Here is a 102,179-nt window from a genome sequence, read left to right as displayed (position 1 = left end):
GCGGGCCCCCCCCCCCCTCGGGGCGGGGGGGGGGGCGCCCCCCCCCCCCCCCCCCACGGCCGCCGTGCGTCCGGGCGGGACGAGCGGGCCTGACGGGACGGGCGGAACGGCCGGGAGGGGCACCGCCTCAGATCTTGCCGATCCCCAGGGTGTTCTCCGCCGGCAGCAGCCCGGAGCCGATGGCGGCGAGCCAGGGTTCGCCGAGGAGTTCGACGAGGCGGGCCGTGGACTGCGGACCGAGGACCACCCAGGGGGCAGCGGCCAGTTCGTCCGTACGGAGTTCCACCTCCGCGCGCAGGGCGCGGCCGGCGTCGGTGACCGTGACCGGGCCCGCACCGCCCTCCTCGGCGGCGAGCAGGCCGCGGGCGGTCAGGCGGGCGCGGGCGGCGGACCAGTCGGACCCGCTCCAGCCACGGCTGGCGAAGGTCGCTTCGGAGGCCGCCCCGACGGCCGCGAAGGAGACCAGGGACTCGACCGGGTCGAGCCCGGCGGCGAGCAGCGCGGCCACGTGGCCGTCGCCGCGGTGCTCGCGCAGGATCGTCGCGGCCTGCCAGAGGACCAGGTGCGGGGCGTCGGGCCAGGGCAGCTCGGCGTTGGCGGCGGCGAGCGGGCGCCCGGCCGTCACCGCGGCCTCGGCCGCGCGTCGCGCGAGCATGGCCGCCTCGGCGATCGCGGGGCCCTCGACGGCCTCCTCGCCGAACACGGAACGGTAGGTCCGGTCGACCGCGCGGAGACGGCCGTCGAGGGCTGCGGCCGGGGCGGCCGTCCGCCAGACCCCGGGCACGTACCGGGCCACCATCTCCGGGCTGAAGCTGTAGAAGGCCGAGCCGACCCGCCCGGACCCGACCGGACCGAGGGGCGCGGCGCGCCAGGCGAAGTACGCGGGCCAGCGCTCCGAGACGTCGTGGCCGAGGGCGCGGGCCTCGTCGAAGGCCTCGGGGGCGTAGTAGAGAAGCGCGTGCAGGGGTTCGATCAGGTGCCACATCTGCCGTACGCGACCGGGTTCCACGGCACCCAAGGTGTTCACGCTCATGTCGGACTCCTCCGCCTGCGTCGCCTCATCTTGACATTGACTAGATTGCCAGGGACCAGAATGCGCGCGCCGACGCGAACTTGTCAATGCCTAGATGCGGCGTAGGGTGCTGTCCATGACCAGTCGGCGCACCTATCACCACGGCGACCTGCGGCAGGCGGTGCTCACCGCCGCCCTGGACGTCATCGCCACCGAGGGCCCGTCCGCGCTGAGCCTGCGCGACCTCGCGCGCCGGGCGGGCGTCTCCCACGCCGCCCCGGCCCACCACTTCAAGGACCGCGCGGGGCTGCTCACGGCCGTGGCGGCCGAGGGCTTCGAGCTGCTCGCCGAGGCGCTCGGCGAGGCGAAGGACCTGAAGGACGCGGGGGTGCGGTACGTGCGGTTTGCCACCGAGCACCCGGCGCACTTCCAGGTGATGTTCCAGCCGGACCTGCACAGGCCCGACGACCCTGAGCTGCTGGCCGCCAAGGAACGGGCGGGGGACCGGCTCCGCGCGGGCGTCGAGGGCGTCACGAGCGCCGCGGGCAGCACGGGAGACAGCCGTCTCGCGGGGGTCGCGGCCTGGTCGCTCGCCCACGGTTTCGCGACCCTGCTGCTCAGCCACAACCTGACGGGCCCGATCGGCGACCGGGACCCCGAGGAGGTCTTCCGCACGCTCGCCGGACTGCTCTTCACGACCGGCACCTCGCCGTCACCGTCACCGCCCGGGGAATATGCGGAGCCCGACTCCGATTGGTCAGATGCATGACGACGATCACGCCTTCCACAACGTCCGTACGCCGCACCGCCGTTGCCGCGTTCACCGCCGCCGCCCTGACCGCCCTTCCCTTCGTCGGCACCGCCGAGGCGACAGCCCGCCACGACGGCGCGGCCCGCCACGCCCCTAGCCAGTGGCGCGGCGCCTGGGCCGCGTCCCCGCAGTCCGCGACCGCGCCCTTCGGCTCCAACTGGTCCCAGCAGGGCTTCTCGAACCACACCGTCCGCCAGGTCGTCCGGGTGACCACCGGCGGCACCAAGGCCCGGATCGAACTGTCCAACCGGTACGGCACCACCCCGCTGCGGATCACCGGCGCGACCGTCGCCCGCACGGACAAGGGGGCTTCCGTGCAGGCCGGTTCGGTCCGGCAGCTGACCTTCGGCAAGAGCGGCTCGGTGACGATCCCGGCCGGCGGAGCGGCGTACAGCGACGGCGTGCCGTTCACCGTGAAGGCGCTGGAGTCGGTGACCGTCACCCTCTACCTGGCCGCTCCCACCGGCCCGGCCACCTTCCACCACTTCGCCGCCGCCACCAGCTACCGCGCGGACGGCGACCACCGCTCGGACCGGGACGGTACGGCCTTCAAGGAGACCAGCGCGTCCTGGTACTACCTCTCCGGCGTCGAGGTGACCGGCGGGAAGGCCCCGCGCCGGGACGGCATCGTGACGTTCGGCGACTCGATCACCGACGGCGTCGGCTCCGGCCCCGACGCGAACAACCGCTACCCCGACGAGCTGGCCGAGCGCTTCGCCGCCGCCGGGAAGCCGCGCTCCGTCCTCAACCACGGCATCGGCGGCAACCAGGTCACCAACGACACGACCTGGGCCGGCGAGAAGGGCATCGAGCGGTTCAAGAAGGACGTCCTGACCGAGCCGAACGTCCGCACGGTCGTCCTCCTCGAGGGCATCAACGACTTCGGCGGCAGCGGCCCGTCCTTCCCCGGCGGCCCGACCCCCGAGGTCTCCGTCGACCGGCTCATCGAGGGCCACCTCGCCCTCGTCCGCCAGGCCCACGCCCACGGCATCAAGGTGGTCGGCTCGACCCTCACCCCGGTCGGCGGCTCCAACTACGGCACCGCGGCGGTCGAGGCCAAGCGGGAGGCGTTCAATCACTGGGTCCGCACGTCGGGCGCGTACGACGCCGTGGTCGACTTCGACCGCGCCGTCGCCGACCCGTCCACCGCGTCGACCGACCCGGCCGTGATCGACCGCCTCCTGCCCGCGTACGACTCGAAGGACCACCTGCACCCGAGCGACGCGGGCTACCGGGCGATGGCCGAGGCCCTCGACCTCGACCAGCTGTGACCCCGGCCTGACCCGGCTCCGGCCCCTGCCTCCACCGGCAGGGGCCGAGGCCGGTCAGGACCCCAGGATCGTCGTCAGGAACTCGCCCGTCCACGCCAGCAGTTCGCGGCCCACGACCGGCTTCCCGCCGATCTTCCCGCTCGTCGGACGGGGCACCAGGATCTGGTGGACGGCCGGCTTGACGACCGTACGCGGGTAGAGGCGCTTCAGCCGCAGCTCCTGCGACTCCCGCAACTCCACCGGCGCGAAGCGGATGTTCGGGCCCTGGAGGACGATCTCGCCGACGCCGCACGCACGGGCCAGCATCCGCAGGCCGGCGACCAGGAGCAGGTTCTCCACCGGCTCCGGCAGCTTGCCGTAGCGGTCGGTGAGCTCCTCCCGTACCGCCTTGATGTCCTCCTCCGTGTTGGCGGAGGCGATCGCCCGGTACGCCTGGAGGCGCAGCCGCTCGCCCGGCGCGTAGTCGTGCGGGACGTGCGCGTCGACCGGCAGCTCGATCTTGACCTCCAGCGGCGGCTCCTCCTCGACCCCGCCCTCCAGGGAGGCGCGGTAGTCGGCGACCGCCTCGCCCACCATCCGTACGTACAGGTCGAAGCCGACGCCCGCGATGTGACCGGACTGCTCGCCGCCGAGCAGGTTGCCCGCGCCGCGGATCTCCAGGTCCTTCATGGCCACGTACATGCCCGCGCCCATCTCGGTGTGCTGGGCGATCGTCGCGAGCCGCTCGTGCGCGGTCTCCGTCAGCGGCTTCTCCGGCGGGTAGAGGAAGTACGCGTAACCACGCTCGCGGCCACGGCCGACACGACCGCGCAGCTGGTGCAGCTGCGACAGGCCGAAGTTGTCGCCGCGCTCGACGATCAGGGTGTTGGCGTTGGAGATGTCGATGCCGGACTCGACGATCGTCGTGGAGACGAGGACGTCGAACTTCTTCTCCCAGAAGTCCACCACGACCTGCTCCAGGGCCGATTCCGACATCTGGCCGTGCGCGGTCGCGATCCGCGCCTCCGGGACGATCTCCCGCAGCCGCGCCGCCGCCCGGTCGATCGACTCGACCCGGTTGTGGATGTAGAAGACCTGACCCTCGCGCAGCAGTTCACGGCGGATGGCCGCGCCGATCTGCTTCTCCTCGTACGGTCCGACGAAGGTGAGGACCGGGTGCCGCTCCTCCGGCGGGGTGGTGATCGTCGACATCTCGCGGATGCCGGTCACGGCCATCTCGAGCGTACGGGGGATGGGGGTGGCGGACATGGTCAGCACGTCGACGTTGGCGCGGAGCTTCTTCAGCTGCTCCTTGTGCTCGACGCCGAAGCGCTGCTCCTCGTCGACGATGACCAGGCCGAGGTCCTTGAACTTGGTCTCGGAGGAGAAGAGACGGTGCGTGCCGATGACGATGTCGACCGAGCCGTCGCGCAGCCCCTCCATCGTCGCCTTCGACTCGGTCTCCGTCTGGAAGCGGGAGAGCGCGCGGGTGACGACGGGGAACTGCGAGTACCGCTCCGAGAACGTGCCGAAGTGCTGCTGGACGAGGAGCGTGGTGGGGACCAGGACCGCGACCTGCTTGCCGTCCTGGACGGCCTTGAAGGCGGCGCGGACCGCGATCTCCGTCTTGCCGTAGCCGACGTCGCCGCAGATCAGGCGGTCCATCGGGACCGTCTTCTCCATGTCCTCCTTCACCTCGGCGATGGTGGACAGCTGGTCGGGCGTCTCCGCGTACGGGAAGGCGTCCTCCAGCTCCCGCTGCCAGGGGGTGTCGGGGCCGAAGGCGTGGCCGGGCGCCGCCATCCGCGCCGAGTACAGCTTGATCAGGTCGGCGGCGATCTCCTTGACGGCCTTCTTCGCACGCGCCTTGGTCTTCGTCCAGTCCGCGCCGCCGAGCCGGTGCAGGGTCGGCGCCTCGCCGCCGACGTACTTCGTCACCTGCTCCAGCTGGTCGGTGGGGATGTAGAGGCGGTCGCCGGGCTGGCCGCGCTTGGCGGGGGCGTACTCGACGAGGAGGTACTCGCGGGTGGCGCCCTGGACGGTCCGCTGGACCATCTCGACGTACCGGCCGACGCCGTGCTGCTCGTGCACGATGTAGTCGCCGACCTCCAGGGTCAGCGGGTCGATGGTCTTGCGGCGCTTGGCCGGCATCCGCTGGCCGTCCTTGCCGGCCGCCTTCTGGCCGGAGAGGTCGGTCTCGGTGAGGACGGCGAGCTTGAGCGCCGGGTCCACGAAGCCGTAGTCGATGGAGCCGGTCGCCACGTGCACGACGGACGGGGAGATCTCGGCGAGGTCCGCGTCGAGCCGGGCGGCGATGCCCTCGCCGCCGAGGACCTCGACCGTGCGGGTCGCCGGGCCGTGGGCCTCGGTGACGTAGACCGTGCGCCAGCCGTCGGCCAACCAGCCCTTGGTGTCGGCGAGGGCGCGTGCGGTGTCGCCGCGGTACGACTCCGGGGCGTGCATGCCGAGCTTGACGGTGTCCTCGTCGTGGTCCTCGTCGGAGGCGGCGAACGGGGAGACCGACCACCACATCATGTCGAGCTCGCGGGCCCGGTCCCGTACGTCCGCGATCCCCCACAGGGAGGCCGCGCCCACGTCGATGGGGGCCTCCCCGCCGCCCGCCGTGGCCGCCCAGGAGGCCTGGAGGAACTCCTGGCTCGTGGCGACGAGGTCGGCGGCCCGCGTGCGGACCCGCTCGGGGTCGCAGACCACGGCCATGGAGCCCTTGGGCAGGACGTCGAGCAGCAGCTCCATGTCGTCGACGAGGACGGGCGCGAGGGACTCCATGCCCTCGACGGCGATCCCCTCGGCGATCTTGCCGAGCAGCTCGCCCAGCTCGGGGTGCTGCTCGGCGAGGGCGGCGGCGCGGCGCTTCACCTCGTCGGTGAGGAGCAGCTCGCGGCAGGGCGGGGCCCACAGACCGTGCTCGGCGACCTCCAGGGAGCGCTGGTCGGCGACCTTGAAGTACCGGATCTCCTCGACGTCGTCGCCCCAGAACTCGATCCGGAGCGGGTGCTCCTCGGTCGGCGGGAAGACGTCCAGGATGCCGCCGCGTACGGCGAACTCGCCGCGCTTCTCGACCAGCTCGACGCGGGAGTACGCGGCGGCCGCGAGGCCCTCCACGATCGCGTTCAGGTCGGCGCTCTGGCCGGTGCGAAGGGACACGGGCTCCAGGTCACCGAGGCCCTTGACCTGCGGCTGGAGCACGGAGCGTACGGGGGCGACGACGACGGAGACGGGCCCGGTGGCCGGGTCGTCGGGAGACGGGTGGGCGAGGCGGCGCAGCACGGCGAGGCGGCGGCCGACGGTGTCGGAGCGGGGCGAGAGCCGCTCGTGCGGGAGCGTCTCCCAGGAGGGGTAGTCGACGACCGTGTCGGGGTCGAGGAGGCTGCGCAGCGCGGCGGCCAGGTCCTCGGCCTCCCGCCCGGTCGCGGTGACGGCCAGCACGGTCCGCCCGGCGTCCCGCGCGAGCGCGGCCACCGCGAAGGGCCGCGCGGCGGGCGGTCCGACCAGGTCCACATGCATGCGGTTGCCGTCGGACGCGGCCTTGACCGCTTCGGCGAGGGCGCCGTCCTTGACGACGACATCGAGCAGACCGTGCAGGCTCATGGAGCTTCCATCCCGGTGGGTAACGGCAGCGGGCAACGCGAACAGCCCGACACGTCGCACGGGCCGGGTGGTCCCGGCGCCGTGACGGGGCCGGGTGCTCCCCCAGCCTACGACGTGGGCGGCGCACCGGCGCGGGGGATCGACTTCACCTGGCCGGGTGAAAAGGGGCAGATCGGGTGGCGCCCGTCCGGCGCCGCCCAGTAGAGTTAGTCCGAACCTAGTCCACTCCCGCCCGAGAGGCAGTCATGGACGCAGCAGCACGGCAGTACAACGTGCACGAGGCGAAGACCCACTTCTCCAAGATCCTTGAGGCGGTCGCCTCCGGCGAAGAAGTCATCATCAGCAAGTACGGGGAGCCGATGGCGAAGGTGGTCCCGCTCGAAGGCAGGGTCCGCCGGACCGACTACGGCTCCCTCAAGGGCCGGATCACGCTCGCCGACGATTTCGACGAACTTCCCGAGGGCTTCGCCGAGGCGTTCGGAGCCGACGAGTGAAGCTCCTGCTCGACACGCACGTCGTCCTGTGGTGGCTGCAGGGCGAGCTCTCCGACGAGATCCGGGATCTGCTCGCCCGGGAACGCCGGGTGCACGTCAGCGCGGTGACCCCGTGGGAGCTCTCGGTCAAGCAGGCGACCGGCAAGCTCGACGCCCCTATGGACGTCGCGGAACGGGCTCGGGACTCACAGTTCCTGCCGCTGCCGATCACCGCGGACCACGGCATCCGCGCCGGCCAGCTCCCGCCCCACCACCGGGACCCCTTCGACCGGATACTGGTCGCCCAGGCGCAGACCGAGGGGCTGACCCTCGTCACCCGGGACAAGCACATCCCGCTCTACGACGTACCCGTACTGACCGTGTGACCGGCTGACCGATTGACCGGCTGACCGGCTGACCGGCCGAGAACAGCCGTACGGCCCCGGTGGACCTGGTCCGGTCCACCGGGGCCGTCTGCACAGGGCCCGTCCTACTCCGTCGCGATCGCGTTCAGGACGTTCATCCGGCCCGCGCGGAACGCCGGGACCAGGGCCGCGAAGAGGCCCACGAAGGCCGAGGCGACGAAGACCGTCAGGATCGTCGGCCAGGGGATCTCCAGGACCCCCAGGCCCTCCAGGGCCAGGAGCTGCTGGGCCGACGTGCCCCAGCCCAGGCCCAGGACCAGGCCGAGGAGGGCACCGAAGAGGGCGATGACCACCGACTCCAGACGGATCATGCGGCGCAGCTGGCGGCGCGAGAGGCCGATCGCCCGCATCAGGCCGATCTCCCGGGTCCGCTCGACCACCGACAGCGCGAGCGTGTTCACCACGCCCAGCACGGCGACGATGATCGCCAGCGCCAGCAGCCCGTACACGATGTTCAGGAGCTGGCCGACCTGGTCCTTCAGGTCCTGCTTGTAGTCGGCCTGGTTCTGCACCTTGTACTGCGGGTACGCGGCGAGCGAGTCCTTCAGCGCCGCGTACGCCTCGGTCTCCTTGCCGTCCTGCGCCGTCGCGAACATGATCACGCTCTGGGGCATCTTCTCGGCCGGGAGGTACCGCGCCGCCGTGGTGACGTTGGTGTACATCACGCCCTTGTCGACGTTGTTCTCGTCCGACGTGATCGCCGCGACGCGCAGCTTCGCGCGCTCGCCGCCCTTGAAGTCGACAGTCAGCTCGTCGCCGACCTTCACATCGTGCTCGTCGGCGTAGTCGCTGCCCACCGACATCGCGTTCGCGCCGTAGGCGGCGGCCAGCTCACCGGCCGTCGTGTCGCGCCGCAGGTCCTTCGCGTACGACGGCTCGGCGGCGACCAGGCCCTCCTTCACCGCCTTGCCCGCCGGGTCGGTGATCGTCGCCTCGACCCACGTGTACTCCGTCACGTGGTCCAGGCCCGGCGTCTTCTCCAGGGCCGCCTGGGCCTGCGGCACGATCGGCTGCCCGTTGGTGGACTGCACGATGAAGTCCGCGCCGACCGAACGGTCCAGCTCCTCCGTCGCCGACGCGACCATCGACGAGCCGACCACCGACAGGCAGGCCACCAGCGCGAGCCCGATCATCAGGGCGGCGCCGGTCGCTCCCGTACGGCGCGGGTTGCGCAGCGCGTTCCGCTCGGCCATCCGGCCCACCGGGCCGAAGACCCGCAGGACTACGGCGCCGAGGACCCGCACGACCCCGCCCGCGAGCAGCGGGCCGACGACGATGAAGCCGACGAGGCTCAGGACGACACCGAGGCCGAGCCAGAGGGAGCCGGGACCGGCCTCCGCCGCCCGCGTCGACGTCCACAGCGCGGCCGCGCCGCCCAGCGTCAGCAGCAGGCCGAGCCCGCCCCGTACCCGGCCGGCCTTGGCGTCGGCCGGGGTACCGGCGTCACGCAGGGCGGCCATCGGGGAGACCTTGCCGGCCCGGCGGGCCGGGATGTACGCGGCGAGAACGGTGACGACGATGCCGAGGACGAGGCCCACGGCCGGCGTCGTCCACTTCACCGTCAGGTCGCCGGTCGACAGCTCCATGCCCACGGCGGACATCAGCTTCATCAGACCCACCGCCACCCCGACACCGGCGGCGACACCCGTGATCGAGCCGACGACGCCGAGGAGCACCGCCTCGACGAGGACGGAACGGTTCACCTGACGGCGGCTCGAACCGATCGCCCGCAGCAGACCGATCTCGCGGGTGCGCTGAGCGACCAGCATGGAGAAGGTGTTGACGATGAGGAAGATGCCGACGAGGAGAGCGATCCCGGCGAAGCCGAGCATCGCGTACTTCATCGGGGTGAGGAAGCCCTCGACGTCCTTGCGGCCCTCGTCGGCGGACTCCGCCTGGGTCAGCAGCTTGTACTCGCCGCCCACGGCGGCGGAGACGTTCTTCTTCACCTGCTCGTGGCTGAAGCCGGGCGCGGCCGTCACCTCGATGCTGGTGAACTCGCCCGCCTTGCCCAGAAGTTGGCGCTGGGCGGTCGCGGTGTCGAAGTAGACGACCGTGGCGCCCGGGTTGGTGACCTTGAAGTCGACGATGCCGGAGATGCGGGTGGTGAAGTCACCGGTCACGGCGATCGTGCGCAGCTCGTCGCCGATCTTCAGCTTGTGCTTCTCGGCCGTGCCGGCGTCCAGGAGCGCCTCGGTGGGCCCGCGCGGGGCGTGACCGGAGGTGATCTCCATGGAACGGAGTTCCCCAGGACCCCAGTTGACCGCGATCGTCGGGGCGCCGCCCTCGGAGCCGAGGTTCTTGTCGTGCGCGTCGGCGACGGTCACGCTGAGCGAGATGACCTTGCCCTCGGCGGACTTGACGCCCTCGGCCCCGGCGACCCGCTCGACGGCGGACGCCGGCATTGTCTCGGGGCGCCCGGACCGCGGGGTCTCGTCGTCGGTCGCCGCGCCCTTCGGGCTGACGGTGACATCGGCGGCGGTCGCCGAGAAGAGCTTGTCGAACGTGGTGTTCATGGTGTCGGTGAAGACGAGTGTGCCGCTCACGAACGCCACCGAGAGCAGGACGGCGACGGCGGAGAGCGCCATGCGGCCCTTGTGCGCGAAGAAGTTGCGCAGAGAGGTCTTCAGGACGGTCATGACGTACGCCCCCGGGCGTCGAAGTCCTTCATCCGGTCGAGGACGGCGTCGGCGGTGGGCCGGTACATCTCGTCCACGATCCTGCCGTCCGCGAGGTAGAGGACGCGGTCGGCGTACGAGGCGGCGACGGGGTCGTGGGTGACCATCACGATGGTCTGGCCCAGCTCGTCCACCGACTGCCGCAGGAAGCCCAGGACTTCGGCCCCCGCGCGGGAGTCGAGGTTACCGGTCGGCTCGTCACCGAAGATGATCTCGGGCCGGGCGGCGAGGGCACGTGCCACGGCGACGCGCTGCTGCTGACCGCCGGAGAGCTGCGTGGGCCGGTGCCGCAGCCGGTCGGCGAGACCGACGGTGGTCACGACGCGGTCGAGCCACTGCTGATCGGCCTTCCGGCCGGCGATGTCCATCGGCAGCGTGATGTTCTCGAGCGCGTTGAGGGTCGGCAGCAGGTTGAACGCCTGGAAGATGAAGCCGATCCGGTCACGGCGCAGTTGGGTGAGCCGCTTGTCCTTCAGCCCGGTGATCTCGGTCTCGTCCAGGAAGATCTGGCCGCTGGTGACGGTGTCGAGCCCGGCGAGACAGTGCATCAGGGTCGACTTGCCGGAGCCCGAGGGGCCCATGATCGCGGTGAACTGGCCACGGGCGATGTCCACGTCGACGTGGTCGAGGGCGACGACCCGCGTCTCACCGGCACCGTACGCCTTGACGACCTGCCGAGCCCGCGCGGCGACGGCCGTACGCCCTCCGGTCTCCCCGTGCTGGGGGATGGTCACAGCCGAAGTCACGGTATGTCTCCTATGTCTAGGCAGGTTGGTCCGGGGCGGAAACGTCTGGGTGGATCTGTGTCTGCTGGATCTGTCCGGGCGGAAATCCCTGGGCGGATCCGACCCGTGTCCGAGTCTGCGAGAAGCGGGACAGGGGATCACTGGTGCTGGTCGCACTCTTCGCCCTGGGGTTTTCCGTAAGACCACGGTAAAGACGGGCGCGCCCCTTCTCCTCCTCCGCCGGGACGAACGACCCCTGCCCTCTAGGGGGGAGAGACCCCTAGGGGTTCTCCCCCCGAGGTTCGAGTGGGAGGCTGAGGCGACGGATTTAGATGTACGACCCATCAGACGGAGGGCACCGGGGTGTCACGGACGACCAGGCCGCAGACCGCAGAGCCGACGACGGCCCCACGCGGGCGCGGACCCGTCGTCGCGGCGCTGATGCTGGGGATGGCCCTCGCGGCGCTCGACGGCACGGTCGTCGCGACCGCCGTACCCCAGATCGTCGGCGACCTCGGCGGCCTGTCGGTCTTCTCCTGGCTCTTCTCCGGCTACCTGCTCGCCGTCACCGTCACCCTGCCCGTGTACGGGAAGCTCTGCGACACCTTCGGCCGCAAGCCGGTCCTGATCGCCGGAACGATTCTCTTCCTCATCGGCTCCCTGCTGTGCGCCGCGGCCTGGAACATGGGCTCGCTGATCGCCTTCCGCGTCGTCCAGGGCCTCGGCGGCGGCGCGCTCCAGGGCACGATCCAGACGATCGCGGCGGACCTGTACCCGCTGAAGGAGCGCCCGAAGATCCAGGCGAAGCTCTCCTCGGTCTGGGCGACGGCCTCGGTGGCGGGCCCGGCGGCGGGCGGCCTCCTCGCGGGGTACGCGGACTGGCGCTGGATCTTCCTGATCAACCTGCCGGTGGGCCTGCTCGCCCTGTGGCTGATCGCCCGGTACCTGGTGGAACCGGAGGGACGGACGGGCGGGGCGGACCGGACGGGCCTGGGAAGCCGCGCGGGCCGGGCAGACCGGACGGGCCAGGGAAGCCGGACGAGCGGGGCGGACCGGACGGGCCAGGGAGGCCGGGCAAGGCGGAAGGTGTCGGTCGACTGGGCGGGCGCGGTCGCCATCTTCGCGACCGGAACCCTCCTGCTCACCGCCCTCGTCCAGGGCGGCATCGCCTGGCCCTGGCTCTCCGCGCCCTCCCTGGGCCTGTTCGCCGGCGCGTTCGCCCTCGCCGGAGTGACCGTCCTCGTCGAGCGCCGCGCCACCGAACCGATCATCCCCGGCTGGATCTGGCGCCGCCGCACGATCTCGGCGGTCAACCTGGCCCTCGGCGCACTCGGCCTCCTGATGGTCGCCCCGACCGTCTTCCTGCCCACCTACGCCCAGGCCGTCCTCGGCCTCGGCCCGATAGCCGCCGGCTTCGTCCTCTCCGCGATGACCCTCAGCTGGCCCATCACGGCGGCCTTCTCCAACCGGGTCTACAACCGCGTCGGCTTCCGCCTCACCGCCGTCATCGGCATCACCGTCGCCCTGCTCGTCCTGCTCGCCTTCCCGTTCCTGCCCTTCCCCGGGGAACCCTGGCAACCGGCCCTGCTGATGCTCCTGCTCGGCGGCGCGCTCGGCCTCTTCCAACTCCCGCTGATCGTCGGGGTCCAGTCGACCGTCCCGTACGAGGAGCGCGGCACGACGACCGCGTCCGTCCTCTTCTGCCGCCAGGTCGGCCAGAGCGTGGGCGCCGCCCTCTTCGGGGCGATCGCCAACGGCGTCCTCGCCTCCCGACTCGGCGCCGGCACCGACCTGGACAGCCTCGCCCAGACACTGGACCACGCCGACGACGGCCTCCGCCGCGCGGTCGATGCGGCCGTCGACCACGTCTACCTGGGCGCGGCTGCCGCCGCGGCCCTCGCCCTCCTGGTCCTGCTGACCCTGGCCCCCCGCCGCTTCCCCGTCCTGAAGGAACACGTCCCGGTCCCGGAGGACGAGGAGGAGCGGGAACGGGAGCAGCGGGACGGGATCCGGCCGGTCTGACGCCCGGCGCCTACGACTCGGGATCCGCCTCCGGCTCGGCGCCGGGGTCCGGGGTGTCCGAGGTCTCCGCGTCGTCCGTGGGGGCGAGGCCGCGGCCTGTCAGGGTGGCCAGGGAGGCGCGGATGTGTTCCATCTGGGCGTGGATCTCCTCCCGGGCCTCCTCGTGTTCCCGCAGCACGCGCTCCGTCGCCCGTTCGACGCGCTCCCGCTGCGCCCGCGCCTCGGAGAGGAACTCCGCCGCTCGGGCATCCGCGTCCTCCTGGTCGTGGCGAGCACGTTCCCGCGTCCTCGCGAGGGCGCGTTCCGCCTCCGCCAGGTGGACGTGCGCCTCGGCGACGAGCTCCTCGTACCGGGCGTCCAGTTCGGCCACCCGGGACGCCGCCGCGCGCTCGGCCTTCTCCCGTACGACCACCTGCTCCGCGCGCTGCGCCCCCCGCAGCGCCGACGCCCTGCGGACCGTGTCCTCGAACGCCTCCCGTGACGCGGCCCGGATCGCCCCCGCCTCCTGGCGGGCCGCCGCGCGCAGCGCCCTGGACTCCGTGTCCGCCGCCTCCAGGGTGACGCCGGCCGCGTCCTCCGCCTCCGCCCGTACGGCGTCCGCGTACGCGCGGGCCGCCTCCGTCACCAGGCGCGCCTCCCCCTCCGCGACCTCCGCGAGGGACTTCGCCTCCGCCTCCGCGGCCCGTACCAGACGCTCGTCCTCCGCCTCCGCGAGCGCCAGTATCTTCCGCGCCCCCTCGCTCAGCGACTCGTACCGCTGCGGCGCCAGCGCCTCGACCTCCGCCCGCAGCCGTACGGCCTCCGCCTCCCGCTCCTTCACGAGCGCCGTCAGCCCGGCCGCCCGCTCCCACGCCGCGTCGCGTTCCCCCAAGAGCGCGGCGAGGTGACGGTCGACCTGCTCGGGGCTGTAACCGCGCCCGCGTCCGACGGCGAAATCCATCCCTGACGCCCCTTCCGTAACGGTCGTACTGGCTCAAATGCCAAGGATGCGTCATCAGACACGACAAAGGCGCCCGACGTGTCCTCCACGTCGGGCGCCTTCGTCACATATGGCCTGCATATGGCATGCATTTGGCCTAGAGCGGGGCTACAGCAGTCCGTCCCACATCTGCTCCAGGAGCACCGACCACCAGGTCTCCGGCGACGCCAGCGCCGCCGGGTCCAGCATCGCCAACTGCGCCTGGAAGTCGACCGTCCAGCGGCCCGCCTGCTCCGGGTTGAGCCCGAACCGCAGCCGCCACATCCGCCCGAGGAGCGCCATGGACCGGGCGAACTCCGGCAGCCCGCTGTTCACGAACTGCGGCGGCACCGGCGCACCCCCCGGGCCGGCCTCGACCGGTACGGCGACGATGTGCGCGGTCCCGTACTGGACGCAGAGCGCCCGCCCGAAGTCCGAACCGATCACCAGGTACGAGCCCGCGTCCGACGCCGGCTGGACCTGCCGCTGCGCCGCGAGCTCCGCGAGCGTCGGCACCACCGGCTGGGCCGGCTGCGCCCAGAAGAACGGCCCGAAGTCGGCCGGCAGCCCCGCCCACACGAGCGTCAGCGCGACGATCTCCGGCACACCCTGCCGGGACACCGCCCGCTGGTCGAACCGGCAGATACCGGGCCCGAAGGCACCCGCCATCTCCTGCGCGATGCCCTCCGGCGGGATCGGCGGCGCCGGCTGCACCGGCGGCAGCGGAGCCCGTACCGGCGCGGGCCGAGCCGGGCCGTCCGCGACCTGGTGCAACTCACCCTGATGAGTGAGGAGTTGCCGCATGCCCTGCTGGCGGCCCGCGTGATCCCTGCCGTACGGCGCGATGTTGGTGATCCGCGCCTGCGGCCAGGTCTCCCGGATCATCCGGGCGCAGTAACCACCCGGCAGCTCACAGGACTCCAACTCCGTGTGCAGCTCCAGCACTTGCTGCGGCGGTACGTTCATGGCGCGCAGCTCGTGCAGGATCTGCCACTCGGGGTGCGGAGTGCCGGGAGCGGACCGCCGGATGATCTGGGCCTCGGAACCGTCGGGCGCGCGGTAGCGTAGCACGGCCTGATAGCCGGGGCCGACGGTCGGCTGACCGGTCGGCTGCTGCGGGTAGCCGTACGCGGGCGGCGCGGGCGGCGCGCCCTGCATGGACGGCGGCGGCCCCGGCGGAGCCGGCGGCCCACCCGGGCCCGGCTGCGCCAGCATCGTGGCCGCGTGATGCACCCCACCGGGCGGGGTGCCGGGCGCACCGGGCGCGCCAGGAGCTCCGGGGGCACCAGGAGCCCCGGGGGGTCCGGGCGGGGGGATCGCTCCGGGACCGGGCTGCGCGAGCATCGTCGCCGCGTGCGCGACACCGGCACCGGCACCGTCGGACCCACCGGGCACGCCAGGCGCACCGGGCATGCCCGGCGGCGCGGGCGGAGGCGGCGGAGTGCCGGGCCCACCCTGACTCGGGTGCGCGAGCATCGTCGCGGCCTGGTGCACGGGCTGCGCGGGCGGCGGCGTCGGCGGACCGGGAGGCCCGGGCGGCTGGGGGCCGTCGGGGCCGAGCTGGGAGACCAACTGCGTCGGGATGTAGCCCCCCGCGGGCGCCCCGGCGCCGGGGGCCCCCGGCGCCTGCGGCGGCGGAGGAGGATTCCCTCCAGCCCCACGCGCCCCACGCGGGGGCAGCGCGGCCTTGCTGGTGGCGGCGTCCGCGATGTCCCCGGCCCCGGGCGCCCCGGGCGCGGGCGGCGGCGTGGGCGTACCAGGAGCGGGCGTACCCCCAGGCGCACCAGGCGGAACGGGTGCGCCGGGTGCGCCGGATCCGAGCGACGCGCCCGGACCACCGGACGACGCCGGCCCGGCCCCCGGAGCCGCCGGCGCAGCCGGAACCCCCGGCGCTCCCGGCGTCCCGGGTGCTCCCGGCACTCCCTGCGCGGCCGGTGCTCCCGGTGCTCCCGGTGCTCCCGGTGCTCCCGGTGCTCCCGGTGCTCCCGGCGGGAACGAGGCCTCGGCGCCGGACGGCGGCGGGGCGTGCGGGTCGAGAGCCTGGGCGATCGCCGTCGGCGGCAGCGCGCTGCCGCCCGCCATCAGGGCCGTCGGGGCGTCCGCGCCCACGACCGGCAGCGACGAGTCGTCGTCGTCCGCCCCCGAGAGCGGCGGCGCGAACACCGTCGCGGGCAGCGGTACGGAGCCGTCCGCACCGCCCGAACTCGCGTTGGCGTCCGCCCACGGGCTGCTCACCGCAGGCCTCGCGGGAGCGTCGACCGACGCCCCGGACGGAGTCCCCGCCGGCGTCGAGGCCGAAGCGCCGGACGGCGTCCTTGCCGGCACCCCGTCGGCAGCCGTCGGCTCGTGGTCGACCGACCGCCCCTCCGACGCGCCCGCACCCGCATCCGCGTCCGCGGTCACGGGCTCCGACTCCGGCGTCGACGAACTCCCGCCCGCCTGGGACGCGTTCGGGCCCTTCGGCGGCAGACCCAGCTTGTCCGCCGCGTCCTGCAGCCACTCCGGCGGGCTCAGCAGGAACGACGTCGCGTTCAGGTCGACCCGCTCCGGCGGCGCGGCCGGCGCACCCGCGCCCGCCTCGTCCTCGACCGCGCCGTACTCCTCCTCGTACCGCCGGATCACCTCACCCACCGGCAGCCCCGGCCACAGCGTCGCCTCACCGCTGTCCCGGGCGATGACCAGCCGCTGCCGGCCGCCGTCCGAGATCGGACCGCCCTCGCGGTCCTCCGCCCAGACGACGAAACCGAGCCCGAACTCCCGCACCCGCACCTCCCGGTGCTGGTACGCCGGCACGTCACCGTTGATCCATTCCTCGGCGCGCTCCTGCGCCTGCGCGAACGTCACCACAGCCACTTCACTCCCCTACCGGGACCACGGGCACGGCGCGCGCGAAGCCGCCGTCCACCATCAGGTTCGCCACCGTCTCCAGCTCCGGCGGATTGCCCGCCAGCCGCTGCAGGAACGCGTCGAAGTCCTCGCCGCACGGCAGCAGCAACCGCTCCACGCGCTCGCCCACGCTCCACGCGGCGGCCGCCTCACCGGCGTCCCGCGCGTCGTCGTACGCGCAGAACCACACCGTCCCGACCCGGTCGCCCTTCACCTTCACCGCCAGGATCCCGCCCTGGACGAACCCGACGCCCAGATAGTCCTTGGTCAGGTGGTCGCGCAGACACTTGTTGACGTAGACGAGGTCATTGACGCCCGCCTCCTCGCGCACCGTGAAGAACGGCTGGTCGACCAGCAGACCCAGCTCCGCGTCCAGCGCGGCGCCCACCGGCGCGCAACCGCCCGCGGCCTTCAGGAAGGAGCGGTACGCGCCCGGCAGGCGGTACCCCAAGTCCTCCTCGACTCCGAGCAGTTGCTGCTCGGACACCGACACCAGGCCCTTCGGCACGCCGACGTGCGCCGGCCGCGTCTCCTGCAGCGGGCGCGTACCGCGCTTGTCGTGGTCCACGACGGCCGTCGCGACCCCGCCGTGGTGCCGCAGCAGCGCCTTCACCTCGACCGGAACCAGCTCCATCCGCCGGCTGCCCGCCACGTGGTGCCACGTCCAGCCGTGCGGGGTCGCCACCGACGGAATCGTGTCCCACAGCTCGTGGCCGGTCGCGGCGAGCGCCGCGTTCGCCGACACGTAGTCCGTCAGCCGCAACTCGTCGACGCCGAAGCCCTCGGGCGGATCGGCGATCTCCGCCGCCGCCCGGGCGTACGGCGAAAAGTCCGGATAGCCGTGTTCGTCCACCCGCACCCCTCGGGGATGCCGGGAGGCGCGGACCGGGTCCGGGAAGTGCACGACCTGCCCGGCGTAAGCCGCGTTCGGTGGCGCGGCGTGATGCCCGAGCCGACCTGTCGTCATGGCGGTTGCCCCCTGCGCTGGCTGCTGGCTGATTCCGCACAGCCTATGCGCTGCCACAAGCCCGCCACCCGGCCCGATCCCCCGACGACCACAGCCCGTGACCAACTGTCACGAGCGGATGACACACCGGCGATAGTTACGACACACCGAGGCCCCGTTCGAGTACCCCGCTTCCACATGAGGCGTCCCATTTGGCACTCTGTTCCAGCAACTCGGGGGATTGCAGGAGGGGAAGAAACGCACCATGTACGCAGCACCGACGCCCACGCAGGGTGACCCACGCCTCAACTGGAGCAGCACCGAGCCCACCCGCGCCCCGTTACTGCGCTTCCGCCGCGACGGCATCCTCCCCACCGTCGGCGCCGCGCTCTCGGTACGCGGCGAGACCCTCACGTGCACCGCCGGCCGCGGCGACCAGCCGCCCGCCCTGCACCCGCTCGTCCAGGACTTCCTGGACACCCTGACCAGCGGGCAGCGCGAACGCTTCACCGGACGCTGCCCCGAGGCCATCCTGCTCTCCCGCCACCTGACCGCCACGGAGACGGGCCGCTCCAAGCGCGCCCAACGCAAACCCCTCACCCACAGCGAGGCGCGCCGCTCGCTCAAACAGGCCAAACTCACCGCGCGCCGCATCCGCGAGGCCGGCGACCCGCTGCACGGCAGCTACGCCGCCCCCTGTCGCTCCTGTACGGCGATGCTCGCGCACTTCGGTGTACGCACCGTCGACCCCACCTCGACTGTCGAGAACGGCTGACCGCACCTCCATGCCCGACCACCTGAGCACCACCCGCTTCCCGGTCAACGTCGACGCCGCCCTCCGCGAGGCGGGCTGGCAGCCCGGCCGCTGGGACATCAAACTCGCCGAACAATGGGCCGACACCCTGCGGGCACACGTCTCGCCGGGCGGCCACCGGCACAGCGTCTTCCCTGCGGCGGTCGAGGCGTGGGCGGAGTTCGGCGGCCTCCGCGTCACCGCCCCGGGCACGGGCCGCCAGATCGCCCCGGCCACCCTCCACTTCGACCCCCTGGCCGGCCTCCACCTGTCCCGGACCCTGTCGGACCTCGGCCGGGCCCTCGACACGGAGATCTCCCCCCTGGGCGAGGAGGGCGAGCACCAGGCGGTCCTCGCGATCGACGCGGAGGGCCGGGTCTACAGCCTGGACCACACCGGCGACTGGTTCCTGGGCCGGGACATCGACGCGGCGCTGTCGACGCTGATCACGGGGACGCGACCGACGAGGCTGGTGACGGGCTAAGCGGTACGGAATCGGATCCAAGATCCACGATCCAAGATCCACGACATCGGATCCAATACCCAATATCCGACATCCAACGTCGAGGATCCCGCAAGGACCGGATCTACGCCGCCCGCTCCCCCACCGGCAACACCGCCGACACCCGGAACCCGCCCCCGTCCGTCGGCCCCGACACGAACACCCCACCCAGCCGCGTCACGCGCTCCCGCATGCCGACCAGACCGTTCCCCCCGCTCGGCAGATGGGCGTCGGCGGCCTCCGCGTCCGACGGGCCGTTCTCCACCTGCATCGCGACCTCCGCCCCACGATGCGCGAGCCGGACCACGACCTTCGCGCCCGCCGCATGCTTGTGCACATTGGTCAGCGCCTCCTGGACCACGCGGTACGCCGTCCGCTCGACCTCCGCCGCGTACACCCGCGCCTCACCCATCACCGTCAGCTCCACGACCACCCCCGCCTGCCGCGACTGCTCGACCAACGCCTCCAGCGCGTCCAGACACGGCCCGTCCTCCGACGCCGCCTCGGCAGCAGCCGCAGCCGCCCGCCCGACGGCAGCCAACGGAACGGCCGCACCAGGGGACCCCGTGGATCCCGACGGACCCCCAGCCGGCACCGCCGTGCCCGCCCCCTCCCGCAGCACCCCCAACATCTCCCGCAACTCCGTCAGCGCCTGCCGCCCCATGTCACCGACCAGCGCCGCGTTCTTCACCGCCTTCTGCGGATCCTTCAACGCCACCGCCTGCAACGCCGCCGCATGCACCACCATCAACGACACCCGGTGCGCGACCACGTCATGCATCTCCCGCGCGATCCGCGTCCGCTCCTCCTGCCGCGCCCACTGCGCCCCCTGCTCCGCCCGGTCGGCGAGCAACGACAACTCCTGCTCCAGGCTGTCCGCGCGCTCCCGCAGACTCTCCATGAGCCGGCGCCGTGCCCCTATGTACAGGCCGAAGAGCACCGGGGGCGCGTTGAGCCCCAAGGTGAGGAAGACCGCGACGACCGGGATGTACCAGCCACTGGGATCGAAGTCCGGCTGCCCGGCATCGGCCTGCGCGACGTCCTGCCGCACCCGCACCACCGTCACCAGGAAGACGGCGACCGTCGACATTCCGGCGAGCGCGGCCGTGATCCGGCGGGGCACCTCGGAAGCGGCGAGCGTGTACAGCCCGACGATCCCCATCAGATAGCCCATCTCGGCGGGCGTGACCGCGATCGAGACCAGGACGACGACCATCGGCCACCGGCGCCGCAGGAGCAGCACGGACCCGACGACCAGCCCGAACAGCACCCCCACGGGCACCGGCAGCCCCGCCTCGTCGGCGAAGCCGACTCCCTGGATCCCGCACTCCAGCGACGACACGGCCGCCAGGCCGATGTCGAGCACCGCACTACGCCGTCTCCCCCACCACCACCGGCCGCTGGGCGTCATGCCCGTCGCGTCCTGGTGTGCCCCCGTTGTGGTCATGCCCTCCAGCCTACGGGCGGGGGCCAGTCATTTTCCGGCGACTACGGGAGGAGGAAGCGCCGCCGTCAACCGCGTACACACACCAGTCCCTCGAACTACTGAATCGCCCAGGCATTCGACCCGGACGTCCGCATTCCGGACGATGGTGTTCGTATGACCCCTGAAACGAGTCGCTACGCCGACTTCGAAAGCCTCCGCGAGCAGGCCGTCGCGTTACGCCGCGAGGGCCTCAGCCGGCGCGAGATCCGCGACCGCCTCGGCATCCACAACAACGACATCCTCAACCGCCTCGTGGAAGGCGAGCCGCCCCCGGAGTGGACGAAACGCCCACGCGCGAAGGACGACCTCCGCGACCGGGCGCGCGAGCTGCGCGCCCAAGGCATGACCTACGACCAGATCCAGGTCGAACTGGGCTGCTCGAAGAGCTCGATCTCCCTCTGGGTCCGCGACCTTCCGAAGCCGGAGCCCCGCCACACCCCAGAGGAACAGCGTGCGCTCATGAACGAGGGGCTCAAGAGGCTCAGGATCGCGCAGGACGAGGAGCGGGCAGCCGTCAAGCAGGCTGCTCACGTCGAGATCGGCGACCTGTCGGATCGCGAGCTTTTCCTGATCGGAGTCGGGCTCTACTGGGCGGAAGGGCAGAAGAGCAAGTCGTACGCACGCCGAGAGCGGGTGATCTTCGTCAACAGCGACCCCGACATGATCCTCTTGTTCCGTGCCTGGCTCAGACTGCTCGGCGTCGACGGGAAGCGTGTCGGGTACAGGGTGATGATCCACGAGACTGCCGATGTAGTCGGGGCGGAGCAGTACTGGGCCGGACTCCTCGGCATCGGGGCGGCAGAACTCCGCCGGACCACCCTGAAGAAACACAACCCCAAGACCGTCCGGAAGAACGTGGGGGAGGACTATCGAGGCTGCCTGGTCATCGACGTCGCGGGGAGTGCCGAGCTGTATTGCCGCATCGACGGTTGGTGGTCTGGGATCAATGCCGCGGCGGGGCGTGTCTCCGGTATGGTCTGACGCACCGGTCCCCCGTGGTGTAACCCGGCAGCACACCAAGTTTTGGTCTTGGCAGGTCAAGGTTCGAATCCTTGCGGGGGAGCACCCAGTGCGCAGGTCCGTGGTGCGGGTCCTGACCTCACGGTCAGGACCCGCACTCATGTCCGCCCCAAAACCCCCCGGTATCCTGCGGGTGTCCACCACCCGAAGCCGAAGGGCATTCCCGTGAGCGCCAACCGCCCGGCCGCCGTCGTCGTCCTCGCAGCGGGTGAGGGCACCCGCATGAAGTCGAAGACCCCCAAGGTCCTGCACGAAATCGCCGGACGTTCCCTCGTCGGGCACGTCGTGTCCGCCGCGCGGGAGCTGGAGCCCGAGCACCTCGTCGTGGTCGTCGGGCACGCGCGTGAGCAGGTCACCGCGCATCTCGACGCGCACTACGCCGGCACCCGCACCGCCGTCCAGTACGAGCAGAACGGCACCGGTCACGCCGTCCGCATGGGGCTCGAAGAGCTGGGCCAGGCGCCCGACGGGACCGTCGTCGTGGTCTGCGGTGACACGCCGCTGCTCTCCGGGGAGACCCTGAAGGCCCTCGCCGGCACCCACGCCGCCGACGGCAACGCCGTCACCGTGCTGACCGCCGAGGTGCCGGACTCGACCGGCTACGGGCGCATCGTCCGGGACGCCTCCGGCGCCGTGACGGCGATCGTGGAGCACAAGGACGCCTCCGACGAGCAGCGCGCGATCATGGAGATCAACTCCGGGGTGTTCGCGTTCGACGGGCGGCTGCTCGCGGACGCGCTCGGCAAGGTCCGGACGGACAACAGCCAGGGCGAGGAGTACCTCACCGATGTGCTGTCGATCCTCCGTGAGGCCGGTCACCGGGTCGGTGCGTCCGTCGCCGGCGACCACCGCGAGATCCTGGGGATCAACAACCGCGTGCAGCTCGCCGAGGCGCGTGCGCTGCTCAACCAGCGGCTGCTGGAGCGGGCGATGACCGCCGGTGTGACCGTGGTCGACCCGGCCTCCGTCTTCGTCGACGTGACGGTGACGTTCGAGCGCGATGCCGTCATCCACCCGGGGACGCAGCTGCTCGGCGCGACGCACATCGGCGAGGATGCCGAGGTCGGTCCGAACACGCGTCTGAAGGACACGCAGGTCGGCAAGGGCGCCCGGGTGGACAACACGGTGGCGGACTCCGCGGTGATCGGCGAGAGCGCCTCCGTGGGGCCGTTCGCGTATCTGCGGCCGGGGACGAACCTGGGGCTGAAGGCCAAGGCGGGTACGTACGTGGAGATGAAGAACGCGACGATCGGTGAGGGGACGAAGGTTCCGCACCTCTCCTATGTGGGCGACGCGACGATCGGCGAGTACACGAACATCGGCGCGGCGAGCGTCTTCGTGAACTACGACGGTGAGGCGAAGCACCACACGACGATCGGGTCCCACTGCCGGACCGGGTCGGACAACATGTTTGTGGCACCCATCACGATCGGGGACGGTGCGTACACCGCTGCCGGGTCCGTGATCACCAAGGACGTACCCGCCGGTTCGCTCGCTGTCGCCCGTGGCCAGCAGCGGAATATCGAGGGTTGGGTGGCTCGGAAGCGTCCGGGGAGCGCTGCCGCGCAGGCCGCTCAGGCCGCTGTGGAGGGGCCTGTCGGCGAAAGCTGACCGGAAACAGGTGCGTCGAACTCGGCGTACCGTGATACGTGCACACAAATTCGGCTGGCTCGCACACGCGCACGGGAGCGCGGGATTCGCGGCCAGGGAACACGTCTGAGGAGACAGTGCTGTGACCGGGATCAAGACGACCGGCGAGAAGAAGCTGATGCTCTTCTCCGGCCGCGCCCACCCCGAGCTGGCCGAGGAGGTCGCGCACCAGCTGGGTGTCGGCCTCGTGCCGACGAAGGCTTTCGACTTCGCGAACGGTGAGATCTACGTCCGTTTCCAGGAGTCGGCTCGTGGCGCGGACTGCTTCCTGATCCAGAGCCACACGGCTCCGATCAACAAGTGGATCATGGAGCAGCTGATCATGATCGATGCTCTGAAGCGGGCTTCCGCTCGGAGCATCACCGTGATCATCCCGTCGTACGGCTATGCCCGTCAGGACAAGAAGCACCGTGGCCGTGAGCCGATCTCGGCCCGTCTGGTGGCCGATCTGCTGAAGACCTCGGGTGCGGACCGGATCCTCACGGTCGACCTGCACACGGACCAGATCCAGGGCTTCTTCGACGGCCCGGTGGACCACCTGTCGGCGCTGCCGGTCCTGGCGGACTACGTGGGCAGCAAGGTGGACCGTTCGAAGCTGACGATCGTCTCTCCGGACGCCGGTCGTGTGCGGGTGGCGGACCGTTGGTGCGACCGGCTTGACGCGCCGCTGGCGATCGTGCACAAGCGTCGTGACAAGGACGTCGCCAACCAGGTGACGGTGCACGAGGTCGTCGGTGACGTCCGTGGCCGTGTCTGTGTCCTGGTGGACGACATGGTGGACACGGGTGGCACGATCTGCGCCGCCGCCGACGCGCTCTTCGCGCACGGCGCGGAGGACGTCATCGTGACGGCCACGCACGGCATCCTCTCGGGGCCGGCCGCGGACCGTCTGAAGAACTCGAAGGTGAGCGAGTTCGTGTTCACGGACACGCTGCCGGTGCCGGGTTCCCTGGAGCTCGACAAGATCACGGTGCTGTCGATCGCGCCGACGATCGCGCGTGCGGTGCGTGAGGTGTTCGAGGACGGTTCGGTGACGAGCCTGTTCGAGGAGCACTGACCTCTCCGAGGATCCGTGCAGTTTCCGAGTGAGGCCCGCTTCCCCTCCGGGAGGCGGGCCTTTCTCATGCCCTCGGCCCCGGCCCTGGAGTGATCCAGTTGGGTGGTGGGGCCGGCGGCCGGTAGACTGCCGTAGTTGCTCGGCGAGGGAGGCTGTACCCAGGCGGTACGGCGGTCCGTTATCGACGCGCTCTTCGTAGCAGGCCATCGCCAGTCGTGGCCGGGTGACAGTCACATTCGTCACCATTTACGAGGAGTGCACATGTCCGAGGTGAAGCTCGCCACCGAGACCCGTACCGAGTTCGGCAAGGGTGCGGCGCGTCGCATCCGCCGCGAGAACAAGGTTCCCGGCGTTCTCTACGGTCACGGCACCGACCCGGTCCACGTCACGCTGCCGGGCCACGAGCTGCTGCTCGCGCTGCGTACCCCGAACGTCCTGCTGTCCCTCGAGATCGACGGCAAGAACGAGCTGGCGATCCCGAAGGCCGTGCAGCGTGACCCGCTGAAGGGCTTCCTGGAGCACGTCGACCTGCTGCTCGTGAAGCGCGGCGAGAAGGTCACCGTCGAGGTCGTCATCGAGACCGAGGGTGAGCTGGCGCCGGGCACCTTCCTGGTGGAGCACGTGCTGAACACGCTCTCCGTCGAGGCCGAGGCCACCCACATCCCCGAGTCCGTCACGGTCTCCATCGAGGGCCTGGAGGCCGGTGCCTCCATCCTCGCCAAGGACATCGCGCTGCCGAAGGGCACCTCCCTGGTGACCGACGCCGACGCCGTCGCCATCCAGATCCTGGCCGCGCAGGCCGAGGAGCCGGCCGCCGAGGCCGAGGGTGAGGCCGCCGAGGCCGAGGGCGCCGAGGCCTGAGCCGTAGGCTCTGCTTGACGCGACGGGGTGACGGGCCGTTCGGGCCCGTCACCCCGTTTCTTCTGTACGCATACGTGTCCGCACACGAGGAGACCAGACGCAGATGACGGACGACGCGAACGCCCCCTGGCTGATCGTCGGCCTCGGCAACCCGGGGCCGGAGTACGCGGCCAACCGCCACAACGTGGGTTTCATGGTGGTGGACCTGCTCGCCGACCGTATCGGCGGGAAGTTCAAGCGGGCGCAGAAGGCGCAGGCGCAGGTCGTGGAGGGGCGGATGGGTCCGCCGGGGCCGGCGAACCGTCGGGTGATCCTGGCGAAGCCGATGTCGTACATGAATCTCTCGGGTGGTCCGGTGACGGCGCTGCGGGACTTCTACAAGGTGCCGACGGCGCATGTCGTGGCGGTCCATGACGAGCTGGACATCGACTACGGGGTGCTGCGTCTGAAGCTCGGCGGGGGCGACAACGGCCACAACGGTCTGAAGTCGATGACGAAGGCGATGGGCGCGGAGTACCACCGGGTGCGGTTCGGCATCGGGCGTCCGCCGGGCCGGATGCAGGTCGCGGACTTCGTTCTGAAGGATTTCTCCTCGGCGGAGCGCAAGGAGCTCGACTACTTCGTGGACCGGGCGGCGGACTCCGTGGAGTGCCTGGTGGCGGAGGGTCTGGAGCGCGCGCAGTCGGCGTACAACTCCTGACGGTCCGGCCGTCGCGGTACGACTGTACGATCGCGGGTCATGACGCACGCCCGTAACGCCGCCATGGCCCTGATAGCCCTGCTGCTCCTCGTCGCGGGAGCCTGGTCGTCGTGGGGCACGGCGCAGCACGTACTGCTTCCGAAGGGCCGTGAGCACGGCACGTTGACGGTGACCGGCTGCAACGACGAGACGTGCAGCGGCCGTTATGTGCCGTCCGGTCCGCCCTCGCCGCACTCCACCCTGACGATCGACCGCTCGGTGGCGGCGGCCAAGGGGCAGACGCTGCCGGTGGTGGTGAAGCCGGGTACGAGCGTGGCGGTGCGCACGGGGTGGGGCGGCGGTCTGCACGCCTGGCTCCCGCTGGGCGGTGCGCTGTTGCTGGCGGCGCCGCTGGTCGGGGGCGGCTTGCGGCTGACGCGGACGGCGTGGTCGATGGCAGGCGTGGGGGCCGTGTTGCTGGTCGGGACGTTCTTCGCGCTCTGATTGTTATGAGAATCGGGTTAAGCGTGACTTAAGGATGCGGCTAGGCTTCGGCCGCCGCCCCCCACGGCTTCCCTCATCCCAGATGGACGACTGCACATGCGACGATCCCTCATTCCCGCCGGCGCGCTGATCGCGGCCGTGGCGGGCTCCCTCGTGCTGGCTCCGGCGGCCTCCGCCGCGGGCGGCGACACGACCCATCCCACCCTCCGTCAGGAGCTTCCCCGTACCGCGATGGACGAGGGCGCTCCGCAGAAGGGCTTCGGCAACTGCGCGGACATCCCCGCCACGATGGACGGCTGGCACTTCGTCCTGCCGGGCAATGACGGTCACTGGGCGAAGCTCACGGTGACCTTCGAGCCGGGCGGCACGCAGACCATCACGACCTTCGGCCCGCCCACCGACAAGCACGCCTACGTGGCGTCGGAGCCGGGTGCGAAGCTCGTCAAGGTCGAGGCCGAGATCACGGGCAGCGTGCCGAAGAACAAGTTCAACCTCTCGCACACCTGCCCGGCCTCGAAGACGCCGACGCCGAGCCAGTCGACCGGCACCCCGTCGGTGACGCCGAGCACGAGCACCTCGACGTCCACGAGCCCGAGCACGTCGGCGTCCCCGAGCGCCTCGGCGTCCACGAGCACGCCGGGCACGACGCCGTCCGCCACGGACTCCGCCTCCGCCGGCGCGACGCCGTCCGCGTCCGCAAGTGGCGGCAGCTCCGAGGGTGACCTCGCCGAGACGGGCTCCTCCGCGCCGGTGGGCCTCATCGCCGCGGGGGCCCTCGCCCTCGCGGGTGCCGGTTCCGTCCTGGTGCTGCGTCGCCGCAAGGCCCAGCAGCACTGACACCCGTAGCGACGACGGTGCCCCCGTCGGAATCCATGGATTCCGACGGGGGCACCGTCGCGTAGGGAGCCGGCGTCAGCCGGTGTTGCGCAGGCCCGCCGCCACGCCGTTCACCGTGAGCAGCAGGGCCCTGGCGAGCAGCGGGTCGGGGTCCTCGCCGCGCTCGACGGCGGCCCGCTGGCGGGCGAGCAGGGCGACCTGGAGGTAGGAGATCGGGTCCAGGTAGGCGTCGCGGATGGCGAAGGTCTGCTGGAGCACCGGGTTGGAGTCGAGGAGCTTCTCGCCGCCGGTCACCTTGAGGACCTCGGAGACGGTGAGGGCGTGCTCCTCCTCGATGGTGGCGAAGACGTGCTTGAGCTCGTCGGGCACCAGGGTGTCGACGTAGTGGCGGGCGATCCGCAGGTCCGTCTTGGCCAGCGTCATCTCGACGTTGGAGAGGAAGTTGCGGAAGAAGTGCCAGCGCTCGTACATCTCGCCGAGGACCGCTTCGAGGCCGGCCTCCCGCAGCGCCTTGAGGCCGGAGCCGACGCCGAACCAGCCGGGGACGATCTGGCGGGACTGGGTCCAGCCGAACACCCACGGGATGGCACGGAGTCCGTCGAGGGAGACGCCGGAGCCCGGGCGGCGAGAGGGCCGCGAGCCCAGGTGCAGGTCGGCGAGCTGGTCGACGGGGGTGGAGGCGAGGAAGTACGCCGGGAGGCCGGGGTCCTCGACGAGCTTGCGGTACGCAGTGTGGGCGGCCTCCGAGACGGTGTCCATGGCCGCGTCCCAGCGGGCGAGGGACTCGTCGGACTGGCGCGGCGCGGTGTGCAGGGCGGAGGCCTGCAGGGTGGCGGCGACGGTCAGTTCGAGGTTCTCCCGGGCCAGGGACGGGATGAGGTACTTGTCGGAGATGACCTCGCCCTGCTCGGTCACCTTGATCTCGCCCTCCAGGGTGCCCCAGGGCTGGGCGAGGATCGCGTCGTGCGAGGGGCCGCCGCCGCGGCCGACGGTGCCGCCGCGGCCGTGGAAGAGCCGCAGGCGTACGCCGTAGCGGTGCGCCACGTCGCGCAGGCGGCGCTGGGCGCGGTGGATCTCCCACTGGCTGGTGGTGATGCCGCCGAACTTGGAGGAGTCGGAGTAGCCGAGCATGACCTCCTGGACGTCGCCGCGGAGCGAGACGAGACGGCGGTAGGAGGGGTCGGCCAGCATGTCGTTGAGGATGACGTCGGCGGCCTTGAGCTCGTCGGTGGTCTCCAGGAGCGGCACGATGCCGATCTTGGCCCAGCCGGCGTGCAGGTCGAGGAGGCCGGCCTCGCGGGCGAGGACGGTGGCGGCGAAGACGTCGTCGGCGCCCTGGCACATCGAGATGATGTACGACTCGATGACCTCGGGGCCGAAGCGCTCGAAGGCCTCCTTGACGGTGCCGAACACGCCGAGGGTCTTCTGCCCGGCGGCGTCGAGCGGCGCGGGCGTGGGGCCGAGGGGGCGGCGGGACCGCAGCTCCTTGGCGAGGAGCTTCTGCCGGTAGTCGCGGGGCATGTCCGCGTACCGCCAGGACTCCTCGCCGAGCCGGTCGAAGAGCTGGCCGAGGGCGTGGTGGTGGGCGTCGGCGTGCTCGCGGACGTCCATGGTGGCGAGCTGGAGGCCGAACGCGGACAGGGTGCGGATGGTGCGGTCCATCCGGCCGTCGGCGAAGAGGCCGCCGCGGTGCTCCCGCAGCGAGGTCTGGATCAGCGCGAGGTCGTGGACGAGGTCGGAGGTGCCGAGGTAGTCGCGGCCCTCCTGGTGCGGGGTGCCCTTGGCGAGGCGCTCGCGGGTGTTGACGAGCTTCTGCCGGATGCAGGTGGCCTTGAGGCGGTACGGCTCCTCGGCGTTGAGGCGCTTGTAGCGGGGGCTGATCTCCGGCAGGCTCTCCAGGTCGCGCTGGAGGGAGGTGAGGAGTTCCTCGGTGGCTCCGGCGTAGCGGATGGAGTTGGAGAGGAAGCCGCGCAGCTCGTCGATGAGGTCGAGGGCGTCGGTGATGCCGTGCTCGTGCTGGAGGATCAGCACGTCCCAGGTGACCTGGGGGGTGACGTTCGGGTTGCCGTCGCGGTCGCCGCCGATCCAGGTGCCGAAGGTCAGCGGGCGGGTGCCGGCGGGCAGCTCGATGCCGACGCGCTCCAGCTCGGCGGCGAGGTCCTCCAGGACGTCGCCGACGGCGCCGGCGTGCAGCTCGTCGAGGTAGTAGATGGCGTTGCGGGCCTCGTCGGCGGGCTCGGGGCGGACGACCCGGAGCTCGTCGGTCTGCCAGATGAGGTCGATGTTCTCGGCGAGCCGCAGGTCGTGGCGGCGCCGGTCGGCCTCGATGACCGGGGTCTCCAGGAGGGCGGCGATCCGGCGGAGCTTGTTGAGGACCGAGCGGCGGGCGGCCTCGGTGGGGTGCGCGGTGAAGACGGGCCGTACGTTGAGGTTCCGTACCGTGTCGCGGACATGCTGCGGGTCGCCGTCCTTGAGCATGTCGGCCGTGCGGGCGAGCAGTCCGCCCTCGGCGGCGCGCTTCTCCCGCATCTCGCGGCCTCGGTGGACCTGCTCGGTGACGTTGGCCAGGTGGAAGTAGGTGGAGAAGGCGCGCACCAGCTTGGTGGCGGTCTCCAGGTCGGTCTCGCCCAGCAGCTCGGCCGCGGCCTCGCCGTCCTCGCGGGTGAGCCGGCGGACCTTCTCGACGAGGTCGAGAAGCTCGTGGCCCTCCTGGCGGACGAGCGTCTCGCCGAGCAGATCGCCCAGTCGGCGGATGTCGGAACGCAGCTCGGCGCTGGCGGTGGGGGTCTGGTCGGCACTGCTCACAGGTGACGGCTCCTTGCAGTGTTCGGGCACATCTGGAGGGGTACTGGAGGCTTGCGGACCGCGCTGTCCGACGCACACAGGATAGGTGTCCATCCCTTGGACTCCTCGGAGCCCCTCGTGTGCCCTCTTGCCGCGCGGCCATGCGCTGCCATACTTACGTCGCCGTAGGTTACGGTCCCGTAGCCACGGCTCCATTTCCCTCGCTCTCACCCCCCAGGGGACACCCATGACCTCAAGTCCCGAGGTGCTCGAACCCACCCGCCAGGACCTCTCCGATCTGCCCTCCGGCACGCTGGGCGGCGACAGCAAGCGTTCGATCGAGCAGATCACGCTGCTGCTGTTCATCACGGTGCCCTTCCTGGCGCTGCTCGCGGCGGTGCCTCTGGCGTGGGGCTGGGGGGTGAGCTGGCTCGATCTGGGGCTGCTGGTGGCGATGTACTACATCGGCTGCCACGGCATCACGATCGGTTTCCACCGGTACTTCACCCATGGTTCCTTCAAGGCGAAGCGGCCGCTGCGGATCGCGCTGGCGATCATGGGGTCTCTGGCCGTGGAGGGGCCGCTGGTGCGGTGGGTGGCGGACCACCGCAAGCACCACAAGTTCTCCGACGCGGAGGGCGACCCGCACTCGCCGTGGCGGTTCGGCGAGACGGTGCCGGCGCTGATGAAGGGCCTGTGGTGGGCGCACATCGGCTGGATGTTCGACGAGGAGCGCACGCCGCAGGCGAAGTACGCGCCGGATCTGATCAAGGACCCGGCGCTCCGCCGGATCTCCCGCGACTTCATCTTCTGGACGATGCTGTCCCTGGCGATCCCGCCGCTGGTGGGCGGTCTGGTGACGATGTCGTGGTGGGGCGCGTTCACGGCGTTCTTCTGGGGCTCGCTGGTACGGGTCTCGCTGCTGCACCACGTGACGTGGTCGATCAACTCGATCTGCCACGCGGTCGGCAAGCGGCCGTTCAAGTCCCGTGACCGTTCGGGCAACGTGTGGTGGCTGGCCGTGCTGTCCTGCGGCGAGTCGTGGCACAACCTGCACCACGCGGATCCGACGTCGGCGCGGCACGGGGTGCTGCGCGGCCAGGTCGACTCCAGCGCGCGGCTGATCCGCTGGTTCGAGCAGCTGGGCTGGGCCTACGACGTGCGCTGGCCGAACGCGTCCCGGATCGAAGCCCGGCGCCGGGGCGAGCCCGCCGACGCGGCATGATGGAGAACGTGGCGATCGACGGCAGTACCAGCGGTACCGGAAGCAGCGAGACGAAGCCCCGGCGTGGCCGCCGGGTGCGGATGACGGGCGCGGAGCGCCGGGAGCAGCTGCTGGACATCGGTCGGACGCTCTTCGCCGCCAAGGGCTTCGAGGGCACGTCGGTGGAGGAGATCGCGGCGAAGGCCGGGGTGTCCAAGCCGGTGGTGTACGAGCACTTCGGCGGCAAGGAGGGGCTGTACGCGGTCGTGGTCGACCGGGAGATGCGGCAGCTGCTCGACATGGTGACGGGGGCGCTGACGGCGGGGCATCCGCGCGAGCTCCTGGAGCAGGCGGCGTTCGCGCTGCTCGACTACATCGAGCGGTACACGGACGGCTTCCGGATCCTGGTCCGCGACTCGCCGGTGGCCCAGTCGACGGGCACGTTCGCGTCGCTGATCAGTGACATCGCGACGCAGGTGGAGGACATCCTGGGCCTGGAGTTCAAGGCCCGGGGCTTCGACCCGAAGCTGGCGCCGCTGTACGCGCAGGCGCTGGTGGGGAGCGTGGCGCTGACGGGCCAGTGGTGGCTGGACGTCCGCAAGCCGAAGAAGGCGGAGGTCGCGGCGCACCTGGTGAACCTGGCGTGGCACGGCCTGGACGGCCTGGAGCAGAAGCCGCGGCTGATAGGGCACCGCAAGAGCTGAGGGGGAGCGCGCGGCTCCAGGGGGCGCCGCGCGAGCTGTAGGAGGGCGCCGCGCGAGCTGTAGGGGGGCGCCGCGCGGCCCCAGGGGGGACGCCGCGCGAGCCGAGAAGGCCGGCACGCGACCCGAGAGGCCGGCACGCGAGCCGATAGGGCAGCGCAAGAACCGAGGGGCAGCGCGCGAGCCGACGGGCAGCGCAAGAACCGAGGGGCAGCGCGCGAGCCGACGGGCAGCGCAAGAACCGAGGGGCAGCGCGCGGGCTGGGCCAGGGAAAGCGGAAACGTTCCTCCGCTTCCGGGACATCCGTTGATCCCCTGTCACCGACGGGCGATATGCTCCCCTCCACATCCGGGGGGGTGTTTCGCCCTCCGCACGCGCTGTACGTCGTGTGCGGGGGCGTCGCGGACCTCTGCCCCGGTCCGTCGTTTTCTCTGATCCCTGGGGGGGATCTCTTGTTCAACGCTTTCGGGCGCGCGCGCCGCATCGCGGCGTGCACCGCGCTCGCTCTCTCCGCCGGCATGCTGCTGGCGACTCCCGCGTCCGCCGACCCGATTCCCGACCCGTCCGCGGGAGAGGGCCGCACCTTCACCCTGCCGGAGAAGCCCGACCTGTCGAAGCTCGACTCCGGGACGGACCGTGCCGGCCGCACCGCGACGGCCGAGGGCGCTTCGCCGGTCCGCTTCGACACCGACGGCGACGGCAAGGGCGACCTGATCTACCGCGCCTGGGACGGTGTCACGTACACGACGCCGTCCTCGGCGGAGAACGGTGAGTTCTTCGGCGACGACGGCAACGCCTCGCCGGCCCTCGACATCGTCCCGATCGGCGACCAGGACGGCAACGGCAAGCCCGAGGTCCTGGTCCTGTCGCCGTACGGCACGCTCCGGATGTACGGCGACGCGACGCCGACCTGGGCCACGTACCGCTGGCAGGGTGGCGGCTGGACCATCTACAACAAGGTCTTCTCGCCCGGTGACGTGAACGGTGACGGCCGCGCGGACGTGATCGGCCGCCAGCACAACGGCGACCTGTACCTCTACCTCGCCACCGGCAACGCCTCCGCGCCGCTCGGTGGCCGGGTGAAGGTCGGCACCGGCTGGAACATCTACGACCAGGTCGTGGGCGTCGGTGACAACGACGGTGACGGCAAGGGCGACGTCATCGGCCGGTCCTACGACGGCAAGCTGTGGTTCTACGGCTCCACCGGCTCCACCCAGACCCCCTTCAAGGGGCGTGTGGAGGTCGGCCAGGGCTGGAACATCTTCAACCAGCTGGTCGCGGTCGACGACCTCACCGGTGACGGCGCGGCCGAGCTGTTCGCCCGCGACCAGGCCGGCGCGCTGTGGGCCTACCCGGGCCTCGGCAACGGGCGCATGGGAAACCGCGTCCTGATCGCCGACAAGGGCGCCTTCCAGAGCGTCGATCAGTTCGGCGGCGGCGGCAACATCCCCGCCTTCGGCAAGAACGCCCTCACCGGCCGGGACAAGGCGGGTTCGCTCTTCTGGTACGGGGCGATGAACAACGGTCTGCTCTCCGGGCGCGAGCAGGTCGGCGGCTCCGGCGAGTGGGCGGGCGGGCACCTCACGTTCGCCTCGTCCCTCGACGACCGCGGTCTGCCGGTCATGATGCAGATCTTCGAGAACCGTCTCTACAACAACTTCACGGGCACCGACCACGGCTCCGGCTGGAGCGTGTACAACCTGCTCGTCGGTCCCGGTGACCTGAGCGGTGACGGCAAGGGCGACCTGCTGGCCCGTGACACTTCCGGCAACCTGTACCTGTACCGGGGCGACGGCACCGGTAACCACCTGGCGACCCGGATCAAGATCGGTGCGGGCTGGGGCGCGTTCAACCAGATCGTCGGCGCGGGTGACTACTCGGGCGACGGCCGGGCGGACATCGTCACCCGTGACGGCGCCGGCGGCCTGTACCTGTACCGGGGCACCGGCTCCGCCACCGCGCCGTTCATGGCGAAGCTGAAGATCGGCTCGGGCTGGAACACGTACACGCGGCTGGTCGCCCCCGGTGATCTCAACGGCGACGGCAAGGCCGAGCTGCTCGGTCTGAACACGGCGGGCGAGCTGTGGCGCTACTCGCCGATCAGCGCCACCGCCTTCGGCCCCCGGGTCAGGATCGGCACCGGCTGGCAGATCTACAACGCCGTGTACTAGGACTCCCGCCCGCGAGGGTTCTCCTACGTTCGACGCCCCGCACCGGTCTTTCGGTGCGGGGCGTCTTCGGATGGTTAACGGTCCCGTGTTCACGGTCCCGTCACGCCGGCTTCGTCGCCACCGCGAAGATCCGCCGGAACGGGAAGACCGTGCCGCGCGGCCCCGGCGGGTAGGCCGCGCGCAGGAGGTCGCGGTACTGGGCGAGGAAGGCGTCCGTCGCCTCCTGGTCGCCCTCCAGGGCGGTCAGGACGGGGCGCAGGGCCGTGCCCTTGACCCAGTCGAGGACCGGGTCCTCGCCGGTGAGGAGCTGGGAGTAGGTGGTCTCCCAGACCTCGGTGGCGCAGCCGAGTTCGGTGAGGCGCAGGAGGTAGTCGGCGGATTCGAGGATGTGGACGAAGCGGCGGCCCTCGCCGTCGAGCCGTTCGCGCCACTGGGGCATGTCGCAGAGTTCGCCGAGCAGGGCATGGCTGGGCGCGGTGAAGTTGCCGGGGACCTGGAAGGCGAACGTTCCGCCGGGCTTGAGGGCGTCGATCCACGGGGCGAAGGACTCGGGGTGGTTGGGGACCCATTGCAGGGCGGCGTTGGAGACGATCAGGTCGTAGGGCTCGTCGGGCGTCCAGTGCGCGGCGTCGGCGGGGCGGAAGTCGAGCCAGCCGCCGCCGGCGGTGGTGCCCGCCCAGTCCTTCTCCGCCCGTTCCAGCATGTCCGGGGAGAGGTCGAAGCCGGTGATGTGCGCGTCGGGCCAACGGTCGGCGAGCAGAACGGTCACATTGCCGGGGCCGCAGCCGAGATCGGCGATCCGGGGCGGGGTGCCGAGGGAGGGAAGTCGCGGTATTCGGGAGAGCAGGTCGAGAAACGGACGTGTGCGATGGCCGGAATGCCGCAGGTACTGCTGGGGATCCCAGGTTGGCGCGGTAGACGCGGAGGATGGTGCGGAATACATGTTCGAGCCCCCTTGCTGGAACGAGCTGCCGAAGCGGAACTAGGTCCCGGCCCGGTCCTTCCCCATAGTCCATCGGAATATATCTTGACGTCAAGAGACTTTATGTCAACAGACCCTCTACACTGATCGTCATGGAGGACGAGGTCGACCGGTTGGTCGCTGCATGGCGCCGCGAGCGCCCGGACCTCGACGTGGAACCGCTCGAGGTGCTCAGTCGCGTCTCGCGGCTCGCCCGCCACCTCGACCGCGCCCGTCGGCTCGCCTTCTCCGAGCACCAGCTGGAGCCCTGGGAGTTCGACGTCCTCACCTCGCTGCGCCGCGCGGGGGCCCCGTACCAGCTCTCCCCCGGCCAGCTCCTCACCCAGACACTGGTCACCTCGGGCACCATGACCAACCGTATCGACCGGCTCACCAAGAAGGGCCTGGTCGAGCGGCTGCCCGACCCCAGCGACCGGCGCGGGGTCCTGGTCCGGCTGACCCCCGAGGGCCGCGACCGGGCCGACCAGGCGCTCGCCGGACTGCTCGCCCAGGAGCGGGCCATCCTCGCCCAGCTCTCGCGCGGCGAGCGCGGCGAACTGGCCGCGCTGCTACGCCAGCTGACCGCCCCGTTCGACAACATCCCCGGCTAGGTCCGCGGGCCCGACGCCGGCCCGGCGTGCCAGCGCGACGGCGGCCAGCGTGGAGTGCACGCCCAGCTTTCCCAGCACGTTCTGCATGTGCGTACGGACGGTGTGCGGGGAGAGGAAGAGCCGCTCGGCGACCGCCTTGCGGCCCAGACCCGCCACCATGCAGCGCAGCACCTCACGCTCGCGCGGGGTCAGCGACTCCACCAGCTGCTCGCTCTCGGTGCGGTGCTTGCGGGCCGCCGTCAGCTCCCGCAGCACGCCGGTGAGCAGCGCGGGCGGCAGATGCGTCTCGTCACGCAGGACCCCCCGGATGACCGCCAGGAGCCGCTGGAGCGAGCAGTCCTTGGCGACCCAGCCCGAGGCCCCGGCCTGCAGCGCGAGCGCGGCCCGGTGCGGATCGTCCTTCTCGGCGAGGACGACCGTACGGACGGCGGGCTGGGCCGCACGGACCCCGGCGACCAGGGAGATGCCGTCCACGACGCCCTCCCCGCTGTCCGGGACGGGCTGGGCGAGGGCCAGGGCACCGGTCGGGCCGGCGACCGTGCCCAGGTCGGCGTCGACCAGCATCACGTCGTACCGGCGCGACTCCGCGACCGAGCGGTCCAGACAGCGCAGCGCGGCCGGGCCGCTGCCCGCGGCGGAGACGTCGACGTCGGGCTCCGCCGCGAGGGCGGCGGCCAGCGACTCGGCGAAGATGCGGTGATCGTCCACCACCAGGACCCGGATACGAGCCACGGACACCCCCAAGGGTCGAGGAGCGGAACCGGCGCGGGTACGGCGCCGGGGACAGGGGTCCGTCGATCGCACGGCCGCCGCCGTGCCATGACTGCTACCCCGTCCCGGGCGCCGTACCCGACTGGCCTCGCCCCCTGATGCGCGCCGGCCCCCACCGGCGCTCTGCTCAGAGTAAGGGCGGGGGGCCGCGGGGGAAGGCGATTGGGAGAACTGGCCGAACAGGGCGGCCGGTTCCGCGCGCGGGATCACTCCCGGCGTGCGCCCGCCGACGGCACCGCGGGGAAGATCCCCGGCGCGGCGAACCCGGCTTCGGCAAAGGCCTTCCCGACCGCCGCGACCACCGCGTCCACCCGCTCCTCGGCCAGGAGGACGACGGCCGAGCCGCCGAAGCCGCCGCCCGTCATCCGCGCTCCCAGCGCGCCCGCCGCGTTCGCCGCCTCGACCACGAGGTCCAACTCGGGGCAGGAGACCCGCAGATCGTCCCGGAGCGAGGCATGGCCCTCGGTGAGGACGGGACCGACGGCCGCCGTGTCCCCGGCGTCGAGGAGGGCGATCGTCCGCTCGACCCGGTGGTTGTCGGAGACGACGTGCCGCACGTAGCGACGAACCGATTCATCGCTCAAACGCGCGAGGAAATCGGGCAGTTGCACGTAGGGGACCTCGCGCAGTGTGCGCACACCGAGCGCCCGCGCACCGGCTTCACACCCGGCGCGCCGCTCGGCGTACGCGCCGTCCCCGAGCGCGTGCTTCACCCGGGTGTCCACGACCAGGAGCCGCAACCCCTGTGCCGCCAGGTCGAAGGGCACCTGGCGGTACGAGAGGTCACGGGTGTCCAGGAAGAGCGCGTGGCCCTCGATGGCGCATGCCGACGCCATCTGGTCCATGACCCCGCACGGCACGCCGACGAAGGCGTTCTCCGCGCGCTGGGCCAGGACGGCGAGTTCGGGGCGGGAGAGTCCGAGGCCGAAGAGGTCGTCCAGCGCGAGCGCGGTGACGACCTCCAGGGCGGCGGAGGACGACAGGCCCGCGCCGGTCGGCACGGTGGAAGCGAGGTGGATGTCGGCCCCGGTGACCTGGTGCCCGGCCGCCCGCAGCGCCCAGACGACACCGGCGGGGTAGGCGGCCCAGCCGGCGGCGCCCGTGAGCGGTTCGAGCGCGTCGACGCCGAGCTGGACGACGCCGCCGCCGACATCGGCCGAGTGGACCCGCAGCAGCCCGTCGTCGCGCCGCGAGACGGCGGCGACCGCCGTGTGCGGCAGGGCCAGCGGCATCACGAAGCCGTCGTTGAAGTCGGTGTACTCGCCGATCAGGTTGACCCGGCCGGGGGCGGCCCAGACGCCCTCCGGCGCCGCCCCGTACAGCTTCTCGAACTCCCCCGCCACGCTCATCCGCGTCCCCGCTCCCTCTCTCTCGCGAACGCCCAGGCGTCCCGCACGATGTCCGCCAGGTCCGGGCGGGACGGAATCCAGCCGAGCCGCTCCCGCGCGGCCTTCGCCGAGGCGACGAGCACCGCCGGGTCGCCGGGGCGGCGCGCGGCCATGATCTCGGGCACCGGGTGGCCGGTCACCGCGCGCACGGTCTCCACGACCTCGCGCACGGAGAAGCCGTTGCCGTTGCCGAGGTTGCAGATCAGGTGCTCGCCCGGGGTCATGGCGTCCAGCGCGAGGAGGTGGGCCTCGGCGAGGTCGGCGACGTGGATGTAGTCGCGCACGCAGGTGCCGTCGGGGGTCGGGTAGTCGTCGCCGTAGACGCTGATCGCCTCGCGGCGGCCCAGGGCGACGTCGAGGACCAGCGGGACGAGGTGCGACTCGGGGTCGTGCCGCTCGCCGCAACCGCCGTACGCGCCCGCCACGTTGAAGTACCGCAGCGAGACCGCGGCGAGGCCGTGCGCGGCGCACTCGCCGCCGATCATGTGGTCGACGGCCAGCTTGGACGCCCCGTACGGGCTCGTCGGAGCGGTCGGAGCGGTCTCGGTGATGGGCACGGTGGCCGGCTCGCCGTAGGTGGCGGCCGTGGAGGAGAAGACGAGCTTGCGGACGCCCGCCGTGCGCATCGCGGCGAGCAGGGCCATCGTGCCGCCGACGTTGTTCTCCCAGTACTTCTCCGGCTTGGCGACCGACTCGCCGACCTGCGAGAAGGCGGCGAAGTGCAGGACTCCGTCGTACGAGCCGTCGACCCACCGCGCGGCGTCCTGGACGCGGCCCTCGATGAACTCGGCGCCGGCGGGGACTCCTTCGGTGAAGCCGGTCGAGAGGTCGTCGAGGACGGTGACCTGGTGCCCCGCCTCGACCAGATGCCGGGCGACCGTACTCCCCACATAGCCGGCGCCACCCGTGACCAGGTATTTCACTTGCTTGCCACCTCTCGGAGTCGTTCGGCCGCCGCCTCCGGCGGGACGTCGTTCATGAACGCGCCCATGCCGGACTCGGTGCCCGCGAGGTACTTCAGTCTGCCGGGCGCCCGCCGGACGGTGAAAAGCTCCAGGTGCAGCCCGAACTCCGCGCGGTCCGCGTCGTTGACCGGCGCCTGGTGCCAGGCGGCGATGTACGGCGTGGGCGGCTCGCCGGGTCCGAAGATCCGGTCGAAGCGCCTCAAGAGTTCCAGATAGGTCTGTGGGAAGGCTGTGCGCGCCGCCTCGTCGAGCGCCGGCAGGTCGGGGACGCGGCGGGCGGGGTGCAGGTGCACCTCGTACGGCCAGTGCGCGGCGTACGGGACGAAGGCGATCCAGTCCTCGTTCTCCAGGACCACGCGGACCTGGTCGGCCCGCTCGCGGGCGACGACGTCGTCGAAGAGGTTGCGCCCGGTGGCGGCCCGGTGCTCGGCGGCCCGGGTGCGCATCAGGGCCGTACGGGGGGTCACGTACGGGAACGCGTAGATCTGGCCGTGCGGGTGGCCGAGGGTGACGCCGATCTCGGCGCCGCGGTTCTCGAAGCAGTAGACCTGCTCGACGCCGGGCCGCTCGGCGAGTTCGGCGGTCCGGTCGGTCCAGGCGTCGAGCACGAGCGCGGCCCGCTCGGGGGTGAGGTCGGCGAAGGAGGCGTCGTGGTCGGAGGTGAAGCAGACGACCTCGCACCGGCCGCTCTCGCCGGAGAGCGAGGGGAAACGGTTCTCGAAGACGGCGACCTCGTACTCCGGGGCGGGGATCTCGGTGGGCCGCCCGTCGCGCGAGGGGCAGAGCGGGCAGGCGTCGACCGGCGGGTGGTAGGTCCGGCCCTGCCGGTGCGAGGCGATGGCGACGGAGTCGCCGAGGAGGGCGTCGTGGCGGATCTCGGAGGCGGAGGTGACGGGGTCGAGCGGCCGGGTGTCGACGGTGTCGCGGACGGCGTCGTCCCGCGCGTCGTAGTAGATGAGCTCGCGGCCGTCGGCGAGGGTGGTGACGGTCTTCTTCACGGGCGGCGTCCTCAACGGGGAACCAAACAGAACCACGCACAAGGAACCACAATCAAACATCGGCGTCAATGACGAAGCGCCCCCAGGACGAAGTCCTAGGGGGTGGGCGGGCACAGCCCACGAGACCGGCGCCCCGCCTAGGGGCCTGCGCTCCGGGCCCCCGGCACAGGAGCCCGGTCCAGCAGCCCCGTCCGCGCCGCGAGCGCCGCCGCCTCCAACCGCGACCCCACCCCCAACTTCATCAGCACCCGCTGCACATGCGTCCGCGCCGTGCTCGGCGCGATCCCCATGCCCGCCGCGATCAGCCGCGTGTCCTCGCCCTCCGCCACCCGGACAAGGACCTCCACCTCACGCGGCGTCAGCATCCGCAGCAGCCGCTGCCCCTCGTCGTCGGGCTGGGCCGACGGGTTGAGCAACTCCGTGAAGGCGCCCTGGAGAAGCTGCGGCGCCACCGCCGACTCCCCCGCCCGCGCCTTGACCAGCGCCCGTTCCACGCCCTCGATGCGCTCGTCGTGCCGGACGTATCCGGACGCGCCGGCCGCGAAGGCCGCCGCGATCCCGCGTGGCGAGGGCACCGGGCCGAGCACGACCACGGCCACCTGCGGCCGCTCGCGCTTGATCCGTACGATCGGGTCGAAGGCCCCCGGCTCGGCCGGGGCGGCCGTGCCGAGCAGGCACACCTCGGGCGCCCGGCTCACCACCAGCTCCGCCGCCCCCGCCACCGGGGCGGCCGCCGCGAGCACGCGGTGCCCACGCAGTTTCAACGCCGAGGCGAGCGCCTCGGCGAGCAGTCGGTGGTCGTCGACCACCATGAGCCGCACGCCCATCGAGCAACCCCTTAGTTCCCCCCTGAGGCCGTCCCCCGGCCCCAGCCACTCCGATGACCCGGCAAACTACACGCTCGTCCCCCCGGACTTCGAATACCTCGCCCGTCGGGGCCCCACGCAAACAGCCCGGCGCGCCGAGTGAATCGACGCGCCGGGCTGTGCCTTCACGAGCCGGGGGTCAGCTGGTGCCGTAACCGAGCGCCAGGTACTCCCTCAAGGTCGTCGACGACGAGCTCGGCTTGCTGATCATGACGTCCGAGATGAACATCCGGCCGCCGGAGTAGAGGATCTCGGCGTAGTCCTCCGAGAAGCTGTCCTCCGCGTCGCGCACCGTCTTGTCCGACGGGTTCTCCAGGAGCACGGTCGGCTTCATCGTGCCGCCGTCGATGGAGACGATCTGGCCGCCCTTGTCGTACGGCGGGACCTTGTACGCGAGGATGTTGCCGCCGTCCATGCGCAGCGGGATCAGCGTCCACTTGTCGCCGGCGTCCGCCTTCTCGACGGCCTGCTTGCCGGTGGTCAGGTCGAAGGCGAGGATCTCGTTGGTCTCGTCGCCGTACTCCCCGGTGCTGCCCTCGCGCTCCTCGGTCGGCAGGTAGAGCCGGTTGTTGCCGACGACGACCTTCTGGCACGCCTCGACCTCGGTGGAACGGCACTTGGCCGCGAACCGGTCCGCGTTCGCCGCGATCTTGACCTTCAGCTTGCCGGTCTTCTCGTCGATCGAGAAGAAGTCCGAGATGCCACTGCCGTCGCCGGCGGTCTCACCGACGTCGGCCGCGACCACGAGCGGCTTGGTGGAGACGATCGCCGCGTACTCCACGCCCGTGGGCATCTTGTACTGGGAGATCACCGCGCCGGTCGTCGGGTTCAGGTTCTGGATGACGACGTACTGGCTGCCGTACGAACCGCACTTGCGCGCCGCGACGAGGCCCTCGCCGCCGCCGTACCCCATGTCGTAGCAGTTCTCGGCGTTGGCCTTGGGCTTCCAGCGCGGGTTGCCGTTGGCCAGGTCGAAGGCGGCGCCGCCGTCGGTGCCGCCGGCCGCGACGGTCGTACCGCTGAGGGTGACCTCGCTGAACCGGGCCTTGTCGTCGCCCGCGTTGCCGCCGGTGACGGAGCCGGACCACACCAGCTTGCCGGCCACCAGGTCGACGACACCGACCTCGGTGCACGGCTGGTAGAACTTCGGCCCGACGCGCTTGGTCGCCTCGAAGAGGATGGCCGTCTTGTGGTCGGCGGTGACATGGCGCGACGTGCCGCAGACCTGGCCGGGCAGGGCCAGGGTCCAGACCGGGGTGCCCTTGTCGAGGTCGTACCCGACGATCGAGTTGACGCCCGTCTTCACGTACGCCTTCTCGGTGATCCAGGAACCGCTGACGTCCGTGGTGTCGTCGACCTTGGGCTGCGGCAGCTGGAACTTGAGCGACGACTTGGTGTTGGCGGGCACCTTCTCCTTGCCGTTGCCGCCGAGGCCGTTGCCGCCGCCCTTGTTCTGACCGCCGGTCGCACCGCTGGAGGTGCCGCCCGCGGTGTTGTTCTCCTCGCCACCACCGGAGTTGGCGTACCAGATCCCGCCGCCGACGATGAGGGCGACGGCGACCACGGCGGCGATGACGATCTGCATCTGCGCCGACAGCTTCTTGCCGCCGCCGGGGGCCGGCGCGACGGCCGTGGGCTGCTGCGGGTAGCCGTAGGGCTGCTGAGGCTGCGTGGGGTACCCGTACGGCTGCTGCGGCTGCTGCGGATACCCGTACTGCGGCTGGGCGGGCTGCTGCGGGTAGCCGTACTGCGGCTGGGTCGGCGGCTGGGCGGGCGGCGTCGGCGGCTGGGCCGGCGGCTGCTGGGGGTAGCCGTACGAGGGCTGGTTCGGCGGCGGCGTGGGCGCCCCGAACCCACCGGGCGGCGGGTCCTGGGGCGCTCCGAACCCACCGGGCGGCGGGCCGGGCGGCTGGTTCGGCGGGGGCGGGGGCGGCTGGGTCATGGTGTGGGTACCTCGGAAGTCAGGGGAGCGCCGGTCGTCGTGACGATGGCGAGGAGCGCCGCCACGACCGCCGTGTGCACGGCGGTCGTGGGGCGCTCTCCCGGCTGCTGCGGTGGGTTCATCGGTGGCGGAGGGGCGTCACTTGCTGAAGGACATCATCGTCTTGGTCTCCTTCTCCTCCGCGTCGTTGCGGGCGCTGACGCGGCCCGCAGCCACGACGAAGTGGCCGCCGGAGTAGACGTAGGACGGGCTGTAGTAGTCGTCCTCGATCTCGGCGGTCGACACCGGGTGCTGCTGCAGGATCTTCGGCGAGCCGCCGGTGGGAGCGATGGTCGCGACGGCGCCGCCCTTGTCGTACAGCGCCTTCATGTAGACCACGACCTCCGAACCCTCCATGCGCAGCGGGGTGATCGTGCGCTCGGCGGGGGCGGCGGCGCGCCACTTCTGCTTGCCGGTGTTCAGGTCGAAGGCGACGACGGCGTTGGACTGCCGGTACTCGGAGTCCGTCGCCATGTAGAAGGTGTTGGCGTCGGCGGCCACGCCGTTGCAGCCCTGGAGGTTACGGCCGAAGACGACGAACGCGCCGCCGCCGCAGTCCGGGGCGTACTTGTCCTTGCCGCCCTCGATCTGCGAGCGGAGCTTGCCGTCGGCGGTGACGGCGAAGACCGTCCACTTCTTCTCGTCGCGCTGCTGGGCGGAGACGACCAGCGGGTCCACCGAGTAGATCTTGTCGACCTCCCAGGTGGGCTGGAGCTTGAAGGTCCACTTCGGCTTGCCCGTCTTCGGGTCGACCTCGCTGACCTGCTCCTGCGGCTTGTTGACGTCGCCGGTACGGCAGCTGGCGGCGGCGATCAGCTTGGCGCCGCCCGCGAAGGCGTACGGCTGGCAGGAGCCGGCCGCGGGCTTGCCGAAGAGCGGCTTGCCGTCGGCCAGCTCGAAGCCCCAGGAGTGGTTCATGCCGGCCGCCGTCACCGTGGTGCCGCTGATGGCGAGGGTGATGTCGGAGAACGAGCTGAAGCCGGTGCCCTTGTCGAGCGTCTTCTTCCAGCCCGCCTTGCCGGTCTTCAGGTTGATCTGCTGGAGGACCTTGCAGTCGGCGCGGTCGCCCGCCTTGTCGTTGATGGCGATGACGGTGGTGCCGTCGGCGGCGGGCTCGGGGGCGGCGGCGCAGACCTCGAAGGGCAGGTCGAGGGTCCACTTGGAGGCGCCGTCGCCGAGGCCGAAGCCGCTGACGTTCTTGTACATCGCCTTGGCGACGACGTCGCCGGAGACCCACGGGCCGAAGACGTCGGCGCCGTTGCGGGGCAGGTCGATGTTGTTCTTGAGCAGCCAGTCGATCTTCGCCTCGCCGGCCTGACGGCCCGCGTTGAGGTCGTCCTCGGCGTTGCGGCCGTCACCGTCCCCGGTGCCGTCGCCCTGGTCGACGGACTCGGACGGCTTCGGAGTGCCGCTGGTGGCCGTCGGCTTGGCGACCGGCTTGTCCTCGCCGTCACCGCTGAGGGCGAACCAGGCGCCGCCGCCGATGACGAGCGCCGCGGCCACGGCCGCGCCGATGACGACGCCCGGCTTGCCCTTGAAGGGGTTCTTGCCGCCGGGCGCGGGCGCCGGGGGCTGGGTGGGGTAGCCGCCGTACGGGCCGGGCTGCTGGCCGTACGGTCCCGGCTGCTGCGGGTAGCCGTAACCAGACTGCGGCGGCTGGCCGTACGGGCCGGGCTGCTGCTGCGGGTAGCCGTAACCGGGCTGCGGGGCCTGGTTGTACGGTCCCGGCGCGGCGGGCGGCGGCGTCTGCGGGGCGCCCTGGGGAGCCTGCGGGGCCTGCGGCGGGACCGGCGGGGCCTGGGGCGGCATCGGCGGAGCCTGCGGCGGGACCGGCGGCGTGCCCTGAGGCGCGTTCTGCGGCGGGTTCTGGGCCGGGTCCGGGTTCGGTGCGCCGAAGCCCGGCGGCTGGTTGCTGGGCGGCTGGGTCATCAGCGCGTTCCCCCTTGATGTGAGCGGGTTTTCTTTCTACCACCCACGGGATGGCGCAAAAGAGACCGGTCCACCCCTTGTGCCCAAGGGAGGACCGGCCCGTGATGCCCTCGTTACCCGTTTCGCACGGCTTCTCTACGCGTCCTCACGCGTCCTCCGCCAGTTCCAGCCACCGCATCTCCAACTCCTCGCGTTCCCCAGCCAGTTCCCGAAGCTCCGCGTCGAGCTTCGCGACCTTCTCGAAATCCGTCGCGTTCTCGGCGATCCGGGCGTGCAGCTTGGCCTCCTTCTCGGAGACCTTGTCGAGCTGCCGCTCGACCTTCTGCAGCTCCTTCTTCGCGGCGCGCGCGTCGGCGGCGGAGACGCCGGGCTTCGCCTGCGTGGCCGCGGCGGCCGGAGCCGGGACCGAGGCCTCGATCATCTTCTGGCGCCGCTCCAGGTACTCGTCGATGCCGCGCGGCAGCATCCGCAGGGTCTGGTCGCCGAGCAGCGCGAACGTGCGGTCGGTGGTGCGCTCGATGAAGAACCGGTCGTGGGAGATGACGACCATGGAGCCCGGCCAGCCGTCGAGGAGGTCCTCCAGCTGGGTCAGGGTCTCGATGTCGAGGTCGTTGGTGGGCTCGTCGAGGAAGAGGACGTTCGGCTCGTCCATCAGCAGGCGCAGCAGCTGAAGGCGGCGGCGCTCGCCGCCGGAGAGGTCACCCACCGGCGTCCACTGCTTCTCCTTCGAGAAGCCGAACTGCTCGCAGAGCTGACCCGCGGTCATCTCCCGGCCCTTGCCGAGGTCGACGCGGTCACGGATCTGCTGGACGGCCTCCAGGACCCGCAGCGTGCCGGGGAGTTCGGTGACGTCCTGCGAGAGGTAGGCGAGCCGTACGGTCTTGCCGACGACGATCTTCCCGTCGGCCGGCTGCTTCTCGCCCTGGCTGACGGCCGCCTCCGCGAGCGCCCGCAGGAGGGAGGTCTTGCCCGCGCCGTTGACACCGACCAGGCCGATGCGGTCGCCGGGGCCGAGCTGCCAGGTGAGGTGCTTGAGCAGCGTCTTGGGTCCGGCGGTGACGGTGACGTTCTCCAGGTCGAAGACCGTCTTTCCGAGCCGGGCATTGGCGAACTTCATCAGTTCGGAGGTGTCGCGCGGCGGCGGCACGTCGGCGATCAGCTCGTTGGCGGCCTCGATGCGGTAGCGGGGCTTGGAGGTACGGGCGGGGGCGCCGCGCCGCAGCCAGGCGAGCTCCTTGCGCATGAGGTTCTGCCGCTTGGTCTCCTCGGTCGCCGCGATGCGCTCACGCTCGGCGCGGGCGAAGACGTAGTCGGAGTAGCCGCCCTCGTACTCGTGGACGTCACCGCGCTGCACGTCCCACATGCGGGTGCACACCTGGTCGAGAAACCAGCGGTCGTGGGTGACGCAGACGAGCGCGGAGCGGCGCTCCTGGAGGTGCTTGGCGAGCCAGGAGATGCCCTCGACGTCGAGGTGGTTGGTGGGCTCGTCGAGGACGATCAGGTCCTGGTCCTCGATGAGGAGCTTGGCGAGCGCGATCCGGCGGCGCTCGCCACCGGAGAGCGGGCCGATGACCGTGTCGAGCCCCTGCTCGAAGCCAGGCAGGTCGAGCCCGCCGAAGAGGCCGGTGAGCACGTCGCGGATCTTGGCGCTGCCGGCCCACTCATGGTCGGCCATGACGCCGATGACCTCGTGCCGGATGGTGGCCTTCGGGTCGAGCGAGTCGTGCTGGGTGAGCACCCCGAGCCGCAGTCCGCCGCTGTGCGTGACACGGCCGGTGTCGGCGTCCTCCAGCTTGGCGAGCATCCGGATCAGGGTGGTCTTGCCGTCGCCGTTGCGGCCCACGACGCCGATCCGGTCGCCCTCGGAGACGCCGAGCGAGACACCGTCGAGCAGGGCACGTGTGCCGTACACCTTGCTGACAGCCTCGACATTGACCAGGTTGACGGCCACTTTGACTCCTGTACCGGGGGATGGATCGACGTCCAAGGGTAGACGGCCGGACCGGTACGACGGCGTGCGGTGATCCCGCCCGCTAGCAGCGGGCGAGCGAGCCGCCCTTCTGGGTGACCTTCTCGCTGTACACCCAGCCCTCGGTCTCCGTGCCCTCGATGCGCGCGTAGATCCACTTGTTGCCGTGGGCGTTGGTGGCGTAGCAGTGGTAGTAGACCTTCGTGCCGCTCTTGATCGCGGTGACCCAGGAGCACTCCGCGTACGGCCCGGTGTAGAGGTGGGAGCCCTGCGACATGTTTCCGTAGCCGTCGCTGCGGTTCGAGTGCGCCCAGCCGGTGCACGCCGTGGAGACCGGGACGGGCTCCTTCACCGTGGCGCTGGGGGTGGTGCTCGGCGGGGCGGAGGGGGTGGTGGTCGGCTTGTCGTCGGGCTTCTTCGTGGAGGTCGGCCCGCCGGGCTTCTTCGGGGTGCCGCTCGGCGTCTCGTCGGGGGCCATGGACGTCAGGTCCCCCGGGGCGCTCGGGCCGTCGGTGAGCCCGCCCGTACCGGACATGTCGCCGTCGGCCGGGGCGCTCGTCGTGGGCGCCGCCGCCTGCGAGCCGCCGCCGGGTTCGTTCCCGGTGTTCATCAGCCCGTAGGCGACCCCGCCCCCGACGAGGACGGTGGCGACCGCCGCCGCGACGACGGTACGGGTTCGCCGCCGACGCGCGCGGATGGTCGAGGTGCGTGCCTCGGCCCGGCTGCCGGGGCCGGCGGCCGTGCCGTGCTGGACGGCCTGCTGCGGGGCGGGGTGCTGGAACGGCTGGGGGGCGGGCTGCTGGAACGGCGCCGCGGGAGGCCCGAAGGCACCGGGCGGGGCGACGGGCCCGGGGCCGGGGGCGGGAGCGTGAAGGTGCCCGGGAGCCGGGGCCTGTACGGGGCCGGGGGCGGGAGCGGGAGCGTGAAGGTGGCCGGGAGCCGGGGCCTGAACGGGGCCGGGCGCCAGGTTCGGCGTCCCTCCCCCGGCGACCGCCTCCAGCATCTCGCGGGCCTGGGCGGCGTCGGGGCGCTGACGCGGGTCCTTGGCCATGAGCGCCCGCAGCACCGGGGCGAGCGGTCCGGCACGGTGGGGCTCGGGCAGCGGCTCGGTGACGATCGCAGACAGCGTGGACCACGCCGACGTACGGCGGAAGGGCGCCGCGCCCTCCACGGCCGCGTACAGCGTCATGCCGAGCGACCAGATGTCGGAGGCGGGCCCCGGCTCCTGGCCCTGGGCGCGCTCCGGCGGCAGGTAGTCGAGGGAGCCGACGATCTGGCCGCTCTGGGTCAGCTTGGACATGGCGTCGTCGCCGGAGGTCTCCATGGTGGCGATGCCGAAGTCGGTGAGCACCACCCTGCCTTCGCGCTCCAGCAGCACGTTCCCCGGCTTCACGTCGCGGTGCAGGATGCCGGCCCGGTGCGCCGCGTCGAGCGCGTCCATGAGCTTGGCACCGATCGCGGCCACCTCGCGCGGGTCCAGCGCGCCGCGCTCGGTGAGGACGTCGTCGAGGGAGGGCCCGTCGACCAGTTCCATGACGATGACGGGCAGCCCCCGCTCCTCGACCACGTCGTGCACGGTGACCACACCGCTGTGCCTGATCCGGGCCGCGGCCTGTGCCTCCCGCTCCATCCGGAGGCGCAGATCGGCCAGTTCGGCGGCGGAGGCGTCGGTGAAGGCCCGCAGCACCTTGACCGCGACCTCACGGTTCAGCACCTGGTCCACCGCACGGGCGACCACGCCCATGCCACCGCGTCCGATCATCGCGGTCACGCGGTAACGCCCGCCCAGAACCTCGCCGACCAACTCCGCGCCGTTCGCCCCCGTCACCCGTACCGCTCCGATCCGTCGTCCCGCACCGACTCATCACGTGAAAGGGACCAGCGTAGGGGTAGGCGTCTCGGGCAGGTCGGACGGCCCCGGCACCCGCCCTCCCGTCCGACGGTCAGTCAGGTCGCCCGTCCGCGCCCCACCCGTTCCACGAGCAGCCAGCCCGCGAGGGCCATCGCCACCGCGACCGGGGCGGTGATCCGGACGGCGATCAGGGTGGCCGCGTGGCCCTCCAGAAGCCCGCCGAAGCCGACCATCGACAGGCCGAGGACGCCGAACAGGGCGAGGGTGATGCCGAGGGCGGCGACCGGTCCGCCCGAGCCCGCGGTGAAGGCCACGGGGGCGGGCGGCCGCTCGAAGCGGCGGAAGGCGGCGACGAGCAGGGCCGTGAGGACGGCCGCGGCGACGATACGGAGGGGGACCTGCGCCCACCAGGCGCCCGTCGCGGGCGCGGGCAGCGTCACGTCGAGCGCGAGGAGGGTGCCGTACACGCCGAGCATGGCGGTCAGGTGCCACAGGAACGCGGTCATGGCGATCCCGTTGGCGACGACGACCTTGTGCCAGACCCCGGCACGGGCGGCGAACCGGGTGCCCGGGCCCTTGAGCAGCTCGACCGCGCCGACGAGCCAGAGGCCGTGGGCGAGGAGGGCCAGCGTCGGCGGGGCCATGTTGGAGACCTTCTCGCCGGGCATCCCGACCATGGAGAGCGGGTACGGCCCGAGGGCGACGAGCCCCGCGGCGGCGAGCAGCCCGGCGCCGGCGAGGACGGCGGGGAGGCGGATCATGCCGTCGGCCCGCAGGAAGCCGAGCTGGTGGACCGCCAGCCAGACGAAGGCGAAGTTCAGGAACTCCACGAACGGCACGTCGAGCGCGAACCGCAGCACGTCCACGGCGACCGCCCCGCCGGCGAGCGCGGCGAAGGCTCCCCAGCCCCAGCGTTCGTGCAGCTTCAGAAGGGGCGGGGTGAACGCCACCATCGCGAGGTAGATCCCGATGAACCAGAGCGGCTGGGTGACGAGCCGCAGCGCGACGCCGGTCAGCCCGCCGTCCGCGCCGAGCAGCTGGATCAGCAGGGCGGCCGCGCCCCACACCCCCACGAACACCATCGTCGGCCGCAGCAGGCGCTGGAGCCGGGCGCGCAGGAAGGCGGGGTAGGCGGGGCGGGAGCGGTAGGCCAGGGCGTGCGAGAACCCGCCGACGAAGAAGAAGACCGGCATGACCTGGAGCGCCCACGTCACGACCTGGAGCTCCGGCACGACGGCGAGCAGGTTGCCGACCTGCCCGTCCGCCCCCACGGCGGCCATCAGCCAGTGCCCGAGGACCACGACCCCGAGCGAGGCGACCCGCAGGAGGTCGACGTACCGGTCCCGCGTCGCGGGCGTGGCGGCGGCAAGCTCCCGAGCGCTGACTCCCCTGTTTCCCATACGGGTACGGTCCCGCCCGGCGGCGGGCCCCCGGCAGCGCTCGGATACTCAACTCGGGTCTGAGTACGGGCCGACTGGCCCCAAGTCGTCGGCCAGGCGGGCGATCCGACGGCCGGGGCACCCGCCCCCTCGCCTGACGGTTCGTCATGTTCATGGGTGCCGCAACGGCACCCACGACCCGAACCCGCACCAGGAGATCCCATGCCCCGGCTCCCACGCCTGGCGGTCGCCGCCACCGCCGCCCTCGCTCTCGCCCTGCTCGCCTCCGGTCCCGCGTCCGCTGGCGGGCCCGTCGTGACCGATCCGCGTGTCGTCGCGCACTTCGACTTCGCCGCCGGACAGGCCCCGGAGAACATCGTCGTCGGACCTGACGGCGCCGCGTACGTGACGTTCTCCTTCGCGCGGCAGATCGCCCGCGTCGACAAGAACGGCGACACCCGGATCCTCGCGACCCTGCCCGCCGTCGAGAACCCGAACACCCCCGTCATCGGGGTGGCCGCCGCCATGGGCATCACCCGCGCCCACGACGGCACCCTCTACGTCACGTACGCGACCGGGACCAGCGAGAACGGCGTCTGGCGCGTCGACCCCGACGGCGGCGCGCCCGAGCAGATCGCACAGCTCCCCGCCGACGGGTTCCCGAACGCCATCACCCTCGACGAGAAGTGCGGCACCCTGTACGTCGCCGACTCGGTCCGCGGCACCGTGTGGAGCGTTCCGCAGAAGGGCGGCACGCCGACGGCCTGGGCCACCGGGGCCGCGCTCCAGCCGGTCGCCCCGCCCGCCGGTTTCGGCGTCGGCGCCAACGGCATCAAGTTCCACAACGGCGCGGTGTGGGTGTCCAACACCGACCGCCAGACGCTGCTGCGCATCCCCGTACGCGCCGACGAGACCGCCGGCCCGATCGAGACCCGGGCGACCGGGCTCACCTGGATCGACGACTTCGGCTTCACCGGGAAGGGCGACACCGTGCTCGCCGCGCTGATCCTGAGCGACGACGTCGCCCTCGTACGCCCCGACGGGACGCACGAGGTCGTGCTCACGGGGCAGGACGGGCTGTCCAACCCGACGTCCGTCGCGGTGCGCGGCAAGACCGTCTACGTGACCAGCGCGTCCTTCTTCAAGGAGGTACCGGACCCGAACCTGCTCCTGGCCACGCTGAAGAAGGACGGGACCAAGGACTAGCGAAGGGTCGCGCCCGGGGCCGGGGACGTGGCCACCCGGGCGGTGCGGCAGGTGCCCGAGGCGATCAGGGCGTCGGCCACCGTCCGGGCCGCGTCCTCGTCCTTGACCAGGAAGGCCGTCGTCGGACCGGAGCCCGAGACGAGGGCGGCCAGGGCTCCGGCCGCCGTGCCCGCCTCCAGGGTGGCCGTCAGGGACGGGCGCAGGGAGAGCGCCGCCGACTGGAGGTCGTTCGTGAGCGCGCCGGCCAGGGCGGTCGCGTCGCCGGTCGCCAGGGCGTCCAGGAGGGCGGGGGAGGCGGCGGGTTCGGGGACGGTGTCGCCGGCGTGGAGGCGGTCGAACTCGCCGTACACCGCGGGTGTCGACAGGCCGCCGTCGGCGACGGCGAAGACCCAGTGGAAGTCGCCGCCCACGGGCAGCTCGGTCAGCCGCTCGCCGCGGCCCACGCCGAGCGCGGCGCCGCCGACGAGGCTGAACGGCACGTCGCTGCCGAGTTCGGCGCAGATGTCGAGGAGTTCGGCGCGCGAGGAGTTCAGGCCCCACAGCGCGTCGCACGCCAGGAGCGCGCCCGCGCCGTCCGCGCTGCCGCCCGCCATGCCGCCGGCCACCGGGATGTCCTTGGCGATGTGGAGGTGGACGTCCGGGGAGATCCCGTGCCGGGCGGCGAGCAGCTCGGCGGCGCGCGCGGCCAGGTTGGTGCGGTCCAGGGGGACCTTGTCCGCGTCCGGCCCCTCGCAGGTGACCGTGAGCTCGGCGGCGGGCGTCGCCGTCACCTCGTCGTGGAGGGAGACGGCGAGGAAGACGTTGGCCAGGTCATGGAACCCGTCGGCACGCGCCCCGCCGACGGCGAGCTGCACGTTGACCTTGGCGGGCACGCGCACGGTGACGCTCCGACCGCCCGCGCCACCGGCTCCGCCGCGCGCGGCACCGGCGGCACGCGCGCCGTGCCCGGAGCCCGCACCGGCCTCCGTCACCGCCGCGCCCTGCTCGGCGCCCGCGCCGGCCTCCGTCACCGCCGCGCCCTGCTCGGCGCCCGCGCCGGCCTCCGTCACCGCCGCGCCCTGCTCGGCGCCCGCGCCGGGCCCTGGACCCGTACCCGCGCCGGACTCCGTCCCCGTCCCGCTCATGCCTTCGCCTCCGCGATCCGTGCGAACTCCTCCACCGTCAGGGACTCGCCGCGCGCCTGCGGGGAGATGCCCGCCTTCACGAGGGCCTCCTCCGCCGCCACGGGCGAGCCCGCCCAGCCGGCGAGGGCGGCGCGCAGGGTCTTGCGGCGCTGGGCGAAGGCCGCGTCGACGACCGCGAAGACCTCCCGCTTGGAGGCGGTCGTCGCGACCGGCTCCGTACGGCGGACCAGCGAGACCAGGCCCGAGTCGACGTTCGGCGCCGGCCAGAAGACGTTGCGGCCGATCGAGCCGGCCCGCTTCACCTCGGCGTACCAGTTCGCCTTCACCGACGGCACGCCGTACACCTTGTTGCCGGGCTTGGCCGCCAGCCGGTCCGCGACCTCCGCCTGGACCATGACGAGGGTGCGCTCGATCGTCGGGAAGCGGTCGAGCATGTGCAGCAGGACGGGCACGGCCACGTTGTACGGCAGGTTCGCGACGAGCGCCGTGGGCGGCGGGCCCGGCAGCTCCTGGACGTCCATCGCGTCGGAGTGGACCAGGGCGAACCGGTCCTTCTTCGCCGGGAGCCGCGCGGCGATCGTCGCGGGCAGCGCGCCCGCGAGGATGTCGTCGATCTCGACGGCCGTCACCCGGTCCGCCGCTTCGAGCAGCGCCAGGGTCAGCGAGCCGAGCCCGGGGCCCACCTCCACGACCACGTCGTCGGGCCGCACCTCGGCCGTGCGGACGATCCGCCGGACCGTGTTGGCGTCGATGACGAAGTTCTGCCCCTTCTGCTTCGTGGGGCGCACGCCAAGGGCTGCGGCCAGTTCACGGATGTCGGCGGGGCCGAGGAGGGCGTCGGGGCCTTCGGGGCCGGTGGTGGTGCTCACCGGTACAGCCTACGGGGCACCGGTACAGCCGTCGGCCGCGGTGCGGCCGAGGAGCGGCGTCATGCGGCTCACCGGTACAGCCTTCGGCCGCAGTGCGGCCAGGGGCTCGCGCCGCGCTGCACGTACAGCTTCTTCGCCCGGAACGTCTGCTCCGAGGCGGACGCGTTCTGGGCGACTCCGCTGCCGCCGAGCGAGCGCCAGGTGCCGGGGTCGAACTGGTACAGCCCGCCGTACGTCCCCGACGGGTCGACCGCGTTCGGCCGGCCGCCGGACTCGCAGGCGGCGAGCGCGCCCCAGTCGAGACCGTCCGCGCCCGCGACGGAGGTGGGCAGCGGCCGGGTGCCGACCTTCACCTTCTGGGTGACGGGCTCCCGGACGATCTCCTCGCCGGTCTTCCTCGGCTTCTGCCGGACGCCGTTGACGGTCCGCAGGCTGTACGTGACGCGGCGCACGCCCTGGACGCCCTGCCGTTCGACGACCTCCGTGCCCGCGAAGAGCTCGGGGTCGCGGGTCCGCTCGACGGCGTACGGGATCGGCTCCTCGCGGACCTCCTGGGTGCCGGTGATCCGCAGGACGGTGATCATCTGCCCGTCGCGCGGGAAGGAGCCGGGCGGCACGGAGGTGGTGTCCTGGCCGGAGAGGGTGATCCCGGCCTCCGCGACGGCCTCGCGGACGGTGGCGGCGTTGGTGCGCAGGGTCCGCTCGCGGCCGTCGGCGAGGAGGGTGACGGTCCGTTCGGTGCGGACGTCGAGGGCGAGGCCCCGGCGGGAGATGGGGGCCGTGCGGGAGACGGAGAGGTACGCGCCCTCGGCCCGTACCCCCAGCTGGCGCAGAGCGGCGTCGACGGTCCTGGCCGTGGTCCACACCTGGCGGCGCTGCCCGTCGAGGGTGAGGGCGACGGGGCGGCCGTAGCGGACGACGACCTCGTCGCCGCTGGCCAGGTCGGCGCCGGGCGCCGGGGCGACGATGTCGTGGGAGCCGACGGCGAGCCCCTCGTCGGCGAGCAGTTCGTCGACGTCGTCGGCGAAGGTGTGCAGGGTCCGGGGGACGCCGTCGACGGAGAGCCGGATCGCCTTGTCGTTGGCCACGAAGGCGCTGGTGCCGCCGGCCAGGAAGGCGACGACCAGGGCCTGCGGCAGGATCCGCCGCAGGCCCTCACCGGGTCCCGACCTCGCCTTGCGGCGGCGGGCGGCCCGCCGGGCCTCGACACGGGAGCCCTGGGGCGGGAGGAGTACCGCCTCCTGCGTCGGCTGGTCGTGGACGGGCACGGGCGCCGGCGCCGCTCGCCGGCCGGCGCGGTGACTGCCCTGGGAAGTGCTCACGAGGCCGGGACCCTAGCCCCGGCCGCGATCACTCTCCAAAACGACCCGACTACATCACGTAACCGTTATGGATCGGTGATGTCGGGTCCCCGGAGGTGGAGCCGGTTCTCAGTAGTCGAAGGCGCGAGCCGTGTTCACGGCGATCGCCTCGCAGAGCTCCTCATCCGAGATCCCGCGCACGGCGGCCATCGCGCGGACAGTCACCGGGATGAGGTACGGCGCGTTCGGCCGCCCCCGGTACGGGGCCGGGGTCAGGAACGGGGCGTCCGTCTCGACGAGGACGAGGTCGAGCGGGGCGACGGCGAGGGCGTCGCGCAGCGGCTGGGCATTCTTGAAGGTCATGTTGCCGGCGAAGGACATGTAGTAGCCCTTCGCGGCGCAGATCCGGGCCATGTCGGCGTCGCCGGAGTAGCAGTGGAAGACGGTCCGCTCCGGCGCGCCCTCCTCGTCCAGGACCCGCAGGACGTCGGCGTGGGCGTCACGGTCGTGGATGACGAGCGCCTTGCCGTGGCGCTTGGCGATCTCGATGTGGGCGCGGAAGGAGCGCTCCTGGGCGGCCATGCCCTCGGGGCCGGTACGGAAGTGATCCAGGCCGGTCTCGCCGACGGCGCGGACGTACGGGAGGGCCGCGAGGCGGTCGATCTCGCCGAGCGCGTCGTCCAGGGCCGCGTCCCCTCCCGCCTCTCGGGCGCCCTGGCGCGACCAGCCGTCAGGGTCGCCGAGCACGATCCGGGGCGCCTCGTTGGGGTGCAGGGCGACGGCGGCGTGCACGTTCTCGTGGGCGGCGGCGGTCTCGGCCGCCCACTGGGAGCCCTTGATGTCGCAGCCCACCTGGACGACGGTGGTGACGCCGACGGCGGCGGCCTTGGTGAGGGCCTCCTCGACGGTGCCGGACTGCATGTCCAGGTGCGTGTGGGAATCCGCCACCGGGAGCGGAAGCGGCTCGGGCAGCGGCGGCGGGGCGTCCTTCGAACTCATGGCCCCGATCGTACGAGGGCCATGAGTTCGCGAGCGAAGGCTCATGGGCCTGCGCCCGGACGGCGATCAGGTGCGCGGCGACGAGCGGAACAGGTCCGACAGCCGCCGGCGACGGCGTGTCTCCTCCACGTGGACGGGACCGGGAACGTCGCCGGTGGGGGCCGCGGGGCCTGCCGTGGGCGCCGTGGCCGCCGCGGCCGCCGTGTGGTCCTCGCGCTCCAGGCCCTGACCGATCGGCCCCGCCAGGCCGATCGGTCCGGCCGGCGTGACCGCCCTGTGGGGTGTTCCGGCGCCGTGCGGGTGGTGGATCTGCTCCCACGAGTCCAGGACCGAGGACACCTGCCCCGCGCGCATGATCCGGACGACGTGCCCGCCGCAGTTCATGCAGGTCGGACTGGACAGCGGCGAGGGAACCCGCTCACCACCGGCCTTGTAGACGATGAACTCGTTGCCGGCGGCGTCCATGTGGTGCTCGATGTCGTACGCCTGCTCCCAGCCGTACCCGCAGCGCATGCAGGCGAAGGCGTACGCCTCGTGGGCGACGGGAATGCCGGTGCCGGTGATCTCACTCATGCCAGCTCCTCTCCACCGACCAGTGGACGCCTTTCGGGGCCGGAGCGCATCAGCGCCGGTCGAACAATGGGAGGCTCTTGGGCCTTCCCTTGCTCTCAGGCCCTCAGGAGGCCCGCCGCGCGGGTTCGGCTTTGCTTTTCACGATAGCTCTTTACCCATTTTGGAGCTTCTCCGGACGTTCCGGACCCTTGCGTTTCCGCCCAGGAAAGGGCCCGCATGTCCCGGAACCCGCCTACGCGTTCTTCTCGGCGCTCTTCTCGGCGTTCTTCGCCGCGACGACGGCGTCGAAGACCTCGCGCTTGGGCAGGCCCGCGTCGGCGGCGACGGCCGCGATGGCCTCCTTGCGCCGCTCGCCCGCCTCCTCGCGCACCCGCACCCTGCGCACCAGCTCCTCGGCGTCCAGCTCGGCGGGGGCGGCCTCGGGGGCGCCCTCGACGACGACGGTGATCTCGCCCCGTACGCCGTCCTTCGCCCACTCGGCCAGCTCGCCGAGGCCGCCGCGCTTGACCTCCTCGTACGTCTTGGTCAGCTCGCGGCAGACGGCGGCGCGGCGGTCCGGGCCGAAGACCTCGGCCATCGCGGCGAGGGTGTCGTCCAGGCGGTGCGGGGCCTCGAAGTAGACGAGGGTGCGGCGCTCGTCGGCGACCTCGCGGAGCCGGCCGAGCCGCTCGCCGGCCTTGCGGGGCAGGAAGCCCTCGAAGCAGAAGCGGTCCACGGGCAGTCCGGAGAGGGCGAGCGCGGTCAGCACGGCGGAGGGGCCGGGGACGGCGGTGACCTTGATGTCCTGCTCGACGGCGGCGGCGACCAGGCGGTAGCCGGGGTCGGAGACGGACGGCATGCCGGCGTCGGTGACCAGGAGGACACGGGCGCCGCCGACGAGCGCCTCGACCAGTTCGGGCGTACGGGCGGACTCGTTGCCCTCGAAGTAGGAGACGACCCGGCCCGAGGTGTGCACGCCGAGGGCCCTGGTCAGGCCGCGCAGCCGCCGGGTGTCCTCCGCCGCGACGATGTCGGCGGTCTCCAGCTCGGCCGCGAGCCGTGGTGGCGCGTCCGCGATGTCCCCGATGGGAGTCCCTGCAAGTACCAGCGTTCCTGTCACAAGGGTCATCCTCGCAGCCCGGACGGGCGACTCGCACAGAAGCGTTCCCTACGATGGCGCGGTGACCAGTACCGCACCCGGGACCCTGCAGGGTCAACGCGCCGTGGAAGAGCCCCCGTCGTGGCAGCAGCGTCTGCGGCGCTTCGGCTACACGCCTCCAGCGAGAGGCGTCGCGGGGCCGGGGCTGCGGGAGCGTCTCGTACCGCCGTACACGCGCCCCGCGCCGCGGATGTGGGCGCTGCTCGGCGTCCCGGCGGGGGCCGGGGAGCGGCTGTGGCGGCTGGCCAGCTGGGGCGGCCCGCTGCTGGTCGCGCTGGTCGCCGGGGTGCTGCGGTTCTGGAACCTGGGCAAGCCGCACGCGGTGATATTCGACGAGACGTACTACGCGAAGGACTCCTGGGCGCTGATCAACCAGGGGTACGAGGGGGCGTGGCCGAAGGACGTCGACAAGGCGATCCTGAACGACCCGGACTCCGTCCTGATCCCGACGGACCCCGGCTATGTCGTCCATCCGCCGATGGGCAAGTGGGTCATCGGCCTGGGCGAGAAGATCATCGGCTTCGAGCCGTTCGGCTGGCGGTTCATGGTGGCGCTGCTCGGCACGCTGTCCGTGCTGATGCTCTGCCGGATCGGGCGGCGGCTGTTCCGCTCCACGTTCCTGGGGTGTCTGGCGGGTCTGCTGCTCGCGGTGGACGGCCTGCACTTCGTGATGAGCCGTACGGCGCTGCTCGACCAGGTCCTGATGTTCTTCGTGCTCGCGTCGTTCGCCTGCCTGGTCATCGACCGGGACTGGGCGAGGCGGCGGCTCGCGGCGGCGCTCCCGGAGGACGAGGAGGGGGTCCTGCGTCCGGACGCCGACGTGGCGGAGACGCTGCGGCTCGGCTGGCGGCCGTGGCGGCTCGCGGCAGGGGTGTCGCTGGGGCTCGCGGCCGCGACGAAGTGGAACGGCCTGTACGTGATGGTCGCCTTCGGGCTGCTGACGGTGTTGTGGGACGTGGGCGGCCGGCGGACGGCCGGCGCGTTCCGCCCGTACGTCGCGGTGATCAAGCGGGACCTGCTGCCGGCGTTCGTGTCGGTGGTGCCGGTCGCGATCGTCACGTACCTGGTCACGTGGACGGGCTGGATCGTCACGGACAAGGGGTACTTCCGCAATTGGGCGGAGGAGCAGGACAAGGTGAACGGCGGCGGCTTCTGGTCGTTCCTGCCGGACTGGCTGCGGAGCCTGTGGCACTACGAGAGCGAGGTCTACACGTTCCACGTGGGCCTGAACTCGCCGCACACGTACGAGTCGAACCCGTGGAGCTGGATCGTCCTGGGCCGCCCGGTCTCGTACTTCTACGAGTCCCCGGCACCGGGCACGGCGGGCTGTCCGGCGACCGCGACGGAGAAGTGCGCCCAGGAGGTCCTGGCCCTCGGCACGCCCCTGCTGTGGTGGGCGGCCTGCTTCGCGATCCTGTACGTCCTGTGGCGCTGGTTCTTCCGCCGCGACTGGCGCGCGGGCGCGATCGCGTGCGGCATCGCGGCGGGCTGGCTGCCGTGGTTCCTCTACCAGGAACGCACGATCTTCCTTTTCTACGCGGTGGTCTTCGTACCGTTCCTGTGTCTCGCGGTGACGATGATGCTCGGCGCGATCATCGGCCCGGCGGGCTCCTCGGAAAGGCGCCGGACGTTCGGCGCGGTGGGGGCGGGAGTCCTGGTCCTGCTCATCATCTGGAACTTCATCTACTTCTGGCCGATCTACACGGGCACGGCGATCCCGATGGAGCAGTGGCGGAACCGGATGTGGCTGGACACGTGGGTGTAGCGGGCGGGAGGCGGAAGTTCCGTGACAACCGCTGGGGCGGATGCTTGACTGTGTGAACTTTTGGGGCTTCTGGGGAGGGGAACCACAGGGATGCATAGTGGGGCGAAAGTTGCGATCGTCGGGGGAGTCTTCGTCGTCGTGGCGGGTGGGGTCGCCTACGGGGGCTACAACCTCTGGCAGGGCATCAACGGCGGCTCCGGCGGGGGCGTTTCCGCCGCGAGTTCGGAGGAGAGACGGTCCGGGCCCGTCACCGCGGACGAAGTCGACAACGCTGCCAAGGAGTTCCTGGCGGCGTGGGCGGCCGGTGAGCCCGACAAGGCCGGGCAGCTGACCAACAACCCCGTCGACGCCGGGCCGGTCGTCGCCGACTTCGGCGTGGGCGCGAAGGTCACCAAGGCCGAGATCACGCCGGGCACTCCGGTCGGCCCGAAGGTGCCGTTCACGGTGAAGGCGACCGTCACGTACGAGGGGCAGTCGAAGGACTGGACGTACGGCTCCGAACTGACCGTCGTGCGCGGGCTCTCCACCGGGCGGGCGCTCGTCGACTGGAAGCCGGCCGTCATCCACCCGAAGCTCACCAAGAACGCGACGCTGCACACCGGCCCCGCGAAGACCGGCGAGATCATGGCCGTCGACCGCAAGGGCGTCGAGCTGACGGCGGAGAAGTACCCGTCCCTCGGGCCGATCCTGGCCCAGTTGCGCGAGAAGTACGGCGCGAAGGCCGGCGGGCAGCCGGGGGTCGAGACCTGGATCGAGTCCGGCACCGAAGGCGTCCCGAACACCACGCTCATCACCCATGTGAAGGGCAGGCCCGGGCGCCTGGAGACGACCATCGACGCGCAGGCGCAGGCGGCGGCCGAGAAGAGCGTGAAGCAGTACGGAGAGGCCTCCGTCGTCGCGGTCAAGCCGTCCACGGGCGAGATTCGGGCTGTCGCCAACGCCCCGGCGGCGGGCTTCAACGCGGCCTTCGAGGGCAAGCAGGCCCCCGGCTCGACGTTGAAGATCGTCACGGCGGCGCTGCTCCTGGAGAAGGGGCTCGTGACGGCGAACGGCGTCGCCCCGTGCCCGCCGGAGGCCCGCTACTACACCCGGACCTTCCACAACCTCAAGAACTTCGCCCTCGGGGACGTCCCCTTCAAGCGGAGCTTCGCCAAGTCCTGCAACACCGCCTTCATCAAGCTGATCGACGACGTGGACGACGACTCCGCGCTCGGCAAGGAGGCCCGGGACGTCTTCGGGATCGGTCTCGAATGGAAGACGGGCATCGTCTCCGCCGACGGGTCCATCCCCGAGGAGACCCAGGGCGCGGCGGCGGAGCAGTACATCGGGCAGGGCACCGTGCAGATGAACGTGCTCAACATCGCCTCGATCACCGCCACCGCGAAGTACGGCACCTTCAAGCAGCCGTTCCTGGTGTCCCAGGAGCTGGACGGGCGGCCGTTCGCCAAGGCGTCTCGCTCGCTGTCGCCCTCGGTGTCGGGCCAGTTGCGCGCCATGATGCGGGCGGCGGCGACCGGCGAGGGGACCGCGGCGACGGCGATGGCCTCGGTCGGCGGGGAGAAGGGCGCGAAGACGGGCTCGGCGGAGGTCGACGGCCAGGCCACCTCCAACAGCTGGTTCACCGGCTACTCCGACGACCTCGCGGCCGCGGCCGTCGTCCAGTCCGGCGGGCACGGCGGCGACTCGGCGGGGAAGGTCGTGGCGAGCGTGCTCCGGGCGGGGTGAGCGTGCGCCGGGCGTGGTGAGCGTGCTCCGGGCGGGGTGAGCGTGCTCCGGGCGGCGGAACGTGCTCCAGGCGCGGTGAGCGTTCTCCCTGCGGGGTGAGCGTGCTCGGGCGGCGGGAGCGGCCGCGTTCGGGTCGCCGGGCGAACGCAGTCGCGTGGCCCGTACACCGAACGCTAGCGTGGGGGCCCATGAACTCTCCGGAACCCCTCGCGCACGCGGGCGGCGCGCTGGTGGACGTACGCGAGCGGACCGCGTGACCCCGCTGGTCGTCGCGGCGGTCCTGCTGGCCGCCGTGACACACGCCGCCTGGAACGCGATGGCCCACACCATCCGCGACCAGCTGCTCTCCTTCACCCTCATATCCGGCGGCGGCGCGCTGATCGGTGGCGTCGCCGCCGTCTTCGTACCGCTGCCGGCGGCCGGGGCGTGGCCGTACCTGATCGCCTCCGCCGTGGTGCATGTGGCGTACATGGTGCTGCTGATGCGGTCGTTCACGCTGGGCGACTTCGGCCAGATGTACCCGATCGCCCGCGGTACGGCCCCGCTGGCGGTGACCCTCCTCGCGGCGGTCTTCGTCGACGAGATCCCCAGCGGCCGACAGCTCATGGGGGTGGCGGTCGCCTGCGCGGGCCTGACCGGCCTGGCCCTGTGGGGCATCCGGGGCTCCGGCCGGCGCCCGAACTGGGCGGCCCTGCTCGCGGCCGGGGCCACGGGCCTGGCGATCGCGGGCTACACCGTCGTCGACGGCGTCGGCGTGCGGGCCTCCGGCACCCCGCTCGGCTACATCGCGTGGCTGATGCTTCTGGAGGGGCTGGCCCTTCCGGCGTACGCGCTGTGGACCCGGCGCGGCGCCCTGCTCCCCCAACTCCGCCCGCACGCCGCGCGGGGGCTGTGCGGGGCGGCGCTGTCGGTCTGCGCGTACGGGCTCGTCCTGTGGGCCCAGACGCGGGCGCCGCTGGCCCCGATCGCGGCCCTGCGGGAATCGTCGATCATCGTGGGGGCGGCGATCGGCGCGGTCTTCTTCAAGGAGCGGTTCGGGGGGCCGAGGATGGCGGCGGCGGGGCTGATGGTCGTCGGCATCGGCCTGATGCTGACGACGGCGTGACGCCTCCGTCGCCCGGCCTACGGCGACGGTCGAGCACGCGACCGACGGCGACGTTCGAGCACGCGGCCAGGAGGGCTCGTCGAAAACGCGGTCAGGAGCGGGGGCCGAACCCCGGTCAGGAGCCGGGGGGCCGAGCCCCGGTCAGGGGGGCCGAGCCCCGGTCAGGAGCCGGGGGGCCGAGCCCCGGTCAGGAGCGCAGGTCGAGCCGCATCAGGACGCGGGGGTGGCCGGCGAGGACCGAGGTGGTGTCGGCGGCGTGGACGAACCCGGCCCGTTCGAAGTTCTTGCGCAGACCGGCGTACGCCATGGTCAGGTCGACCTTCGCGTCCCCGTTGTCCAGGGGGTACGCCTCGACGGCCGGCGCTCCGTGGGCGCGGGCGAACTCGACGGCGCCGGTGATCAGGGCGTGCGAGATCCCCTGCTTCCGGTGACCGGGGCGGACGCGGACGCACCACAGCGACCAGACGGGCAGGTCGTCGACGTACGGGATCTTCCGGCTGCGCGCGAAGGAGGTGTCCGCGCGGGGCGCGACGGCGGCCCAGCCGGCCGGCTCGTCGCCGTCGTAGGCGATGACGCCGGGCGGGAGCGGGCCCCGGCACAGCTCGGCGACGTACGCGCCGCGCTCCGGCCCGCGCAGCTCGTTGTTGAGCTTGGACGGGACGCGGTAGCTCAGGCACCAGCAGACATTGGCGTCCGGTGACTTCGGGCCGAGCACGGCACGGACGTCCTCGAAGTCGGAGGCCGGACGCACGTCGATGGTCATGTCTCCACGATGGCACGACTTGCGCTTGCCGTGGCGTCAACTCCTACGGTCGTGTGCGGGCCGGAGAGACCGGCCCGGCGATGGAAGGAAGCCGGTCATGGCCTGGTCGATCGCGGAGGTGGCCCGGATGTCCGGGGTGACGTCCCGGACGCTGCGGCACTACGACGAGATCGGTCTGCTGCCGCCCGCGTTCATCGGGAGCAACGGGCACCGCTACTACGAGGAGGCGGACCTGCTGCGGCTGCAGCAGATCCTGCTGATGCGGGAGCTGGACCTCGGGCTACGGGAGGTACGGGCGGTCCTGGACAGCCAGGCCGACCGGGTGACCGTGCTGCGCGAGCACCACGAGCGGCTGCTGCGCGAGCGGAACCGGCTGGACACGCTGGCCGGCACGGTCGGCCGAACCATCGCCGAACTGGAGGAACACAAGGAGAACGAGAACACGATGACGACGATCAACAGGCCGGAGAACCTCTTCACGGGCTTCGCGCCCTCGGCGGACGACGACGCCGAGGTGCGCGAGCGGTGGCCGGAGGCGTGGGAGGAGTCCCGGCCGGCCAGGCACGCGGTGACGGCGGAGGACCAGGAGCGCTGGCAGCGGGAGGTGACGGCGCGGATGATCCGCTTCGCGGAGCTGATGGCGTCCGGCGCCCCGCCCACGGACCCGGCGGTCCAGGCCGAGGTGGACGCCCACCACCAGGACGTCAGCCGCTTCTGGACCCCGACGGCGGAGGCGTACAAGGGCCTGGCCCGGACCTACGTCGACGACCCGAGGTTCCGCGCGAACTTCGACCGGATCGCGGAGGGGTTGGCGGAGTACCAGCGCGAAGCGATGACGGCGTACGCGGACGAGCGCCTGAGCTGACGCACGCACCACGGTCGGCGGGAACTGCCGAGGGGCTGCAGACCCTCGGCGGACGGGGTCACCTTCCGAGCACCTCGCCGAAGTGCGTGTTGACGGCCATCAGCCCGCCGTCCACGCGGAGGGTGGTGCCGGTGATCCAGGCGGCGTCGGCGGAGGCGAGGAAGGCGACGGCGGCGGCGACGTCCTCGGGGGTGCCGACCCGGCCGAGCGGGTAGACGCGCTCGGCGAGGGCGGCCAGTTGCTCCTGACGGGTCTCCCACGCGCGCGTGGCGATGGTGCCGGGGTTGACCTGGTTGACACGGACGCCGCGCGGGGCGGCGTCGCCGGCGAGGGTACGCGTGAAGGAGGCGAGGGCGGCCTTGGCGGCGCTGTAGGCGGGGCCCCCGAAGGACGCCTCGGCGTTGACCGACCCGACGTTGACGACGGCCCCACGCCCCCCGGCCGCCGCGAGCAGCGGCAATGCGGCGCGCGAGCAGCGGACGGCCCCCATCAGGGTCACGTCGAGTTGCTTGCGCCAGCCGTCCTCGGGGTCGTCCTGGAAGACGGAGGTGTCCCGCAGATCGGAGGCGAAGGCGTTGTTGACGAGCACGTCGAGCCCTCCGAAGACCTCGCCCGCGTACGCGACGGCGGCGTCGACGGACTCGGTGTCCGCCACGTCGCACCGCACGACCCGGACCGCCTCCACCCCGGCGAAGGCCTCCCGGGCGGCCTCCTCGTCCACATCGGCCACGACCACCCGAGCCCCCTCCCCCACAAGCCGCCGCACCACCCCGGCCCCGATCCCCCGAGCCCCACCGCTGACGAACGCCACATGCCCCTGAAACCTGTCCATCCCCCGATCACAACACCCGGTCCCCGGACCGCACCAGACACACGCCGACCCGGCCGGCTTCACCACCCGTCTCGCGTCCGGGACTTCGTGATACGTTTCCGGCGCCGTGCGCCCGCAGCGACATCGAGGAGGTGAGACCGATCAACGTTTCGACAGGTCGGGCCTCCCTCCCTCGCATGGCCGGGGGAGTGCCCGCGTAAGGCATCCCGAAAGGCTAGGAACGCTATGCGCTTCCTTTCTGAGACGTCGGCAGACGGCGTCCGTGAACAGCTCTTCACTCTTGGCGAGATCCCCGGCGTGCTGTGGACGCCCGACGGGGGCGTCGGCGCGCGTCCGCTCGTGCTCATGGGGCACGGCGGTGGGCAGCACAAGCGGGCACCGGGGGTTTCGGTGCGGGCGCGGCGGTTCGTCGTGGAGTGTGGGTTCGCCGTGGTGGCGGTCGATGTGCCCGGCCATGGGGACCGGGCGAAGGTCGAGGAGTACGACCGGATCGTGAACGAGAACCTGGCGCGGGTGGAGGCGGGCGAGGAATTGGCTCCGCTGATGGCCGAGTTCCAGGCGCTCGTCGCCCGGCAGACCGTGCCCGAGTGGCGGGGCGTCCTCGACGCCGTCCAGGGCCTCGACGACGTCGGCATCCGCGACGTGGGGTACTGGGGGGTCTCCCTGGGGTGTGGGCTCGGCGTGCCGTTCGTCGCTGCCGAGCCCCGGGTTCGGGCCGCTGTTCTGGGGCTCGGAGGGGCGGCGGCACCGGACGCGGCCGAAGTCGCCTCGCGCGTCACCGTTCCCGTCGAGTTCCTCGTGCAGTGGGACGACGAACGCGTGCCTCGGGAGCAGAGCTTGGCCCTGTTCGACGCCCTGGGGTCACGTGAGAAGACGCTGCATGCCAACCCCGGGCCGCACGGGGAGATCCCGGGCCACGAGATCGACAGCGCCGTGAGGTTCTTCGGTCGGCATCTTCGGTAGGGCGTAGGCCTGTTGGTGGGCGCGCCGATCCGGTTTCCGTTCGGCGCGCCCCCGCGCGGTGCGCCGATCCGGTTTCCGTTCGGCGCGCCCCCGCGCGGACTACCTGCCCGTCTGGCCGTCCAGGAGTTCGCGGATGATGTCCAAGTGGCCGTTGTGGCGGGAGGTTTCCTCGATGAGGTGGAGGATCACCCAGCGGAGGTCCACGTGGCGGCCGTCCCTGATGGGGCGCTTGGCCGTGGCGTTCAGGTCGAGGTCGGCGAGCAGGGAGCGGTAACCGGCGCTCTGGGCCTCGTACTCGGCGAGCAGCTGGGGCAGCGGGATGTCGACCGCCGTCCGCATCTCCGGGTCCGGGTCCTCGTCGGTCGCCTCGGTGAGCGGTCCTGTCTGCTCCTCGCCCAGGAACACCACCTGGATCCAGTAGTTCTCGACCCACCGCAGGTGGCTGATCAGCCCGGACAGGGTCATCAGCGGCGAGCCGGGGAGCGGGGCCTTGCGGGCGTCCTCCGCCGACACGCCCTCACACTTGGCGCGCGCCGCGTCACGGGCGTATTCGAGGAAGGTGGTCAGCTGCGTGCGCTCGTCCCAGGAGGGAGGCGTATCGGTTCGTCGAGTCATCGCCGGGAAGTCTGACGGAGCCTCCGAGGGCGTGTCGAACGCATTTCCCGGGGCCGGGCGACCTAGGGCCGAGGTACGAGGACCGGCGTACGAGGGCTTGCGCTTCCAAGACCGTTCGGAAGGCCGATGTGGCCCTGGGCGCGGGCAGGACACGATGCCGGTGGACATCCCGTCGAAGGAGGGCATCATGTCGTACCCGGAAGACCTCGCCTACCCCGAGCCGCGCTACGACGGCGACAGGGGCGAGGTGAACGGTACCTTCCGCCCCGCGGCGACGCCGGCGGACATCTCCTCCCCCGGCGGCTCCACCCACTACCTCGCCACCCACGCGTCGACCGGCGGCGAGTTCGGCTTCTACAAGGTCGACCTGGTCGCGCGGGCCGCCGGAGCCAAGCCGCACTTCCACAAGGCCATGTCGGAGTCCTTCTACATCCTCTCCGGCGAACTGGAGCTCTACGACGGCGAGAAGTGGGTCACGGGCCGCGAGGGCGACTTCCTCCACGTGCCGGTCGGCGGACTGCACGCCTTCAAGAACGTGACCGACGAGCCCATGTCGATGCTCATGCTCTTCTCACCCGGCGCCCCGCGCGAGGAGTACTTCGAGCAGGTCGCCGAAGTCGCCCGGCGCGGCCCCGAGGAGCTGAAGAAGTTCCGTGTCCGGCACGACAGTTACTTCGTGGAGGACTTCGAGGGCGGGGAGGGTTGAGACGCCCCCCGGGCGTTACGCGCTCTGGCCCACGCTCGATCTGACCGCCCTCACCAGCGCCTGTGCCCTCGGGTCCGCCGTCACCGTCTTGCGCATGCCGTTCGTGACGTAGCCGAAGGCGATCGACGACTCCGGGTCCGCGAAGCCCAGCGAGCCGCCGCGGCCCGGGTGGCCGAAGGACGTCGGGCCGAGGAGCGGGGAGGCCGGGCCGTGGAGCATGTGTCCCAGGCCGAAGCGGGTGCCGACCATCAGGACGCGGTCGGGGCCCGCGGACTCCTCGGTCCGGGCGAGGGTGAGGGTCGCCGGGGCGAAGAGGCGGCGGCCGCCGTCGACCGGGCCGAGGGTCGAGGCGTAGAAGCGGGCCAGCGCGCGGGCCGTGGAGACGCCGCCGGAGCCGGGGAGCTCGGCGGCCCGGTAGACCGGGTCGTTCTCGTCCGGCTTCGGGTCGATCACCCCGAAGGCGCGGCGCGTGAGTGACGCCGGGTCCCGGTAGGCCTCGGTGACCGAGCGCTTGGGGCGCAGCTTCAGGGCGCCGCTGCCCGGCGGTTCGAGCTCCTCGACCTGGCCGAGGCGGCCGACGCGATGGGCCTCGTCGGCCGGCAGGCCTATCCACAGGTCCAGGCCCAGCGGGCGGGCGATCTCCTCGGCGACCCAGCGCCCGATCGTGCGGCCGGTGACCCGGTGGACCAGGCCGGAGAGCAGCCAGCTGAAGGTGTGCGCGTGGTAGCCGTGCGCGGTGCCGGGCTCCCAGACCGGCGCCTGCGCGGCGATGGCCGCCTGCGCGATCGCCGGGTCGACCGCCTCCGCGAGCGTCAGGGGGCGGTCCAGGACCGGCACCCCGGCCTGGTGCGCGAGGAGCTGCCGTACGCTCACCCGCTCCTTGCCGGCCGCCTTGAACTCCGGCCAGTACGTGCCGACCGGCGCGTCCAGGTCGAGCTGGCCGCGCTGGTGGAGGAGGAGCGGGACGGCGGCCGCGACGCCCTTGGTGGCCGAGCGGACCACCTGCGCGGTGTCCACGGCCCAGGGGACGTCACCGTCGGTGTCCTTGGTCCCCGCCCACAGGTCGACGACCTTCACGCCCTCGCGGTAGACGGCGACCGCCGCTCCCCGCTCGCCCCGGTGCTCGAAGTTGCGCAGGAACGCGTCCCTGACCGGCTCGAAACCCGCCGCCACCGTGCCCCGGACGTCCACGTCCCCACACTCCCTCCAGCTCGCCTGCCCCCATGGTGCAACGTCACCCCCCGGCCCCCGATTCCGGGGTCGGCAACGCTCAGGTGACCGGGCGGGGCACGAAGCCGTACGGCAGTTCCAGCCGGTTCCTCGCCATCAGCTCCTCGTCGGCGAGGACGTCGGCCGTGGGCCCGTCGCCCGCGATGACGCCCTCGCTGAGGATCACCGAGCGCGGGCAGAGTTCCAGGGCGTACGGCAGGTCGTGGGTGACCATGAGGACGGTGACGTCCAGGGAGCGCAGGACGTCGGCGAGCTCGCGGCGCGAGGCGGGGTCCAGGTTGGAGGAGGGTTCGTCCAGGACGAGGATCTCCGGCTCCATCGCGAGGACGGTCGCGACCGCCACGCGCCGCCGCTGCCCGAACGACAGGTGGTGCGGCGGCCGGTCCGCGTACTCCGCCATGCCGACCCGTTCGAGCGCCTTCGCCACCACGGCCTCCAGCTCCGGCCCGCGCAGGCCGGCCGCCGCCGGGCCGAAGGCGACGTCCTCGCGGACGGTCGGCATGAACAGCTGGTCGTCCGGGTCCTGGAAGACGATCCCGACCCTGCGCCGGATCTCGGCCAGGTTCCGCTTCTCGACGGGCAGCCCGGCGACGGTGACCGTGCCCGCGCCGCCGGTGAGGATGCCGTTGAGGTGCAGGACGAGGGTGGTCTTGCCCGCGCCGTTGGGGCCGAGGAGCGCGACCCGCTCGCCGCGTCCGACGGTCAGGTCGACGCCGAAGAGGGCCTGGCGGCCGTCGGGGTACGCGTACGCCAGGCCGCGCACGTCGAGCGAGGGGGCGGTGGTCATCGGAGCGTCCATCCCAACAAGCAGATCACGAGTGCGGCGGCGGGCAGGGCGGCGGCCCTCGTCCACTGGGCCCGGGTGGCCGTCACCTCGTCGATGACCGGCATGGAGCCCGTGTACCCCCGGCTGACCATCGCGAGATGGACGCGCTCGCCGCGCTCGTACGAGCGGATGAAGAGCGCGCCCGCCGACTTGGCGAGGACGCCCCACTGGCGGACGCCCTTGGCCTCGAAGCCGCGCGAGCGGCGGGCGATGGACATCCGGCGCATCTCGTCCGTGATCACGTCGCCGTACCGGATCATGAAGGAGGCGATCTGGACGAGCAGCGGCGGGAGTCTCAGGCGCTGGAGGCCGAGGAGCAGCTCACGCAGTTCGGTGGTGGAGGCGAGGAGCACGGAGGCGGCGACGCCGAGGGTGCCCTTGGCGAGGACGTTCCAGGCGCCCCACAGGCCGGGGACCGAGACGGAGACCCCGAGGATCTCCGTCTGCTCGCCCGGGACCACGAAGGGCATCAGGAACGCGAAGGCCACGAACGGGACCTCGATCAGCAGCCGCCGCAGCAGGAACCCGGCCGGGATCCGGGCGCTCGCCGCGACGGCTCCCAGCAGGACGGCGTGGAGACCGAAGGCCCAGACCGCCTCGCGGGGCGTGGAGACCACGACCACCACGAAGGCGAGGACGGCGGCGAGCTTGGTGTGCGGGGGCAGCGCGTGGACCGGCGAGTTCCCTCGCCGGTAGAGCTTGTGCGCGTGCCCCGCACCCATGTCAGACCTGCGCCCCGGAGGACTCTCGCGCCCCGGAAGCGGCCTGCTTGCGTCGGCGTACGGCCCAGAAGGTGCCCGTGCCGACGGCGAGGGTGACGCCGACGCCGATCACGCCGGCGAGGCCGCCGGAGAGCCGGGCCGCCTCGATGCCCTTGACGCCGTAGTCGGCGAGCGGCGAGTCGGCGGCCGCGTGCTCCTCGACGTTCTTGTCGAAGCCCTTGTCGGCGGCGACCTTCTCCAGGCCGTCGGGGTTGGCGGAGGCGTAGAAGGAGACGAAGCCGGCGAGGACGAGGGCGGCGACCAGGCCGCCGATCCACACCTTCTTCGGGGAGCGGGGCGTCTCACCGGCGGGCTCGGCCGCGGTGGCGTCGACCAGTTCGCCGTTCACGCGCAGCTTGAGCGGGGCGCTGAGGCCACGGGCGCCGTACACCAGGTCGGGGCGGACGGCGACGACCGCGCCGACGGTCAGCATGGTGATGGCGGCCTCGCCGATGCCGATGAGGGTGTGCACGCCGACCATCGCGGTGAGCACCTTGCCGAGCGGTACCTCGGTCGTGCCGCCGATCGCGTACACGGCGGTGAAGGCGGCGGCCGACGCCGGGACGGAGACCAGCGCGGCGACGAAGGTGGCCACGGTCACCGAGCGGCGCGTCCGGGGCAGGACGAGGACGAGGCCGCGGAAGAGCGCGTACGCGACGACGACCGTGACCACGCCCATGACGGTGATGTTCACGCCGAGCGCGGTGAGACCGCCGTCCGCGAAGAGGATGCCCTGCATCAGCAGGACGACCGCGATGCAGAGCACGCCGGTGTACGGCCCGACGAGGATCGCGGCCAGCGCGCCGCCGAGCAGATGGCCGCTGGTGCCGGCGGCGACGGGGAAGTTCAGCATCTGCACGGCGAAGATGAACGCCGCGACCAGCCCGGCGAGCGGCGCGGCCCGCTCGTCCAACTCCCTGCGCGCTCCGCGCAGGCTGACGGCGACGGCGCCGGCGGCGGCGACTCCGGCGGCGATCGATACGGGGGCGTTGATGAATCCGTCAGGTACATGCACGTCCCGAATGATGAGTGCTCCTGCAAAACACTTGCAAGAGCGCACAGATCACAGAAAGGCAGCGCTCACTCCGCACGCGCCCCAAAATATGGGACATTAGGGGATAAATAAGACGAGTGTGAGGAGTGGCTCGATGTCCCCCACCGCGGACGACCATGAAGTCGAGGATCACGCCACAGGCCGGATCATCAGCGACGCACCCCTCTCCCGCCCCGTCCCGGTCGCCCTCCGCTACGACCCCGACTCCTCCCCCGCCACCGTGCGCTTCGCCTTCCCCGGCAACATCGAGTGGTCCTTCCCGCGCGCCCTCCTCGAATCGGGCCTGCGCGCCCCGGCCCGGCGCGGCGACATCCACGTCTGGCCCTGCGGACGGGTGCAGACGGTCGTCGAGTTCCACACGGCCGAGGGGGTCGCGGTCGTCCAGTTCGACACGACCGCCCTGCTGCGCTTCCTCAAACACACGTACGCGGTCACCCCGTCCATGACCCCCTAGAGTTCCCCTCAAGATCACGATGGAACATCTGGGGGAACAACGTGAAGAAGAGAGTGTGGGGCGTGCTGGGCGCCGCCCTTCTGGCCCTGTCCGGCGCCCCGGCGCAGGCCGCACCGGCCCCGGCGGCCTCGATGGCCACCCCGCCGCCCGGGACCAACCTCCAGGTCATGAACTGGAACATGTGCGGCGTCAAGCGGTGGGGGTGCGAGGGCACCGGCACCGCGGCGCAGAAGAACGGCCTGGTCAAGCAGTACGTACAGAGCCACTACGTGCAGGCCGTGCTGCTCCAGGAGATCTGCGCGAGCGGCCTCGACCAGCTGATGGCCGACCTCGGCCCGGGCTGGAGCAAGAACTTCGTCCCGTACGCCTGGTCGCAGAACGGCGTACGGACGGCCAGCGTCTGCTCGACGGAGGCCGGCGCCGACCCGAAGGACCTCGCCGGCACGGCGATCGTCATCAAGGCCGGCCTGGCCGACGCCAAGGAGTACCCGAGGACCCAGCCCGTGACCGGGCTCAACCCGCCACTCCAGTGCGCCACGGCGACGTACTTCGGCGTCCGGCTGTGCAACGCGCATGTGGTGACGAAGCCCAACCCGTACGACGCGGCCCTGGACCTCCGGGACGAACAGCTCGCCGAGCTCAAGCAGGTCGTCTCCCAGAACCCGAAGGTCGTGTTCGGGGGCGACTTCAACACCCAGCCGCCGGACACTCCGGGCCTCACCCGGACGGAGATCGACAAGTGGCCGACCGACCTCTACTCCAAGGGTGAGGGCACCCCCGGCTACCAGGAGTGCGACCAGCAGGGCTCCGCGCGTACGGGACGCGTCACGACCGACGGCGGCTGGAAGCTCGACTACCTCTTCAGCAGCGAGGCACGTCGGTGGTGCCTGGTGGCCGACGCCAAGCAGAGCGACGGCGCCAACCTCTCCGACCACCACGTGGTCATCGAGAGCGTGATGATCACCCCGCCGGCGGGCTGAGGAACATACCCGGACGCAGCTGCGCCGCCACCGTGTCGCATACGACACGATGGCGGCGCAGGCCGCGTCGGCTCCCCGTCCCCACGGGCTCCGGCGCGATCCGGGGCGTACTCCTCCGCTCAAGGAGCCGCCCCGGGGTTCATGAGGCGCAGACCTTCGTCAGGCTCAGACCTTCACCAGTTCGCGGTCCTGGCCCTGTGGCCCGTCCGCGTCCTTCCCGGCAACCAGGCCCTCGCCCTCGACGTCCACGTTCGGCAGCGCCCTGTCCAGCCACTTCGGCAGCCACCACGCCTTGTGGCCGAGCAGTGCGAGCACCGCCGGGACGATCGCCATGCGGACCACGAAGGCGTCGAAGAGGACGGCGACGGCGAGACCGAAGCCGATCATCTTGATCATCTGGTCGGTCATGCCGATGAAGCCGGAGAAGACGGCGATCATGATCACGGCGGCGGCGGTGACCACCCTGGCGCTGTGCCGGAAGCCGGTCACGATCGCCTCGCCGGGCCGCTCCCCGTGGACGTACGCCTCGCGCATCCGGGTGACGAGGAAGACCTCGTAGTCCATCGCGAGACCGAAGACGACACCCACCATGAAGATCGGCATCATCGACATGATCGGGCCGGTCTGCTCGACCCCGAACAGCGAGCCGAGCCAGCCCCACTGGAAGACCGCGACGACCGCGCCGAGGGCGGCGACCACCGAGAGCAGGAAGCCGAGGGCCGCCTTCAGCGGGACCAGAACGGACCGGAACACGACCATGAGCAGCAGGAAGGCGAGCCCGACGACCAGCGCCAGGTAGGGCACGAGCGCGTCGTTCATCTTCTGCGAGAAGTCGATGTTCATCGCCGTCGCACCGCTGACCAGGACGTTGTCACCGGTCGCGTCCCGGATGTCGTGGACCAGCTCCTCGGTCGCCACCGAGGAGGGGCGGTCCTTCGGGATCACCGTGATCATCGCGGTGTCGCCGGCCTTGTTCGGGGTCGGCGGGGCGACGGCCACGACGCCGTCCAGGCCCTTGATGGTCTCGACGGTGGAGTCGGCCACGGCCTTGTCACCGTCGACGACCACCATCAGGGGGCCGTTGAAGCCGGGGCCGAAGCCGTCCGACAGCAGGTCGTACGCCCGGCGCTCGGTGGCGGAGACGGGCTTGGCGCCGTCGTCCGGCAGGCCCATCTCCAGCGAGGCGGCCGGCAGCGCGATCGCGCCGAGACCGAGGACGCCGACGAGCAGGACCATGACCGGGCGGCGGATGACGAACCGGGCCCAGCGCGTGCCCGCGTTGGGCTTGTCGTCGGCCTTCTTCAGCCCCTTGCGCTCCTTGCGGCCCACGACCTTGGAGCCCGCGAACCCGAGCAGCGCCGGTATCAGGGTCAGCGCGATCAGGACGGCGATCACGACCGTGCCGGCCGCGGCGAAGCCCATCTTCGTCAGCATCGGGATGTTGACGACGGCGAGGCCCACCAGGGCGATGACGACGGTCAGACCGGCGAAGACGACGGCCGAGCCGGCCGTGCCCACCGCGCGGCCCGCGGCCTCCTCGCGCTCCCGGCCCTCGGCGAGCTCCGCGCGGTAGCGGGAGACGATGAAGAGGGCGTAGTCGATGCCGACCGCGAGGCCGATCATCATCGCGAGGGTGGAGGTGGTGGAGCCGAGGTCGAGGACGTTCGCCAGCGCCGTGATCGACGAGACGCCGATGCCGACGCCGATGATCGCGGTCAGCAGCGGGAGGCCGGCGGCGACCAGCGAACCGAAGGTGATGACGAGCACGAAGCCGGCGATGACCACGCCGACGATCTCGCTCGCGCCGGTCTCCGGCATGGTCTGCAGCGCGTCACCGCCGATCTCGACGGTCAGCCCCTGCCCCTGCGCGTCGTGCCCCGTCTTCTCCAGGGCCGCACGGGTCGCGTCCGTCAGCTCCATGCCGGAGACCTTGTAGCTGACCGAGACGTACGCGGTCGAGCCGTCCTTGGAGACCGCCTGCGCGGTGTACGGGTCGGTGACCGAGGCGACCTGGTCCGAGCCGGACTTCAGCTCGCCGACGACGCCTTGGACCTTGGCCTTGTTGGCCGCGTCCGTCATCTTCTGCCCCTCGGGGGCCTTGAAGACGACGCGGGCGGTGGCCCCGTCGGCGTTGCCGCCGGGGAAGCGCTGCTCAAGGAGGTCGAAGGCCTTCTGGGCCTCCGTGCCGGGGATCGAGAAGGAGGAGGAGGTCGCGGCGGGCGCGGTGGCGGCGCCGACTCCGGCGAGCGCGAGGAGCGCCACCCAGAGGAGGGCGACGAGCCGTCGGCGCCGGAAGGCGGAGCGACCCAGCTTGTACAGGAACGTGGCCACGGGGGCGTACTCCCAATTCGTGGTGGGACAGGGCATGGGGAGCCGGCCCGACGGCGTGAGCGGTGCGACGTCAGGTGGTGCGGAGGTGCTGCGGAACGGTCAGACGCCGAGTGAGGGGAGCACGACGGCGTCGACGTAATCACTGAGGAAGGCGTGGTCGACCGGCTGATCCTCGATCAGCGGGCGGGCGACGAACGCTCCGATCAGCATGTGGGGTACGAGCTTCAGAGCCGGGTTCTCGGCCCGGACCTCGCCTCGTGCCACCGCTCGCTCCAGTACCTCGTCGAAGCCGGTCATCTCGGGTGCGATGAGCAGCTCGCGGAGCGCCTGGAGCAGGTCGGGGTTGTTGTGGACGGCATGGACCAGGCCCCGCATCAGCGCGGAGTCCTTCTCCATCTGGCAGTCGTCGGTCTGTTCCAGCATCGCCTGGAAGTCGCCGCGCAGGGTGCCGGTGTCGATCTCGGCGAAACCGACGGGCTTGTTGTGGCGCAGGGCCCTGGCGACCAGTTCCGGCTTGCTCCCCCACTGGCGGTAGAGGGTGGCCTTGCTGGAGTGGGTGCGGGTGGCGACGGCGTCCATGGTGAGGGCGTCGTAGCCGACCTCGCGCAGGAGGTCGAGCACGGCTTCGTACAGCTCGGACTCACGCTCCGGGGTGAGCCTGCTGCGTGCCATGACCGGTTCTCCTTGACGATCCGAGGTGACATCCGAAGCGACGATCCGCGGGGACGATTCGATCGACGATCCGATGGCTGTCCGAACGAAACGGTTTCGTACACCTCGAAGGTACCCGACCTCTCATCGAAACGAAACCGTTTCGTACGTGTCCTGGCCCACACGCGCACACCCGTACGAGTTGCCGCACCCCCTCCGCGCGGAAAGCATGAGGAGGTGAGTGACGACGCCGCGTATCTCCGCTTCCCGCACCTCCACGACGACCTGTTGTGCTTCGCCGCCGAGGACGATCTCTGGCTCGCGCCCCTCGTGCCGGAGGGCGAACGCCCCGGCCGTGCCTGGCGGGTCACCGTCGACCGGACCCGGGTCGGCCACCCCCGCTTCTCGCCCGACGGCCGCCATATCGCGTACACGACCTGGCGCAGCCTCGACCCCGAGATCCATCTCGCGCCGGTCGAGGGCGGCCCGTCGCGGCGCCTCACCTACTGGGGCTCGACCGACACCCGGGTCTGCGGCTGGTCCCCGGACGGCGACATCCTCGCCGTCTCCTCGCACGGCCAGCCCTTCTCCTACTTCTCCTGGGCCTACACCGTCGCCACCGACGGCTCCCCGGGGGGCCGGATGCCCTGGGGCCCGGTCTCCGACATCGCGGTCGCGGACGTCGCGGGCCCGGAGGGGGTGGAGCGCCGCACGCTCCTGCTCACCGGAAAGCCCCCGCACGAGCCGGCGGCCTGGAAGCGGTACCGGGGCGGGGCCACCGGGCGGCTCTGGATGCACGGGACGCAGCTGCTGCCGGACATCGGCGGCCATCTCGACGCGCCGATGTTCGTCGACGGCCGCATCGCGTTCCTCTCCGACCACGAGGGCGTCGGCAACCTCTACTCCTGCCTGCCCGACGGCACCGACCTGCGCCGCCACACCGACCACGACGCCTTCTACGCCCGGCACGCCTCCAGCGACGGCCGGCGGGTGGTCTACCAGTGCGCGGGCGACCTGTGGATCGTCGACGACCTGACCGTCCCCGACTCCGCCCCGCGCAAGCTGGACGTACGCCTCGGGGGGCCGCGAGCCGGACGGCGCCCGTACCAGGTTCCGGCGGCCAACCACGTGGACGCCCTCTCCGTCGACGAGACCGGGCGGGCGAGCGCTGTATCGGTGCGCGGCAGCCTGTACTGGCTCACCCACCGCGACGGCCCGGCCCGCACGATCACGGACACCCCGGGCGTACGGGTCCGGCTGCCCGAGATGCTCGGCAGCGGCGGCCAGGTCGCGTACGTCACGGACGCGGAGGGCGAGGACGCCATCGAGGTCGCGTACCTGCCGCGCGCCAGCGGGGACCGGGAGCCGCGCCGGCTGGCCGTGGGCGAGCTCGGCCGGGTCGAGGAGATGATCGCCGACCCGGACGGCGAGCGGCTCGCGATCGCCTCCCACGACGGGCGACTGCTGCTCATCGACGCGACCGAGGAGTCCAACGGCGAAGTCACCGAGCTGATCCGGTCGATCAACGGGCCGGTCCGCGACCTGGCCTTCTCCCCCGACGGTGGCTGGCTGACCTGGTCGCACCCGGGGATCGGGCGTTCGCTGCGGCAGATCAAGATGGCCCGGATCGCCGGACCGGGCACGCGGACGGTCGTCGACGTCACCAACGGCCGCTTCGAGGACGAGAACCCGGTCTTCACCCGCGACGGCCGCTACCTCGCGTTCCTCTCCTGGCGCGGCTTCGACCCGGTGTACGACGTGCACACCGGCGACCTCTCCTTCCCGCTGGGCTGCCGCCCCTACCTCGTACCGCTCTCCTCCGCGACCCCCTCCCCGTTCGCGCTCCTTCCGGACGGGCGGCCGGCGGCGGGCGGGCTCGACCCGGCGGAGGCCGAGCCCGAGGGCGGGGCAGGCGGCGGCGAGGGCATGACGATCGTGGAGGTGGAGGGGCTCGCGGACCGCGTCACCCCGTTCCCGGTGGCCGCCTCCAAGTACTCGGCGCTGCACCCGGTCAGCGGCGGCGGGCTCGTCTGGCTGCGCTGGCCGATCTCCGGGGCGCTCGGCGAGACCTTCGCCAACCCGGCGGACATGACGGGGCGGCCGACCCTGGAGTACTTCAACATCACCAAGGCCCGCAAGACGGAACTGGTGGAGCACCTGGACTGGTTCGCGGTCAGCGGTGACGGGTCACGGCTCGTCGTCGTGGACGAGGGCGAGCTGCGGGCGGTGCCGTCGACGGAGTCCGGGGACGGCGACTCGACCGTCTACATCGACCTGCGGCGGATCCTGCACGAGGTCGACCCGGAGGCGGAGTGGCGGGGCGCCTACGAGGAGGCGGGCCGGATCGTCCGCTCCTACTTCTGGGACCCGAACATGTGCGGCGTGGACTGGCCGGGCGTCCTCGACCAGTACCGCCCGCTCGTCGAACGGGTCGCGACCCCCGACGACTTCGCCGATCTGCTGCGCGAGGTCATGGGCGAGCTGGGCACCTCGCACGCGTACGTGACGCCCGCCCGGCGCAACGAGGGGCCGCCGCACTACCAGCGGGCGATGGGCCTGCTGGGCGCCAACTTCGTCCCCCGGGACGGCGGGTGGATGGTCAAGCGGATCCTGCCCGGCGACTCCTCGGACTCCAAGGCGCGTTCACCGCTCGCGGGCACCGGCATCCGGGAGGGCGCGGTCCTCACCCATGTCGACGGCCGGCCGGTGGACCCGGTGACCGGCCCGTATCCGCTGCTGGCCGCCTCGGGCGGCACGACGGTCGAGCTGACCTTCCAGCCGGCGGAGGGCGAGGGCCGTGCGCGCCGGGTCGCGATCGTGCCGCTCATCGACGAGCGGCCGCTGCGCTACCAGGACTGGGTGGCCAAGCGGCGTGCGGTGGTACGGGAGGTCAGTGGCGGCAAGTGCGGGTATCTGCACATCCCCGACATGGGCGGCTCGGGCTGGGCGCAGTTCAACCGCGACCTGCGGATGGAGGTCTCCCGGCCGGCCCTGATCGTGGACGTGCGCGGCAACGCGGGCGGCCACATCAGTGAGCTGGTGGTGGAGAAGCTGACCCGCAAGATCCTGGGCTGGGACCTGACGAGGAACGCGCAGCCGGTCTCGTACGCCTCGAACGCCCCACGGGGCCCGGTGGTCGCCCTCGCCGACGAGGCCACGTCCTCGGACGGCGACATGATCACCGCCGCGTTCAAACTCCTGGGCCTCGGCCCGGTGGTCGGCCAGCGGACGTGGGGCGGTGTGGTCGGCATGACCGGCCGCCACCGGCTGGGCGACGGCACGCAGATCACGGTGCCGATGAACGCGGCCTGGTTCCCGGAGTTCGGCTGGTCGGTCGAGAACCAGGGCGTGGACCCGGACCTGGCGATCCTGCGCACCCCGCTGGACTGGGCCGAGGGCCGCCACGCCCAGCTGGACGACGCGGTCGCCGTGGCGCTCTCCCTCCTGGAGGAGACCCCGGCGGCGACGCCACCGGGCTACGCGGACATCCCGGACCGCTCCCGTCCGAAGTTGCCGCCGAGGTCGGGGTGACGGACCGCCGCGAGATCGAGTTCGTAGGCGACGCCCGGCTGTCCGTCGAGGGTCACGCTCCCGACGGCTCCGAAGCCGAGGCGGTCGAGGACGATCCGTGAGGCGGTGTTGTCCACGGTGGTGACGGCGGTCAGCCGGCTCAGCCCGTACTCCTCGACGGCGAGCCGGCACACCTCGCGCACCCCGCCGGAGGCCACTCCGCGCCCAGCGGCCTTCTCGGCGACCCGGTAGCCGAGTTCGGCGCCCCCGTCGGCCACGTCGACGAGGTTGAACCGCCCGAGGATCTCGCCGCCGTCCCCCACGAGCACGTGCATCCGTACGGCCCCGGTCGCCTGCTCGTCCAGCAGCGCCTGGTGCCGCCCGGTGAACTCCTCGAAGTACGCGTCCCCCCGATCGAGTACGTGGGCGGCGAAGTACGCCCGGTTCTCCCGCTCGAACGAGAGGAGCGCGGGCGCGTGGTCGGCACGGAGCAGCTGCAGTTCGGGCATGATCCGCACGGTACGCGGACGGCGGGCGTCTGGCTCGTGATTTCGGCCACCTTGACGATCCACCCGGACGGCGGACAGGCGGAAGGCGTACGCACGGAAGGCGCACCCGGCGTCCCGGGTGCGCCTTCTCATAGGACAGACGTCAGGCGTCGTAGTCCCGGTCGAGACGTTCCTGGGCCTCCTGCTGGGCCCGGCGCTGCTCCTCCTCGGAGGGGCGGCCCTTGGCCCGGGAGGCGCGCTCGGACGCTTCGTCCCGCGCGTTGCCCGCGCGCTGCTTCGCCTGCTCGGCGGCCTGCTTCGCCTTGTCCTTGAACTGGTCTTGCATGCCCATGAAGGTTCACTCCTAGACGGGTGTGAGGGGAACGGGGCGGCTCGCCCCGTGGGCCTCGACCAGCGTGGCATGGCGGAACATTCCGCGCATTTCGATCAAATACTCTCCGTACGCGCCCTCTCGTCGGCCGCCCCTCCCGCGCCCACGAGGCCCTTCGAGACACCGGCCAGGCGCGGTTCGAAGCGCCTCATCTCCCGCTGCCCCACGGTGGCGATGATCCCCGGCAGATAGCCCCGGGACGCCTGCATCCCGCGCAGCCACCACTGGGCGTACACATGCGCCGAACGCCGCTCGATGCCGGCCACGATCCGGTCGACGGCCGGGCCCAGCGGGTAGGTACGGTTCGAGGGCCAGGGCAGCCGCTGCCGCAGCTCCTTCATCACGTCGTCCTGGTCCGCGCCGCGCACCATGTCCGTGTCGGTCCAGGAGAGGTATCCGACGCCGACCTTGACGCCCTTGTAGCCGACCTCGGCGCGCAGGCTGTGCGCGAAGGCCTCGACGCCCGACTTCGAAGCGCAGTACGCCGTCATCATCGGCGCCGGGGTCATGGCCGCGAGCGAGGCGATCTGCAGGAAGTAGCCGCGCGACTCCATCAGTACGGGCAGGAACGCTCGTCCCGTCACCGCCCCGCCGATCAGGTTGACCTCGATGACCCGCCGCCAGGCGACCGGGTCGGAGTCCACGAACGGGCCGCCGGCCGCGACGCCCGCGTTGGCGACGACGATGTCGACCTTCCCGAAGCGCTCCTTGACCTCCTCGGCCACCCGCGCCATCGCCTCGTGGTCGGTGACGTCGGCGTGCCACCAGTCCGCCTCGGTGTGCAGCCGGCCCGCGACCTGCTTCAGCTCCTCCGGCTCCAGGCCGACGAGCGCGAGCTTCGCGCCGCGCGCAGAGAGCTTGCGGGCGAGGAGTTCGCCGACACCGCGCGCCGCTCCGGTGACGACGGCGACCTGGCCCTCCAGACTGACCTTGCTCATGCGTCCTCCTTCTGCTTCGACCGCTGCTGTACGTCCAGGTACGTCGTGACCAGGTCCCTGATCCGGGCCGTCACCGCCTCCGGCGCCTCCACCGGCGTCATGTGGCCCATGCCCGCCAGCTCCTCAAGGCCTACGCACTGCGGCAGCGCCGCCGCCAGGCCGCGGGAGTGCACGGGGGGCGTGAGCCGGTCGGCCGTGCCGGCGAGCACGGCCACGGGCAGTTCCAACTCCCGTACGTCCGAGTCGAGCTCCAGCTCCGCGAGCACCCGCGACCAGGCCACCCGGGCGCGGCGCGGGCAGGCGTGCACGATCCGGGCGCAGGCGTCGACCCGCTCGGGCGCCGAACCCGGGCCCATCGTCGCGTACTTGAGGATCTTCCGGGACAGCGCGGTGACCGGTCCGAGCGGCGCCCGCGCTCCCAGGATCGCCCTCGTCAGCCTGGTCCGCACGCCGCCCGCCGGGAGCGGCAGGACGAGGGACTCGGCGACGAGCCGGGACGGCCCCGTGGAGCAGAGCAGCGCCGCGGCCGCGTGCTCCCGGAAGGCGGGGCGCGTGGCGGCCGCCATCAGCGTCATGCCGCCCATGGAGTGCCCGGCGAGCACCGCCCGCTCGCCCGGGGCGAGGGTCGCGGCGAGCACCGCCTCCAGGTCGTCGGCGAGCGCCCGCGTCGACCAGCCGGACGCGTCCGCCGGGGCGGGGGTGCGGCCGTGGCCGCGCTGGTCGTAGGCGATGACCTTGTGGTCGCGCGCGAGGTCCCGTATCTGCTCGGCCCAGAAGCCGATCGAGCAGGTCCAGCCGTGCGCCAGGACGACGGCAGGGGCGTCCTCGGGGCCGTAGACCTCGACATGCACGCGGGAGCCGTCGGCGGAGACCGCGATCACCTCGCGCGGGTGCGGGAGCGATCCCGTACGGGATCCGAAGAGGCGGCTCACTTCACCGCCTCCTTCGTGCGGGTCGTGGCCTTCGGCGCCTTCTTCTCCGGAGCGGCAGGCCGCAGCACCTCGTACTCCGCGAGGTCCACCCGCCGCGTCTCGCGCCGGAATTCGCTCGTCGTACCCGGCCACAGCGTGGTGTTGCGGCCGTTGGCGTCCAGGTACCAGCTGTCGCAGCCGCCCGCCTTCCACACGGTCCGCTCCATCCGGTCCTGCACCCTGCGGTTCCACGCGCCGACGGCGGACGGCCGGGCGGCGAGCGCGGCGCGGCCGCCGAGGACGTCGAGCTGGCGCAGGTAGTCGGCCATGTAGTTCAGCTGGGACTCGATCATCAGGATCATGGAGGAGTTCCCGAGGCCGGTGTTGGGTCCGATGATCGTCATCCAGTTGGGGAAGCCGTCGACGGTCGCGCCGCGCAGCGACTGCACCCCGCCCTTCCATGCCTCGGACAGCGCGACGCCGTCCGCGCCGACGACACGGTCGGCGATCGGCATGTCGGTGACGTGGAATCCCGTACCGAAGACGATCGCGTCGACCTCGGTCTCGGTCCCGTCGGCGGCCACGACGGTCGAGCCGCGCACCTCGCGCAGCCCCGAGGCGACGACGTCGACGTTGGGCTTGGCGAGCGCCGGGTAGTACGTGTTGGAGAGCAGGATGCGCTTGCAGCCGATGCGGTACGACGGGGTCAGCTTGGCCCGCAGCGCCCGGTCCTTGATCGCCCGGCCCATGAAGGCCTTGGCGAGCGACTCGACGAGGCCCAGCTCGCCGGGGTGCTTGGTGAAGGCGCTCACCTGGAGTTCGCGGATGCCCCAGAGCAGCCCGCGGCGGGCGGCGCCGGTGAAGGGGAGCGCGCGGTGGAGCCGGCGCTCGGCGCCGGTGATGGCGCGGTCCAGGCGCGGCAGGACCCACGGCGGGGTGCGCTGGAAGAGGGTGAGCCTTCCGACCTGGGGCTGGATCGCGGGCACGATCTGGATCGCGGACGCGCCGGTGCCGACCATGGCGACGCGCTTGCCGGTGAGGTCGTAGTCGTGGTCCCACTGGGCGGAGTGGAAGACCTTGCCGGGGAAGTCGGCGAGGCCCGGGATGTCGGGGATCTTGGGGTCGGAGAGCGGCCCGGTCGCGGAGACGATCACGTCGGCGGTGAAGGACCCCTGGCGGGTCTCGATCTCCCAGCGCAGCTCGTCGCCGTCCCAGCGCATCAGCGTCACCTCGTGACCCAGGCGAAGGTGCGGGCGGAGCCGGAAGGTGTCGGTGACGTGCTCCAGGTAGGCGCGGATGTGGCGCTGGCCGGAGAAGGTGCGGGGCCAGTCGGGGTTGGGCGCGAAGGAGAAGGAGTAGAGGTGCGACGGGACGTCGCAGGCGCAGCCGGGGTAGCTGTTGTCGCGCCAGGTGCCGCCGACGGAGTCGGCCCGCTCCAGGACGACGAAGTCGGTGATTCCCTCGCGGCGCAGCCGGACGGCGGCGCCGAGTCCGCCGAACCCCGATCCGATCACCGCCACGCGTACGTGCTCGTGCTTCGCCATGCCGCCTCCCGTGCGCCACGATTCCGCCAGCAATCACTGGCACGATCGGACTGTAGAGCAGCTGCATACCGAGCGGTAGGGGTCAGGCAAGGGAAAGTTACCGGCGGTACAACATAGGCTGGCGGGCGTGGCAGAACGATCGGACGACGTGAAGGCAGACGTGAAGGGCGTACGCGAGTACCGCATGGACGAGCTCGCCGCCAAGGCCGGCATCACCGTGCGCACCCTGCGCTTCTACCGCGAGCGCGGGCTGATCGCACCGCCCCGCCGCGAGGGCCGGATCGCCTGGTACGACGACCACCACCTGGCCAAACTCCGCACGATCGCGGCCCTGCTCGAACGCGGCCACACCCTCAACGGCATCGCCGACCTCAACACGGCCTTCGAGAGCGGCAAGGACGTCAGCGAGGTCCTCGGCCTGGGCGAACCGACCGAGGAGGAGCCGATCCGGCTCACCCCCCAGGAACTCGCCGACTACTTCGCGGGCGAGGTCACCCCCGAGAACCTGCTGGCCGCCCTCGACCTCGGCTACCTCGCCACCGACGGCGACGCGATCGTCCACATCAGCCGCCGCCTGCTCGACGTCTCGGCCGCCCTGGTCAAGGAGGGCGTCCCCTCGCCGCCGTCCTGGAGGCAGGCCGCGCGGTCCGCGAACACGCGGACGCGCTGGCCGACCTCTTCACCGAACTCCTCCGCGCACACGCGGACGAGAAGGACATCCACCGGCTGCGCCCCCTGGCGAAGAGCGTGGTGGAGGCGGAACTGTCCATGGCCTTGGACCGCCGCCTGCGGGAGTGACGGGCGGCCGCGCCCCCACACACCAGCGGGCCGGACCCCTACAGCTGGTACACGGCGGTCACGGGCGCGTGGTCGCTCCACCGCTCGGCGTGGGTGGCGGCGCGCTCGACGTAGGCCTTGACGGCCTTGGCGGCGAGCCCCGGGGTGGCGACCTGGTAGTCGATGCGCCAGCCGGCGTCGTTGTCGAAGGCGCGGCCGCGGTAGGACCACCAGGAGTAGGGGCCGTCCTGGTCGGGGTGGAGAGCCCGCACGACATCCACGTAGGCGGCCTCGTCGAAGACACGACCCAGCCACTCCCGCTCCTCGGGGAGGAAGCCGGCGTTCTTCTGGTTGGCCTTCCAGTTCTTGAGGTCGGCCTCGCGGTGGGCGATGTTCCAGTCCCCGCAGACGACGACCTCGCGGCCGTCGGCGGCGGCGCGCTCCTTGAGCTCCTTCAGATACGGCAGGAACTCGCCCATGAAGCGGATCTTCTCGTCCTGCCGCTCGGTGCCGACCTCGCCGGAGGGGAGGTAGAGGCTGGCGACGGTGACGCCGGGCAGGTCGGCCTCGATGTACCGCCCGCTGCCGTCGAACTCGCTCGACCCGAAGCCGACGCGCACGGCGTCCGGCTCACGGCGCGTGTAGAGGGAGACCCCCGCGCGCCCCTTGGCGGCGGCGGGCGCGTGCGCGGTGAACCACCCCTCGGGCGCCCGGACGTCGGCGGGGAGCTGGGACTCCTCGGCGCGGACTTCCTGCAGGCAGACGGCGTCGGCGGAGGTACCGGCGAGCCACTCCACGAAGCCCTTCTTGGCGGCGGCGCGGAGGCCGTTGACATTGACCGACGTCACAGTGTACAAAACATGCTCCTCATCAGGCGAGCGCTGGCATCACGCCCAGGGGTCAGGCTCCCACATCGGGTGCAGCTCGACCCCAAACCCCTTCTCCTTGCGGCGCACGAGCACGACCCGCCGGAGGAGCTGCTTCAGGAAGCTGTTCAGCTCGGCTTCGTTGAGCAGGTCCCACTCCTCCGCGAGCGCCACGATCACAGGCTCGTAGTCGGCCTGCCGGGGTGTCAGCTCAACGACGGACACCCGCTCCAGTGCGGCCGTGTTCACGGCCTGCTGTTGACGGATCCGCTCCACGGCGGCCTCGTACTCCCCCGGGGCGTAGTCGTCCGGGTTCATGGCCCGGTCGGCACGCAGGTTGGCAAGGCCCTTCTTCAGCTTCTCGGCCTCAGCCTCAAGCCGAGCACGCTCGCGGGCAGCCGTCGCCCGCTGGTCGACGGCAGAGCCCCGGGGGGCCGGCACGCTGGGCGCCGCGTCGACAGCCGCCGCGTGCTTGTCCATGACCCACTCGCGCACGCGCCGCTCAACCTCAGCGCGGGTCGCGTAGACGCCCTCACAGCCATGCTTCCCGGTGACGCCACGCCGCCCGCACATGTAGTTGTGTCCCCTGATCGTCGTGGGGACTCCCTCCACGTTCCGGACCGCGCTCTGCACAGGCGTCGTCCCCCGGCAGCCGCCACAGCGCGGCAGCCCGGTGAGCATGTAGAGCGCCGTGCGGGCCCGCGGCGGCGTCTTCTTCATCTCCTGCCGACGCGCCTGATACTGCTGCCACAGCTCAAGGTCGATCAGCTCTTCCTGGGCGCCGGGGATCAGGAGGGCGTTCGGGCAGTTGCCACGGACAGCCGACGGGCAGGTGCACTTCGGATCGTGCACCCGCAGCAGGCCGGCACAGAACCCGGAGTCCATGTAGCGAATGAGGGTCTGTGCGGACCACAGGCCGCCCCGCGTGGTGCGGTGGCCGGCGGTGTTGAGTTCGTCGAGGAGGGCGTAGAACGGCTCGCCGTCGATGTACTGGCGGTAGCGGTCAGCCATGACAGGGCCGACTTTCGGGTCTGCCACGTACTTCTCGTCCTGCAGGGTCCATCCGCCCTTGCCATCGGGAACGCGGCGGGGGTGCCAGACGTAGCCGAAGCGGGGGCGCCCGGTGGCGGGGAGATGGAGCTTGTATCGACGGTGGTCGTGGGTCTCACGCCACTGCTCGCCTCGGGCATCGGACTCGTAGGCGGCGAACTCGAACAAGATGCCGCGCTGCAGGCGGCCGGTGGCGGTGCGGGCGTCGGCTTCCTCGGTCGCGGATTCGAGCTGGCCGCCGACGTCTTCAAGCCGCTTGAGGTTAACGGCGATTCCATCGCGCGACCGGCCGAACCGCGAGTACTTCCAAACAGCGATGCCTCGTGCTTCGCCGGCCTCGATGCGCTCGATACAGCGCATGATCTTGCGCTTGAAATGGCGGCCGGATACGTCGAGGTCCTCGACCCAGCCGTCCTCGGCGATCCGCCGGCCTGTGCGCTTGGACCATGCTTCGATCGCTGCCCGCTGTAGCTCGGGGCTGATCTTCTCCTCTTTCCAGGTGGAGACCCGGATGTAACCGAGCCAGGGCTCCCCTTCCTCGTCGGATGGGGAGCCCTGGCCGTGCGCTGTATGCGGTGGTGTCACTGTGCCTGCCGTTCGTGCTGGCGTGGGAACTCGGGGTGAAGCGGTACGACGGTGCCGCCGGTCGGTGGCGGGTCGAGCAGCCCGAGGGTGACGTGCTGGAGGCCGAGGCGGTAGCCGTCGTTGTGGGCGGCGTCGAGTTCGTCGCTGTTGACCTGGTTGGTGTGGCGGAGGGTTGCGCATACGAGTCCGGCGCCGGCGGCGACGGTGCCGAGGATGCCGGTGTGCATGAGTCCGTTGCGGTTGGTGGCCATGCCGGTCAGCCCGACGCCGAAGCTGATTGTGAGCAGTGAGCCGGACAGGGCGAGCAGAGTTCGGGTGGACACTGACGTACCTCCGTGCAGGTTCAGTTCTGTGCGGCCTGCCCCCCGCTCCGTCGGCGTCGTCTACGGAGGGTGTCTACCGTGTTGCGGAATAGCTCCCGGTCGAGGTCGTCGTCGATGCCTAGGGCATCGGCGGCCTGATCGGGAGTCATGGGGTGGGGGGTTGGCGGTGGGTTCTGGACGGCACGAAGTTCGGATTCTTCGAGGATGCCCGCTCGTACGAGGACCTCCCCGAGGGGGACACGGAGTGTCTCGGCCAGGAGGCTGAGCACCTTGATGTCTTTGACGTCACCGCTGTTGATCAGGCGTCCGACGCTGGCGGCGCTGATGCCGGAGTCCTCGGCAAAGCGTGTGCGGCCGCCGCTGCGGAGGCCGCTGACGTCGTAGCCCAGGGCGGTGATCTGCTCTTTTACCCAGGTGGCGAAGGCGGCGCTGTCGCTGATCTTGTTTTTCATGCTTGAAAGATAGCGCGACACGCGATGCCACGGAACACCTCCTTTTGGCCAGCAATTTTCGAGCAGACATGCGTACAGAAATCGAACACAAGCTTCTGACCTGTAGTTCAACTTCGAACGTGCAACAGAACGTATGAGTCTCGCGCCACTCTGTCAACAGTGAAGGAACCGTAAAGACTCACCCGTCCCGCCCCGCATCTTTCACGCGTGACAGATACGTGCTACCTTTCTCTCACGCCAGACAGTTCTGTCAGGCGGGAAAGGTACGACGTATGTACGACCGAACCCAACTGCGCTCCGCAGCCGAAGCCAAAGGGCTGCACAACTACGGAGACCTCGCAGACCACCTGAAGGTTGCACAGAGCACGGCATGGCGTCTGTGGTACGGCAAGAACGCCCCCAGCGTCGGCACCGCCCGCAAGGTCGAAGACGCCTTCGGCCTCACCCTCGCCCAGCTCATGCAGCCCGCGCAGGCCGCCGCATGAGCACCCGGGCACCCAGCTACGAGCAGTGCATCACCAACGCTCGCGCGGTCCTGGACCAGGCCCGCCGCCGCATCGCAGCCGACTACGCCGCCGGCCGCCTCTCTCCCGAGCACACGGCGCAGTACGAGCGGCTGATCGCACAGTCGCGGCGCCGGTCTGCCGCCTGACCCATGAAAACGGGGCCACCCCAGACCATGCCCGGTCTGAAACGGCCCCTCGGCACCTCACCCACAGAGAAACGAGGACACCGTGAACGACAGACTATCCGCCAACTCCCCCACGCCGACAGAGAAGCTCGCGCTTAAGACGGCGAACGCCGCGCTCCTGGAGAGCAAGGACGCGTACTGCGACATGGTCGCCACCGTCGTGTTCGCCCTCGGCTCCGCGCAGCTGCTCCAGTCCCCCGAGACCGCCGCCGAACTCGCCACGCTGCGGACCCGCGTGAACGAGCTGGAGGCCGAGCGGCACACCACGAACGAGTGGGTGAACGACGCGGCCGCCGCCCTTCGGGCCGCTGGCACCCGCATTGCCGAGCTGGAGACCGCAGCGGCGAAGGCCGGCGCCCTCCACGCGAAGCACCCCAACAGCAACCACTGCCAGTACGACGGCGAGCGCTGGCCGTGCCAGACGCTGACGCACCTCCAGCGGCCGGGCTCGATGGATGAGCAGCGGCACCTGATGGACCCGCTCGACCACGCTCTCGAAGCCCTCGCCCCCCGGAACCTCCCCGCTGCCGGCGGTGTCCTGTGATGCGCCCCGTGTCCGTAACCCTCGACGAGGGCGCGCTGCGCGGCCGACTGTCCGCCGACGTCTTCCGCTGGAACACCCTCGTCGCCCTCGTCCAGAACTGGGCCGACAACGAGACCCGCGACGAGGTGATCGCCGAGCTCGACAACCTCGCCGTCGTCGCCGCCGACGCCACCGACGAGGACGAGATCGAGCGCCGCATCGCCGCCGTCGAGACCGCGGCCGAACTCGACCCGGCCCGCGTCGCTATCACCCTCGACGAGCTGCTCCGCCTGCGGGACCAGATCGACACCACGATCACCGCGATCCGCCGCACCCACTTCATCGTCGGGAGGGTCGCGTGACCACCCACGACCCGCGCCGCTGCCCCCTGTGCGCGCCGCTGCGCCACCCCTCCCAGCGCGACACCCGCCGCACCCTGCCTCTCCTCCTCCCGACGCAGGCCCGGCGGCCCGCGTGAGCGCCGAGGAGGCCGAGCGCCTCGCGCTGCTGCGCACCGCCGCGAAGAAGTGGCAGGGCGAGTGGACCACCCGCCGGGCCACGCACCTCTACGCCGCGCGCTACGGCCCCGGGGACTGGCGGCGCAAGGCCCGCGCGGACCTCGACCTCCTCGCCCGGCAGGGCCTGCTCACCGAGTCCGGGCCCCTCAACCGCCGGCATTTCACCTTCAACCACTGGAACGGAGGCAGCCAGTGATCGCCACCGGAAGCGACGACTACTCGAAAGCGCTCGCCGAGCGCATCGGGCAGTTCATCGTCGACGCCGACGCGAACGCACCGCGCAGCCTGCAGAAGGCCATCGGCCCGAGCGAAGTCGGCGAGCCGTGCGAACGCCAACTGACCTACAAAATCCTCGACTGGCCCGAGACGAACCACGACCGGGACCCGATCGCCGCGATCATCGGCACCGGATTCCACATGTGGATGGCCGAGAAGTTCGAGGCCCGCCAAGCCCCGCTACCCGACGGGCGACCGCGCTACCGCATCGAGGAGCGCGTCACCGTCCGCGACGGCTACACCCCTGCGGCGACCGTCGCCGGAAGCTCAGACCTGTTCGACCGGCTCGCGATGCTGAACAACGACTGGAAGCTCGTCGGCGTCAGCAGCCACGACAAGTACCGGCGGCAGGGCCCGGGCGAGAAGTACCGGATCCAGGCCCACCTGTACGGGCTCGGCCAGGAGAACGCCGGGAACCCGCCCACGCGGGTCGCCGTGACGTTCATCGCCCGGCACCACGAGCTGAAGGTCCACGTCTGGTCCGAGCCGTACGACAAGCAGGTCGCCCTCGACGCGCTCTCCCGCCTCGACCGCATCCGCGACCGCGCCCAGGCCCTCGAACTCGACCACCACCCCGAGCGCTGGGACACCGTCCCCACCCCGGACAAGCCAAACTGCCGGTTCTGCCCGTGGCTCAAGCCCGGAAGCACGGACCTCTCCACCGGCTGCCCCGGCGTCCAGTCCACCCGCGCGGGCGCCTCCCTCGAATCGCTCATCGCGTGACCCCACAGACCCGCCGCTCAACCGAACCGGCGCGAACCACACACCAGCAGGAGCACACACCGTGACTACACCCCAGCAGTACCAGGCGCCGAACGCCGACGACTTCCTCATGGGCGGAGGCGGCGCCCCCACCGCCAAGTTCCCCGTGCCGCAGACCACCGTCACCGGGCGCATCACGCAGAAGCCCACCGTCGAGCAGCAGCGCGACATCAAGACCGGCGACGCCAAGTTCTGGTCCGACGGCAACCCGATGATGCAGCTCGTCGTCACCGTCCAGACCGAGCTCCGCGACCCCACCATCGACGAGGACGACGGGCGGCGCCGCCTCTTCGTCAAGGGCGTCATGAAGAACGCCATCGCCGACGCGGTCCGCGTCGCCGGAGCCAAGGGCCTCGAGGTCGGCGGCACCCTCGCCGTCACATACACCCACGACGGGGTCGCCAAGGAGCGGGGCATGTCCCCGCCGAAGCAGTACACCGCGACGTACACCCCGGCGGCACAGGCCGCGCTCCACACCCCCGACCCGGGCACGGCAGCGCCGCAGCAGTACGCCCCGCCGACGGCCCCGCCCACGGGCCTGTCCCCGCAGCAGTACGCGGCCGCGCAGCAGAACCCGGCAACACAGGCGCTCCTTGCCCAGCAGCAGGTCCAGGCCGCAAGCGCCTCCGCCCCGCCGCCGTTCTAGTCCCTCACCCCCACCAGCACCGTCCGGGGCTGCGCGACCCCTCCCCCCAGCTCCGCAGCCCCGGACGGGCCAACCACAGAAAGCAGACCAGCAGATGCCCTCCAACACAGTCGATGCCGTGCAGCTTCGTGAAGCTGCCGAGGGTGCATTCCGGTATGCCCTCCGCAATGGCGGTTGGACCAACGTCCAGATCGAGAACGGCCTTCAGACGTACCAGGACTCCGTCGCTCATGAAATGGCGGAACGCATTCGCGCCGTAGGTGTCGACATTCCGGCGGACATGTCGGAGGTGGGCAAGACGATCCGCCAGGCGCGGGCCGCTGCGGCCGACCTGATCGACCCATACGTCGACTCTCTCTAGCCCCTCCCCCCGCCTCGGCCCCATGGCGTGACGCCGCCGGATCGACTCCGGCCCGAGGCACTACCCCCCGACCCGCGCACCACGCAAGGAGCCGAAGTTGAGCGACACCACCCCCGACATGCAGGCCGCAGCACTCGCGCTGCACGCGGCCGGCTGCTCGGTGGTCGCCGTCCGCGCCGACGGATCGAAGCGGCCCCAAGGCGACTGGAAGCGCGCCCAGACCGAACGCGCCCCCGAAGCCCTCGTCCGCACCTGGTTCAACCACGGGCACCCCGGGGTCGGTGTCGTCTGCGGCGCGATCTCCGGCGACCTGGAGATGCTCGAACTCGAAGGCCGCGCCGTCAACGAGGGCGTCCTCGAAAAGCTCGTCGAGATCCTCGACAACTCCGGACTCGCCGAGCTGTGGCAGCGCATCGCCACCGGCTGGCTGGAGCGCTCCCCCAGCGGCGGCCTCCACCTCCACTACCGCGTCACCGGGGGCGCCCCGGGGAACACGAAGCTGGCGTCCCGCCTCGCCCGCGAGGACGAACTCACCGAGCAGGAGCGCGACCTCCTCGCCCGCCACCCCGGGAAGAAGATCCTCCGCGGCCTCATCGAGACCCGCGGCGAAGGCGGCTTCGTCGTCACCGCACCCAGCCACGGCACCGTCCACCCGACCGGCCGCCCCTACGAACTCCTCAACGGCGGCCCCGCCACCCTGCCCACCATCACCGCCGACGAGCACCGCGCACTCCACACCGTGTGCCGAATGCTCGACACCGTCCCCGCCGACGAGCCGCTCCCCCTGCCCGCGCCTGCCGCGCCCGTTGACGAGGCCGCCGCGTTCCTCTTCTCCACCGGGGGTGGCACCGGCGACGCTGGTGGCCTGTCGCCCCTCGACGACTACGAACAGCGCACCCAGTGGGCGGACATCCTCACCCCGCACGGCTGGCGCCCCCTCTTCGTCAGCGGGCAGACCACGTACTGGCAGCGCCCCGGGAAGGACGGCCGGGAACCCTCCGCCACCACCGGCCACGCCATGGAACGCGACCGGCTGTACGTCTTCACCACGTCCACCGAGTTCCAGGCCGAGGTGCCCTACACCAAGGCCGGCGCCTACGCCCTCCTCAACCACGGCGGCAACCACTCCGCCGCCGCGTCCGCCCTGCGCCGCCAGGGCTACGGCACCCCCGCCCCCGAACCCGTCCGCCACCTTGCCGCCGTGCCCGCAGCCCGAACCGACGGGACCGCCGCGCTCAGCGTCGTCGTCCCCCACCCGGCAGCGGCGACGGCTGCCGAGCCGGAGACGTACAGCCGCACAGACGACGGGAACGCACTCCGCCTCATCGACCTCCACCAGGACGAGATCCGGTACGTGCCGCAGCGCGGGAAGTGGCTCGTCTGGGACGGGCACCGGTGGGCATGGGACGACGCGGGCACCGTCCGGGAGATGGCCCGCGCCATCGCACGCGACCTGCCCAGCGGCGAAGGAGAGGCCAAGCACCGGGCACGGTCCCTGTCCGCCGCCGGGATCGCCGCCATGGTCACCATGGCCACCACCGACCCCCGCACCGTCGCCCACGCCCACCAGCTCGACGCACACCGCATGCTCCTCAACACCCCCGCCGGGGCCGTCGACCTCACCACCGGGCAACTGTCCGCGCCCGACCCCGTAGAGATGCACACCCGCGCCACCCGCGTCGCCCCCGACCCGGACATGCCCACCCCGAAGTGGGACCGGTTCCTCGGCCAGACCTTCGGCCCCGACCTCGAACTCCGCAGCTACGTCCAGCGGATGGCCGGCTACTCCGCAAGCGGCTCCGTGAAGTGGCACATCCTCCCCTTCCTCCACGGCCCCGGCGGCAACGGCAAAGGCGTCTTCCTCAACGTGCTCCGCGCCGTCCTCGGCGACTACGCCGCGACCGCACCGAACGCATTCCTCATGGCCGGAGCCCAACGGCACGAGACCGAGATCGCCCGCCTCCACGGGCTACGCCTCGTCATCGCATCCGAGGTCAACCAGGAAGCCAAGTTCGACGAGGCCAAGGTCAAGGAACTCACCGGCGGCGACGGCCTCACCGCCCGCTTCATGCGGCAGGACCACTTCACGTTCGAGCCCACACACAAGCTGTTCCTGATGGGCAACCACCAGCCCCGCGTGTCCGCCGGTGGCAAGAGCTTCTGGCGGCGCCTGCGCCTCCTGCCCTTCACCCGCACCCCTGACGAGGTCATCGAGGACCTCGACCTCCTCCTCGTCTCCGAGGAGGGCCCCGGGATCCTGGCGTGGATCATCGCGGGCGCCGTCGAGGCATTCCGTGACGGGCTGCGCGACCCCGCGTCCGTCACCGCGGCCACTGCCCAGTACGCAGCCGAAGAGGACGCGCTTGCCCGGTTCCTCGACGAGGCCTGTCACGTCGGCGGCGGCGCCCAGGTCCGCACCGTCACGGACGTGTTCCGCAGCGCGTACGAACGGTGGTGCCGCGCCGAGGGTGAGGATCCGTTGGCCTCGCGTCAGCTCGGGCGCGAGCTGAAGGACCGCTTCGGGATCGTGCGCAAGGGGTCGAACGGCACCTACTACTACCTGAACGTCGCCCTTCAGGCTCCGGCTGATGATCGGTGGGACAACAAGTGACCATGATCAAAGTGCCGTTGCAGTTCCATCACAGTGCCGTTGAAAGTGCCATCAAAATTCAGCGTCACCGCAGGTCAGGCGTACGCAGTGCCATCAGTGCCGTTGAAAACCGTTATCCAGCTCCATGCGCACGCAAGAGCGTTAATGCTCAGAAACTGGCCCTGACGGCACTGATGGCACTGGCACCACTGGTGACCTGCGGAAACAGCAGTGCCGTCAACGGCACTGCAACGGCACTGCCCTCCGGCGGCGCACGGTGACCAACCCGGGTATCGCCGCGAAGATCGCCGCCAGCTCAGACCACGTCAGGCACAGCACCTGTCCCCGCTGCGGCGCCCCAGTGCTCACCGCGAGGGCTGGCCGAGTCGCCGCGCTCGACGTGATCGCCGACCCGGAGCCGGTCGACCTCGCTGCCGAGATCCTCGCCCGCCTCGACGGGCGCCTCACCTGGCGGCTCATCACCACCGCGCTCGGCGTACAGCGCATCGCCTGGCGCGACCCCCAATTCCCCAGCGCCCACCCCGTCATCGCCGACCACACCTGTCCGCCCCAGCCCGTCCAGGAGGCCCTGCTGTGAACCCCATCCCCCGACACTTCACCCTGGCGCTCCCGCCCGGGCTGAAGCTCCTCAACGCGAACCAGCGGGTACACCACCGCGTCCGCTCGGAAACCACCAGCCGCATCCGGGCCGCCGCGATGAACGCCTGCTCCGAAGACCCCACCATGCGTGCCGCCCTCGTCCTCGCCAGCGCCGACCCGCTGCTCCGCCACGCATACATCCTCGGAGTGCTTCACCCTCCGTCGCGGCGCCGCGCCGACCCGGCGAACTGGTACCCGTCGTTCAAGGCCGCCATCGACGGGATCGTCGACGCCGGGGTCCTGGAGGACGACGACCACACCCGCCTCGTCGGACCCGACATGCGCATCGGCCCGGTCACCCGCGGCGGGCAGCTCGTACTCCACATCCAGGAACTCACCACGGAGCAGCACGCGATGTTCCAGTGGGCAGGACAGGCGGCCGCATCATGACGAACATCCGCCCGTGCTCCGCCGACCCGGAGCTGTTCTTCGCCCCGCTGAAGGCCGACCAGGAGAAGGCCGCCGCCATCTGCGCTGGCTGCCCCTTCAGGACCGAGTGCGCACAGTACGCCGTCGACAACCAGATCCTCTGGGGCACGTGGGGCGGCCTTACCGAGCGTGCCCGCCGTCCCAAGAAGGCCCGGCCCCCGAAGCCGCCAGCCGTGTGCGGAACGTCTATCGCCTTCTGGCGCCACCGCAGCAAGGGCGAAGCCTGCGAGACCTGCGACGCCTGGCGTGCCGCAGAGGTCGAGGCCGACCGCCGCCAGCGTCTCGCCGCGGAGCACGCCACGGGCGGCACCCAGACCGGCTACCAGCTGCACATGCGCCTCCAGGAACCCATCTGCGAGGCCTGCCGCGAGGCCAACCGCGCGGCGTGCCAACGCTCCCGCCGTCGCCGCGCCCACACCCCCGCCGCCTGAAGGAGACCCACATGCCCGACACCCAGCCGCTCGAAGCCCGCTGCGACCACTGCAAGCAGACCCGGCCCCTGTTCCTCTACGAAGCCGACCACGACTTCCACATCACCGGCATCACCTGCGAATGGTGCCGCCACGACAAGCAACCCCTCCTCTGCACCCGGTGCTGGAGCGCCGAGAAGCAGCGCGAGGAGAGCACGCCGCTGCCCGCGGAGGACCAGGCCGCAGCCGACTTCTTCGTCCGCGTCTGCGAGAACAACCGCCGGTACGTCGAACAGGCCGACGCCGACAAGGCCGCCTGCGACGGCATCGCCCAGGCCACCAACGACCAGCCCGCCTGACCGCCGATCCGGTTCCACCCGCCCACGCACACAGGAGACCCGACATGTCCCAGCCCCTTGGCCTCAACGAACTGCTCGCCATGGCCCCCATCCCGCCCGGCACCGAGGCGTACCCCAGCCAGATCGGCATCTACTGCGACGACTGCGGCACCACCGTCCTCGGCGACTACATCGTCCACACCGGCATGACCCAGAACGAGTGCTACGGCGTGGCCCGCCGCCACCTCACCGACAACGCGGGCTGGGACTGCGGCGCCGCCGGCGACCTCTGCCCCGGCTGCAAGGCCGACGAGCCCGGCATGTGCCCCGCCTGCGACACGGCAGCCATTGAGCGCTGCGTCGGCTGCGGCTCGTGCCGGTGCGACACCCACGAGCAGTGCACCCGCCCCGCCTCGTGATGCACGAAGGCCGCCCCGGGGCTAACGGGGCGGCCTACCCCCTCACCGTACCGACCACCAGGAGAAGACCGTGACCGACCGCCTGTACGCCGCCGCCCAGCGAGCCCTGTCTGCCCTCGACGACCTGATGCGCTACCACGATGACCCCGGGGCCGAGTGCTTCGGCGCCCGCTACGAGCTGGCCCAGGCGCTCATCCCCGCCGCCGGGGTCCGGGACGCCGCCCGCCACGCCGCCGGACAGCCCGCCGCCGACGAACCGCAGGACCACCCCGCAGCCGAGCTGTACGTCCTGCTCCGCAAGGCAGGAGAAGACCGCGACACCGCGCAGCAGCTGATCTACGCGCACGCCGCCATGGCGATCCGCCAGCACACCGCGATCAACGGCGACACCTCGCCCGCCGTCGAGCAGCCGGCCGAAGCACAACCCGCCGAAGCGCACGAGTCCGCGCGGATCCGGATCATCAACCACCCCGGCGTACTCGCCACCGCCGACACCCAGATCGCGGCGCTCCTCGACGAGTACCGGGCCGAGATCCTCCGCGAAGCCGCCGAGACCGGCCGCCGCCTCAGCCGCGACGGCTACAGCGCGCAGGAGATCGCCAACCACCTGGACCGCATGGCCGTCGAGGAGACCCGCTGATGCCCACCCACACCCGCACCCACGTCCACGTCACCTTCGCCAACCCGCACCTCACGTGCGAGTCCTGCGAGCAGCCCGTCACCAGCTGGCACAACAACGACGCCTGCGGCTGCGACTCCCTCTGCTGGAACGTGCCGTGCCGCCATGTCGCCGACACCCGCAACACGTGCCCCTCGTGGGACCCCGTCGACGGCTGCCAGTGCCTGGAACACCTCGGCCACGTTCCCCACCCGCCCGCCCAGGCCGACGAGGAGACCCGCTGATGCCCACCCCCGCCGAGCCCACGGTCCGCGCCGTCGAGTACACCGTCAACTGCGTCCCCGAAGGCGACATCAACGCCCACGGCTTCGAAGTCCGAGTCCAGTACCGCGGCAACGGCCGGTACGCCGTCATCCGCCACGGCGACATGTGCCTCGGCGCCGACGGCACATGGGCCTTCGGCGTCAAGGAGTACGACCGCGGCGACGACTGGCTGAACGCGCACCGGTTCGACCTCGACACCGCGCTGAAGCTCGCCAAGGAGCAGGCGCCGCTCGTCACCGTCAACGGCTACACCGTTGCCGACGCGCTCCGCATGGCCGACGAGACCGCCCCGTGAGCGCGTTCCTCGACCTCCTCGCGGCGGCCGGTGTGGCCGCCGCCTGGTACCTCGCCGTCAGCCTCGCGTTCGGCACCCTCATCGCCGCCATCGGCTACACCCGCAACACCATCCGCGACAGGAGCACCCGATGATCCTCAACCTCACCCCGCACCCCATCCGCGTCTACGGCCGTGAGCGCGAAGACGGCACCGACGACCTCAACCTCCACCTGAAGTACGTCATCGAGCCCGAGCCCACCCCCGCACGCCTCGCCGTCATCGAACTCGGCACCCAAGCCGACGGCATCGAACTCGTCGAGTACGGCCACACGGAGAACCTCCCGCGCAAACGAGACGGCTACCGGTACGTCGTCTCCCTGCCTGTCGCTCTCGCCATGGCCCCCCGCCGCAGCGACCTCCTCGTCCCGTACCTGGAGGTCCGCAACGCCACAGGGACCGTCATCGGCTGCCGACACCTTGCCCAGGTCGTCGGATGAGGCCCGCCGCCCTCCTCCTCGCCCGACACATCCACCGGAGCCCACGATGACCCAGCCCGACTCCCCATCGATCACCGCCCTCGACGGAGGGCCCGCCCTGATCTACGTCGGCAGCACTGACGCGCAGGACGTCCGCCTCATCAACTACGCCGACCGCGGAGCCATTGAGGACCCCCGGGAACGAGCCCTGTGCCGCGCCCTCCTGGTGCACGCCCTCGCGCTTCTCGACGCCACCGAGCCGACCAGCCCGACCGGGGCGAGCGCCCGATGACCCAGCCCAGCCCCGCCGAGCACTGCGGCCACCAGCCCGACCGCCTCGTTAGCCGCCGCCTCACCGAGTGCGTGCTGCGCCCCGGGCACTCCGGCAGCCACGCCGACCAGACCGGCATGCGCTGGTGGATGGCCAAGCAGGCGGACGCACCGACCCGGCACACGGTCGACAGCATCACCAGCGACGCCCTCGACCAGCTGTACGCCGACCTCAACTGGGCGCGCGAGCAGCTCCTCGCCGCCCAGCAGGAGACCACCGACGCCGTCACCCGCGCCGAGCGGGCCGAGGCCGCCGTCGAACGTGTCCGCGCCGAGCTGGACGCCATCGACCGCGACCGCGCACGGCTCGACGACGACTGCGACGCCTTCGGCGGCGGTTACGCCGACGCCGTCGCCCGCATCCGCGCCGCCCTCGACGAGCACCAGGAGCAGTGACCCGATGACCGACTGCGGCATGTGCGAGACCCCGATCGAGCACGGCTACCTCTGCCCCGGCTGCACCCGAGCCCTCGCCGACCGGCTCCAGCGCATGCCGCACCTCTACGCCACCCTGGAGCCCTTCCTCGCCCCCGGGGCATCCGGAGACACCACCAGCGGACGCACGGGCCGCAGCGAGGCGCCCCTGCCCGTCGTCGAGCACGTCCTCGACCTACGCGGCCCCGGCGGCATCGTCGGCATCCTGGAGGACTGGCACCGCACCCTCCAGCACGACCGGCGACTCCGACCCCCGGCGGTCTACGGCTCGATCGAGGGCCGCATCCGCCGCACCTCCGCCGCCCTCGCCCGCAACGCCCCCTCCCTCGCCGTCGAATGGCCCGCCGCCGGACCGTTCGCCCACGAGATCCGGGACCTTGAGACAGCAATCGAGACGGTCACTGGAGCGGCCGAGCGACCCCCACGCGGGATGCGTCTCGGGCCCTGCCCGGCTGAGCACACCGACGGGACGCTCTGCGGCGCGGTCCTCTGGCTCCCCCCAGGCGGGCAGCTCGTCACCTGCTCGTGGTGCTCACACACCTACCCGCCAGGCACATGGGCGCAGCTGAAGCAGCTCATCGACCACGACGAGCGAGCAGCCGCCTGAGACGCCCCGGGGTGGGTGAGCAGCCCCGTCAACTCACCCGCCCCGGGATTGTCACAAACCGTGACGTACCGCCAACTACCGTGCTAAAGTGCGGGAGTTGAGACACGAAATCGGCCCCCACCCCGGTGCTACCAACACCGAACTGAGGGCCTCACCACCGAGAGACCTGGAGATCTCGCCGTGGCTATCAGCGATCGTATCCCGCTGCCCTGGACCCGGATCAACCGCGCGTCCCACCCCACCTCACCCACCCCCTGGTGGGTTCGAGCCTTCACCGCCGGCGGACGCCCCATCGTCGCCGTCGTCGTCCTCATCATGTGCGCCCCCGGCGAGCACCACCTGGCCGTCCTCGCCGGATGGGACAGCCACCTCGCCTGGGGCATGGCCGGAGTCCTCGCCGCCTACGCAGGCATCGCCGCCGCCGTCGCGAGCAACCGCCCCACCGGCGCCCCCGGGAAGCGCTCCGCCATCGCTGGCGCGTTCCTCTCCCTCGGCGCCGCCATGGCCGCTCAGCCCGTCAGCCACGCGTTCGTGACCGGGCACCTCACCAGCGAGCCGCGCACACCTCTCTGGCTCGTCATCGTCGTCTCGTGCGTCCCGCCGCTCGTCCTCGGGCACCTCCTCCACCTCGCCGCCACCCCCGTGACGGCCCCGGCGCCCACTCCGGCCGAGCAGGCCCCTGAGACGCCCGAGCAGACCCCCGCCGAGGACGAGACGCCCGACGCGGCCCCTGAGCCGCCACGCTTCCTCACCACCCGCGAAGTCGCCGACCGCTACGGCGTCACCGTCTCAACGGCGCGCACATGGAAGGACCGCGGCAAGATCCGGCCCGCGCTCGTCGACCCCTCGCTGGGCAACTTGTACGACCCCGAGACGCTGCCGCCCGTCGCCGCCACCAGCTGAGCACCCCGCCCCGGCTCATGCCCGGCTTCGGCCTGCTCTGCCTGCTCGCAGCCCTCGGCGGGCTGCTCGGACTCTGCGCACTCGCGCTCCACGACGTCCCACCCGTCCTTGGGACCGTCGCCCTCATCCTCACCCTCGCCGCGCTCGGCGCGGCCCTCCTCACCTGAGGCCCCCATGACTCCCACCCTCGGCGCCGTCCTCGTCGGCTCCGCCTTCCTCATCTGGGAACTCGCCGTCTGGTTCCCCAGCATCAAGGCCCTCCAGCACAACGCCGTCGCCCAGCTCGGGAACCTGCTCCCCTTCCTCATCTGCTGGTGCATCGGCGCCCTCACCGTCATGGTCGTCGGCGGCCTCGTCGGCTGGATCGGCGACACCGCCCTGTGGAGCCTCAACACCTTCGGAGACGGCCTCCTCGTCTACGGCGTCGGCGCCCAAACCGGCACCGCACCCGGCTCCACCGCCGCACCCCTCACCCAGGGCGGCCTGTTCATGACCGCGCTCGTCCTCGTCGGCTTCCTCGCGCGGCGGAAGAAGGGCGCCTGCGGCTCCAAGTGGCGCGGCTGGGGCGCCGGCGTCGGCCTCGGCCTGTCCGCTGGCATCGCCCGGTACGCCGCAGTCCCCCTCGCCTCGGCAGTGAACCTGTCCGGCGCCTGGTTCACCGGGGCCGTCACATGACCGCGCCCGAGCCCGCCGACGTCGTCGAGCCGGAGGAGCAGCCGAGCAAGCTCGCGGGCGGCTGCGTCCTCGCCATCGGGGCAGCCCTCGCCGGGGGAGTCGTCTACGCCGTACCCGAGCTCGGCTACACCGTGGCGGGCCTGGGCGCCGCGACCGGATACCGCCGCGCCCGCGCCTGGGCCCTCGGGCGACGCAAGCGGGCCACCGAGGAGGAGCCGGAAGCCGAGGACGTTATCGACATCGTCGCGACGCTTCATGAACTGTCCCCGGCCGGCGCGCTGCACGTCCGCCTCACCGAGCTTCAGGAAGCGACCGGGCTGCCCGACACGAAGGCCGTCCGGGCGCTCCTCGACGACGACGAGATCCGTGTCCGTACGGGCGTCCGCGCGGGCGGGAAGAACGGGCCCGGCGTCCACTCGGACGACATCCCCCGCTGGCCCTGCGGCCCCTCTTCGGAGGGTTGTTGGTGCACGTCAGACGCCAACACCAACGCCAACAACACCCTGGAGAGCGACCCCGAGAAGGGGTTCCGTGTAGAGCACACCGGCCAGGCCGGAACCACCGTCTACGACCTCTCCGAGACCCGCCGACACCACGCGACCACCAAGAGTTGAGGAGCCTGCCATGGACTACTGCGCAAAGTGCGGCTGGTGGAGCAAGCCCCGCTGCGGCCACTGGACTGCCACACTGGAGCCTCGCGCCGGGTAGTGCCCGGCAACCAGCCCCGCCACGCCCCCCGTCGTGGCGGGGCCTCTGCACGCCAGGCACCTGTGGGCGCATCATGTCCCCATGGCCACACCGCTCCTCGTCGACACCCACGCCGCATCCGCCGCCACCGGAGCCCGTCCCGGCACGATCCGTATCTGGCTCCACCGCGGGCGCCTCACCCACCACGGCTACGACCGCGCCGGCCGCGCGCTCCTCGACCTCCACGAGCTTCAGCAACGCCTCGCAGGCAAGGCCGCTTGAACCTGAGGCTCGCGGGGTGTAACACTGGCCCCACGTCCGGCGTGCCCGGACACGAGCGCACAGGCCCCGACCACCCACCCTGGTCGGGGCCTTCGTCATGTCACGAGACGGCCACGAGCCCTCACGCGGGTGTCACGAGCCGCGACAATCGCGCGCATGCCAGACACCGCGCCCAGACCGCGCCTCGCCCGCAGCAAGAAGATCGTGATCACCTGCCTCCTCCTCATCGGCTGGACACTCCTCGCCAGCCAGTGGCAAGGCAAGCACTGCGACTTCATCCCCCAGTCCTACTTCCTCGTCATCACCCACGGCACCCCCGACGCCAACGAGGGCTGCGAAGAGACCACCTTCGGCACCTCCTACACCGACGAGTACCGCACCTGACAGGAGGCGAGCGCCCGTGGCAGCCAACCCGCGCAACGGGCGCCCCTACCGCCGCCTCGTCGCCCAGGTGAAGGCGCTAGGGATGCCCTGCGCCCGCTGCGGCGGCTACATCAACCCCAACCTCGACCCGCGTAGCGGCTGGTCGTTCACCCTCGACCACATCGTGCCCCTCAGCCGCGGCGGCAGCCTCCTTGACCCCGCCAACGCCCGCAGCATGCACCGCCGCTGCAACTCGGCCAGGGGCAACAGGACCGGCACCACGGCCCCGCAGCACACCTCACGGAGGTGGTGAGCATGGACGCCGAGCAGAGCCGCGCGGACTGGATCGCCAACGAGCACGGCCGGGCCCAGGCCAGCGCCGTGTACTGGGCCGACCGCGCCGTGCTGGAGCATGAGGAGGCCCAGCACTACGAGGCCCAGGACCGCAGGCAAGCTCAGGAGCACGCGGCGTTGTCCACCGAGGCAAGGCACCTTGCCGAGATGTGGGCCTGCGTTGCAAACGCCCTCTCCCCCGCCCGCCTCGCGCCTCTGCCCCTCACCGCCGACAGGACCGAACCCTGACCGAGGGGTGACCCGTGCTGTACGTCGTCACTGGCCCGCCGGCCGCAGGTAAGTCGTCGTGGATCCAGGCGCACGCGACCGCGCGTGACATCGTCATCGACCTGGACCTCATCGCCAGCGCTCTCACCGGGCCAGGGGCGCCGCAGTGGAACCAGGATCCGCACGTACTGAGGGTGGCGCACCGTGCTCGGTACGCCGCCATCGATGAGGCCCTGCAGCTCTGCGACAAGGTCGACGTCTACCTGATCCACACCATGCCCAGCGCCAAGGCCATGGCCAAGTACAAGCGGCACGACGCCAAGGTGATAGCTGTCGACCCAGGCCACGACATCGTCATGGCCCGCATCGAAGCCATGCGCTCCCCCGAGATGCAGCGTGTTGCCAGCCGCTGGTACAGCCAGCGCAAGAGCTTGCCACAGCCCGCCATGCCCCAGGCATCCAGGGAATGGTGACCGCCCAGCACCCGCCACCGCATCGCGTTACAACGAGCGATCGAACTTGTTCAGCGACCTCACCATCAGCCCTGCTCAGGGGCTGGCAGGGAGGGAGTGGATCAAAACTTCAGGGCAGGGCCGGGCGACCCAAAAGCCCTTCTCGCCCGATTTTTTGCGC

At 71.7% G+C, this 102,179-nt stretch carries 104 protein-coding genes, 1 tRNA gene and 1 pseudogene; 62 read left to right on the top strand and 44 right to left on the bottom strand.

Features of this window, described 5'->3' with window-relative positions:
• Positions 1-127 precede the first annotated feature (127 nt).
• Positions 128-1,033, bottom strand: a complete 906-nt coding sequence (locus tag ACWF79_RS14430; protein ID WP_453728412.1) for an SCO6745 family protein — start codon at positions 1,031-1,033, stop codon at positions 128-130.
• A gap of 115 nt (positions 1,034-1,148) precedes the next feature.
• On the opposite strand from ACWF79_RS14430, the gene ACWF79_RS14425 reads away from it, so the two are divergent.
• Both ACWF79_RS14425 and ACWF79_RS14420 read left to right on the top strand, forming a co-directional pair.
• Positions 1,149-1,781, top strand: coding sequence for a TetR/AcrR family transcriptional regulator (locus ACWF79_RS14425; RefSeq protein WP_453728411.1), 633 nt, complete (start codon positions 1,149-1,151; stop codon positions 1,779-1,781).
• Positions 1,778-3,094 (top strand): SGNH/GDSL hydrolase family protein, encoded by a 1,317-nt coding sequence (locus ACWF79_RS14420; protein ID WP_453728410.1) that lies wholly within the window; start codon positions 1,778-1,780, stop codon positions 3,092-3,094. The genes ACWF79_RS14425 and ACWF79_RS14420 overlap by 4 nt, the downstream gene beginning before the upstream one ends.
• A 54-nt stretch (positions 3,095-3,148) precedes the next feature.
• Here ACWF79_RS14420 and mfd read toward each other — a convergent pair whose 3' ends face one another.
• Positions 3,149-6,682: a transcription-repair coupling factor gene (mfd, locus tag ACWF79_RS14415; RefSeq protein ID WP_453728409.1), complete on the bottom strand. Its 3,534-nt coding sequence runs from the start codon at positions 6,680-6,682 to the stop codon at positions 3,149-3,151.
• Between the two features lie 245 nt (positions 6,683-6,927).
• On the opposite strand from mfd, the gene ACWF79_RS14410 reads away from it, so the two are divergent.
• Both ACWF79_RS14410 and ACWF79_RS14405 read left to right on the top strand, forming a co-directional pair.
• Positions 6,928-7,176 (top strand): type II toxin-antitoxin system Phd/YefM family antitoxin, encoded by a 249-nt coding sequence (locus ACWF79_RS14410; RefSeq protein ID WP_453728408.1) that lies wholly within the window; start codon positions 6,928-6,930, stop codon positions 7,174-7,176.
• Positions 7,173-7,541 carry a type II toxin-antitoxin system VapC family toxin gene (locus ACWF79_RS14405; RefSeq protein ID WP_453728407.1) on the top strand — a complete coding sequence of 123 codons (369 nt, stop codon included), beginning with the start codon at positions 7,173-7,175 and terminating at the stop codon, positions 7,539-7,541. Before ACWF79_RS14410 ends, ACWF79_RS14405 begins: the two co-directional genes overlap by 4 nt.
• A 104-nt stretch (positions 7,542-7,645) precedes the next feature.
• Here ACWF79_RS14405 and ACWF79_RS14400 read toward each other — a convergent pair whose 3' ends face one another.
• Together ACWF79_RS14400 and ACWF79_RS14395 are read right to left on the bottom strand one after the other, a co-directional pair.
• Entirely contained in the window at positions 7,646-10,219 is a 2,574-nt protein-coding gene (locus ACWF79_RS14400) for an ABC transporter permease (RefSeq protein ID WP_453728406.1), read from the bottom strand.
• Positions 10,216-11,004: an ABC transporter ATP-binding protein gene (locus ACWF79_RS14395; RefSeq protein ID WP_453728405.1), complete on the bottom strand. Its 789-nt coding sequence runs from the start codon at positions 11,002-11,004 to the stop codon at positions 10,216-10,218. The genes ACWF79_RS14400 and ACWF79_RS14395 overlap by 4 nt, the downstream gene beginning before the upstream one ends.
• A 342-nt stretch (positions 11,005-11,346) precedes the next feature.
• On the opposite strand from ACWF79_RS14395, the gene ACWF79_RS14390 reads away from it, so the two are divergent.
• Positions 11,347-13,005, top strand: coding sequence for an MFS transporter (locus tag ACWF79_RS14390; protein ID WP_453728404.1), 1,659 nt, complete (start codon positions 11,347-11,349; stop codon positions 13,003-13,005).
• A 10-nt stretch (positions 13,006-13,015) separates the two neighbouring features.
• Here the strand turns inward: ACWF79_RS14390 and ACWF79_RS14385 are convergent, their stop codons facing one another.
• The 3 genes from ACWF79_RS14385 to ACWF79_RS14375 form a co-directional block, all read right to left on the bottom strand.
• On the bottom strand, positions 13,016-13,945 hold the full coding sequence (locus ACWF79_RS14385) for a cellulose-binding protein (RefSeq protein WP_453728403.1): 930 nt from the start codon (positions 13,943-13,945) through the stop codon (positions 13,016-13,018).
• A 147-nt stretch (positions 13,946-14,092) separates the two neighbouring features.
• The gene (locus ACWF79_RS14380) at positions 14,093-16,810 is read right to left on the bottom strand and encodes an SUKH-4 family immunity protein (protein WP_453728419.1); all 2,718 of its coding nucleotides are present in this window, start codon (positions 16,808-16,810) and stop codon (positions 14,093-14,095) included.
• A gap of 7 nt (positions 16,811-16,817) precedes the next feature.
• Positions 16,818-17,816, bottom strand: coding sequence for an SMI1/KNR4 family protein (locus ACWF79_RS14375; RefSeq protein ID WP_453728402.1), 999 nt, complete (start codon positions 17,814-17,816; stop codon positions 16,818-16,820).
• Between the two features lie 244 nt (positions 17,817-18,060).
• On the opposite strand from ACWF79_RS14375, the gene ACWF79_RS14370 reads away from it, so the two are divergent.
• Entirely contained in the window at positions 18,061-18,570 is a 510-nt protein-coding gene (locus tag ACWF79_RS14370) for a YwqJ-related putative deaminase (protein ID WP_453728401.1), read from the top strand.
• A 10-nt stretch (positions 18,571-18,580) separates the two neighbouring features.
• Positions 18,581-19,072, top strand: coding sequence for an SUKH-3 domain-containing protein (locus ACWF79_RS14365; protein WP_453728400.1), 492 nt, complete (start codon positions 18,581-18,583; stop codon positions 19,070-19,072).
• Positions 19,073-19,175: 103 nt separating this feature from the next.
• On the opposite strand, the gene ACWF79_RS14360 is transcribed toward ACWF79_RS14365, so the two are convergent.
• Entirely contained in the window at positions 19,176-20,537 is a 1,362-nt protein-coding gene (locus ACWF79_RS14360; RefSeq protein ID WP_453728399.1) for a sensor histidine kinase, read from the bottom strand.
• Positions 20,538-20,690: 153 nt separating this feature from the next.
• Here ACWF79_RS14360 and ACWF79_RS14355 point away from each other — a divergent pair, with 153 nt between their 5' ends.
• The 8 genes from ACWF79_RS14355 (at position 20,691) to ACWF79_RS14320 (ending at position 27,184) form a co-directional block, all read left to right on the top strand.
• Positions 20,691-21,557: a hypothetical protein gene (locus ACWF79_RS14355; RefSeq protein WP_453728398.1), complete on the top strand. Its 867-nt coding sequence runs from the start codon at positions 20,691-20,693 to the stop codon at positions 21,555-21,557.
• Between the two features lie 8 nt (positions 21,558-21,565).
• A tRNA-Gln gene (locus tag ACWF79_RS14350) sits at positions 21,566-21,639 on the top strand.
• A gap of 122 nt (positions 21,640-21,761) precedes the next feature.
• Positions 21,762-23,207 carry a bifunctional UDP-N-acetylglucosamine diphosphorylase/glucosamine-1-phosphate N-acetyltransferase GlmU gene (glmU, locus tag ACWF79_RS14345; protein ID WP_453728397.1) on the top strand — a complete coding sequence of 482 codons (1,446 nt, stop codon included), beginning with the start codon at positions 21,762-21,764 and terminating at the stop codon, positions 23,205-23,207.
• Positions 23,208-23,328: 121 nt separating this feature from the next.
• Positions 23,329-24,303, top strand: coding sequence for a ribose-phosphate diphosphokinase (locus ACWF79_RS14340; protein WP_453728396.1), 975 nt, complete (start codon positions 23,329-23,331; stop codon positions 24,301-24,303).
• A 261-nt stretch (positions 24,304-24,564) separates the two neighbouring features.
• A complete protein-coding gene (locus ACWF79_RS14335) occupies positions 24,565-25,164 on the top strand; it encodes a 50S ribosomal protein L25/general stress protein Ctc (protein ID WP_453728395.1) in 600 nt (199 codons plus the stop codon).
• Between the two features lie 103 nt (positions 25,165-25,267).
• Positions 25,268-25,864 carry an aminoacyl-tRNA hydrolase gene (gene pth, locus ACWF79_RS14330; RefSeq protein WP_453728394.1) on the top strand — a complete coding sequence of 199 codons (597 nt, stop codon included), beginning with the start codon at positions 25,268-25,270 and terminating at the stop codon, positions 25,862-25,864.
• Positions 25,865-25,903: 39 nt separating this feature from the next.
• Positions 25,904-26,347: a hypothetical protein gene (locus ACWF79_RS14325; RefSeq protein WP_453728393.1), complete on the top strand. Its 444-nt coding sequence runs from the start codon at positions 25,904-25,906 to the stop codon at positions 26,345-26,347.
• A 96-nt stretch (positions 26,348-26,443) separates the two neighbouring features.
• Positions 26,444-27,184: an LPXTG cell wall anchor domain-containing protein gene (locus ACWF79_RS14320; protein ID WP_453728392.1), complete on the top strand. Its 741-nt coding sequence runs from the start codon at positions 26,444-26,446 to the stop codon at positions 27,182-27,184.
• Positions 27,185-27,259: 75 nt separating this feature from the next.
• Here ACWF79_RS14320 and ppc read toward each other — a convergent pair whose 3' ends face one another.
• The gene (gene ppc / locus ACWF79_RS14315; RefSeq protein ID WP_453728391.1) at positions 27,260-29,989 is read right to left on the bottom strand and encodes a phosphoenolpyruvate carboxylase; all 2,730 of its coding nucleotides are present in this window, start codon (positions 29,987-29,989) and stop codon (positions 27,260-27,262) included.
• A 226-nt stretch (positions 29,990-30,215) separates the two neighbouring features.
• Here ppc and ACWF79_RS14310 point away from each other — a divergent pair, with 226 nt between their 5' ends.
• The 3 genes from ACWF79_RS14310 to ACWF79_RS14300 all read left to right on the top strand — a co-directional run bounded on the left by ACWF79_RS14310 (position 30,216) and on the right by ACWF79_RS14300 (position 34,044).
• Positions 30,216-31,193: an acyl-CoA desaturase gene (locus tag ACWF79_RS14310; RefSeq protein WP_453728390.1), complete on the top strand. Its 978-nt coding sequence runs from the start codon at positions 30,216-30,218 to the stop codon at positions 31,191-31,193.
• Positions 31,190-31,876 (top strand): TetR/AcrR family transcriptional regulator, encoded by a 687-nt coding sequence (locus ACWF79_RS14305; RefSeq protein ID WP_453728389.1) that lies wholly within the window; start codon positions 31,190-31,192, stop codon positions 31,874-31,876. Before ACWF79_RS14310 ends, ACWF79_RS14305 begins: the two co-directional genes overlap by 4 nt.
• 449 nt (positions 31,877-32,325) lie before the next feature.
• Positions 32,326-34,044: an FG-GAP repeat domain-containing protein gene (locus tag ACWF79_RS14300; RefSeq protein ID WP_453728388.1), complete on the top strand. Its 1,719-nt coding sequence runs from the start codon at positions 32,326-32,328 to the stop codon at positions 34,042-34,044.
• A gap of 100 nt (positions 34,045-34,144) precedes the next feature.
• Here ACWF79_RS14300 and ACWF79_RS14295 read toward each other — a convergent pair whose 3' ends face one another.
• On the bottom strand, positions 34,145-34,987 hold the full coding sequence (locus tag ACWF79_RS14295) for a trans-aconitate 2-methyltransferase (RefSeq protein ID WP_453728387.1): 843 nt from the start codon (positions 34,985-34,987) through the stop codon (positions 34,145-34,147).
• A 131-nt stretch (positions 34,988-35,118) separates the two neighbouring features.
• Here ACWF79_RS14295 and ACWF79_RS14290 point away from each other — a divergent pair, with 131 nt between their 5' ends.
• The gene (locus tag ACWF79_RS14290; RefSeq protein ID WP_362013257.1) at positions 35,119-35,616 is read left to right on the top strand and encodes a MarR family winged helix-turn-helix transcriptional regulator; all 498 of its coding nucleotides are present in this window, start codon (positions 35,119-35,121) and stop codon (positions 35,614-35,616) included.
• Here ACWF79_RS14290 and ACWF79_RS14285 read toward each other — a convergent pair.
• The 10 genes from ACWF79_RS14285 to ACWF79_RS14240 form a co-directional block, all read right to left on the bottom strand.
• On the bottom strand, positions 35,575-36,360 hold the full coding sequence (locus ACWF79_RS14285) for a LuxR C-terminal-related transcriptional regulator (RefSeq protein ID WP_453728386.1): 786 nt from the start codon (positions 36,358-36,360) through the stop codon (positions 35,575-35,577). The two genes, ACWF79_RS14290 and ACWF79_RS14285, sit on opposite strands and share 42 nt — an antisense overlap.
• Positions 36,361-36,593: 233 nt before the next feature.
• On the bottom strand, positions 36,594-37,736 hold the full coding sequence (galK, locus tag ACWF79_RS14280; protein ID WP_453728385.1) for a galactokinase: 1,143 nt from the start codon (positions 37,734-37,736) through the stop codon (positions 36,594-36,596).
• Entirely contained in the window at positions 37,733-38,698 is a 966-nt protein-coding gene (galE, locus tag ACWF79_RS14275) for a UDP-glucose 4-epimerase GalE (protein WP_453728384.1), read from the bottom strand. Before galE ends, galK begins: the two co-directional genes overlap by 4 nt.
• Positions 38,695-39,738, bottom strand: a complete 1,044-nt coding sequence (gene galT, locus ACWF79_RS14270; protein WP_453728383.1) for a galactose-1-phosphate uridylyltransferase — start codon at positions 39,736-39,738, stop codon at positions 38,695-38,697. The genes galE and galT overlap by 4 nt, the downstream gene beginning before the upstream one ends.
• Positions 39,739-39,875: 137 nt before the next feature.
• Entirely contained in the window at positions 39,876-40,565 is a 690-nt protein-coding gene (locus tag ACWF79_RS14265) for a helix-turn-helix transcriptional regulator (protein WP_453728382.1), read from the bottom strand.
• Between the two features lie 178 nt (positions 40,566-40,743).
• Positions 40,744-42,546 carry an outer membrane protein assembly factor BamB family protein gene (locus tag ACWF79_RS14260; protein WP_453728381.1) on the bottom strand — a complete coding sequence of 601 codons (1,803 nt, stop codon included), beginning with the start codon at positions 42,544-42,546 and terminating at the stop codon, positions 40,744-40,746.
• Between the two features lie 138 nt (positions 42,547-42,684).
• Positions 42,685-44,514 (bottom strand): outer membrane protein assembly factor BamB family protein, encoded by a 1,830-nt coding sequence (locus ACWF79_RS14255; RefSeq protein ID WP_453728380.1) that lies wholly within the window; start codon positions 44,512-44,514, stop codon positions 42,685-42,687.
• A gap of 145 nt (positions 44,515-44,659) precedes the next feature.
• The gene (locus ACWF79_RS14250; protein WP_453728379.1) at positions 44,660-46,465 is read right to left on the bottom strand and encodes an ABC-F family ATP-binding cassette domain-containing protein; all 1,806 of its coding nucleotides are present in this window, start codon (positions 46,463-46,465) and stop codon (positions 44,660-44,662) included.
• An 82-nt stretch (positions 46,466-46,547) separates the two neighbouring features.
• On the bottom strand, positions 46,548-48,311 hold the full coding sequence (locus ACWF79_RS14245; protein WP_453728378.1) for a protein kinase domain-containing protein: 1,764 nt from the start codon (positions 48,309-48,311) through the stop codon (positions 46,548-46,550).
• A gap of 119 nt (positions 48,312-48,430) precedes the next feature.
• On the bottom strand, positions 48,431-49,735 hold the full coding sequence (locus ACWF79_RS14240) for an acyltransferase family protein (RefSeq protein ID WP_453728377.1): 1,305 nt from the start codon (positions 49,733-49,735) through the stop codon (positions 48,431-48,433).
• Between the two features lie 201 nt (positions 49,736-49,936).
• Here ACWF79_RS14240 and ACWF79_RS14235 point away from each other — a divergent pair, with 201 nt between their 5' ends.
• On the top strand, positions 49,937-50,920 hold the full coding sequence (locus tag ACWF79_RS14235) for a hypothetical protein (RefSeq protein WP_453728376.1): 984 nt from the start codon (positions 49,937-49,939) through the stop codon (positions 50,918-50,920).
• Here the strand turns inward: ACWF79_RS14235 and ACWF79_RS14230 are convergent.
• From ACWF79_RS14230 to rsmI, 6 genes are all read right to left on the bottom strand, one after another.
• Positions 50,917-51,798, bottom strand: a complete 882-nt coding sequence (locus ACWF79_RS14230; protein ID WP_453728418.1) for a 4-(cytidine 5'-diphospho)-2-C-methyl-D-erythritol kinase — start codon at positions 51,796-51,798, stop codon at positions 50,917-50,919. The two genes, ACWF79_RS14235 and ACWF79_RS14230, sit on opposite strands and share 4 nt — an antisense overlap.
• Positions 51,799-52,040: 242 nt before the next feature.
• A complete protein-coding gene (gene rsmA / locus ACWF79_RS14225; RefSeq protein ID WP_453728375.1) occupies positions 52,041-52,913 on the bottom strand; it encodes a 16S rRNA (adenine(1518)-N(6)/adenine(1519)-N(6))-dimethyltransferase RsmA in 873 nt (290 codons plus the stop codon).
• 68 nt (positions 52,914-52,981) lie between these two features.
• Entirely contained in the window at positions 52,982-54,235 is a 1,254-nt protein-coding gene (locus tag ACWF79_RS14220) for a ubiquitin-like domain-containing protein (RefSeq protein ID WP_453728374.1), read from the bottom strand.
• 108 nt (positions 54,236-54,343) lie between these two features.
• Positions 54,344-55,213, bottom strand: coding sequence for a TatD family hydrolase (locus tag ACWF79_RS14215; protein WP_453728373.1), 870 nt, complete (start codon positions 55,211-55,213; stop codon positions 54,344-54,346).
• A 66-nt stretch (positions 55,214-55,279) separates the two neighbouring features.
• Entirely contained in the window at positions 55,280-55,786 is a 507-nt protein-coding gene (locus tag ACWF79_RS14210) for a hypothetical protein (RefSeq protein ID WP_453728372.1), read from the bottom strand.
• A gap of 232 nt (positions 55,787-56,018) precedes the next feature.
• Positions 56,019-56,894 (bottom strand): 16S rRNA (cytidine(1402)-2'-O)-methyltransferase, encoded by an 876-nt coding sequence (gene rsmI, locus ACWF79_RS14205; RefSeq protein ID WP_453728371.1) that lies wholly within the window; start codon positions 56,892-56,894, stop codon positions 56,019-56,021.
• Between the two features lie 52 nt (positions 56,895-56,946).
• Between rsmI and ACWF79_RS14200 the strand changes: the two genes are divergently transcribed.
• The 3 genes from ACWF79_RS14200 (at position 56,947) to ACWF79_RS14190 (ending at position 61,519) form a co-directional block, all read left to right on the top strand.
• Positions 56,947-58,689 carry a dolichyl-phosphate-mannose--protein mannosyltransferase gene (locus ACWF79_RS14200; protein WP_453728370.1) on the top strand — a complete coding sequence of 581 codons (1,743 nt, stop codon included), beginning with the start codon at positions 56,947-56,949 and terminating at the stop codon, positions 58,687-58,689.
• A 90-nt stretch (positions 58,690-58,779) separates the two neighbouring features.
• Positions 58,780-60,414 (top strand): penicillin-binding transpeptidase domain-containing protein, encoded by a 1,635-nt coding sequence (locus ACWF79_RS14195; protein ID WP_453728369.1) that lies wholly within the window; start codon positions 58,780-58,782, stop codon positions 60,412-60,414.
• 253 nt (positions 60,415-60,667) lie between these two features.
• Positions 60,668-61,519: an EamA family transporter gene (locus ACWF79_RS14190; RefSeq protein ID WP_453728368.1), complete on the top strand. Its 852-nt coding sequence runs from the start codon at positions 60,668-60,670 to the stop codon at positions 61,517-61,519.
• A gap of 187 nt (positions 61,520-61,706) precedes the next feature.
• Here the strand turns inward: ACWF79_RS14190 and ACWF79_RS14185 are convergent, their stop codons facing one another.
• Complete coding sequence (locus ACWF79_RS14185; protein ID WP_453728367.1) at positions 61,707-62,282, bottom strand: GNAT family N-acetyltransferase; 576 nt, start codon at positions 62,280-62,282, stop codon at positions 61,707-61,709.
• A gap of 97 nt (positions 62,283-62,379) precedes the next feature.
• On the opposite strand from ACWF79_RS14185, the gene ACWF79_RS14180 reads away from it, so the two are divergent.
• The gene (locus ACWF79_RS14180) at positions 62,380-63,147 is read left to right on the top strand and encodes a MerR family transcriptional regulator (protein WP_453728366.1); all 768 of its coding nucleotides are present in this window, start codon (positions 62,380-62,382) and stop codon (positions 63,145-63,147) included.
• Between the two features lie 58 nt (positions 63,148-63,205).
• Here the strand turns inward: ACWF79_RS14180 and ACWF79_RS14175 are convergent, their stop codons facing one another.
• Complete coding sequence (locus ACWF79_RS14175; protein WP_453728365.1) at positions 63,206-63,979, bottom strand: SDR family NAD(P)-dependent oxidoreductase; 774 nt, start codon at positions 63,977-63,979, stop codon at positions 63,206-63,208.
• 225 nt (positions 63,980-64,204) lie between these two features.
• Here ACWF79_RS14175 and ACWF79_RS14170 point away from each other — a divergent pair, with 225 nt between their 5' ends.
• Entirely contained in the window at positions 64,205-64,942 is a 738-nt protein-coding gene (locus tag ACWF79_RS14170) for a dienelactone hydrolase family protein (protein ID WP_453728364.1), read from the top strand.
• Positions 64,943-65,041: 99 nt separating this feature from the next.
• On the opposite strand, the gene ACWF79_RS14165 is transcribed toward ACWF79_RS14170, so the two are convergent.
• Complete coding sequence (locus ACWF79_RS14165; protein ID WP_453728363.1) at positions 65,042-65,557, bottom strand: DinB family protein; 516 nt, start codon at positions 65,555-65,557, stop codon at positions 65,042-65,044.
• 187 nt (positions 65,558-65,744) lie between these two features.
• Between ACWF79_RS14165 and ACWF79_RS14160 the strand changes: the two genes are divergently transcribed.
• A complete protein-coding gene (locus ACWF79_RS14160) occupies positions 65,745-66,263 on the top strand; it encodes a cupin domain-containing protein (protein WP_453728362.1) in 519 nt (172 codons plus the stop codon).
• Positions 66,264-66,278: 15 nt separating this feature from the next.
• On the opposite strand, the gene ACWF79_RS14155 is transcribed toward ACWF79_RS14160, so the two are convergent.
• The 4 genes from ACWF79_RS14155 to ACWF79_RS14140 form a co-directional block, all read right to left on the bottom strand.
• Complete coding sequence (locus ACWF79_RS14155) at positions 66,279-67,454, bottom strand: serine hydrolase domain-containing protein (RefSeq protein ID WP_453728361.1); 1,176 nt, start codon at positions 67,452-67,454, stop codon at positions 66,279-66,281.
• 79 nt (positions 67,455-67,533) lie between these two features.
• Positions 67,534-68,280 (bottom strand): energy-coupling factor ABC transporter ATP-binding protein, encoded by a 747-nt coding sequence (locus ACWF79_RS14150; protein WP_453728360.1) that lies wholly within the window; start codon positions 68,278-68,280, stop codon positions 67,534-67,536.
• The gene (gene cbiQ, locus ACWF79_RS14145; RefSeq protein WP_453728359.1) at positions 68,277-69,041 is read right to left on the bottom strand and encodes a cobalt ECF transporter T component CbiQ; all 765 of its coding nucleotides are present in this window, start codon (positions 69,039-69,041) and stop codon (positions 68,277-68,279) included. Before cbiQ ends, ACWF79_RS14150 begins: the two co-directional genes overlap by 4 nt.
• Position 69,042: 1 nt before the next feature.
• On the bottom strand, positions 69,043-70,095 hold the full coding sequence (locus ACWF79_RS14140; protein ID WP_453728358.1) for an energy-coupling factor ABC transporter permease: 1,053 nt from the start codon (positions 70,093-70,095) through the stop codon (positions 69,043-69,045).
• 133 nt (positions 70,096-70,228) lie between these two features.
• On the opposite strand from ACWF79_RS14140, the gene ACWF79_RS14135 reads away from it, so the two are divergent.
• Together ACWF79_RS14135 and ACWF79_RS14130 are read left to right on the top strand one after the other, a co-directional pair.
• Positions 70,229-70,588 carry an SsgA family sporulation/cell division regulator gene (locus ACWF79_RS14135; RefSeq protein ID WP_453728357.1) on the top strand — a complete coding sequence of 120 codons (360 nt, stop codon included), beginning with the start codon at positions 70,229-70,231 and terminating at the stop codon, positions 70,586-70,588.
• 41 nt (positions 70,589-70,629) lie between these two features.
• Complete coding sequence (locus ACWF79_RS14130; RefSeq protein ID WP_453728356.1) at positions 70,630-71,568, top strand: endonuclease/exonuclease/phosphatase family protein; 939 nt, start codon at positions 70,630-70,632, stop codon at positions 71,566-71,568.
• Positions 71,569-71,733: 165 nt separating this feature from the next.
• Here ACWF79_RS14130 and ACWF79_RS14125 read toward each other — a convergent pair whose 3' ends face one another.
• Entirely contained in the window at positions 71,734-73,899 is a 2,166-nt protein-coding gene (locus ACWF79_RS14125) for an MMPL family transporter (protein ID WP_453728355.1), read from the bottom strand.
• Positions 73,900-73,998: 99 nt separating this feature from the next.
• Complete coding sequence (locus tag ACWF79_RS14120; RefSeq protein WP_453728354.1) at positions 73,999-74,571, bottom strand: TetR/AcrR family transcriptional regulator; 573 nt, start codon at positions 74,569-74,571, stop codon at positions 73,999-74,001.
• Between the two features lie 216 nt (positions 74,572-74,787).
• Here ACWF79_RS14120 and ACWF79_RS14115 point away from each other — a divergent pair, with 216 nt between their 5' ends.
• Complete coding sequence (locus tag ACWF79_RS14115) at positions 74,788-78,081, top strand: S41 family peptidase (protein ID WP_453728353.1); 3,294 nt, start codon at positions 74,788-74,790, stop codon at positions 78,079-78,081.
• Here the strand turns inward: ACWF79_RS14115 and ACWF79_RS14110 are convergent.
• The 5 genes from ACWF79_RS14110 to ACWF79_RS14090 form a co-directional block, all read right to left on the bottom strand.
• The gene (locus ACWF79_RS14110) at positions 78,027-78,569 is read right to left on the bottom strand and encodes a GNAT family N-acetyltransferase (RefSeq protein WP_453728352.1); all 543 of its coding nucleotides are present in this window, start codon (positions 78,567-78,569) and stop codon (positions 78,027-78,029) included. The two genes, ACWF79_RS14115 and ACWF79_RS14110, sit on opposite strands and share 55 nt — an antisense overlap.
• 142 nt (positions 78,570-78,711) lie before the next feature.
• Positions 78,712-78,900, bottom strand: coding sequence for a hypothetical protein (locus ACWF79_RS14105; protein ID WP_453728351.1), 189 nt, complete (start codon positions 78,898-78,900; stop codon positions 78,712-78,714).
• 95 nt (positions 78,901-78,995) lie between these two features.
• Entirely contained in the window at positions 78,996-79,877 is an 882-nt protein-coding gene (locus tag ACWF79_RS14100) for an SDR family oxidoreductase (protein ID WP_453728350.1), read from the bottom strand.
• Positions 79,874-80,809: an alpha/beta fold hydrolase gene (locus ACWF79_RS14095; RefSeq protein ID WP_453728349.1), complete on the bottom strand. Its 936-nt coding sequence runs from the start codon at positions 80,807-80,809 to the stop codon at positions 79,874-79,876. Before ACWF79_RS14095 ends, ACWF79_RS14100 begins: the two co-directional genes overlap by 4 nt.
• Entirely contained in the window at positions 80,806-82,332 is a 1,527-nt protein-coding gene (locus ACWF79_RS14090; protein ID WP_453728348.1) for a flavin-containing monooxygenase, read from the bottom strand. The genes ACWF79_RS14095 and ACWF79_RS14090 overlap by 4 nt, the downstream gene beginning before the upstream one ends.
• Before the next feature lie 184 nt (positions 82,333-82,516).
• Here ACWF79_RS14090 and ACWF79_RS14085 point away from each other — a divergent pair.
• Positions 82,517-83,130, top strand: a pseudogene (locus ACWF79_RS14085) (MerR family transcriptional regulator).
• 38 nt (positions 83,131-83,168) lie between these two features.
• On the opposite strand, the gene ACWF79_RS14080 reads toward ACWF79_RS14085, so the two are convergent.
• Genes ACWF79_RS14080 through ACWF79_RS14065 form a run of 4 tightly spaced genes read right to left on the bottom strand, consistent with a single transcriptional unit; the run spans position 83,169 to position 86,385 of the window.
• A complete protein-coding gene (locus tag ACWF79_RS14080) occupies positions 83,169-83,966 on the bottom strand; it encodes an exodeoxyribonuclease III (protein ID WP_453728347.1) in 798 nt (265 codons plus the stop codon).
• A gap of 30 nt (positions 83,967-83,996) precedes the next feature.
• Complete coding sequence (locus ACWF79_RS14075) at positions 83,997-85,610, bottom strand: recombinase family protein (protein WP_453728346.1); 1,614 nt, start codon at positions 85,608-85,610, stop codon at positions 83,997-83,999.
• Complete coding sequence (locus ACWF79_RS14070) at positions 85,607-85,933, bottom strand: hypothetical protein (RefSeq protein WP_453728345.1); 327 nt, start codon at positions 85,931-85,933, stop codon at positions 85,607-85,609. Before ACWF79_RS14070 ends, ACWF79_RS14075 begins: the two co-directional genes overlap by 4 nt.
• 20 nt (positions 85,934-85,953) lie before the next feature.
• On the bottom strand, positions 85,954-86,385 hold the full coding sequence (locus ACWF79_RS14065; RefSeq protein ID WP_453728344.1) for a hypothetical protein: 432 nt from the start codon (positions 86,383-86,385) through the stop codon (positions 85,954-85,956).
• A gap of 272 nt (positions 86,386-86,657) precedes the next feature.
• Here ACWF79_RS14065 and ACWF79_RS14060 point away from each other — a divergent pair, with 272 nt between their 5' ends.
• From ACWF79_RS14060 to ACWF79_RS13905, 32 genes are all read left to right on the top strand, one after another.
• Complete coding sequence (locus ACWF79_RS14060; RefSeq protein ID WP_453728343.1) at positions 86,658-86,870, top strand: hypothetical protein; 213 nt, start codon at positions 86,658-86,660, stop codon at positions 86,868-86,870.
• A complete protein-coding gene (locus ACWF79_RS14055; protein ID WP_453728342.1) occupies positions 86,867-87,037 on the top strand; it encodes a hypothetical protein in 171 nt (56 codons plus the stop codon). Before ACWF79_RS14060 ends, ACWF79_RS14055 begins: the two co-directional genes overlap by 4 nt.
• Positions 87,038-87,119: 82 nt before the next feature.
• Positions 87,120-87,620 (top strand): hypothetical protein, encoded by a 501-nt coding sequence (locus tag ACWF79_RS14050; protein WP_453728341.1) that lies wholly within the window; start codon positions 87,120-87,122, stop codon positions 87,618-87,620.
• Between the two features lie 8 nt (positions 87,621-87,628).
• A complete protein-coding gene (locus ACWF79_RS14045; protein ID WP_453728340.1) occupies positions 87,629-87,961 on the top strand; it encodes a hypothetical protein in 333 nt (110 codons plus the stop codon).
• A gap of 112 nt (positions 87,962-88,073) precedes the next feature.
• Positions 88,074-88,313, top strand: coding sequence for a hypothetical protein (locus ACWF79_RS14040; protein ID WP_453728339.1), 240 nt, complete (start codon positions 88,074-88,076; stop codon positions 88,311-88,313).
• A complete protein-coding gene (locus ACWF79_RS14035; protein ID WP_453728338.1) occupies positions 88,310-89,116 on the top strand; it encodes a hypothetical protein in 807 nt (268 codons plus the stop codon). Before ACWF79_RS14040 ends, ACWF79_RS14035 begins: the two co-directional genes overlap by 4 nt.
• Before the next feature lie 61 nt (positions 89,117-89,177).
• On the top strand, positions 89,178-89,801 hold the full coding sequence (locus tag ACWF79_RS14030) for a hypothetical protein (RefSeq protein ID WP_453728337.1): 624 nt from the start codon (positions 89,178-89,180) through the stop codon (positions 89,799-89,801).
• A 118-nt stretch (positions 89,802-89,919) separates the two neighbouring features.
• Positions 89,920-90,162 (top strand): hypothetical protein, encoded by a 243-nt coding sequence (locus ACWF79_RS14025; RefSeq protein WP_453728336.1) that lies wholly within the window; start codon positions 89,920-89,922, stop codon positions 90,160-90,162.
• 97 nt (positions 90,163-90,259) lie between these two features.
• Positions 90,260-92,773, top strand: a complete 2,514-nt coding sequence (locus ACWF79_RS14020; RefSeq protein ID WP_453728335.1) for a phage/plasmid primase, P4 family — start codon at positions 90,260-90,262, stop codon at positions 92,771-92,773.
• A complete protein-coding gene (locus tag ACWF79_RS14015; RefSeq protein ID WP_453728334.1) occupies positions 92,770-93,033 on the top strand; it encodes a hypothetical protein in 264 nt (87 codons plus the stop codon). The genes ACWF79_RS14020 and ACWF79_RS14015 overlap by 4 nt, the downstream gene beginning before the upstream one ends.
• Positions 93,034-93,113: 80 nt before the next feature.
• Positions 93,114-93,350, top strand: coding sequence for a hypothetical protein (locus ACWF79_RS14010; protein ID WP_453728333.1), 237 nt, complete (start codon positions 93,114-93,116; stop codon positions 93,348-93,350).
• The gene (locus tag ACWF79_RS14005) at positions 93,347-93,802 is read left to right on the top strand and encodes a hypothetical protein (protein WP_453728332.1); all 456 of its coding nucleotides are present in this window, start codon (positions 93,347-93,349) and stop codon (positions 93,800-93,802) included. The genes ACWF79_RS14010 and ACWF79_RS14005 overlap by 4 nt, the downstream gene beginning before the upstream one ends.
• Positions 93,799-94,272, top strand: coding sequence for a WhiB family transcriptional regulator (locus ACWF79_RS14000; RefSeq protein ID WP_453728331.1), 474 nt, complete (start codon positions 93,799-93,801; stop codon positions 94,270-94,272). Before ACWF79_RS14005 ends, ACWF79_RS14000 begins: the two co-directional genes overlap by 4 nt.
• A gap of 11 nt (positions 94,273-94,283) precedes the next feature.
• Entirely contained in the window at positions 94,284-94,610 is a 327-nt protein-coding gene (locus tag ACWF79_RS13995; protein WP_453728330.1) for a hypothetical protein, read from the top strand.
• 44 nt (positions 94,611-94,654) lie between these two features.
• Positions 94,655-95,008, top strand: coding sequence for a hypothetical protein (locus ACWF79_RS13990; protein ID WP_453728329.1), 354 nt, complete (start codon positions 94,655-94,657; stop codon positions 95,006-95,008).
• A gap of 70 nt (positions 95,009-95,078) precedes the next feature.
• Positions 95,079-95,648, top strand: coding sequence for a hypothetical protein (locus ACWF79_RS13985; protein WP_453728328.1), 570 nt, complete (start codon positions 95,079-95,081; stop codon positions 95,646-95,648).
• Positions 95,648-95,911 (top strand): hypothetical protein, encoded by a 264-nt coding sequence (locus ACWF79_RS13980; RefSeq protein ID WP_453728327.1) that lies wholly within the window; start codon positions 95,648-95,650, stop codon positions 95,909-95,911. Before ACWF79_RS13985 ends, ACWF79_RS13980 begins: the two co-directional genes overlap by 1 nt.
• Entirely contained in the window at positions 95,911-96,246 is a 336-nt protein-coding gene (locus ACWF79_RS13975) for a hypothetical protein (RefSeq protein ID WP_453728326.1), read from the top strand. Before ACWF79_RS13980 ends, ACWF79_RS13975 begins: the two co-directional genes overlap by 1 nt.
• Positions 96,243-96,380 carry a hypothetical protein gene (locus tag ACWF79_RS13970; protein ID WP_453728325.1) on the top strand — a complete coding sequence of 46 codons (138 nt, stop codon included), beginning with the start codon at positions 96,243-96,245 and terminating at the stop codon, positions 96,378-96,380. The genes ACWF79_RS13975 and ACWF79_RS13970 overlap by 4 nt, the downstream gene beginning before the upstream one ends.
• Entirely contained in the window at positions 96,377-96,724 is a 348-nt protein-coding gene (locus ACWF79_RS13965; RefSeq protein WP_453728324.1) for a hypothetical protein, read from the top strand. Before ACWF79_RS13970 ends, ACWF79_RS13965 begins: the two co-directional genes overlap by 4 nt.
• 46 nt (positions 96,725-96,770) lie before the next feature.
• Positions 96,771-96,995, top strand: a complete 225-nt coding sequence (locus ACWF79_RS13960) for a hypothetical protein (protein ID WP_453728323.1) — start codon at positions 96,771-96,773, stop codon at positions 96,993-96,995.
• On the top strand, positions 96,992-97,429 hold the full coding sequence (locus tag ACWF79_RS13955; protein WP_453728322.1) for a hypothetical protein: 438 nt from the start codon (positions 96,992-96,994) through the stop codon (positions 97,427-97,429). Before ACWF79_RS13960 ends, ACWF79_RS13955 begins: the two co-directional genes overlap by 4 nt.
• A gap of 4 nt (positions 97,430-97,433) precedes the next feature.
• Positions 97,434-98,075, top strand: a complete 642-nt coding sequence (locus tag ACWF79_RS13950) for a hypothetical protein (RefSeq protein ID WP_453728321.1) — start codon at positions 97,434-97,436, stop codon at positions 98,073-98,075.
• A 180-nt stretch (positions 98,076-98,255) separates the two neighbouring features.
• Positions 98,256-98,978, top strand: a complete 723-nt coding sequence (locus tag ACWF79_RS13945; RefSeq protein ID WP_453728320.1) for a hypothetical protein — start codon at positions 98,256-98,258, stop codon at positions 98,976-98,978.
• A 17-nt stretch (positions 98,979-98,995) separates the two neighbouring features.
• A complete protein-coding gene (locus ACWF79_RS13940; RefSeq protein WP_453728319.1) occupies positions 98,996-99,145 on the top strand; it encodes a hypothetical protein in 150 nt (49 codons plus the stop codon).
• Positions 99,146-99,152: 7 nt separating this feature from the next.
• Positions 99,153-99,653, top strand: a complete 501-nt coding sequence (locus ACWF79_RS13935; RefSeq protein WP_453728318.1) for a hypothetical protein — start codon at positions 99,153-99,155, stop codon at positions 99,651-99,653.
• Positions 99,650-100,267, top strand: a complete 618-nt coding sequence (locus ACWF79_RS13930; RefSeq protein ID WP_453728317.1) for a hypothetical protein — start codon at positions 99,650-99,652, stop codon at positions 100,265-100,267. The genes ACWF79_RS13935 and ACWF79_RS13930 overlap by 4 nt, the downstream gene beginning before the upstream one ends.
• A 175-nt stretch (positions 100,268-100,442) precedes the next feature.
• Positions 100,443-100,622 carry a hypothetical protein gene (locus tag ACWF79_RS13925; RefSeq protein ID WP_453728316.1) on the top strand — a complete coding sequence of 60 codons (180 nt, stop codon included), beginning with the start codon at positions 100,443-100,445 and terminating at the stop codon, positions 100,620-100,622.
• A gap of 156 nt (positions 100,623-100,778) precedes the next feature.
• Positions 100,779-101,006 (top strand): hypothetical protein, encoded by a 228-nt coding sequence (locus ACWF79_RS13920; protein ID WP_453728315.1) that lies wholly within the window; start codon positions 100,779-100,781, stop codon positions 101,004-101,006.
• A 16-nt stretch (positions 101,007-101,022) separates the two neighbouring features.
• Positions 101,023-101,298 carry an HNH endonuclease signature motif containing protein gene (locus ACWF79_RS13915; protein ID WP_453728314.1) on the top strand — a complete coding sequence of 92 codons (276 nt, stop codon included), beginning with the start codon at positions 101,023-101,025 and terminating at the stop codon, positions 101,296-101,298.
• Positions 101,295-101,567, top strand: coding sequence for a hypothetical protein (locus tag ACWF79_RS13910; RefSeq protein ID WP_453728313.1), 273 nt, complete (start codon positions 101,295-101,297; stop codon positions 101,565-101,567). Before ACWF79_RS13915 ends, ACWF79_RS13910 begins: the two co-directional genes overlap by 4 nt.
• A 14-nt stretch (positions 101,568-101,581) precedes the next feature.
• Entirely contained in the window at positions 101,582-102,019 is a 438-nt protein-coding gene (locus ACWF79_RS13905) for a hypothetical protein (protein ID WP_453728312.1), read from the top strand.
• The last annotated feature ends 160 nt before the right edge of the window (positions 102,020-102,179 follow it).

The sequence above is a fragment of the Streptomyces sp. NPDC054975 genome (assembly GCF_053609105.1).
The sequence above is the reverse complement of the archived record's forward strand: the minus strand, read 5'-3'. Positions and strand labels throughout refer to the sequence as shown.

What these genes read in the sequence shown, in the direction of transcription:
- ACWF79_RS13940 (WP_453728319.1), top strand. Translation starts at nt 98,996, where the DNA reads ATGCCCGGCTTCGGCCTGCTCTGCCTGCTCGCAGCCCTCGGCGGGCTG.
- ACWF79_RS14360 (WP_453728399.1), bottom strand. Translation starts at nt 20,537, where the DNA reads ATGACCACAACGGGGGCACACCAGGACGCGACGGGCATGACGCCCAGC.
- ACWF79_RS14175 (WP_453728365.1), bottom strand. Translation starts at nt 63,979, where the DNA reads ATGGACAGGTTTCAGGGGCATGTGGCGTTCGTCAGCGGTGGGGCTCGG.
- ACWF79_RS13965 (WP_453728324.1), top strand. Translation starts at nt 96,377, where the DNA reads ATGATCCTCAACCTCACCCCGCACCCCATCCGCGTCTACGGCCGTGAG.
- ACWF79_RS14325 (WP_453728393.1), top strand. Translation starts at nt 25,904, where the DNA reads ATGACGCACGCCCGTAACGCCGCCATGGCCCTGATAGCCCTGCTGCTC.
- cbiQ (WP_453728359.1), bottom strand. Translation starts at nt 69,041, where the DNA reads ATGGGTGCGGGGCACGCGCACAAGCTCTACCGGCGAGGGAACTCGCCG.
- ACWF79_RS14170 (WP_453728364.1), top strand. Translation starts at nt 64,205, where the DNA reads ATGCGCTTCCTTTCTGAGACGTCGGCAGACGGCGTCCGTGAACAGCTC.
- ACWF79_RS14320 (WP_453728392.1), top strand. Translation starts at nt 26,444, where the DNA reads ATGCGACGATCCCTCATTCCCGCCGGCGCGCTGATCGCGGCCGTGGCG.
- ACWF79_RS14055 (WP_453728342.1), top strand. Translation starts at nt 86,867, where the DNA reads ATGAGCACCCGGGCACCCAGCTACGAGCAGTGCATCACCAACGCTCGC.
- ACWF79_RS14000 (WP_453728331.1), top strand. Translation starts at nt 93,799, where the DNA reads ATGACGAACATCCGCCCGTGCTCCGCCGACCCGGAGCTGTTCTTCGCC.
- ACWF79_RS13925 (WP_453728316.1), top strand. Translation starts at nt 100,443, where the DNA reads ATGGCCACACCGCTCCTCGTCGACACCCACGCCGCATCCGCCGCCACC.
- ACWF79_RS14295 (WP_453728387.1), bottom strand. Translation starts at nt 34,987, where the DNA reads ATGTATTCCGCACCATCCTCCGCGTCTACCGCGCCAACCTGGGATCCC.
- ACWF79_RS13955 (WP_453728322.1), top strand. Translation starts at nt 96,992, where the DNA reads ATGACCCAGCCCAGCCCCGCCGAGCACTGCGGCCACCAGCCCGACCGC.
- ACWF79_RS14165 (WP_453728363.1), bottom strand. Translation starts at nt 65,557, where the DNA reads ATGACTCGACGAACCGATACGCCTCCCTCCTGGGACGAGCGCACGCAG.
- ACWF79_RS14365 (WP_453728400.1), top strand. Translation starts at nt 18,581, where the DNA reads ATGCCCGACCACCTGAGCACCACCCGCTTCCCGGTCAACGTCGACGCC.
- ACWF79_RS14065 (WP_453728344.1), bottom strand. Translation starts at nt 86,385, where the DNA reads ATGAAAAACAAGATCAGCGACAGCGCCGCCTTCGCCACCTGGGTAAAA.
- galK (WP_453728385.1), bottom strand. Translation starts at nt 37,736, where the DNA reads ATGAGCGTGGCGGGGGAGTTCGAGAAGCTGTACGGGGCGGCGCCGGAG.
- ACWF79_RS14150 (WP_453728360.1), bottom strand. Translation starts at nt 68,280, where the DNA reads ATGACCACCGCCCCCTCGCTCGACGTGCGCGGCCTGGCGTACGCGTAC.
- ACWF79_RS14305 (WP_453728389.1), top strand. Translation starts at nt 31,190, where the DNA reads ATGATGGAGAACGTGGCGATCGACGGCAGTACCAGCGGTACCGGAAGC.
- ACWF79_RS14355 (WP_453728398.1), top strand. Translation starts at nt 20,691, where the DNA reads ATGACCCCTGAAACGAGTCGCTACGCCGACTTCGAAAGCCTCCGCGAG.
- ACWF79_RS14265 (WP_453728382.1), bottom strand. Translation starts at nt 40,565, where the DNA reads ATGGGCGTGCGGCTCATGGTGGTCGACGACCACCGACTGCTCGCCGAG.
- pth (WP_453728394.1), top strand. Translation starts at nt 25,268, where the DNA reads ATGACGGACGACGCGAACGCCCCCTGGCTGATCGTCGGCCTCGGCAAC.
- ACWF79_RS14235 (WP_453728376.1), top strand. Translation starts at nt 49,937, where the DNA reads ATGCCCCGGCTCCCACGCCTGGCGGTCGCCGCCACCGCCGCCCTCGCT.
- ACWF79_RS13975 (WP_453728326.1), top strand. Translation starts at nt 95,911, where the DNA reads ATGCCCACCCCCGCCGAGCCCACGGTCCGCGCCGTCGAGTACACCGTC.
- ACWF79_RS14335 (WP_453728395.1), top strand. Translation starts at nt 24,565, where the DNA reads ATGTCCGAGGTGAAGCTCGCCACCGAGACCCGTACCGAGTTCGGCAAG.
- ACWF79_RS14260 (WP_453728381.1), bottom strand. Translation starts at nt 42,546, where the DNA reads ATGACCCAGCCGCCCCCGCCCCCGCCGAACCAGCCGCCCGGCCCGCCG.
- ACWF79_RS13980 (WP_453728327.1), top strand. Translation starts at nt 95,648, where the DNA reads ATGCCCACCCACACCCGCACCCACGTCCACGTCACCTTCGCCAACCCG.
- ACWF79_RS14290 (WP_362013257.1), top strand. Translation starts at nt 35,119, where the DNA reads ATGGAGGACGAGGTCGACCGGTTGGTCGCTGCATGGCGCCGCGAGCGC.
- ACWF79_RS14135 (WP_453728357.1), top strand. Translation starts at nt 70,229, where the DNA reads ATGTCCCCCACCGCGGACGACCATGAAGTCGAGGATCACGCCACAGGC.
- ACWF79_RS14215 (WP_453728373.1), bottom strand. Translation starts at nt 55,213, where the DNA reads ATGAGTTCGAAGGACGCCCCGCCGCCGCTGCCCGAGCCGCTTCCGCTC.
- ACWF79_RS13935 (WP_453728318.1), top strand. Translation starts at nt 99,153, where the DNA reads ATGACTCCCACCCTCGGCGCCGTCCTCGTCGGCTCCGCCTTCCTCATC.
- ACWF79_RS14255 (WP_453728380.1), bottom strand. Translation starts at nt 44,514, where the DNA reads ATGACCCAGCCGCCCAGCAACCAGCCGCCGGGCTTCGGCGCACCGAAC.
- ACWF79_RS13950 (WP_453728321.1), top strand. Translation starts at nt 97,434, where the DNA reads ATGACCGACTGCGGCATGTGCGAGACCCCGATCGAGCACGGCTACCTC.
- ACWF79_RS14180 (WP_453728366.1), top strand. Translation starts at nt 62,380, where the DNA reads ATGGCCTGGTCGATCGCGGAGGTGGCCCGGATGTCCGGGGTGACGTCC.
- ACWF79_RS14120 (WP_453728354.1), bottom strand. Translation starts at nt 74,571, where the DNA reads ATGGCACGCAGCAGGCTCACCCCGGAGCGTGAGTCCGAGCTGTACGAA.
- ACWF79_RS14425 (WP_453728411.1), top strand. Translation starts at nt 1,149, where the DNA reads ATGACCAGTCGGCGCACCTATCACCACGGCGACCTGCGGCAGGCGGTG.
- ACWF79_RS13920 (WP_453728315.1), top strand. Translation starts at nt 100,779, where the DNA reads ATGCCAGACACCGCGCCCAGACCGCGCCTCGCCCGCAGCAAGAAGATC.
- ACWF79_RS14370 (WP_453728401.1), top strand. Translation starts at nt 18,061, where the DNA reads ATGTACGCAGCACCGACGCCCACGCAGGGTGACCCACGCCTCAACTGG.
- ACWF79_RS14240 (WP_453728377.1), bottom strand. Translation starts at nt 49,735, where the DNA reads ATGGGAAACAGGGGAGTCAGCGCTCGGGAGCTTGCCGCCGCCACGCCC.
- ACWF79_RS13930 (WP_453728317.1), top strand. Translation starts at nt 99,650, where the DNA reads ATGACCGCGCCCGAGCCCGCCGACGTCGTCGAGCCGGAGGAGCAGCCG.
- ACWF79_RS14400 (WP_453728406.1), bottom strand. Translation starts at nt 10,219, where the DNA reads ATGACCGTCCTGAAGACCTCTCTGCGCAACTTCTTCGCGCACAAGGGC.
- ACWF79_RS14420 (WP_453728410.1), top strand. Translation starts at nt 1,778, where the DNA reads ATGACGACGATCACGCCTTCCACAACGTCCGTACGCCGCACCGCCGTT.
- ACWF79_RS14110 (WP_453728352.1), bottom strand. Translation starts at nt 78,569, where the DNA reads ATGCCCGAACTGCAGCTGCTCCGTGCCGACCACGCGCCCGCGCTCCTC.
- ACWF79_RS14090 (WP_453728348.1), bottom strand. Translation starts at nt 82,332, where the DNA reads ATGGCGAAGCACGAGCACGTACGCGTGGCGGTGATCGGATCGGGGTTC.
- ACWF79_RS14185 (WP_453728367.1), bottom strand. Translation starts at nt 62,282, where the DNA reads ATGACCATCGACGTGCGTCCGGCCTCCGACTTCGAGGACGTCCGTGCC.
- ACWF79_RS13960 (WP_453728323.1), top strand. Translation starts at nt 96,771, where the DNA reads ATGACCCAGCCCGACTCCCCATCGATCACCGCCCTCGACGGAGGGCCC.
- ACWF79_RS14375 (WP_453728402.1), bottom strand. Translation starts at nt 17,816, where the DNA reads ATGACGACAGGTCGGCTCGGGCATCACGCCGCGCCACCGAACGCGGCT.
- ACWF79_RS14060 (WP_453728343.1), top strand. Translation starts at nt 86,658, where the DNA reads ATGTACGACCGAACCCAACTGCGCTCCGCAGCCGAAGCCAAAGGGCTG.
- ACWF79_RS14100 (WP_453728350.1), bottom strand. Translation starts at nt 79,877, where the DNA reads ATGAGCAAGGTCAGTCTGGAGGGCCAGGTCGCCGTCGTCACCGGAGCG.
- ACWF79_RS14210 (WP_453728372.1), bottom strand. Translation starts at nt 55,786, where the DNA reads ATGAGTGAGATCACCGGCACCGGCATTCCCGTCGCCCACGAGGCGTAC.
- ACWF79_RS14160 (WP_453728362.1), top strand. Translation starts at nt 65,745, where the DNA reads ATGTCGTACCCGGAAGACCTCGCCTACCCCGAGCCGCGCTACGACGGC.
- ACWF79_RS14195 (WP_453728369.1), top strand. Translation starts at nt 58,780, where the DNA reads ATGCATAGTGGGGCGAAAGTTGCGATCGTCGGGGGAGTCTTCGTCGTC.
- ACWF79_RS13990 (WP_453728329.1), top strand. Translation starts at nt 94,655, where the DNA reads ATGTCCCAGCCCCTTGGCCTCAACGAACTGCTCGCCATGGCCCCCATC.
- ACWF79_RS14385 (WP_453728403.1), bottom strand. Translation starts at nt 13,945, where the DNA reads ATGGATTTCGCCGTCGGACGCGGGCGCGGTTACAGCCCCGAGCAGGTC.
- mfd (WP_453728409.1), bottom strand. Translation starts at nt 6,682, where the DNA reads ATGAGCCTGCACGGTCTGCTCGATGTCGTCGTCAAGGACGGCGCCCTC.
- ACWF79_RS14430 (WP_453728412.1), bottom strand. Translation starts at nt 1,033, where the DNA reads ATGAGCGTGAACACCTTGGGTGCCGTGGAACCCGGTCGCGTACGGCAG.
- ACWF79_RS14105 (WP_453728351.1), bottom strand. Translation starts at nt 78,900, where the DNA reads ATGGGCATGCAAGACCAGTTCAAGGACAAGGCGAAGCAGGCCGCCGAG.
- ACWF79_RS14410 (WP_453728408.1), top strand. Translation starts at nt 6,928, where the DNA reads ATGGACGCAGCAGCACGGCAGTACAACGTGCACGAGGCGAAGACCCAC.
- rsmI (WP_453728371.1), bottom strand. Translation starts at nt 56,894, where the DNA reads ATGACCCTTGTGACAGGAACGCTGGTACTTGCAGGGACTCCCATCGGG.
- ACWF79_RS14310 (WP_453728390.1), top strand. Translation starts at nt 30,216, where the DNA reads ATGACCTCAAGTCCCGAGGTGCTCGAACCCACCCGCCAGGACCTCTCC.
- ACWF79_RS13995 (WP_453728330.1), top strand. Translation starts at nt 94,284, where the DNA reads ATGCCCGACACCCAGCCGCTCGAAGCCCGCTGCGACCACTGCAAGCAG.